Source organism: Tenacibaculum amylolyticum (assembly GCF_964511145.1).
Taxonomy (GTDB): domain Bacteria; phylum Bacteroidota; class Bacteroidia; order Flavobacteriales; family Flavobacteriaceae; genus Polaribacter; species Polaribacter amylolyticum.
On the sequence record NZ_CAZEFZ010000026.1, the window covers coordinates 179,986 to 295,328 of the forward strand.

Annotated in this window: 102 protein-coding genes (2 of these 102 only partly in view); 61 read left to right on the forward strand and 41 right to left on the reverse strand. The window is 30.8% G+C overall.

Going from position 1 to position 115,343, the window contains the following annotated elements; translation table 11 throughout:
- The 3 genes in view from ACKTTC_RS09135 to ACKTTC_RS09145 are tightly spaced (each overlapping or abutting the next) and all read right to left on the reverse strand, a layout consistent with a single transcriptional unit that may run on beyond the window.
- Positions 1-453: the 5' portion of a flavin reductase family protein gene (locus tag ACKTTC_RS09135; protein ID WP_408039505.1), read on the reverse strand. 180 nt of this gene lie to the left of the window's left edge; the window shows 453 of its 633 coding nt (coding positions 1-453); its start codon is at positions 451-453; its stop codon lies off the left edge, out of view.
- Entirely contained in the window at positions 454-1,764 is a 1,311-nt protein-coding gene (locus ACKTTC_RS09140; RefSeq protein WP_408039506.1) for an ABC1 kinase family protein, read from the reverse strand. It lies immediately after the preceding gene.
- Positions 1,761-2,414, reverse strand: coding sequence for a TetR family transcriptional regulator C-terminal domain-containing protein (locus ACKTTC_RS09145; RefSeq protein WP_408039507.1), 654 nt, complete (start codon positions 2,412-2,414; stop codon positions 1,761-1,763). Before ACKTTC_RS09145 ends, ACKTTC_RS09140 begins: the two co-directional genes overlap by 4 nt.
- Before the next feature lie 157 nt (positions 2,415-2,571).
- Between ACKTTC_RS09145 and ACKTTC_RS09150 the strand changes: the two genes are divergently transcribed.
- Genes ACKTTC_RS09150 through ACKTTC_RS09165 form a run of 4 tightly spaced genes read left to right on the forward strand, consistent with a single transcriptional unit; the run spans position 2,572 to position 7,662 of the window.
- Positions 2,572-3,252 carry a TetR/AcrR family transcriptional regulator gene (locus ACKTTC_RS09150; RefSeq protein ID WP_408039508.1) on the forward strand — a complete coding sequence of 227 codons (681 nt, stop codon included), beginning with the start codon at positions 2,572-2,574 and terminating at the stop codon, positions 3,250-3,252.
- Positions 3,242-4,894 carry a peptidase domain-containing ABC transporter gene (locus ACKTTC_RS09155; RefSeq protein ID WP_408039509.1) on the forward strand — a complete coding sequence of 551 codons (1,653 nt, stop codon included), beginning with the start codon at positions 3,242-3,244 and terminating at the stop codon, positions 4,892-4,894. The genes ACKTTC_RS09150 and ACKTTC_RS09155 overlap by 11 nt, the downstream gene beginning before the upstream one ends.
- Before the next feature lie 4 nt (positions 4,895-4,898).
- A complete protein-coding gene (locus ACKTTC_RS09160; RefSeq protein WP_408039510.1) occupies positions 4,899-6,257 on the forward strand; it encodes an HlyD family secretion protein in 1,359 nt (452 codons plus the stop codon).
- Between the two features lies 1 nt (position 6,258).
- Positions 6,259-7,662 (forward strand): TolC family protein, encoded by a 1,404-nt coding sequence (locus ACKTTC_RS09165; RefSeq protein WP_408039511.1) that lies wholly within the window; start codon positions 6,259-6,261, stop codon positions 7,660-7,662.
- 158 nt (positions 7,663-7,820) lie between these two features.
- On the opposite strand, the gene ACKTTC_RS09170 is transcribed toward ACKTTC_RS09165, so the two are convergent.
- The 3 genes from ACKTTC_RS09170 to ACKTTC_RS09180 form a co-directional block, all read right to left on the reverse strand.
- Positions 7,821-8,909: an energy transducer TonB gene (locus ACKTTC_RS09170; protein WP_408039512.1), complete on the reverse strand. Its 1,089-nt coding sequence runs from the start codon at positions 8,907-8,909 to the stop codon at positions 7,821-7,823.
- 309 nt (positions 8,910-9,218) lie between these two features.
- Complete coding sequence (locus tag ACKTTC_RS09175) at positions 9,219-9,827, reverse strand: trimeric intracellular cation channel family protein (RefSeq protein WP_408039513.1); 609 nt, start codon at positions 9,825-9,827, stop codon at positions 9,219-9,221.
- Positions 9,828-10,220, reverse strand: a complete 393-nt coding sequence (locus ACKTTC_RS09180; RefSeq protein WP_408039514.1) for an acyl-CoA thioesterase — start codon at positions 10,218-10,220, stop codon at positions 9,828-9,830.
- Positions 10,221-10,281: 61 nt separating this feature from the next.
- On the opposite strand from ACKTTC_RS09180, the gene ACKTTC_RS09185 reads away from it, so the two are divergent.
- Positions 10,282-11,619 (forward strand): MATE family efflux transporter, encoded by a 1,338-nt coding sequence (locus tag ACKTTC_RS09185; RefSeq protein WP_408039515.1) that lies wholly within the window; start codon positions 10,282-10,284, stop codon positions 11,617-11,619.
- On the opposite strand, the gene ACKTTC_RS09190 is transcribed toward ACKTTC_RS09185, so the two are convergent.
- Both ACKTTC_RS09190 and ychF read right to left on the reverse strand, forming a co-directional pair.
- Complete coding sequence (locus ACKTTC_RS09190) at positions 11,608-12,285, reverse strand: DUF2461 domain-containing protein (protein WP_408039516.1); 678 nt, start codon at positions 12,283-12,285, stop codon at positions 11,608-11,610. The two genes, ACKTTC_RS09185 and ACKTTC_RS09190, sit on opposite strands and share 12 nt — an antisense overlap.
- Positions 12,286-12,391: 106 nt before the next feature.
- Positions 12,392-13,483: a redox-regulated ATPase YchF gene (gene ychF, locus ACKTTC_RS09195; RefSeq protein WP_408039517.1), complete on the reverse strand. Its 1,092-nt coding sequence runs from the start codon at positions 13,481-13,483 to the stop codon at positions 12,392-12,394.
- 152 nt (positions 13,484-13,635) lie between these two features.
- Here ychF and ACKTTC_RS09200 point away from each other — a divergent pair, with 152 nt between their 5' ends.
- The 4 genes from ACKTTC_RS09200 to ACKTTC_RS09215 all read left to right on the forward strand — a co-directional run bounded on the left by ACKTTC_RS09200 (position 13,636) and on the right by ACKTTC_RS09215 (position 21,104).
- Complete coding sequence (locus ACKTTC_RS09200; protein WP_408039518.1) at positions 13,636-14,202, forward strand: RNA polymerase sigma factor; 567 nt, start codon at positions 13,636-13,638, stop codon at positions 14,200-14,202.
- A gap of 75 nt (positions 14,203-14,277) precedes the next feature.
- The gene (locus ACKTTC_RS09205; RefSeq protein WP_408039519.1) at positions 14,278-15,276 is read left to right on the forward strand and encodes a FecR family protein; all 999 of its coding nucleotides are present in this window, start codon (positions 14,278-14,280) and stop codon (positions 15,274-15,276) included.
- Between the two features lie 19 nt (positions 15,277-15,295).
- Entirely contained in the window at positions 15,296-18,223 is a 2,928-nt protein-coding gene (locus ACKTTC_RS09210) for a TonB-dependent receptor (RefSeq protein WP_408039520.1), read from the forward strand.
- 118 nt (positions 18,224-18,341) lie between these two features.
- Positions 18,342-21,104: a TonB-dependent receptor gene (locus ACKTTC_RS09215; protein WP_408039521.1), complete on the forward strand. Its 2,763-nt coding sequence runs from the start codon at positions 18,342-18,344 to the stop codon at positions 21,102-21,104.
- A 111-nt stretch (positions 21,105-21,215) separates the two neighbouring features.
- Here the strand turns inward: ACKTTC_RS09215 and ACKTTC_RS09220 are convergent, their stop codons facing one another.
- A complete protein-coding gene (locus ACKTTC_RS09220) occupies positions 21,216-21,566 on the reverse strand; it encodes a 4Fe-4S dicluster domain-containing protein (RefSeq protein ID WP_408039522.1) in 351 nt (116 codons plus the stop codon).
- 71 nt (positions 21,567-21,637) lie between these two features.
- On the opposite strand from ACKTTC_RS09220, the gene ACKTTC_RS09225 reads away from it, so the two are divergent.
- The 10 genes from ACKTTC_RS09225 to ACKTTC_RS09270 all read left to right on the forward strand — a co-directional run bounded on the left by ACKTTC_RS09225 (position 21,638) and on the right by ACKTTC_RS09270 (position 31,526).
- On the forward strand, positions 21,638-22,699 hold the full coding sequence (locus ACKTTC_RS09225; RefSeq protein WP_408039523.1) for an acyl-CoA reductase: 1,062 nt from the start codon (positions 21,638-21,640) through the stop codon (positions 22,697-22,699).
- A 6-nt stretch (positions 22,700-22,705) separates the two neighbouring features.
- The gene (gene serC / locus ACKTTC_RS09230; RefSeq protein ID WP_408039524.1) at positions 22,706-23,770 is read left to right on the forward strand and encodes a 3-phosphoserine/phosphohydroxythreonine transaminase; all 1,065 of its coding nucleotides are present in this window, start codon (positions 22,706-22,708) and stop codon (positions 23,768-23,770) included.
- 28 nt (positions 23,771-23,798) lie between these two features.
- Positions 23,799-24,746, forward strand: coding sequence for an NAD(P)-dependent oxidoreductase (locus ACKTTC_RS09235; RefSeq protein ID WP_408039525.1), 948 nt, complete (start codon positions 23,799-23,801; stop codon positions 24,744-24,746).
- A gap of 3 nt (positions 24,747-24,749) precedes the next feature.
- Positions 24,750-25,991, forward strand: coding sequence for a DUF1015 domain-containing protein (locus ACKTTC_RS09240; protein WP_408039526.1), 1,242 nt, complete (start codon positions 24,750-24,752; stop codon positions 25,989-25,991).
- Positions 25,991-26,650, forward strand: coding sequence for a YggS family pyridoxal phosphate-dependent enzyme (locus ACKTTC_RS09245; RefSeq protein WP_408039527.1), 660 nt, complete (start codon positions 25,991-25,993; stop codon positions 26,648-26,650). The genes ACKTTC_RS09240 and ACKTTC_RS09245 overlap by 1 nt, the downstream gene beginning before the upstream one ends.
- Before the next feature lie 86 nt (positions 26,651-26,736).
- Positions 26,737-27,834, forward strand: coding sequence for an exonuclease domain-containing protein (locus tag ACKTTC_RS09250; RefSeq protein WP_408039528.1), 1,098 nt, complete (start codon positions 26,737-26,739; stop codon positions 27,832-27,834).
- Positions 27,835-27,856: 22 nt separating this feature from the next.
- Positions 27,857-28,681: an ion transporter gene (locus ACKTTC_RS09255; RefSeq protein WP_408039529.1), complete on the forward strand. Its 825-nt coding sequence runs from the start codon at positions 27,857-27,859 to the stop codon at positions 28,679-28,681.
- 2 nt (positions 28,682-28,683) lie between these two features.
- Positions 28,684-29,586 carry a tRNA (adenosine(37)-N6)-dimethylallyltransferase MiaA gene (gene miaA, locus ACKTTC_RS09260; RefSeq protein ID WP_408039530.1) on the forward strand — a complete coding sequence of 301 codons (903 nt, stop codon included), beginning with the start codon at positions 28,684-28,686 and terminating at the stop codon, positions 29,584-29,586.
- A 58-nt stretch (positions 29,587-29,644) separates the two neighbouring features.
- Complete coding sequence (locus ACKTTC_RS09265) at positions 29,645-30,151, forward strand: OmpH family outer membrane protein (protein WP_408039531.1); 507 nt, start codon at positions 29,645-29,647, stop codon at positions 30,149-30,151.
- A gap of 193 nt (positions 30,152-30,344) precedes the next feature.
- Complete coding sequence (locus ACKTTC_RS09270) at positions 30,345-31,526, forward strand: vWA domain-containing protein (RefSeq protein ID WP_408039532.1); 1,182 nt, start codon at positions 30,345-30,347, stop codon at positions 31,524-31,526.
- A gap of 97 nt (positions 31,527-31,623) precedes the next feature.
- Here the strand turns inward: ACKTTC_RS09270 and ACKTTC_RS09275 are convergent, their stop codons facing one another.
- The 3 genes from ACKTTC_RS09275 to ACKTTC_RS09285 all read right to left on the reverse strand — a co-directional run bounded on the left by ACKTTC_RS09275 (position 31,624) and on the right by ACKTTC_RS09285 (position 34,903).
- Positions 31,624-31,983, reverse strand: coding sequence for a hypothetical protein (locus ACKTTC_RS09275; protein ID WP_408039533.1), 360 nt, complete (start codon positions 31,981-31,983; stop codon positions 31,624-31,626).
- A gap of 324 nt (positions 31,984-32,307) precedes the next feature.
- Positions 32,308-33,771: a sigma 54-interacting transcriptional regulator gene (locus tag ACKTTC_RS09280; protein WP_408039534.1), complete on the reverse strand. Its 1,464-nt coding sequence runs from the start codon at positions 33,769-33,771 to the stop codon at positions 32,308-32,310.
- Positions 33,772-33,775: 4 nt separating this feature from the next.
- On the reverse strand, positions 33,776-34,903 hold the full coding sequence (locus tag ACKTTC_RS09285) for a vWA domain-containing protein (protein WP_408039535.1): 1,128 nt from the start codon (positions 34,901-34,903) through the stop codon (positions 33,776-33,778).
- Between the two features lie 82 nt (positions 34,904-34,985).
- Between ACKTTC_RS09285 and ACKTTC_RS09290 the strand changes: the two genes are divergently transcribed.
- Entirely contained in the window at positions 34,986-35,801 is an 816-nt protein-coding gene (locus tag ACKTTC_RS09290) for a DUF1853 family protein (protein WP_408039536.1), read from the forward strand.
- Positions 35,802-36,204: 403 nt separating this feature from the next.
- Here ACKTTC_RS09290 and ACKTTC_RS09295 read toward each other — a convergent pair whose 3' ends face one another.
- Positions 36,205-37,125: an EamA family transporter gene (locus ACKTTC_RS09295; protein WP_408039537.1), complete on the reverse strand. Its 921-nt coding sequence runs from the start codon at positions 37,123-37,125 to the stop codon at positions 36,205-36,207.
- Between the two features lie 138 nt (positions 37,126-37,263).
- Here ACKTTC_RS09295 and ACKTTC_RS09300 point away from each other — a divergent pair, with 138 nt between their 5' ends.
- A complete protein-coding gene (locus tag ACKTTC_RS09300) occupies positions 37,264-37,959 on the forward strand; it encodes a pseudouridine synthase (RefSeq protein WP_408039538.1) in 696 nt (231 codons plus the stop codon).
- Positions 37,960-38,031: 72 nt separating this feature from the next.
- On the opposite strand, the gene hisIE is transcribed toward ACKTTC_RS09300, so the two are convergent.
- The 9 genes from hisIE to hisG form a co-directional block, all read right to left on the reverse strand.
- On the reverse strand, positions 38,032-38,619 hold the full coding sequence (gene hisIE, locus ACKTTC_RS09305; protein WP_408039539.1) for a bifunctional phosphoribosyl-AMP cyclohydrolase/phosphoribosyl-ATP diphosphatase HisIE: 588 nt from the start codon (positions 38,617-38,619) through the stop codon (positions 38,032-38,034).
- A gap of 59 nt (positions 38,620-38,678) precedes the next feature.
- Complete coding sequence (locus ACKTTC_RS09310) at positions 38,679-39,014, reverse strand: cyclic-phosphate processing receiver domain-containing protein (RefSeq protein WP_408039540.1); 336 nt, start codon at positions 39,012-39,014, stop codon at positions 38,679-38,681.
- A 129-nt stretch (positions 39,015-39,143) separates the two neighbouring features.
- A complete protein-coding gene (gene hisF, locus ACKTTC_RS09315) occupies positions 39,144-39,899 on the reverse strand; it encodes an imidazole glycerol phosphate synthase subunit HisF (RefSeq protein WP_408039541.1) in 756 nt (251 codons plus the stop codon).
- A 36-nt stretch (positions 39,900-39,935) separates the two neighbouring features.
- Entirely contained in the window at positions 39,936-40,655 is a 720-nt protein-coding gene (gene hisA / locus ACKTTC_RS09320; protein ID WP_408039542.1) for a 1-(5-phosphoribosyl)-5-[(5-phosphoribosylamino)methylideneamino]imidazole-4-carboxamide isomerase, read from the reverse strand.
- A gap of 83 nt (positions 40,656-40,738) precedes the next feature.
- Positions 40,739-41,320, reverse strand: a complete 582-nt coding sequence (hisH, locus tag ACKTTC_RS09325) for an imidazole glycerol phosphate synthase subunit HisH (RefSeq protein ID WP_408039543.1) — start codon at positions 41,318-41,320, stop codon at positions 40,739-40,741.
- A gap of 23 nt (positions 41,321-41,343) precedes the next feature.
- Positions 41,344-42,483 (reverse strand): bifunctional histidinol-phosphatase/imidazoleglycerol-phosphate dehydratase HisB, encoded by a 1,140-nt coding sequence (gene hisB, locus ACKTTC_RS09330; RefSeq protein ID WP_408039544.1) that lies wholly within the window; start codon positions 42,481-42,483, stop codon positions 41,344-41,346.
- A 239-nt stretch (positions 42,484-42,722) separates the two neighbouring features.
- A complete protein-coding gene (gene hisC / locus ACKTTC_RS09335; protein ID WP_408039545.1) occupies positions 42,723-43,763 on the reverse strand; it encodes a histidinol-phosphate transaminase in 1,041 nt (346 codons plus the stop codon).
- A gap of 236 nt (positions 43,764-43,999) precedes the next feature.
- On the reverse strand, positions 44,000-45,292 hold the full coding sequence (hisD, locus tag ACKTTC_RS09340) for a histidinol dehydrogenase (protein ID WP_408039546.1): 1,293 nt from the start codon (positions 45,290-45,292) through the stop codon (positions 44,000-44,002).
- Between the two features lie 17 nt (positions 45,293-45,309).
- Positions 45,310-46,167 carry an ATP phosphoribosyltransferase gene (hisG, locus tag ACKTTC_RS09345; RefSeq protein ID WP_408039547.1) on the reverse strand — a complete coding sequence of 286 codons (858 nt, stop codon included), beginning with the start codon at positions 46,165-46,167 and terminating at the stop codon, positions 45,310-45,312.
- A gap of 373 nt (positions 46,168-46,540) precedes the next feature.
- On the opposite strand from hisG, the gene ACKTTC_RS09350 reads away from it, so the two are divergent.
- The 5 genes from ACKTTC_RS09350 (at position 46,541) to ACKTTC_RS09370 (ending at position 51,325) form a co-directional block, all read left to right on the forward strand.
- Complete coding sequence (locus ACKTTC_RS09350; protein WP_408039548.1) at positions 46,541-48,172, forward strand: ABC-F family ATP-binding cassette domain-containing protein; 1,632 nt, start codon at positions 46,541-46,543, stop codon at positions 48,170-48,172.
- A gap of 90 nt (positions 48,173-48,262) precedes the next feature.
- The gene (locus tag ACKTTC_RS09355) at positions 48,263-48,928 is read left to right on the forward strand and encodes a hypothetical protein (RefSeq protein ID WP_408039549.1); all 666 of its coding nucleotides are present in this window, start codon (positions 48,263-48,265) and stop codon (positions 48,926-48,928) included.
- A gap of 512 nt (positions 48,929-49,440) precedes the next feature.
- The gene (locus tag ACKTTC_RS09360) at positions 49,441-49,908 is read left to right on the forward strand and encodes an OsmC family protein (RefSeq protein WP_408039550.1); all 468 of its coding nucleotides are present in this window, start codon (positions 49,441-49,443) and stop codon (positions 49,906-49,908) included.
- Positions 49,909-50,019: 111 nt separating this feature from the next.
- Positions 50,020-50,637, forward strand: a complete 618-nt coding sequence (locus tag ACKTTC_RS09365) for an outer membrane beta-barrel protein (RefSeq protein ID WP_408039551.1) — start codon at positions 50,020-50,022, stop codon at positions 50,635-50,637.
- A gap of 154 nt (positions 50,638-50,791) precedes the next feature.
- On the forward strand, positions 50,792-51,325 hold the full coding sequence (locus ACKTTC_RS09370; RefSeq protein WP_408039552.1) for an HD domain-containing protein: 534 nt from the start codon (positions 50,792-50,794) through the stop codon (positions 51,323-51,325).
- 64 nt (positions 51,326-51,389) lie between these two features.
- On the opposite strand, the gene ACKTTC_RS09375 is transcribed toward ACKTTC_RS09370, so the two are convergent.
- On the reverse strand, positions 51,390-51,803 hold the full coding sequence (locus ACKTTC_RS09375) for a hypothetical protein (protein ID WP_408039553.1): 414 nt from the start codon (positions 51,801-51,803) through the stop codon (positions 51,390-51,392).
- Between the two features lie 599 nt (positions 51,804-52,402).
- Between ACKTTC_RS09375 and ACKTTC_RS09380 the strand changes: the two genes are divergently transcribed.
- From ACKTTC_RS09380 to ACKTTC_RS09445, 14 genes are all read left to right on the forward strand, one after another.
- Positions 52,403-54,166, forward strand: a complete 1,764-nt coding sequence (locus ACKTTC_RS09380; RefSeq protein WP_408039554.1) for an AIPR family protein — start codon at positions 52,403-52,405, stop codon at positions 54,164-54,166.
- 178 nt (positions 54,167-54,344) lie between these two features.
- Entirely contained in the window at positions 54,345-55,766 is a 1,422-nt protein-coding gene (locus ACKTTC_RS09385) for a hypothetical protein (RefSeq protein WP_408039555.1), read from the forward strand.
- A 71-nt stretch (positions 55,767-55,837) separates the two neighbouring features.
- Entirely contained in the window at positions 55,838-56,500 is a 663-nt protein-coding gene (locus ACKTTC_RS09390) for an OmpA family protein (RefSeq protein ID WP_408039556.1), read from the forward strand.
- Positions 56,497-57,303 (forward strand): hypothetical protein, encoded by an 807-nt coding sequence (locus tag ACKTTC_RS09395; protein ID WP_408039557.1) that lies wholly within the window; start codon positions 56,497-56,499, stop codon positions 57,301-57,303. Before ACKTTC_RS09390 ends, ACKTTC_RS09395 begins: the two co-directional genes overlap by 4 nt.
- A gap of 250 nt (positions 57,304-57,553) precedes the next feature.
- Positions 57,554-58,072, forward strand: a complete 519-nt coding sequence (locus ACKTTC_RS09400) for a GNAT family N-acetyltransferase (RefSeq protein ID WP_408039558.1) — start codon at positions 57,554-57,556, stop codon at positions 58,070-58,072.
- Positions 58,073-58,123: 51 nt separating this feature from the next.
- Positions 58,124-58,675 (forward strand): DUF2867 domain-containing protein, encoded by a 552-nt coding sequence (locus ACKTTC_RS09405; protein ID WP_408039559.1) that lies wholly within the window; start codon positions 58,124-58,126, stop codon positions 58,673-58,675.
- 1,303 nt (positions 58,676-59,978) lie between these two features.
- Positions 59,979-60,758, forward strand: a complete 780-nt coding sequence (locus ACKTTC_RS09410) for a YqcI/YcgG family protein (protein WP_408039560.1) — start codon at positions 59,979-59,981, stop codon at positions 60,756-60,758.
- 315 nt (positions 60,759-61,073) lie between these two features.
- Positions 61,074-63,713: a PEP/pyruvate-binding domain-containing protein gene (locus ACKTTC_RS09415; protein ID WP_408039561.1), complete on the forward strand. Its 2,640-nt coding sequence runs from the start codon at positions 61,074-61,076 to the stop codon at positions 63,711-63,713.
- Positions 63,714-63,750: 37 nt separating this feature from the next.
- Positions 63,751-64,899 carry a trans-sulfuration enzyme family protein gene (locus ACKTTC_RS09420; protein ID WP_408039562.1) on the forward strand — a complete coding sequence of 383 codons (1,149 nt, stop codon included), beginning with the start codon at positions 63,751-63,753 and terminating at the stop codon, positions 64,897-64,899.
- Between the two features lie 247 nt (positions 64,900-65,146).
- Positions 65,147-66,760, forward strand: coding sequence for an AAA family ATPase (locus tag ACKTTC_RS09425; RefSeq protein ID WP_408039563.1), 1,614 nt, complete (start codon positions 65,147-65,149; stop codon positions 66,758-66,760).
- Positions 66,761-66,914: 154 nt separating this feature from the next.
- A complete protein-coding gene (locus tag ACKTTC_RS09430; RefSeq protein WP_408039564.1) occupies positions 66,915-68,009 on the forward strand; it encodes a TIR domain-containing protein in 1,095 nt (364 codons plus the stop codon).
- Positions 68,010-68,214: 205 nt separating this feature from the next.
- Positions 68,215-69,429 carry a hypothetical protein gene (locus tag ACKTTC_RS09435; protein ID WP_408039565.1) on the forward strand — a complete coding sequence of 405 codons (1,215 nt, stop codon included), beginning with the start codon at positions 68,215-68,217 and terminating at the stop codon, positions 69,427-69,429.
- Between the two features lie 224 nt (positions 69,430-69,653).
- Complete coding sequence (locus ACKTTC_RS09440) at positions 69,654-70,004, forward strand: hypothetical protein (protein WP_408039566.1); 351 nt, start codon at positions 69,654-69,656, stop codon at positions 70,002-70,004.
- A 7-nt stretch (positions 70,005-70,011) separates the two neighbouring features.
- The gene (locus ACKTTC_RS09445) at positions 70,012-70,890 is read left to right on the forward strand and encodes an SdiA-regulated domain-containing protein (protein ID WP_408039567.1); all 879 of its coding nucleotides are present in this window, start codon (positions 70,012-70,014) and stop codon (positions 70,888-70,890) included.
- A gap of 8 nt (positions 70,891-70,898) precedes the next feature.
- On the opposite strand, the gene ACKTTC_RS09450 is transcribed toward ACKTTC_RS09445, so the two are convergent.
- Entirely contained in the window at positions 70,899-71,774 is an 876-nt protein-coding gene (locus ACKTTC_RS09450) for a M90 family metallopeptidase (protein ID WP_408039568.1), read from the reverse strand.
- 182 nt (positions 71,775-71,956) lie between these two features.
- Here ACKTTC_RS09450 and ACKTTC_RS09455 point away from each other — a divergent pair, with 182 nt between their 5' ends.
- From ACKTTC_RS09455 to rsgA, 3 genes are all read left to right on the forward strand, one after another.
- Positions 71,957-72,514: a TetR/AcrR family transcriptional regulator gene (locus tag ACKTTC_RS09455; protein ID WP_408039569.1), complete on the forward strand. Its 558-nt coding sequence runs from the start codon at positions 71,957-71,959 to the stop codon at positions 72,512-72,514.
- A gap of 104 nt (positions 72,515-72,618) precedes the next feature.
- Positions 72,619-73,026, forward strand: a complete 408-nt coding sequence (locus tag ACKTTC_RS09460) for an RNHCP domain-containing protein (RefSeq protein ID WP_408039570.1) — start codon at positions 72,619-72,621, stop codon at positions 73,024-73,026.
- Positions 73,016-74,050 carry a ribosome small subunit-dependent GTPase A gene (gene rsgA, locus ACKTTC_RS09465; RefSeq protein ID WP_408039571.1) on the forward strand — a complete coding sequence of 345 codons (1,035 nt, stop codon included), beginning with the start codon at positions 73,016-73,018 and terminating at the stop codon, positions 74,048-74,050. Before ACKTTC_RS09460 ends, rsgA begins: the two co-directional genes overlap by 11 nt.
- Positions 74,051-74,133: 83 nt before the next feature.
- On the opposite strand, the gene ACKTTC_RS09470 is transcribed toward rsgA, so the two are convergent.
- Positions 74,134-75,288 (reverse strand): class I SAM-dependent methyltransferase, encoded by a 1,155-nt coding sequence (locus ACKTTC_RS09470; protein WP_408039572.1) that lies wholly within the window; start codon positions 75,286-75,288, stop codon positions 74,134-74,136.
- A 191-nt stretch (positions 75,289-75,479) separates the two neighbouring features.
- Here ACKTTC_RS09470 and ACKTTC_RS09475 point away from each other — a divergent pair, with 191 nt between their 5' ends.
- The gene (locus ACKTTC_RS09475) at positions 75,480-76,490 is read left to right on the forward strand and encodes a DUF4476 domain-containing protein (protein WP_408039573.1); all 1,011 of its coding nucleotides are present in this window, start codon (positions 75,480-75,482) and stop codon (positions 76,488-76,490) included.
- A 93-nt stretch (positions 76,491-76,583) separates the two neighbouring features.
- Here ACKTTC_RS09475 and ACKTTC_RS09480 read toward each other — a convergent pair whose 3' ends face one another.
- Positions 76,584-78,410 (reverse strand): fasciclin domain-containing protein, encoded by a 1,827-nt coding sequence (locus tag ACKTTC_RS09480; RefSeq protein ID WP_408039574.1) that lies wholly within the window; start codon positions 78,408-78,410, stop codon positions 76,584-76,586.
- 539 nt (positions 78,411-78,949) lie between these two features.
- Positions 78,950-80,722, reverse strand: a complete 1,773-nt coding sequence (gene typA / locus ACKTTC_RS09485; protein ID WP_408039575.1) for a translational GTPase TypA — start codon at positions 80,720-80,722, stop codon at positions 78,950-78,952.
- A 424-nt stretch (positions 80,723-81,146) separates the two neighbouring features.
- Between typA and fahA the strand changes: the two genes are divergently transcribed.
- Positions 81,147-82,430: a fumarylacetoacetase gene (fahA, locus tag ACKTTC_RS09490; protein ID WP_408039576.1), complete on the forward strand. Its 1,284-nt coding sequence runs from the start codon at positions 81,147-81,149 to the stop codon at positions 82,428-82,430.
- Between the two features lie 77 nt (positions 82,431-82,507).
- Here the strand turns inward: fahA and ACKTTC_RS09495 are convergent, their stop codons facing one another.
- The 3 genes from ACKTTC_RS09495 to ytxJ form a co-directional block, all read right to left on the reverse strand.
- On the reverse strand, positions 82,508-82,654 hold the full coding sequence (locus ACKTTC_RS09495; RefSeq protein WP_408039577.1) for a hypothetical protein: 147 nt from the start codon (positions 82,652-82,654) through the stop codon (positions 82,508-82,510).
- A gap of 73 nt (positions 82,655-82,727) precedes the next feature.
- Complete coding sequence (locus ACKTTC_RS09500) at positions 82,728-84,281, reverse strand: DEAD/DEAH box helicase (protein ID WP_408039578.1); 1,554 nt, start codon at positions 84,279-84,281, stop codon at positions 82,728-82,730.
- A 55-nt stretch (positions 84,282-84,336) separates the two neighbouring features.
- Positions 84,337-84,687 carry a bacillithiol system redox-active protein YtxJ gene (ytxJ, locus tag ACKTTC_RS09505; RefSeq protein ID WP_408039579.1) on the reverse strand — a complete coding sequence of 117 codons (351 nt, stop codon included), beginning with the start codon at positions 84,685-84,687 and terminating at the stop codon, positions 84,337-84,339.
- A 218-nt stretch (positions 84,688-84,905) separates the two neighbouring features.
- Here ytxJ and clpB point away from each other — a divergent pair, with 218 nt between their 5' ends.
- Positions 84,906-87,509, forward strand: a complete 2,604-nt coding sequence (gene clpB / locus ACKTTC_RS09510) for an ATP-dependent chaperone ClpB (protein WP_408039580.1) — start codon at positions 84,906-84,908, stop codon at positions 87,507-87,509.
- Positions 87,510-87,570: 61 nt separating this feature from the next.
- Here the strand turns inward: clpB and ACKTTC_RS09515 are convergent, their stop codons facing one another.
- Positions 87,571-88,386, reverse strand: a complete 816-nt coding sequence (locus ACKTTC_RS09515; RefSeq protein WP_408039581.1) for an RDD family protein — start codon at positions 88,384-88,386, stop codon at positions 87,571-87,573.
- A gap of 21 nt (positions 88,387-88,407) precedes the next feature.
- Between ACKTTC_RS09515 and ACKTTC_RS09520 the strand changes: the two genes are divergently transcribed.
- The 15 genes from ACKTTC_RS09520 to ACKTTC_RS09590 all read left to right on the forward strand — a co-directional run bounded on the left by ACKTTC_RS09520 (position 88,408) and on the right by ACKTTC_RS09590 (position 103,204).
- Positions 88,408-89,376: a stage II sporulation protein M gene (locus tag ACKTTC_RS09520; protein ID WP_408039582.1), complete on the forward strand. Its 969-nt coding sequence runs from the start codon at positions 88,408-88,410 to the stop codon at positions 89,374-89,376.
- Complete coding sequence (locus tag ACKTTC_RS09525; protein WP_408039583.1) at positions 89,373-90,080, forward strand: hypothetical protein; 708 nt, start codon at positions 89,373-89,375, stop codon at positions 90,078-90,080. Before ACKTTC_RS09520 ends, ACKTTC_RS09525 begins: the two co-directional genes overlap by 4 nt.
- Before the next feature lie 3 nt (positions 90,081-90,083).
- Positions 90,084-91,292, forward strand: a complete 1,209-nt coding sequence (locus ACKTTC_RS09530) for a hypothetical protein (protein ID WP_408039584.1) — start codon at positions 90,084-90,086, stop codon at positions 91,290-91,292.
- A gap of 2 nt (positions 91,293-91,294) precedes the next feature.
- Complete coding sequence (locus ACKTTC_RS09535; RefSeq protein WP_408039585.1) at positions 91,295-92,293, forward strand: AAA family ATPase; 999 nt, start codon at positions 91,295-91,297, stop codon at positions 92,291-92,293.
- A gap of 18 nt (positions 92,294-92,311) precedes the next feature.
- Positions 92,312-93,646, forward strand: a complete 1,335-nt coding sequence (locus ACKTTC_RS09540) for a DUF58 domain-containing protein (protein ID WP_408039586.1) — start codon at positions 92,312-92,314, stop codon at positions 93,644-93,646.
- A gap of 42 nt (positions 93,647-93,688) precedes the next feature.
- Positions 93,689-94,072: a DUF805 domain-containing protein gene (locus ACKTTC_RS09545; protein ID WP_408039587.1), complete on the forward strand. Its 384-nt coding sequence runs from the start codon at positions 93,689-93,691 to the stop codon at positions 94,070-94,072.
- A 106-nt stretch (positions 94,073-94,178) separates the two neighbouring features.
- The gene (locus ACKTTC_RS09550) at positions 94,179-94,526 is read left to right on the forward strand and encodes a hypothetical protein (protein ID WP_408039588.1); all 348 of its coding nucleotides are present in this window, start codon (positions 94,179-94,181) and stop codon (positions 94,524-94,526) included.
- 129 nt (positions 94,527-94,655) lie between these two features.
- Positions 94,656-95,876, forward strand: coding sequence for a peroxiredoxin family protein (locus ACKTTC_RS09555; RefSeq protein ID WP_408039589.1), 1,221 nt, complete (start codon positions 94,656-94,658; stop codon positions 95,874-95,876).
- A 149-nt stretch (positions 95,877-96,025) separates the two neighbouring features.
- Positions 96,026-96,676, forward strand: a complete 651-nt coding sequence (locus tag ACKTTC_RS09560) for a DNA alkylation repair protein (protein ID WP_408039590.1) — start codon at positions 96,026-96,028, stop codon at positions 96,674-96,676.
- A gap of 7 nt (positions 96,677-96,683) precedes the next feature.
- The gene (locus ACKTTC_RS09565) at positions 96,684-97,766 is read left to right on the forward strand and encodes a glycoside hydrolase family 53 protein (RefSeq protein WP_408039591.1); all 1,083 of its coding nucleotides are present in this window, start codon (positions 96,684-96,686) and stop codon (positions 97,764-97,766) included.
- A gap of 487 nt (positions 97,767-98,253) precedes the next feature.
- Positions 98,254-98,697 (forward strand): GNAT family N-acetyltransferase, encoded by a 444-nt coding sequence (locus tag ACKTTC_RS09570; RefSeq protein WP_408039592.1) that lies wholly within the window; start codon positions 98,254-98,256, stop codon positions 98,695-98,697.
- A 169-nt stretch (positions 98,698-98,866) separates the two neighbouring features.
- Positions 98,867-99,580 (forward strand): hypothetical protein, encoded by a 714-nt coding sequence (locus ACKTTC_RS09575; protein ID WP_408039593.1) that lies wholly within the window; start codon positions 98,867-98,869, stop codon positions 99,578-99,580.
- Between the two features lie 47 nt (positions 99,581-99,627).
- Positions 99,628-100,125, forward strand: a complete 498-nt coding sequence (locus ACKTTC_RS09580; RefSeq protein WP_408039594.1) for a hypothetical protein — start codon at positions 99,628-99,630, stop codon at positions 100,123-100,125.
- Between the two features lie 101 nt (positions 100,126-100,226).
- Positions 100,227-100,979 (forward strand): hypothetical protein, encoded by a 753-nt coding sequence (locus ACKTTC_RS09585; RefSeq protein WP_408039595.1) that lies wholly within the window; start codon positions 100,227-100,229, stop codon positions 100,977-100,979.
- A gap of 1,574 nt (positions 100,980-102,553) precedes the next feature.
- The gene (locus tag ACKTTC_RS09590; RefSeq protein ID WP_408039596.1) at positions 102,554-103,204 is read left to right on the forward strand and encodes a DUF2306 domain-containing protein; all 651 of its coding nucleotides are present in this window, start codon (positions 102,554-102,556) and stop codon (positions 103,202-103,204) included.
- A 167-nt stretch (positions 103,205-103,371) separates the two neighbouring features.
- Here the strand turns inward: ACKTTC_RS09590 and ACKTTC_RS09595 are convergent, their stop codons facing one another.
- The 10 genes from ACKTTC_RS09595 to ACKTTC_RS09640 all read right to left on the reverse strand — a co-directional run.
- Entirely contained in the window at positions 103,372-104,202 is an 831-nt protein-coding gene (locus ACKTTC_RS09595) for a mechanosensitive ion channel family protein (protein ID WP_408039597.1), read from the reverse strand.
- A complete protein-coding gene (locus ACKTTC_RS09600) occupies positions 104,199-104,534 on the reverse strand; it encodes a DUF2834 domain-containing protein (RefSeq protein ID WP_408039598.1) in 336 nt (111 codons plus the stop codon). The genes ACKTTC_RS09595 and ACKTTC_RS09600 overlap by 4 nt, the downstream gene beginning before the upstream one ends.
- Positions 104,535-107,216 (reverse strand): DNA gyrase/topoisomerase IV subunit A, encoded by a 2,682-nt coding sequence (locus ACKTTC_RS09605; RefSeq protein WP_408039599.1) that lies wholly within the window; start codon positions 107,214-107,216, stop codon positions 104,535-104,537.
- Between the two features lie 61 nt (positions 107,217-107,277).
- Positions 107,278-108,672 (reverse strand): glycine-rich domain-containing protein, encoded by a 1,395-nt coding sequence (locus ACKTTC_RS09610; protein ID WP_408039600.1) that lies wholly within the window; start codon positions 108,670-108,672, stop codon positions 107,278-107,280.
- A gap of 27 nt (positions 108,673-108,699) precedes the next feature.
- Positions 108,700-109,371, reverse strand: coding sequence for a signal peptidase I (gene lepB, locus ACKTTC_RS09615; RefSeq protein WP_408039601.1), 672 nt, complete (start codon positions 109,369-109,371; stop codon positions 108,700-108,702).
- Positions 109,372-109,584: 213 nt separating this feature from the next.
- Entirely contained in the window at positions 109,585-111,444 is a 1,860-nt protein-coding gene (locus ACKTTC_RS09620) for a DNA topoisomerase IV subunit B (protein ID WP_408039602.1), read from the reverse strand.
- A 363-nt stretch (positions 111,445-111,807) separates the two neighbouring features.
- Positions 111,808-112,695 carry a gliding motility protein GldB-related protein gene (locus tag ACKTTC_RS09625; RefSeq protein WP_408039603.1) on the reverse strand — a complete coding sequence of 296 codons (888 nt, stop codon included), beginning with the start codon at positions 112,693-112,695 and terminating at the stop codon, positions 111,808-111,810.
- Positions 112,696-112,820: 125 nt separating this feature from the next.
- Positions 112,821-114,410 (reverse strand): BspA family leucine-rich repeat surface protein, encoded by a 1,590-nt coding sequence (locus ACKTTC_RS09630; RefSeq protein ID WP_408039604.1) that lies wholly within the window; start codon positions 114,408-114,410, stop codon positions 112,821-112,823.
- Positions 114,411-114,567: 157 nt separating this feature from the next.
- The gene (locus ACKTTC_RS09635) at positions 114,568-114,762 is read right to left on the reverse strand and encodes a hypothetical protein (protein ID WP_408039605.1); all 195 of its coding nucleotides are present in this window, start codon (positions 114,760-114,762) and stop codon (positions 114,568-114,570) included.
- A 33-nt stretch (positions 114,763-114,795) separates the two neighbouring features.
- Positions 114,796-115,343: the 3' portion of a hypothetical protein gene (locus ACKTTC_RS09640; RefSeq protein ID WP_408039606.1), read on the reverse strand. It continues 1 nt past the right edge of the window; only the last 548 of its 549 coding nucleotides appear in the window; only part of the start codon is in view: it crosses the right edge, with 2 bases visible at positions 115,342-115,343; it ends in the stop codon at positions 114,796-114,798.

The following is a 115,343-nucleotide window of genomic DNA, read 5'->3' on the forward strand; positions in this document are numbered from 1 at the left end:
TAATGTATCATTAGCTTTTATGTAATATTCCTCTAAATACTTTAAACCTATTTGTACTGGGGATTCCTTAACAAAAGGCGCTTTAAAATCATTTTTATATTCTGGGGTTAAGTTGGTCATCTCAAATTCTGAAATCTCCTTAGGATATTTTGCAGAGGTATGATGTGCATCTTCAGTAATCTCTTGGCAAATATGATTTACTGTATAAAACCCTGTGCTTTTTATGTTTTCATAAGTATTTCTAGGTACTGTTGTAGGTCGTAAAACAAATCCTAAAACAGGCGGTGCAGAACCTAAATGTACAATAGAACTAAACACAGCTACATTCTCCTGTCCTTCTGGTGAAACTGTTCCTAAAAGATTTGCTGATTTATAACCTGAAAGACTATTCATCAGGTTTATTTTGTGAATTCTATCAAATTTATCGATGTCTTTTCTATCAAAAAATTGCATTTAGTATTGATTAAAATTATTGATTTTAATATTTGTTGCTTTTAAATCGTGCATTAAATTGTACAGTCCAAAAAAGGTTCTATTGATGTAAATAAAATGTTTAGAACCTCTATTTCCATTCATATTTCTAAGTTCTGTATTCTTGGCATATTTCGTTCCTAACGCTGTTATTTTTCCAAAGAATGTTTCATCAGAAAAATCAAACTCTTCTGTATTAAAAGGTTCTGTAAACAAGCTCAACATTTCATGAAACATGTCTTTAAAAAACGATAATTCTTCAGGAGAATCGTCTTCTCTTAAAATTTCTAATTCGTATAGCTTTTGTTCAAAAAACTCAGAATTAGAGATGTTTTCCTTCTTAGCTAATTCAAAATATGGAACATAGAACTCTTCTGGAACTGCTTTCATGCAACCAAAATCTAACACTATAAGTTCTGTTTCTTTTGAAACTAAAAAGTTTCCTGGATGCGGATCGGCATGTACTTTGCGTAATTTATGCATTTGATACATGTAAAAATCCCACAAAGCTTGTCCTAACTTGTTTGATTTGTCTTTATCTTCATTTTCTGCAGTAAATTCAGATAAATGAATTCCTTGCATCCAATCCATTGTAATAATTCTGTCTGATGAGAATTCTTTGTAATAATTTGGAAATTTTAAGTGAGGAATATGCTTACAAGCATCTACAATTGCCTGGCTTTGTTCAATTTCTAAATTATAATTTGTTTCTTCAATTAGCTTATTTTCTACTTCTTTAAAATATTTGTCGCTATCCTTTCCTCGGATATTGAACATTTTAATTGCAATAGGTTTTACCAAAGACAAATCTGAAGAAATACTTTCTGCCACTCCAGGATATTGAATTTTCACAGCATACTTTTGCCCGTCTTTTTCTGCCAAATGTACTTGGCCAATACTTGCACCACTAACTGCATTTAAATCAAACTTATCGAATAATTCATCTGGGTTTTTACCAAAATAATTCTTGAATGTTTTTTTAACTAAAGGAGCGGACAAGGGAGGTACCGAAAACTGAGATAAAGAAAACTGCTCTACATAGGCTTGAGGTAAAATACCTTTTTCCATACTTAACATTTGTGCTACTTTTAGTGCACTACCTTTCAACTGTTTTAAACCATTGTAAATGTCTTCAGCATTTTCTTTATTCAATTGTTCTTTTGCCTCTTCTTCTCCACTCACTAGTTTATTTCCATAGTACTTTAAATAGTTTACACCAACTTTAGCGCCTGTTTGCACTAACTTCGATGCTCTCTGAATTTTAGAAGTAGGTATATTGTCTATTGTTTTCATCTCACCATCTTTTCTTTAAATAAAAATTTTCCTAAATCAATTACACTCTTTATAGGTGCAATATTTAATATATCAAAACTTGCGTTTACTGATTTTTCAATAAAAATGTCAGTTTTTTCAAATGATACAGAGGTATCTTCTAACCAAAATTTAAGTGTAAGTAATAACTGAATCCAACCACTTTCTGCAATTGCATTGTCTTGTATTTTTTCAAATCTTTCTTGCTTTATTTCTAGCTTTTCTATAGCTAGACTTTTAATAAAAACTTTAAAATGTTTGCGAAGTTTTTCTAAGCTTTTTACTGTTTTTAACTTATTTCTATTCGTATGCAATGCATATACTACGTAGCTTCTATTCGCTGTTAGATTTTCAAAAAACGTGAAATAAAAACTTAGCAATTGATTCCTCGCATCAAAGTTTTGAAATTCTTCACTTTTATGTAGTAAAACAATTGTATTTTCGAAAAAAGCCTCAAAAATAGATGATTGTATTACTTCAAAAGATGAAAAACTTTGATAAAACAATGCTTCATCAAAATTATTATCCTTACTAAACTTGTATATAGATTTAGGTTCTTCATTATGCTCTAACACATAATCCATATACATCGTTATGATATCCTGTTTACTAACATTCTTTTTTTTAGCCATTGGGGTAAAATTTTACTGTTGTTTTTAACTTTTTGGGGAGTTATACCAAAGATACTTATTTTTTGTTTAAGAAAAAACTAAAAAAAATAAACAATAATAGAATTTTAACTTTATATTAATAGTATTACTATTATATTTGCATAAAAAGCAATTAATAATGGATAGATTACTTTCAAGCATAAAAATTGAAGTTCCGGAAGGCATTTATATTAAAAACCCAGAATCGTCTGATCTTGGTAAAAAAATTGTGGAGCACAGCATTGTTTTAATTGATGAAATTGGTTTTGAGAATTTCAATTTTAAGAAACTAGGTACTTTAATAGGATCTAATGAAAGTTCAATCTATAGATATTTTGAAAGCAAACATAAATTACTCATCTATTTAAGTTCTTGGTACTGGAGATGGGTAGAGTATCAATTAGTAATTGAGACTTTTAGTATAAAAGACCATAAAGAAAAGTTAATTAAAGCTATTGAAATAGTGACTAGAAAAACCAAAGAGGATAAAAACTTTTCTCATATTAATGAAGTTTTATTGAATAAGATTATTATTAATGAAAATTCTAAATCATTTTTAACTAAAAGTGTAGACTCAGAAAATAAGCAAGGATATTTCTTACCATATAAGCGAGTGGTAAGAAGATTAGCGGGTGTTATTTCTGAATATAACAACGATTATGAATATCCACTAAGTCTAGCGAGTTCAATTACAGAGGGAGCTCTACATCAGCAATTTATAAAATTACATTTCCCAACCATTACAAATTGTAATGAAGACATTACACCAACACACTTTTACACACAACTTATCCTCAACACTTTAACGAATGACAAATAATGCTTTATCGCCTTGGAAACGCTTCCTTGGCTTAATAAAATTAGAACGAAAAGATATTTTTCAAATATCTTATTATGCCATTTTTGAAGGAGTTGTTTCTCTTTCACTTCCTTTAGGTATACAGGCAATTATAAATTTATTACAAGGAGCTCAAGTATCCGTTTCGTGGATTGTATTGGTTATACTAGTAACAATGGGAGTTGTTTTTTCTGGTATTTTAAAACTAATGCAATTACGAATTATTGAAACAATACAACAACGTATTTTCACTAGAGCTTCTTTTGAGTTGAGTTATCGTTTTCCTAAAATTAAAATGAAGGAGCTACGAAACTACTATTTACCAGAATTAGCCAATCGTTTTTTTGATACATTAACTATACAAAAAGGACTTTCGAAGGTTTTAATTGATGTGCCTTCTGCATTTCTACAAATCATCTTTGCCATTATATTACTTTCTTTCTACCACCCTTTCTTTATCATTTTTGGGTTGTTATTAATTGTATTGATTTACGCTGTATTCAAATTAACTTCACAAAAAGGTATAGAAACTAGTTTAGATGAATCTAAGAACAAATATAAAGTAGCACATTGGCTGCAAGAAATTGCTCGTTCTGTAGTAAGTTTCAAACTATCTGGTAAAACAAGTCTTGCTTTAGAAAAAAACGATACACTAGTTTGTCAATACTTGCGTTCGAGAGAAAGCCACTTTAAAATTTTAGTCATTCAGTTTATACAAATGATTAGTTTTAAAGTACTCGTTACAGCTGGTTTATTATTAATTGGTGGATTTCTTGTACTAAATCAGCAAATGAATATTGGACAATTCGTTGCTGCAGAAATCATTGTTTTATTAGTTATAAGCTCCGTAGAAAAGTTAATATTAGGTTTAGAATCGTTTTATGATGTACTTACTTCTATTGAAAAGTTAGGACAAGTTGTAGACAAACCAATAGAAAAACAGTCTGGTGAAGTAACAGAAGGAGATTTAACCATTGAATTAGAAGATGTTTCTTATAGTGTTGCAAATAGAAACGCACCTATTCTAGATGAAATTTCTTTCGATATCAATCCGAAAGATCGAATTTTAGTACAAGGAGAAAGTGGTTCTGGTAAATCTGCTTTATTACAATTAATTGCTGGTGTTATAGAACCTACCTGTGGTTATGTTCATGTAAATAATCTTTCTATACAAAGTTTACATATTAACAAATATCGTTCTAAACTAGGACTTTCCTTATCTGAAGAAACTCCTTTTGAAGGAACCATTAGAGAAAATATAACTTTTGGGGATACTAGTATTAAAGATAAAGACATTTATCATTCACTAGAAGTTGTAGGTTTAACAGACTTTCTAAAACAACAACCTAATGGTTTAAATACTATAATAAAGCCAGAAGGAAAACAAATAGCTTATACCATTGCTAAAAAAATCATTTTAGCCAGAGCTATTGTTATAAAACCAAAGCTATTAATTCTTGAAGATCCATTAGATCAATTCCAACAAGAAGAAACGCAAAAAATTATTGACTTCTTAGCAGATCCATCACAACCATGGAGTTTAATTGTGGTAAGTAGTAATATGAATTGGAAACAAAAGTGTAACAAACACATTATTTTAGAAAAAGGTCAAATTAAAAAATAAAAACATGTTAAATATCTCTAACAACTCTGTTTCAAAAGATCTTGATTTGACCAACTTCAAATCTGGAAAAGAAATATTTACAAAAGAATATCATAAAAGATTTAGAAAATTCTTATTAGTGTTTTCTTTCATCATTCTTATTATTTTATTCTTACCATGGACTCAAAATATCTCTGGTAAAGGTAGTGTTACCACTTTAAAACCAAATCAAAGACCACAAACGATACAATCGCAAATTCCTGGAAGAATTGAAGAATGGTTTGTACGTGAAGGTGATTTTGTTAAAAAAGGTGATACTATTCTTAGAATTTCTGAAGTTAAAAGTGATTATTTTGACAATCAATTAGCTAAACGTACCCAAGATCAGTTAAATATTAAAACTTTATCTGTAGACGCTTATAAAAACAAAGTTGTAGCATTAAAAGGACAAATTAAAGCTTTGCAGCAAGAGCGAATTTTAAAACTAGAACAAGCTAAAAACAAATTAACTCAAGCGCATTTAAAAGTAAAAAGTGACAGTATTGATTTAGAAGCAATTAAAACTAAAAATATGATTGCTAAAACTCAATACGAACGTGCTGTTAGTTTACAAAAAGAAGGTTTAAAAGCTGTTAAAGATGTTGAAGAAAAGCGAGCTAAATTTCAAGAAGCCAATGCGAAATTAATTTCACAACAAAACAAGTATTTAACATCTCAAAACAATACGATTAATGCTGAATTAAATATATCTACTTTAAAAGCTACCTATGCAGATAAAATTGCTAAAGCAGAAAGTAGCTTATACACAGCACAATCTGCCACTTTAGACACAGAAGCTCAGGTTTCTAAACTAGAAATTAATGTTGCAAACTATACTAAAAGAAATAGCTTACTATATATTACCGCTCCTCAAGATGGTTACATAAACAAAGCCATAAAATCCGGTATTGGAGAAACATTTAAAGAAGGTGAAGAATTAGTAGGAATTATGCCTGCAGATTATGAGTTAGCTGTAGAAATGTTTGTTCGTCCTATAGATTTACCATTAATCCATATAAATGAAGATGTACGAGTACAATTTGATGGTTGGCCCGCAATTGTATTTAGTGGCTGGCCAAATGCATCTTACGGTACTTATGGAGCTAAAGTAGTAGCTATAGAAAATTTTATTAGTAGCAATGGAATGTATAGAATTTTGTTAGCACCAAATAAAGAAACACAACCATGGCCAACTGCAATTAGAGTAGGTTCTGGAGCAAAAACTATTGCTTTATTAGACAATGTTCCTATTTGGTTTGAGTTATGGAGACAGATTAATAGTTTCCCTCCTAACTTTTATCAGCCTGATAAAACAGCATCAACAACAGATAAAAAGAAAAAGTAATATGAAGAAAATTCTTTGTAGCTTATTTATTATAGTAGTCAGTTTTTCTGGAACCTCACAATCCAAAACAGACAGTATTTTAACGCTTTCTGAATATATTGGATATGTAAAACAGTTTCATCCAATTGTAAAACAAGCACAATTAACAACTACTGCTAGTGAAATTAAATTATTAAAAGCTAGAGGTGCTTTCGATCCTAAAATAGAAGTAGATTACGATCGTAAGAAGTTTAAAAAATCTACCTATTATGATAAATTGAATACCGCTTTTAAAATTCCTACATGGTATGGTATTGAATTTAAAGCAAATTATGAGAAGAATTCTGGAATTTTCTTAAACCCAGAGTTTACAGTACCTGAAGATGGTTTATATGGAGCTGGAATTTCTATGTCTTTAGCACGTGGATTTCTTACCAATAAGCGAATGGCTGATTTGAAAAAAGCAAAAATTTATGTCAATCAAGCAAAAGCTGATCAGCAATTATTGGTAAATGATATTTTATACAACGCCATCGTTACCTATTTTGAATGGTTGAAAAACTATGAGAAACAAGAAACATTTAAAAATTTCTTGAAAAATGCAACTGATAGACTTAATAATGTAAAGAGAAGTTTTATTGCTGGAGATAAACCAGCTGTAGATACATTAGAAGCAAATATTAATTATAAGAATCGAATTTTAGATTTAGAAAAGTCTAAACTTACATACATAAAGTCTAAATTAAAACTAGCCAATTATTTATGGTTAGAAGATAATATTCCTTTAGAGTTAGAAGATCGCATTTTACCAGATGTAGATACTCCTCTATACATAGATCAGGTTTTAAATTTAAGTACTTTAGAAAGTAATAGTACTATTGTAAATAATCACTTAAAAATACAATCCTTAGAATACAAAAAAGAGAATTTGATTATAGACAAGCGATTGAAATTAAATAATTTACTTCCTAAAATAGATATTGAGTATAATTTTTTAACTTCTAAATATCAAGATATTACAAACTTTGATACTAATAATTACAAAGCAGGACTTAATTTCAGTGTTCCTCTGTTTTTAAGAAAAGAACGTTCTGATTTGAAATTAGCGAAGTTAAAACTACAAGACATTGATTTTATAATTTCTTCGAACAAAGCAAATCTTTCTAATAAAATTAATGCTATTCGCAATGAAATTAGTTCTTATAATACTCAAAATAAAACGTTAAACGATTTGGTAACTGATTATCAACGATTAGTAAAGGCTGAAGAACGAATGTTTGTTTTAGGAGAAGGTTCTTTATTCCGTATTAACTATAGAGAAGTAAAACTTATAGAAACACAATTAAAAGCGATAGATACTTATAATAAATATTTAAAGTCTAAAGCTTCATTATATAGATTGATTAATAATCAAAGTTATAATTAGTATGATTCAATATATTACATTGTTGAGTGACTATAAAACAATGTATCTCTATCATCTCTAAACAAACTAAGTTCTAAACACTATTATTGAACTTATACTAATTATATAAAAAAGCTATCCATATTCTGGATAGCTTTCTCAAAAATTCAGTCCGCGCATTAATTCAAAGTAAAGGCAACTGGAAAACTATATCTTGTATTTACAGATTTTCCATTTTTCTTTGCCGGAACGAATTTAGGTAACTTCTCTACTAACTCTTTAGCTGCTCTTTCAAGCACTTGTCCATTTTCAGGACCTTTTGCTGAAATGTTAATTACCTCTCCCTCTGCATTAATCATAAATCTAACAAAAATCTTTCCCTCGATGTTCTGATTTATAGCCTCAGTTGGATAAGCGAAGTTATCTTCTATATGCGCTACCAAATTTTTATTAAAACAGTTTATAGAGGTGTCCCCCGACGCATTACAAGATGTAAACTGTGGTATTGTTTCTACGCTTTCAAAGTCGTATACTTTAGATACATTTACTTTTTTAGCTGCTTTTCTAAGATTTGATGGTTTAACTCCTGGTATTCTAAATGTAATTGGAAATCCGTACTTTACAGTTATTGCAGCGCCTTCATGTTTACCTGGTTTAAATTTTGGTAATTTTTTCATGATACGTTCTGCTTCCCTACCTAATTCTTCACCTTTGTATGGAGCTACAATTTTCATTTTTCCAACATTTCCTTTGTTATCGATTACAAAGTGAACAAAAACTCTTCCTTGTACCCCATTATCATAAGATTTTTCAGGATACCTTAAGTTCTTTTTAATATGACTTGCTAATTCTTCCTTAAAACATTTTTCTTGCTTATAAATAGCTACACTCTCACAATTTTTAAAAAGAGGAACTTCATCTACATAATCGAAGGGTATAATTTTTAAGCCACCAGACTTTTCTAAATTTAAATTATTAATGATTTTAGCCTTTTTCTTAATATCGGCCAATTTATGAGTGTAATCATTTGTCATAACACCTGTAGCTGCATCTCTTTTTCTAACCACTCTTCTTCTTGAGGTAACTTCTACAGCTACTTTATTTGCCTTAGAACTTTCATTCTTAGGTTTCTCAATAGAGCATTTAGTAATACTATTTAAATCTAGTACAGTTTCGGTTTTAGGAGTATCACAAGTTTCTTTTGATTGCGATGTTGCTATTTGTATAAAGCAAAATAGCATTAGTATAGGGAAAACTTTTCTAAACATAATACAAGGGATTTATTACTTTCACAATCATAAAGTTACATACTTAATACAATTTTTATCATTATTAATACTTTTTTGCCGCTTTGTATCGTTGAAATGCTTCTTTTTATCGACGAATGGTGAAAAAACCATACTTTAAAATTAACAAATCAACACTGAATAAAATAAAAAACAAAGAATACAGCAACAAAAAGACGCTTAAATTAAATTTAAACCAATAAAAAACAATAAAGATTAAATATAATTCAATATTATATTTTAAAGTTTTATAATAATGAAGTATTTTCTATAAATCTTAAAAAGTATAAATCACCTATCTTTTATTCTTGGTAATTCAAGTTTATAAATGACAGATAATGTTCTAACAACAATAATAATTGCTGCAGATATTATGAAGTTTATTGTTTCGTTAACTTCAAAAAAACACAGGAGTAAATAAAAAATCCCTCCTAGGAAGCATGCAGAAGCATAAATTTCTTTTTTAAAGATTAATGGTACTTTACGTGTTAATACATCTCTAATTACACCGCCAAAAACTGCAGAAACCACTCCCATGATTAATGCTACAAAAATTGGTAAATGTAAACTCAGTCCTTTTTGTAAACCTAACAATGTAAAAACACTAATTCCTACTGTATCAAAGAGAAAAAAAGTTTTACGTAACGGTTCTATTTTACTTTTAAATAAAAATGTAAATACAACAGCTATTAATATTGTCCAAATATAATTTAGATCGCCAATCCAATTAATTGGGTGTGCATTAATCATAATATCTCGTAACATTCCTCCTCCAACAGCAGTAACAAAAGCGATGATAATAACTCCGAATAAATCAAAATTCTTCTTAGAAGCCACCAATGCTCCACTTATAGCAAATGCAAAAGTTCCTAAAATGTCGAGAATATAAATAACTGTCATTTAAATCATTAAATTTTTGATAGCATCATTTATTCGAGTTGGCTTAAATGTTTTTGCATCTAGTAAACACCAAGTAGTTTTTGATTTTGTTAATAAAGTAGTTCCTTTATAACTTTCTACATATCTTACCGAAGTAACTCCTGCTGTTTCTCCAACCCAAGTTTTTACAGTTACTTCATCATCTAATACCGCTTGGTTTTTATAATCTATTTCATGACGTATAAGTACCCATACAACATCGTCTAGTTTATGATCTTTTGTTAGTACTTCCCAATGTTGTTTTGCAATATCTTGTACCCATTGTACATATACTACATTATTTACATGTTGTAATTCATCTATTTCATGCGCTACAACCTTTCTCTTTACACTAAAAATTTTATCATTATTCATAATAGCAAACTTACGTAACTAATAGTATTATTTCGTTAATTTGCACACTAATTTAACTGCCATGGGACAAATTGCAAATGAGATTGCTAGCGAAAAGGTACATAAGCTTTTATTAAAACAATCTATACCAGCCGCTATTGGTATTCTTGTAATGTCTATAAACATGATTGTAGACACTATTTTTGTTGGGCAATGGATTGGTGTATTAGCTATAGCAGCAATTACTGTAGTATTACCAATTGGTTTTTTAATTTCATCTATAGGAATGGCTATTGGAATTGGAGGAAGCTCTGTAATCTCTTTAGCTTTAGGTGCTAATGAGGTGGAAAAAGCCAAAAGAGTTTTTGGTAATCAAATTAGCTTAACAACCATAGCAGCATTTATTTTAGTTTTACTTTGTTTCTTATTAGAAACACATGTATTACAATTATTTGGTGCAAATGGTGAAATTTTAGTTCCTGCGATTCCTTACTTTAGAATTGTTATTGCTGGAGTTCCTTTTTTAGCTTACGCCATGATGGGAAATCCTATTATTAGAGCTTTAGGAAAGCCTAAGTATGCAATGGTTGCTTTAATTTTACCTGCAATTTCTAATATTATTTTAGATATTCTTTTTATTAAAGTTTTTAATTGGGGAATGTTTGGAGCTGGTTTAGCCACATCGTTGTCTTACGCTGTTTGTGGTATTTTTATCTTAGGTTTTTTATTATCTCCAAAGAGTAGCTTACGAATAGGATTTCATTGTTTAAAGCTAAAGAAAAAAATTGTGGCAGAAATAACTTCTTTAGGAAGTATTACATTAGTGAGACAAGCCAGCGTAAGTATACTAACAATAGTTTTAAATTACTCACTCTTTAAATATGGTAATGAATCATCTATAGCGATTTTTGGAATTATAAATAGACTAATGATGTTTATTTTCTTTCCTGTCTTAGGAATTGTACAAGGTTTTCTCCCAATAGCTGGTTATAATTATGGTGCTGAACTGTATAAACGTGTAAAAGAAGTATTGTTTACAGGTATTAAATATGCTACAGTATTATGTATAATAACATTTATAGCTATTTATTTTTTAAACTATGAAATGACGGCTGTATTCACTACAGATACTACTCTTTTACAACAAACTCCTAATGCTATATTAATATGCTTTTTTGCGACTCCTTTTATTGGATTTCAACTTATAGGAGCCGCTTATTTTCAAGCTGTAGGAAAGGCAAAACCTGCTTTGGTATTAACTTTATTAAGACAATCTATCTTTTTAATACCGTTTGTAATTGTTTTACCTATGTTTTTTGGATTGGATGGAATTTGGTACTCCTTCCCTATTTCTGATATGCTAGCTGCTATTGTAACGTTTTTCTTTCTGAAAAAAGAAACTCAAAAACTAGTCGTCTAGCAAACTTTCTCCATTTAAGTTTGTTGTTAAAATAGAACTCATTAAATCAAAGAAAGGGCGTAATGCTTTAAAAGAGGCATCTACTTCTTCTGAAAAATTTGAAGAAAAAACTTCTTTATCTGTAAAGTTTCTAACGGCTATATATCCTTTTTTTCGGATTAAATCGATATCTGGGTGTGTTTTATCAAAACCTTTCGGAGCTGTTTTTAGCTCTTCTCCTTCTAATTTTCCTCCAAAATACTTTTTAAAATCTGGTGCACTAATAACATCTCTTAATTCAACGGCATCTATTTCCAATTCTTTACGAATACGCAGTAAATCTTCTTTGTTAGGCTGCCAAAAACCTCCTGCTAAAAAACTTTCTCCTGGTTTAAGATGCAAATAATATCCTCCTCTTAAATGGGCTCCTTTTCTAGAAAAAGATCCTGCAAAGTGAGTTTTATAAGGAGTTTTATCTTTTGAAAATCGAACATCTCTATAAATTCTAAAAAACTTATGTCCTTCGATTTCATCGTGTGTTTCCAAATTTCCTTGAACTACTCCAAAAAATGCTTTTGCTTCATTTTGTTCTTTGGTAAACGTGTCTTTATGTTCTGTAAACCAATCTCTATTATTATTTTCAGCTAAATTGTTTAAATACTGAAAAATTGATTTATCTAATTCCATGTATTGTATTTTGTTTAAAAGTACGAAAAAGCCCAAACTCTATCGAATTTGGGCTCTTTTATTTTATTAAGGTTAAAGATTTTCAATCTTAACTATTTTCTAAAGACTATACATTAAATCTAAAGTGCATTACATCACCATCGGCAACAACATAGTCTTTACCTTCAACGCGCATTTTACCTGCTTCTTTTACTTTAGTTTCACTACCATACGTTTCATAATCTGCATAACTAATAGTTTCTGCTCGAATGAATCCTTTCTCAAAATCAGTATGAATTACTCCAGCTGCTTGTGGTGCAGTAGCTCCTACAGGAATCGTCCAAGCACGTACTTCTTTAACTCCCGCAGTAAAATAGGTTTGTAAGTTTAATAATGTATATGCAGAACGAATTAAGCGAGAAACTCCTGGTTCTTCTAAACCTATATCTGTTAAAAACATTTGACGCTCTTCATAATCTTCTAACTCAGCAATATCTGCTTCTGTTGCTACAGCTAATACAATAATCTCAGCATCTTCATCTTTTACAGTTTCTCTCACTTTTTCTACATATGCATTTCCATCTTTTGCAGCTGCTTCGTCTACATTACATACATATAACACAGGTTTCGCTGTAATAAATTGCATTGATTTTACTAATTCTTCTTCTTTTTCAGTAAACTCAATTGTTCTTACAGACTTTCCTCCTTCTAAAACTTCTTGTATTTTTTCTAATAAAGCTAACTCAGCTTGTGCTTCTTTATTTCCAGTTTTAGCAGCTCTTTTCACCTTTTCTAACCTCTTTTCAACTGCTTCTAAATCTTTTAACTGTAATTCAATATCGATAGTTTCCTTATCTCTAATAGGATCTACAGAACCATCAACGTGTACAATATTATCGTTATCAAAACAACGTAATACATGTAAAATAGCGTCTGTTTCTCTAATATTAGCTAAAAACTGGTTTCCTAGTCCTTCACCTTTACTTGCTCCTCTTACTAAACCAGCAATATCTACAATTTCTACAGTAGCAGGAATTACTTTTTCAGGATTTACTAATTCTTCTAATTTTTCTAACCTTGTGTCTGGTACATTCACCACACCTAAATTAGGTTCTATAGTACAGAACGGAAAATTAGCACTCTGTGCTTTTGCATTTGATAAACAATTAAATAAAGTTGATTTCCCAACGTTAGGTAACCCTACAATTCCAGCTTTCATTTATAATATTTATTTCTATTTTTTGAGACTGCAAATATAGCATATTAGTTGGCTATTTCTTACATATAATATGAAGGTTTCTAAATCATTTTAATACAATTGCTTCAATGGTTTGTATTTTTTTCATATTTTAACGATGATTTATTTATTCGATGAGGAATCTTAGCGATGAAATATTGTGGAAGTCTTTAAAAGAGGGGGATCTAAATGCTTTTTCTATTCTTTTTAAAAAATTTTATCCTTTATTACATAATTACGGGGTAAAAATTTCTAGAAATGAAGAGCTTACTGAGGATACGCTTCAGGATTTCTTTGTATATATATATGAACACAAAGAGAATCTTAGTGATTTAAATACAATAGCTCCTTATCTTTTCGCTTCTTTTCGAAGGTTTATCATCAGGAAAATAAACAAAATAAAAAAATACACTGTTGTTAGAAGTCTAGATTATACAATCGTTGACATTAACTTTACCCCGGAAGAACTACTTACCCATCAAGAGTCTACTACTTTTAGAAATAAAAACTTAGCACAACTCATAAATAAACTCCCTAAACGGCAGAAAGAAGTCATATATCTCAAGTTTCACTGTAACCTAAAACCAACAGAAATAGCAGAGACTATAGATATTAATTATCAAAGTGTAATTAATACACTTCATAAAGCCATTAAGAATTTAAGAGAAGAAATTGCAATCATTCAATTATTAAATTCATAAATTTGAGCCCCTAAAAGAGTATATTTTACATTTTTGGTGCTTATATAAGTATACAGATTAGTAGTTAAATAAATAATGTCAAAAAAAGCATACAATACAATTCAAGACTTTTTAAATGATGAGTCGTTTAAAAATTGGGCTTTAGATAGTCGTCTATCTGATGTTTCTTTCTGGAATAGGTGGCTACAAAACAATCCTTCTAAAAAAAGTATTGCTTATGAAGCTAAAGACATTATTATAGGTATTAATTTTAAACAATCTACTGTTTCTAAAAATAAAGTTGATTTAGAGTGGACTAAACTTTCTACGAAACTAAAAGAAATTAAATCTAAAGAACAAAAAACTAAAATTCCTCAGAAGAAATCTTTGAAATATACAATTGCTATAAGTGCCATTTTACTTATTTCTTTTATTAGCTATACTTATTTTCAATCTTCTTTAATTACACATCAAACAGCCTATGGTGAAGTATTAGAATTAAAGCTCAAAGATGGAACACTGGTGACATTAAATTCAAATTCTAGTATTTCTTATAATCAGAATAATCCAAGAAAAGTTGAACTAAAAGGAGAAGCTTATTTTGATGTAAATAAAAAAGAAACTACGAATGCTAAATTCTGGGTTTATACATCTGATTTAACGGTAGAAGTATATGGAACACAGTTCAATGTAAAAACATCTAACGAAAAAACCAATGTTTATTTAGAGGAAGGAAAAATCTTTCTCTCTTTTGACGATGGTAATTATAAACAGATGGAACCTGGAAATTATATTGAATACTCTTCCGAAGATCAAAAAATAATCGTGGATAAAGAGAGGGTTTCTAATGAAGAACAAACTTCTTGGAAAAATGGAACACTAATATTCGATCATACAACATTAGCTGAGGCATTACAAAAGGTTTCTGATACTTATGGAGTATTTTTCGAGTATGAAACTCCAGAAATTAAAGAAATTTTGATAACAGGAACGGTTCCTACTACAAATTTAGAAATCTGTTTAAATGCAATTAAAAAGTCTATAAATGTGGATATTAAAAAAGAAAATAGTATACTAGTAGTTTCTAAAAACTAATAACTATTTTCTCTCAAAAATGTATCAGAATTCAACTTGGTCCCTCATCTTATTTGTTGTTTTCTTTATATCTCACCATTTTGCTCATTCACAAAATCAGAAATACATTCCATTAGCAAAGGTTTTGGACGACATCAGTGAAAAACACAATGTATTTTTCACATATAATCCTTTATCAATCAAAATTATTACTGTAGATGCAACTCCTTTTAAAGATTTATCATTAAACAAATCTTTATCATTATTACAAAAAACAACTCCATATACAATAGATTATTTAGGCAATAACTATTATGTACTTTATATTTCTAACTCTAAGGAACTAGGCCTAATAAATAACAATCTTCCAAAAGATTCGATATTAACTTCTACTAAAAACACTACAACTAAACAATATAAAAATATAGTAAGAGGTGTCGTTCTCGATCAATTTTATCAACCAATACAAAAAACTAATGTTATTGAAGAATATACTCAAAATGGTACTATTACAAGAAACGATGGTACTTTTGAATTAGAATTATTTGGGAATAATCCGTTAGTTTTCTCACATATTGGCTATGAAACACAAATCATCTCTCCCAATTCTTCATTCTTAAAAGTCGTTTTAAAATCTGGAGTTCAATTAGATGAAGTTTTAATCGTTGGCTCTAGAAATAAGAAAAGAAAAAACATAGATTCTCCTGTAGCTACCGATGTTATTGATGTTAAAAATATAAAAAATAAAAGTGAGTTTTTAGGTCTCAATCAATTCATTCAAAATGAAATCCCTTCTTTCAATGCAACGAAACAATCAGGATCGGACGGTGCAGATCATATTGTTCCAGCTACGTATAGAGGATTAGGTCCAGATCAAACATTAGTACTAATTAATGGAAAAAGGAGGCATCAAACTTCATTAATTAATTTATATGGAACCAGAGGAAGGGGAAACTCGGGAACAGATTTAAATGCAATTCCTACAGCAGCGATAAAAAAAATTGAAATTTTAAAAGATGGTGCTGCTGCACAATACGGTTCTGATGCTATTGCAGGAGTTATTAATATTGTACTCAACGATACTTCCGATGAAACAAACGTAAATTCGACTTTTGGTTTCTTTAATGCAGGGAATAATACCAATTCTAAAAGAAAAGGAATAGATGGATTAACTTATAAAATAGATGTTAACCATGGTGCCGCAATAAATAAAAATGGTTTTATTAATTTTTCTGGAGAATTTTTAAGCAAAGGATATACTTTTAGGAGAGGAACAGTCGTTAGAGAAAATTATGGAGATGCTGCCATTATGGGAAGTAGCTTATTTTTAAATACAGAAATTCCTATTTCTAAAAATATTAATGCCTACGGTAATGCTGGATATAATTATAAAAATACAAAAGCTTATGCCTTTACAAGACCTGCAAATAGCGAACGAAATGTATTAGCTATTTACCCTGACGGTTTTAATCCTTTAATTACCTCTAATATTTCTGATAAATCTCTTTCGTTAGGGATAAAAGGTAATATAAAGAAATGGCAAATTGATTTCAGTAATACTTACGGAAATAATTACTTTCATTATTTTATTAAAGAAACATTAAATGCCACTTTACTCGAAAATTCACCAAATGAATTTGATGCTGGTGGACATAGTTTAAGTCAGAATACCACAAACATCGATTTCTCTAAATATTTCCCATCTATATTAAAAGGGTTAAACATAGCTACTGGTTTGGAAAATAGAATTGAAAATTATAAAATTTTTGCTGGAGAGGAAGCATCGTATGCTTCTTATGATATTAATGGAAATATAGTAACTTCAAACACACCTTCTAATTTAATTCCAACATTCAATGGTAATATAAGACCTGGTGGCTCTCAAGGATTTCCTGGATATGCTCCTATAAATGAAGTAGACAGAACCCGAACAAGTTTTAGTGTATATCTAGATGCTGAAATTGATTTCACAAAAAAATGGTTACTTGCTACCGCATTACGCTATGAAAATTATAGTGATTTTGGTAGTACTTTAAACTCAAAAATTGCTTCAAGATATCGTATTTCTCCAAAAGCTAACCTTCGGTTTTCATTAAGCACCGGTTTTAGAGCTCCTTCACTAGCCCAAATTTATTACAACTTAATGTTTACTAACTATATAGGTAATACACCTGTAGAATCTTTACTAATAGCTAACAACAACCCTTTAACCAAACAATTTGGTATTGAAAAACTAAAGGAGGAAAAAGCAGTTAATTATAGCCTTGGAATCAATTATAAAGCAACTAAAAATTTTCAATTTTCTATTGATTCCTATTATATTTTCATTAAAGATCGTATTATTTTAAGTGGTAATTTTGATGCTACTAATTTAAATTCTAACGCTCAAAATGTTCAATTTTTTGCAAATGGTGTAAGTACTGCTACCTACGGAATAGATTTTCGTTCAAGTTGGTTTAAACAATTTTCTAATGCTAGTATATCCGCTAGCTTTTCAGGAAATTTTAATCGTATGGATATTACTTCTATAAATAATAAAGGATTAGATAGAGAAACATTCTTTGGTATTAGAGAACAATATTTTCTGAGAGCATCTGCTCCTGAGTACAAATTAATTTTAAATACAATTTTTACTAAAGGAAAGTTCTCATGGAGTAATACATTTACAAAATATAGTAGTGTTGAGTTAATTGATTGGCAAATACAACAGCCTTTAAGCAACTTTAATAATTCTTCAGAAGAAAGATTTCGAGCTTCTTTAGATAAATATGCTCCAAAACTTACATTAGACACCCACTTAACATACCGATTTAATAAAAAAATTCACTTTCACCTAGGAGTCAATAACATTTTTAACTCCTATCCTACTGAACAAGGCAATAATACTGATGGTGGCGGAATTTGGGATGCTGTGCAAATGGGAACCAATGGAGCCTTTTATTATACTAAAATTGCTACTAACTTTTAATTTTTTCAGAAAAGAAGAGTATCAAAAAACAATATTGACTTAGTAATTATATAAGACACCTGTTAATTTAAAATATAATTAATAGAAAAAATCTTAATTACTAACCAAATATTTATTTATGAAAAAACTCTTACTAACATTATTTGTTTTTGTGTTTAGTACCATTTCTTGGGCACAAATACAAATTTCAGGTACCGTTAAAGACACTAATAACGATGCTTTACCAGGTGCAAATGTTTTAGAAAAAGGTACTGAAAATGGTACTACTACAGATTTTGATGGAAAATTTTCACTTACAGTTCAAGAAGGAGCTGTCTTAGTAGTTAGTTTTGCTGGGTTCGAAACACAAGAAGTTCCAGTAAACGGAAACACTACCTTAAACATTATACTAAAGGAAGGATTGCAGCTCGAAGAAGTCGTAATTACTGGTAGTAGAACACCAGCTAGAAGTAACACTTCTAGTCCGTTACCTGTAGATATTGTAGGAGTACAAGAACTTCAAGCTACAGGGCAAACTACATTCGATAAAGCATTACAATATAAAATACCTTCATTTAATACTGTAAATACACCTGTAAACGATGCTACTTCTCTACTCGACCCTTATGAAATTAGAAATATGGGGCCAAGCAGAACTTTAATATTAATTAATGGAAAGCGTAAAAACTTAAGTTCTTTACTATATACACAAACATCTCCTGGTAGAGGAGAAACTGGAGCCGACATTTCTGGAATTCCTACCGATGCAATTAAATCAATTCAAATACTACGCGATGGAGCTTCTGCACAATATGGTTCTGATGCAATTGCTGGAGTAATGAACATTATTTTAAAAGACGATTATAAAAATGGTTCTGCAACCTTACGAAGTGGAATTACTGGTGAAGGAGATGGAGAAATGTTAGGTGTAAGTCTTAATAACGGAAGTAAAATTGGAGAAGGTAATGGATTTATAAATTATACTGTTGATTTTTCTAAAACGGCATTAGCCAATAGACCTGGTACTGTAGACGCTGAAGGAGAAGCTGCAGATTTTGGAGCTGCTTTAGCAGATGTACAAGAATTTTTATCAAGAAGACCAGATGCTGGAAATATTAATGGATCTCCTGAAACTACTGCTGCTAAATTTTTAGTAAATGGAGCGGTAGACTTAAAAGGAAATAGTGAGATTTATTTTAATGCTGCATACATTTATAAGAAAGTGAATAGTTTCGCCAACTATAGAACTCCATATTGGAGAACTATTACAGATTTTCCATATTTAGCAAACTTTTTCCCTGGAAATAACCCTAACAATCCGGGAGGTTATGATGGGTACTTACCAACTTTTGAAGGAGATTTAAATGATTACAATGGAACCATTGGTTTTACTTCTAAAATAAACGAATGGAATATTGATGTAAGCGCAACATTTGGAGGAAATGAACAAGCATATTCTGTTAATGATTCACATAATAGAAATGTAGTATTGTCACCAGCTACTTGGGTAGATACAAACAACAATGGTGTTGTAGATCCTGGTGAATTATCAGAAAGCTCACAATTATATAGAGAAAATAGTCCAATTAGTTTTGACCCAGGAGGAACGGCATTTAATCACATTGTAGGAAACATCGATATTTCTAGGGTGCTCTCTGACCAAATAGCTATCGCTGTTGGAGCCGAATTTAGAACAGAAAATTTCGAAATTATTGAAGGTGATTTAGCTTCTTACGACGGTGGTGGTGCCGATTCTTTCGCGGGTAACAGACCAGAAAATTCTGGAAACTTTAATCGCTACAACCTTGGTGGTTATTTTAGTGTAGATTGGGATGCTACAAAAGACTTTTTATTAAATGGTACTGTAAGAGCTGAAAATTATTCTGATTTTGGAAGTACTTTTGTATGGAAAGTTAGTTCTCGTTATAAGTTTGCTGAAGATAAATATACTTTAAGAGCTTCCGTTTCTACAGGTTTTAGAGCCCCAACATTACATCAAATATATACTCAAAGAGCGCAATATAGTTTTGTACCTGGACAAGGAATCCAAGTTGGAGGATTAATTAATAATGTATCTCCGCAAGCTCGCTTACTTGGGATTCCTAAACTTAAAGCTGAAGAATCTACCAATTTCACTGTTGGTATAGGTGCTAAACCTTTTAAAAACTTCTCTTTTACAATAGATTATTATAGCATTAATGTAGAGGATCGAATTGTATTAAGTACCGAATTAACACCACCAAACACACCTGCATTTGATGGTTTATCTGATGTAAGCTTTTTTGTAAATGCCATAGACACTAAAACTTCTGGTATAGATGTGGTAGTTAGTTATAATAAATTAGAAGTTGGACCTGGAAAACTTGGTTTCAACTTATCTGGAAACTACACGATTACAAATGAAAGAGACGGAGCAGTAAACAACCCAGCGTTTGCACAAAACTCTGGACAGTCAGTTGTAAATGCTACTCAAGAAGCTTTATTCTTTACTTCTCGACCTAGATCTAAATGGATTTTAGGAACTACCTATGATATTAATAAGTTTAGTTTTTCATTAAACAATACCTATTTTGGAAAAACTGTTTTCAAACAGCAAGGTTTAGACACTAATCTAAGAACAGAATTTACTCCTAAGATTGTCACAGACTTAGGTGTTAATTATAATGTAGATGATCATTGGACAATTGCTTTTAACGCTAACAACCTTTTCAATGTACTTCCTGAATGGAGTTTTAAAGCTGAAAATGCAGCAGGTCAAGCAATATTAAATGATCCAGCACAAGTCAAAGTCCAATCGAATTTAATCACGTTTAATCAAAGATATTCACAAATGACCTACGATGGTTATCATTTTAGTCAATTAGGTTCATTATTTAATTTGTCTTTGAATTATAAATTCTAACTCTGTATTCATTGTCCCCCCGCTACCACTTTGTTTATGAGTTGTGTAAAAAGAAATCCTGAGCTTTCACTCAGGATTTCTTGATTTTACTAATTATGTTGTAAAATATTCTTATTCGTTATGCATAAAACGTTGCTTTCCTAATAACTCCTCCTCTGTTTCTACATTATCTTCATCAGGTACACAACAATCTACAGGGCAAACTGCCGCACACTGAGGCTCTTCATGGAATCCTTTACATTCTGTACATTTATCTACAACAATGTAATAAATTTCATCAGAAACAGGTTCTTGCTCTTCTTCAGCATTTGCTGATTTTCCGTTTGGTAAAACAATATTTCCTTCTAGGTCAGTACCATCTGCATATTTCCATTCTTCTGCACCTTCATATATTGCAGTATTAGGGCACTCTGGTTCACAAGCACCGCAATTAATACATTCATCTGTTATGATTATCGCCATAGCTAATCTATTTCTGTTTTGTAACTTTGCAATTGCAAAAATAAAGCCAATTTAATTTAGAACCAATTTAAATGGATGAAATTGAAAAACGAATCAGTTCGTTTGTACAACTAGGACAATTTTTAAGTCAATTTTCTAGAACAGAAATAGCTGCTAAAGCAGCTATAGCACATAATGATATTTTCTTTGATGGATTTAAACATCAATTAAAGCTAGCAGAAGAGCACAACAACTGGTTTACTCGTGAAAACTTATTATTTGCTTGTGAAAGTTGGGCAAAAGCTCTAACTGAAGAAAATATTAACACTTGGATCTCAAAGGAAAAATTACTTTCAACTTCCAATCAGAAAGTAGCCATTGTAATGGCAGGGAATATTCCTTTAGTTGGATTTCACGATTTTTTAGCTGTTTTAATTTCTGGTCATTCAGTTATTGCTAAACTATCGAGTAATGATAAACACTTACTACCATTTTTAGCTAAGTACTTAGAATATACAAATCCTGATTTCAAAGGTAAAATTTCATTCATCAATGAAAAGTTAAAAGGTTTCGATGCTGTTATTGCAACTGGTAGTAATAATACAGCAAGGTACTTTGAGTACTATTTTAAAGACAAACCTAATATCATTCGAAAAAATAGAAATTCTGTAGCTATACTTACTGGTGAAGAATCTGAAAATGATATGGAGAGTTTAAGCGAAGATGTTTTTAGATACTTTGGATTAGGTTGTCGTTCTGTTTCTAAAATCTTTATTCCTAGAGATTACAATTTCGATTCTTTTTTCAAAGGAATGTTTCAACAACAGGAAATTATTCAGAATGCTAAGTATGCGAATAATTACGATTACAATAAAGCCGTGTATTTAATGAGTGAATTTGACATTCTTGAAAACGGTTTTCTAATGATTAAAGAAGACGAAAGCTATGCCTCACCGATCGCATCTGTATTTTATGAATATTATGACAATACAGATGATTTAAAAATAAAACTATACGAAGATCGCGACCAAATACAATGTATTGTTGCAAAAGACTTCTTAGAGAATGAAATACCGTTTGGTCAAACGCAACATCCTAACTTATGGGATTATGCAGATGGCGTAAACACACTTAACTTCCTATCAAATATTTAAACTAAAATGAAAAAACATAACTTTAGTGCAGGTCCTTGTATTTTGCCTGAAACAGTACTACAAAAAGCCTCAGAAGCTGTTGTTAATTTCAATAACGATGATTTATCTTTATTAGAAATCTCACATAGAAGTGCCCCTTTTGTAGAAGTTATAGAAAAAGTAAGAGCATTAGCCTTAGAGCATTTAAGCTTAACAGATAAAGGATACAAAGCGCTATTTTTACAAGGAGGAGCAAGTTCGCAGTTTTTAATGACAGCTTATAATTTTTTACATAAAAAAGCTGCTTATTTGAATACTGGTACTTGGAGTTCTAAAGCTATAAAAGAAGCTAAATTATTTGGAGAATTAGAAGAAGTTGCCTCTTCTGCTGATAAGAACTTTAGTTATATTCCAAAAAACTATACTGTTTCTAAAGATGTAGATTATTTCCATTGTACAAGTAACAATACTATTTATGGTACACAAATGAAAGAATTTCCAGAAGTTGAAGTTCCGTTAATTTGTGATATGAGTTCCGATATATTCTCTCGTCAATTAGACTTCTCTAAATTTGATTTGATTTATGCAGGGGCACAAAAAAATATGGGACCAGCTGGGGCTACATTAGTTGTTATAAAAGAAGAACTTCTCGATAAAATTTGTCGCGAAGTACCTTCAATGTTAAACTATAAATTACACGTAGAAAGAGACAGTATGTTCAATACACCTCCTGTATTTTCAGTATATGTTTCTATGTTAACACTAGAATGGTTAAAAGATTTAGGAGGTATTAACTTTATTGAAGGAGTAAATCAGAAAAAAGCAGCACTATTATATAAAGAAATAGATAGAAATCCTCTTTTCAATGGTGTTGTAGCAACAGAAGATAGGAGTATTATGAATGCTACTTTTACACTTACAAACGATCAATTAAAAGAACGCTTTGATAGCTTGTGGCAAGAAGCCCGTATTAATGGTTTAGACGGACATCGTTCTGTAGGCGGATATAGAGCAAGTATGTATAATGCATTACCTTTGTACAGTGTACAAGCATTAGTTGATGTAATGCAAGAATTAGAAAGAAAAGCTTAAAAACAAATACAAGACACAAATTAATTTGATGAAGATATTAGCAAACGAAGGAATCACTCAAGGGGGAGTTGATATTTTAGAAGACAAGGGTTACGAGGTAGTTATTACAAAAGTAGCACAAGAGCAATTAGAAAACTTTATTAACGATAATGGTATTGATGTTATTATAGTGAAAAATAACACTCAAATTCAACAAGAATTAATCGACGCTTGTCCTAGTTTAAAATTAATTGCAGCGGGTGGTTCTTCTGTAGACAATATTGATATTCAGTATGCTATAGATCAAGGATTACAAGTAGTAAATAGCAACGAAGGAAGTGCAAATGCCATTGGAGAATTAGTTTTTGCACACCTTTTAGGTATGGCTCGTAACTTACATCAATCAAATAGAGAAATGCCTCTTGAAGGTGATATGAATTTTAAAGGTCTTCATAAATTATATAGAGGACGTGAACTAAGAAATAAAACACTCGGAATAATAGGAATAACTCCATCAGGAATTGCAACTGCTAAAATTGCTATTGGTTTAGGAATGAGAGTAGTTATGAGTGATCCTGAAGTAGAAGAAACTTCTGTTGAATTAGATTTTTTTGATGGACAGTCGGTATATTTTAATTTCAATGCAATTCCTTTAGATGAATTACTTGACGAATCTGACTTCATTTCATTGCATTTACAAGACGCTAGTCAATTCAAACTAGGAGAAAATGAATTTAAAAAAGTAAAAGAAGGAGTAGGAATAATCAACTGTTACCAAAGCGGTTTAGTAGATGAAGTAGCTTTGGTTGAAGCAATTAATAAGGGAACTGTAAAGTTTGCTGGATTAGATGTTTTTGAAAATGAACCAAATCCAGAAATTCAATTATTAATGAACCCAAGCTTATCACTTTCTCCTCATATTCGTAATGCAACCGATGAAGCGCAAGAAAAAATAAATATTGAGTTAGCAAATCAAATTACAGCATTACTTTCATAATTTATGGCAACTATAAAACCATTTAAAGCAGTAAGACCTACGCGAGATAAAGTCGCGTTGGTTTCTTCTAAATCTTATGAAACGTATCCAGAAGATGAACTAAATTCAAAATTAGCCTATAACCCTTTTACGTTTTTGCATGTTGTAAATCCAGGATACAAATATCATAAACAAGATATTACAGGAGAGCAACGTTTTAAATTAGTACATAATAGATATTTAGAGTTTAAAGAAGATCAAATCTTTACACAAGAAGAGAAACCTGCTTTATATGTTTATCAAAAAATAACACCAACACACTCTTTTTCTGGAATTATTACGGCTACATCTACACAAGATTATCATGATAATACGATAAAAATTCATGAGCGTACCCTAAAAAAAAGAGAATTATTATTTGAGAACTACTTAAAAAACACAGGATTTAATGCTGAACCTGTACTTCTCACCTACCCAGATGATACTACTGTAAATAAAATTATACAAAAGTATCAGCAAAAAAGAGCTGAATACGAATTTACTTCCACCGATAAAAATGTACATTTATTATGGATTGTAGAGGATTCAGAAGATATCCAAGTACTTGTTAGTGCTTTTGAAAAAATATCGACTTTATATATCGCTGATGGACATCACCGAACGACATCGTCTTGTTTGCTAGCTAAAAATCTAGCTGATGAAAACCCAAATCATACAGGAAAAGAGGACTATAACTTTTTCATGAGTTATTTACTTTCTGAAAGTCAATTAAGTATTTATGAATTTAATCGTTTTATAAAAGATTTAAATGGATTAACTCCAGATGAGTTTTTAATAGAATTGGATACTTATTTCAGAATAGAAAAAAGAGGTCAAGAATTATACAAACCAAAAGAAAAACATCATTTCAGTATGTACTTAAAAGGAGAGTTTTATGCACTTTACTTGCGTAAATCTGCTTATGAGTTTAGTGATGAATTGAGTGAATTAGATGCAGAAATCCTATACAGAACTGTATTGAAGCCTATTTTAGGAATTGAAGATATAAGAAATGATTCTAAAATCATTTATTCTCAAGACAAATCGGACGGTTTAGAACTAAAAACAAAAGTAGATAGTGGTGATTTTAAAGTTTCTTTTGGAATGATGCCAACCACAATCGATGAGATAAAAACTATTGTAGATAAAGGATTGGTTATGCCACCAAAAACAACCTATATTGAACCTAAATTACGTAGTGCTTTAACTATTTATGAATTTCTATAATGATAAAAGAAAATTTACAACAAATTAAAAGTCAGCTTCCAGAAAAAGTAACATTAGTAGCAGTTTCTAAAACCAAACCTATAGCCGATATACAAGAAGCATACGATGCTGGTCAACGTGTATTTGGTGAAAATAAGATTCAGGAAATGGCTACTAAATACGAAGAACTTCCTAAAGATATTCAGTGGCACATGATTGGACATCTACAGCGAAATAAAGTAAAATATATGGCGCACTTTGTAGATTTAATTCATGGAGTTGATAGTTTTAAAACATTACTAGAAATAGAGAAACAAGCTAAAAAGCATAACCGAGTTATCAACTGTCTTTTACAAGCTCGTATTGCACAAGAAGAAACTAAGTTTGGCTTAGAATTTTCAGAAATTAAAGCAATTTTAGACTCAGAAGAATTCAAACAACTTACCAATATAAAAGTAGTTGGATTAATGGGAATGGCTACTTTTACCGATAACACTACCCAAATTAAAGAAGAGTTTACATCATTACAAAACTTATATGATGAATTGCAACCTAATAACTCCCACTTTACAACATTATCTATGGGAATGAGTGGAGATTATGAATTAGCAATGGAATGTGGTAGTACTATGATACGTATTGGAAGCTCTATTTTTGGGGCCAGAAACTACTTTGTATAAGTTTTATGTAATTACCTCGTTGGTTTTCTTATATTTGTCTCTAATTATACTTATCTTCTAAAGGTATAAAAGAGAGACGGGGTTACATGTACGCTATTTTAGATATTGAAACAACTGGGGGCAAATTTAACGAAGAAGGGATTACAGAAATAGCCATCTATAAGTTTGATGGACATTCTATTGTTGATCAATTCATTTCTTTAGTTAACCCAGAAAGAGAGATTCAGGAATTTGTTGTAAAACTTACTGGTATTAATAATAAAATGCTCAGAAATGCACCAAAATTTCATGAAGTTGCCAAACGAATTATAGAAATTACTAAGGATTGTATTCTAGTTGCACACAATGCTACTTTCGATTACAGAATTCTTAAAACAGCATATAGTAGATTAGGTTACACCTACTCTAGAGATACTTTATGTACTGTTACATTAAGTAAAAAACTGATTCCAGACCAACCTTCTTATAGTTTAGGTAAATTATGTCGTGGACTAGGAATTCCTGTTGCAGATAGACATAGAGCTAATGGTGATGCACAAGCAACGGTTAAGCTTTTTAAGTTATTACTTGAAAAAGATCTTGATAAAAATATTATTCAGAGAACAATTCAATACATAGACAATAGAAATCATAAACTAAAACTGAAAGCTATTGTAGATGAGCTTCCTGAAAAAGAAGGTGTGTATTATGTACATAACGAAAATGGTAATGTACTATTTATTGGAAGAGGAAAAAATATTCGTTTAGAAGTAAGTAAACTCTTCTTAAAAGATACGCGTAGAGCTATAAAAATTAAAGAAAAAGTAGACACCATTACCTACGAAGAAACTGGTAACGAATTATTTACCAGATTAAAATATTATGTAGAACTTGATGCTTTAAAACCTAAATACAACCTTATTCGTAAGAGAAAAATTACTGATAAAGACTTCAATCACGATCATTTAATATTAATTAACAAAGGTCGTATTCCTGAAGAGAATCTAATCATTTTAGTAGAAAGCAACGAAGTAATTGGATACGCTTTTACAAATCTTTCGTATCAAAGGAATGATTTAGAAGTTTTAAAAAACATCTTAACTCCTATCAAAAACAAGCCACTAGCAAAAACTATTGTAAAAAATTATTTAAGCAATAATACTGTAGAAAAAATCATACGATATGAACTAGAAAATAATTTGTAATATTGCGATATAACAGATTATTTTGGCTAAAAAACAATCACAAAAAAACTGGAAAAATAGGCTTCATGAAATTATTTATGAAGCAGATACACCAGCAGGAAAATTATTTGATGTTATTCTTTTAATTGCAATTCTACTGAGTATTGCAGTTGTAATGCTAGAAAGTGTTAATTCCATTGGTGAAAACTATAAAGAAGCACTTAATATAGCCGAATGGGTAATTACCATTTTGTTTTCATTAGAATACTTTCTAAGAATTATCTCAATTAGTAAACCTTCGAAGTATATTTTTAGTTTTTACGGAATTATAGATTTCCTATCTACAATTCCTAAATACTTATCCTTATTTTTTGTTGGTACACACAGCTTGGTTGCACTAAGAGCATTACGATTATTAAGAGTATTTAGAATTTTAAAACTTGCTCGTTTTATTGGAGAATCTCAAAATCTAATGAAAGCATTAAAAGCAAGTAGAGCTAAAATATTTGTTTTTCTATTTTTTGTACTAATCCTATGTGTCATATTAGGAACTGTAATGTATTTGGTAGAAGATTCTGAAAATGGTTTTACAAGTATCCCTAGGAGCGTTTATTGGGCAATTGTTACCTTAACTACTGTGGGGTATGGAGATATTGCTCCCGCTACTCCACTTGGACAATTTATAGCTAGTGTTATTATGATTTTGGGTTATGCTATTATTGCCATTCCTACCGGAATTGTTTCTTCTGAAATGGTAAAACACTCTGATGTAAATTTAAATACACAAGCGTGTCCTAATTGCGGCACAGAAGGACATAAAGATAATGCAGATTTTTGCTATCATTGCGGACATAATTTGCACGAATAAAAATGAACAATACACTTATTACCATAGTTGGCACTACTGCTATAGGAAAAACAGCTTTAAGTATTCAATTAGCACAACACTTTTCGTGTGATATTCTTTCTTGTGATTCTAGACAGTTCTACAAAGAAATGAGTATTGGTACCGCGGTACCAGATGAAGATGAGTTGAAAGCTGCACCTCATCATTTCATTCAAAACAGGAGCATTTTTGAAGATTATAATGTAGGAAGTTTTGAAAAAGATGCTTTAGTAGCATTACAACAATTGTTTACTCAAAATACAACTCAAATAATGGTTGGAGGAAGCGGTTTATATGTAGATGCAGTTATAAAAGGATTAGATTATTTTCCAGATGTAGCTCCAGAAATTAGAGAACAATTAACGCTAGAATTACAAGAAAAAGGAATTACTGCACTCCAAAACCAATTAAAAGAACTTGATATCCTATCGTATCAAAAGATTGCCATTGATAATCCACACAGATTAATAAGAGCCTTAGAAATTTGTATTGGAACAGGAAAACCATATTCCTCTTTTATCAATAAAGGGAAAGAAAAGCGAAACTTTAAATCTATTAAAATAGGACTTACCGCTGATAGAGCCATTATTTACGATCGTATTAATAGACGCGTTGATATTATGATAGAAAATGGTTTGTTAGAAGAAGCAAAAAAATTATATCCAAACAAACAGCTAAATGCACTGCAAACTGTTGGCTATAGAGAATTATTCGAATATTTCGATGGAAACTGGGAGTTAGATTTTGCTATTTCAGAAATAAAAAAGAATACACGCAGATTTGCAAAACGACAACTTACTTGGTTTAGAAGAGATACTGAAACACTTTGGTTCGATTTTCAAACAAATCCACAAGAAATTATAGAAACTATTAAAAACAAACTTTAACGAATTGTAAAGGAATTATCTAGCCTTACTTTTATACTTTTACCCAAAATCATTAACAATGAAATTAAAAATCACTTTTTCAATACTTATAGCAACAGTATTTACTCTTAATGCTCAACAAACAAAACTTGGAACTATAAATACAAACTACATTATTGGTAAAATGCCACAAATGAAAACAGTATTGAAAAGAGTGGATAAGTATGGTAAAGAATTAGATTCTATATTAAAAATAAAAGCTACAGAATATAATGAAAAGGCTACTGCATACAGAAAAGAAGTAGCTACATTGGATGAAGCTGCTAAAAAAGAAAAAGGGAAAGAATTATTAGTTTTAGAGCAAGAACTAGGGCAATTTCGTCAAAATGGTGCCAGTTTAATTAAAATTAGGCAAGAAGAATACATGAGACCTATTTATAAAAAAATTAGTGAAGTCATTGCTGAAGTAGCTAAAGAGAATGGATATACACAAATTCTAACTTCAGATGGGAATGAGTTTGGATATTTAGATCCTACATTCGATATCACAAAACTAGTATTAGCTAAACTAGGTATTAAAGAATAAAACACAACCTTATAACATAATAAAGTCCACAGTTTATATAACTTGTGGGCTTTTTTTATTCAAAAAAGCTATATACTATCTTATTAAATTTTCTTTACTCATTAAAACACCCTTTTTACTCAACTAAAAAACCTAAGCGCTCAATATCTGTTGATACACAAGTACATTAGATCTAGTTTTGAATAAAAAAAAGATGAACAGATATTTATTATTATTTCTTTTTGCTGCCATTAATGCCAGTTGCAAAAACAAACCTTCTGAAGAAAGAAACACAACTGTTATAACAGCTTATGCTAACGAACATGTAGCTTCTAAAGAAGATAGAAAAAAGAAAGAAAAACATGTTGAGATTGTATTTTGCTTAGATGCTACTGGGAGTATGAGTGGTTTAATTGGAACAGCTAAGGAGAAAATATGGGATATTGTTTCTGAATTAGCTCAAGACAATCAAATAGCAAGTTTACGACTAGGAATGGTTTTTTATAGAGATCGTGGCGATCAATTTATTACAAAGCAAATTGCGTTAACTGATGATTTAGATGAGGTATACTCTAAACTACTTGAAATAGAAGCACAAGGTGGTGGCGATACTCCAGAAAGTGTAAATCAAGCATTACACGAATCAATTAACGATATGAAATGGTCTAACAACAAAGAAACATATCGTACCATTTTTGTAGTTGGTGATTGCCCACCACATATGGATTATCAAGACGACGTAAAATACACATTAAGCTGTAAAAGAGCTGCTGAAAAAGGAATTACCATAAATACCATTAAGTTAGGAAATAGTTGTAGAGATGCTATTTACCATTTCAAAAAAATGGCAGAATGCACGAATGGAGAATTTTTACAATTAGATCAACAAGCATCTGATATTGTAATTGCAACTCCATACGACGATGAAATCAATAAAATTTCCAGAACTATTGATGAGTCAAGATTGTACTATGGAAATGAAGAAGAACAAGCTATGAATTATAGTAAGAAACATAAATCTTTAGAAGTGTATGATAAAAGTTCTGTAACATCTAATACAGCTAGAGCTCGTTATCAAATGAGTAAATCAGGAAAAAAATCATGGTTAGGAAACAAAGAAATTGTGAATGATTACATAGAAGGAACTATAACTGTAGAAGAAATAGAAAAAGATGAATTACCTAAAGAATTAAAAGGAAAAAGTACTACTGAAATAAAAATGTATTTAGAAAAATTAAAAGAAGAACGAAATGCAAACGAAGTAAAGCTTAGAGAATTATCTAAAAAACAACGTGCTTACATTCAACAAAAAAGAAAAGAAGGCGTAAATAAAGATAAAAGCTCGTTTAGCGAAGAAGTTGTAGATGTATTAAAGAAACAAGCGGAGAAAAAATAAGTTTGCAGATTAGTTTTACTTAGCCAGAAACCACCTTAAGTTCTCATAACCTTTTGGTGGTTTCTATTTTTTAGATTGTTATGTTGTAACTGTAATCTTAAACAACAGAAGCTGGTATGTTTATATATTCAGCAGTCCATGTAAAGTTTGTTAACCCAGTTTGCTGAGCATTCGCTCCTACACATGGTCCAGAAAACTTTCCTTCATGCATGCTTCCTTGATATAAAGTAGATGAATCTTTTGGTCCTTCATCACTATTTTCTGTTGGATTGGAAATTGACATAATAATTAAATCAGTTTCATTATTAAAACTATAATAACCTCTAAACTGCTCTAATGGTTTTCCTTTTTCTGTTTCTACTGTTAGACTATTATCTTCTTTAAGTACAACTACAAATGAATATCTTATGAATCCAATATTATTGGTCACTTTTAATCTTTTTTCTGTATTAGACATGATGTTAATGTTTTGGTTAATTTATTAAGTTAAAAATTTCTTCTCGACGAGAATCAAAAATTGGTGTAGCTACTTAATCGAATATTTTTTGATCTAATCAAGCTATCTAAAATTACAGAAAAACTACCTGGTTGTCAGGGGAAAAAACCTCATAAAAAATAAAAAAGGGAATAAACCCCATTTGTAAAATCACTATCAAAAATGACATAGAAAATTAGTATTTTAACTAGTTCCTTATAAAACAATTTTTCTTTTAAAATAAATTAGCGCTTACAGAGCCAAAAGCTATTGTAAACGCTAATTTTAACATAAGTTCTTTTAAATTTAAATTCCTCGAATATAATTCGCTAACGGATCATTAAATTGAAAACCTTTTGTAAAACGCTCTTTATTTAACACCTTAAATTCAGATAATGCCCATAAAATTAGCTCTTTTAAGAAATAAATATCTTTTTCTGGGAAATCTGGCTGGTATTTTGAGATTAAGCTGTCTAATGGCTTAATAACATCTAATTGCTCTTTAAAGTAAGTATCATCCATATCATCTAACAGTTCAATTGCATCTTTAGCGTAAAACCATTGTGAAATAGCATCGTATGGAGTTTCCTCATCTTCTCTTTTTAATTTCTTAATCTCTGGAAATAACTCAACAAAAATTGTTTTAACGGCATTGCTAATTAATAGCTGTGCAACAGCAGCAGCTCCCTCCTGCTCACCTTCATATACCAATTCTATTTTTCCTGTAATTGCTGGAATAGCTCCAAAGAAATCGAGTAATCGTATACTTGTTGTATCATCTTCTGTTAGCAAACTTCTTCTTTCTGCTGTACTCAATAAGTTTTCGAATACGGAAATGCTCATACGAGCACTTACTCCACTTTTCACATCTACATATTCACTTTCACGAGCCTCAAAACTTATTTGTTCTACCAAACGTTTTGCTAATTTTGGTACATATACAGTTTCTTTCTGTCCTTGTAATTCATTTGCTTCCTGTTCTGTTATTTTCTCAGCAATATCTACAGATTTTGGGTAATGTGTTAAGATTTGCGATCCTATCCTATCTTTTAATGGCGTTACAATACTACCTCTATTTGTATAATCTTCTGGATTTGCTGTAAAAACAAACTGAATATCTAACGGTAAACGCAATTTAAAGCCTCGTATTTGAATATCTCCTTCTTGAAGTATATTGAATAAAGCCACTTGAATTCGTGCTTGTAAATCCGGAATTTCGTTAATTACGAAGATACTACGGTTAGCTCTTGGAATCATTCCAAAATGAATTACACGATCGTCTGCATAATTCAACTTTAAATTCATTGCTTTAATAGGATCTATATCCCCTATTAAGTCGGCTACGGTTACATCTGGGGTTGCTAATTTCTCAAAAAAACGCTCGTCTCTGTGCAACCATGTAATTGGAGTATCATCTCCTTTTTCTGCTATTAATTCTTTAGCATAACGAGACAAAGGATTCAATGGATCATCATTAATTTCTGAACCTTCAACTACAGGAATATATTCATCTAACAAAGTAACCATTAAACGCGCTAATCTAGTTTTAGCTTGCCCTCTTAGTCCTAACAAATTAATATTGTGCTTTGATAAAATAGCTGTTTCTAATTCAGGAATTACAGAGTTTTCATAGCCCCAAACTCCTTCAAATACTGTTTCTTGATTTTTTAATTTTGTGATTAAATTTTTTCTTAACTCATCTTTTACAGAAATCGATTCATATCCTGCTTCTTTAAGAGCTCCTAATGTTTTAATATTGTTGTGGTTCATATGTTTATATACCTCTAATTCGTTTTTTTCTATTTTGTTCGTAATCTTCAAAAATCATTTCACCTAAGCCTTTCAACCCTGTATAAAAAGCTTTTCCTTGATTTGCTTTCGTAAAATGCTGTATAAATTGCATTAAATATGGATCTTGAGCAATCATGAAGGTAGTAATTGGAATATGTAATTTTCTAGCTTGTGAAGCCATATTATAACATTTTTCTACAATGTAACTATCTAAGCCGTTGCTATTTTTATAATACGTACCGTCGGCTAATCGTAAACAACTTGGTTTTCCGTCAGTAATCATAAAAATTTGCTTATTTGTATTTCTCTTTCTACGTAGAATATCCATTGCCAATTGTAAGCCCGCAACTGTATTTGTATGATAAGGACCTACTTTTAAATAAGGAAGTTCTTTTACGGAAATAGGCCAAGCATCATTTCCAAATACTAAAATATCTAGCGTATCTTTTGGATAACGTGTTTTAATTAATTCCGTTAAGGCCATTGCTACTTTTTTTGCAGGTGTAATACGATCTTCTCCGTACAAAATCATACTATGACTAATATCAATCATTAGTACTGTACTCATTTGTGCTTTAAAATTCGTCTCTTCTACAATCAGATCATTTTCTGTTAATGAGAAATTTCCAATTCCATTATTAACCTGTGCATTTTTAATACTTTCGGTCATAGAAATCGTATCTAAAGAATCTCCGAAATGATAGTTTCTAAACTCTCCAGTATGCTCATCTCCTTGTCCTATTGCTTTTGTTTTATGATTTCCTAAGCGACTCTTTCTTAGTTTCCCGAAAATTTGATTCAAAGCATTTTGACGTATCGCTTGCTCTGTTTTAGCAGTAATTTTTAGCTTACCTGGTCCATTTGGAGTATCAATCTCTTCTTTTAAATATCCTTTTTTCTTCAGGTCTTCTAAAAAGTCATCTAATGTATATTCGGGAGTTGTGAGTTTGTACTCTACATCCAATTGTTTCAACCATTCAAAAGCTTCATCGAAATCACCAGAAGTATACGTGATTAATTCTTTAAAAATATCGAATAATTTTTCAAAAGGGGATGTTTCTTCAGCTTCGTATATTTCAAATCGAAGCCCTTTTTTAAATTGATGAATCATAGTATAAAAATACGGCTATTTGTATTTTTACGCCAACCTGTACGAGATTATTCGTGTTATTTTAAGATTATTTTAATATTCAATGCACTATAAAGACAAAGAAATACAGCTACAATACCAAGGTTTCTCCATTACTAAACCACTATGGATAAATACTTTAAATAAAATAAACCAATTTACTGACTTACAGTTAATTAATACGTTTAAACCTAAAGTATTACTTCATGATAATTTGCGCCTTGGAAAATTAGTAGAGCAATTTATTTTTTATCAATTAGCTGCTAATCAAAATATTGAAATCATTTTAGAAAACATTCAAGTACAAAATGGAAATATCACTGTTGGAGAATTGGATGGAATCATACTTCAAAACAATATTCCTATTCATTTAGAGATTGTGTATAAATTTTATTTATATGATGCAACGGTTGGAACTGCGGAAATGGAACACTGGATTGGTCCGAATAGACGTGATAGTTTTAACGAGAAATTTCAAAAACTTAGAAAAAAGCAGCTTCCATTATTGTACCATGAAAAAACTAGGGAATTGTTAGCCCATCATGATTTAGATGTAAATACCATTCAACAAAAAGTATATTTTAAAGCGCAGCTCTTTCCACATTTAAATGATTCGAATAAAGAATTCCCTCTTATTAACAACGATTGTATTTCAGGTTTTTACATTTATTTAAAAGAATTGGCTCAATTTAAAGAATGTAAATTTTATATTCCTACCAAACATAATTGGTTGGTTATTCCTCATACAAATGTAAAATGGTTGAATTTTGATGCTTTTAAAGCCGATTTAAGCATTTTTTTAGAAAAAACAATCTCTCCTCTATGTTGGATGAAAAAACCAAATGGAACACTTTTAAAACTTTTTGTAGTTTGGTGGTAAGTTAGCATTTATATAAACTACTTATCTTCTTTCTCTTAATAAAAGAAATAAGCATATTACATAATGTGTAGAAAAGACGAAACCTTAATCCTACATACTGAAAGACTAAGGTTTCATCCTATATATTTTACTCTTTATTTTAGATTAAAGGTAAATCTTTAAAGAACTGTATCATTAAGTATGCTACAGTAACGAGTAATAAAAAGGTAATCATCGAGTACTTAAGGTAATTCAAAACTTTAACTTTGTTTTTCATTTGTAAATATTTAAGGGATTCATATTAAAAGTTGATGTTACTATTTATAATACAAGTAACTAGCTGAAAACCCTACCCTATTATTTAACTTTTTGTTTTAAATACTGTAATGAGGCCGCGAAAATACATAATTAAATTGAATATAAACTATGTTTTTTGCGAGGATGTAACCTTTGTTTTGGCTACTCTTTTTCTTGAGGTAATAAAATAAACTCCTGTTAGTAAAATTATAGAAGCGATAATTGACTGTGTCGTAAGTTTTTCATCTAAAAAATACCATCCAAGTAATAATGCGATTACTGGATTTACATATGCAGATGTTGCTACTTTTTCTGGTGAAATTACTTTTAAAAGGTAATTAAACGCTGTAAAAGCCACAATTCCTCCAAAAATAATTAAAGCTACAATAGACAATTGCACTTTTGGTGTTATAGTGAATAAAACCTCTGTATTTTCACCAAAAATCTGACTCCAAAAAAACAATAATACACTTGCAATAGCCATCTGATAACCTGTACTTACAAAGAAGTTTTTCGGTAAGTTGGCTTTAGATACAAACACGCTTCCGTAGCTCCAGCTTAATACACAAGAAAAAATCATGAAAATTCCTAAAATCATTCCTTCTGAAGTAGCTATTTTTTCTTGACTTACTAAAAGATACATTCCTACCAATCCTAAAACGACTCCAATAATCGATTGGCGTTGCATTTTTTTCCCATCTATTAATCGTAGTAAAAATAAGACAAATAAAGGTTGTGTAGATGCTAATAAGGCTGCAAAACCACTATCTACATATCGTAACGCCCAAACAAATACACCGTTACCATATACCAAAAACAAAAAACCTGCAATCGATACATTCAACAACTGTCTTTTGCTAATTTTTAGCGGTTGATTTAATAATTTTGCTATTAATAAGATTAAAACTCCTGCAATTCCAAAACGTACAGCTCCTAGTAATAATGGAGGCATTTCTGTGATTGCTATTTTGTTAAGTAAGTATGTAGATCCCCAAATTACATAAATAGAAAAAAATGAGGCAATGATTAGTAGCTTAGATGATTTCATTGGTCTAAAATACGCTAAAAAGACAGTTCTGAAAAACGAGAATTATAATTTTATGTTAACTTTCATTCTTTCTTTTTTTATTAGGAAATGGTTTATTCCTAATTTTGCAATTCTATAAAATTTTGAGCAGTATTTCTTATGAATATTCCCATACTTTACGAAGATGATTATTGTATTTGTGTTTGCAAACCAAACGACGTGGTAGTGCATCATGCTTATCATTCTAGAAATGTATTACACGAGCAATCTTTACTACAATTATTAGAAGCAGATTACGGAAAAAAGTTTTATCCAGTTCATCGTTTAGATAGAAGAACTTCTGGTATTATTTTACTTACTAAAGAGACGAAGTTTGTTGCTGAGTTTCAAAAGTTATTCACAGAGAATACAATCGAAAAATGTTATTATGGAGTAGTTAGAGGACATGCTCCGGAGGAAAAAATTATAGATTCTCCAGTAAAAGGAAAAGATAGCAAAGTATATAAAGATGCTGAAACCTTGTTACAGTGTGTACAAACTATTACAGTAGATATTCCTGTGGGACCTTATGATACTTCTCGTTATAGTTTGGTGAAACTGACACCAAAAACAGGACGCTTACATCAATTAAGGATTCATATGAATAAAATTAGTTATCCGCTTATTGGTGATGGGAAATATGGTGATAAAAAACATAATGCGATGTATGAAACAAATTTTGGTTGGGACAATTTGTTTTTACATGCTACTTCATTGACTTTTACACATCCATATACAAAAGAAGCATTGGTTTTAAAAGCTGATTTTCCTAAAAATTGGCTAGAGTTGTTTGTTAAGTTTGAATGGGAAGTGTAGATTTTACAACATAAAAAACGAAACTGTTCCTTGAGCTGCGTCGAAAGGCAGTTTCGTTTTTTTAGTACATAACTAATGCCTACTTTTTAATACCGCTTCAATATCTTTTAACATAAATCCTTTTGCTTTTAACAAAATTAAATAGTGATATAATAAATCAGCTGCTTCATTGGTAAATAATTCATCATTATTATCTTTTGCTTCAATAACCACCTCTACAGCTTCCTCTCCTACTTTTTGTGCTACTTTATTAATTCCTCTTTTAAAAAGCTTGTTTGTATACGAAGACTCCACATTATTATCTATTCTATCATGAATGATTTGTTCTAATTCATATACAAAACCTTTTGGTGTTTCTTCTGCAAAACAAGAAGTTGTTCCTTTATGACATGTAGGTCCTTTAGGATCTGCTTTAATGAGTATAGTATCTTTATCACAATCTATTTGTGCTTCTTTTACGAATAAAAAATTACCGCTTTGCTCCCCTTTTGTCCATAAACGGTTTTTACTTCGACTAAAAAAAGTTACTTTTTGTTCTTTAAGCGTTTTTTCATACGCTTCTTCATTCATATACCCTAGCATTAAGATTTGTAAGGTATTGCTATTTTGAATAATTACTGGAACTAGTCCATCTTCACTTTTAGAAAAATCTACGTCCATTTTTTTCTTTTTGTAAGGCCGATCGTAGTCGATACCTTTTTAAACTTTCTTTTATTATTTTACTTCTTACTTAAAAACGCTATATAATTCGTTAATAGTCCTCGTATTTGTTCTGCTGCTACTGGATTAGCTGAGTGTACTTTAAATTGTAAACCTTTTAAGTCTAAACCAGATTCGTACACTAACCATTTTGCAGCTGCATATCCGTCTGGTGCTACTTCTCCATTCGCATCAAGTCCTAAATCATTATCAAAACTGATAAATTCAGGTAAACCATTTCTTTTTATGTAATCCACAAATGCTTCATAAGTTCTTACAATATCAAATTCTTTTTCTGCTGATGCATCATATACCATATCTATGGTTCTTATATCATCTAAAAACAATTTTTTCATTACTTTTCATTTAATATTTGTTATTGAAAAATCTCTATTGATTTAGTGTTTTACAGTATCTGATAGCTCCTTCGTTTCCCTTCGACTAAAGCTCAGAAATAACTTAGGTATCTAGACTTATAAAACGCGCTATATTCGAACAGGAATTTCCTCTTTTTGTAATGCTTCTTTCAATTCTGAAATAGGGATTTCTCCAAAATGAAACACACTAGCGGCTAGAGCAGCATCTGACTTCCCATGTATAAACGCATCTACAAAATGCTGAATAGTTCCTGCACCACCAGAAGCAATAATTGGAATATTCAACTCTTCTGATAATCTTGCTAATGCTTCGTTTGCAAAACCTTCTTTTGTTCCGTCATTATCCATTGAAGTGAATAAAATTTCACCAGCTCCTCGCTCTTCTACTTCTTTAGCCCAATCAAATAAATTAAGTTCTGTAGGAATGGTTCCACCTGCTAAATGTACTTTCCATTCTCCATTTATTTGTTTAGCATCTATAGCCACTACCACACATTGACTCCCAAATTTTTGAGATAATTCATTTACTAAATCGGGTCTTTTTACTGCTGAGGAATTTATAGAGACTTTATCTGCTCCGCATTTCAATAAGGCATCTACATGAGCAACAGATGAAATTCCGCCACCAACTGTAAATGGAATATTTACTTGTGCGGCTACTTTTTCAACCATTTCCAGTGTTGTTCCTCTATTTTCTAAAGTAGCAGCAATATCTAAAAACACTAACTCATCAGCACCTAATGTTGCGTATTGTTTTGCTAAAACTACTGGATCTCCAGCATCTATTAAATTTACAAAATTGACTCCTTTAACGGTTCTTCCGTTTTTAATATCTAAACAAGGAATAATTCTTTTTGTTAACATATATTTCTTCTCTGGTCGAACGCAGTCGAAACCTTTTTATTTATTAATAAAGTTTTGTAATTCTTTTAGGCTAATTCTTCCTTCATAAATCGCTTTTCCTATAATTACTCCTTCACAGCCTAATTCTTCTACTTTATATACATCTTCAATATTTGCAATTCCTCCACTTGCAATTAGTGCTACTTCTGTTTTTTTCAAAATTTCTTTATACAAGTCGTTTGATGTTCCAGAAAGCATTCCGTCTTTTGCTACATCAGTACAAATCACATTTGTTGCTCCAATTTCTTCATAATCTGTAATAAAATCTACCACATCTACGACAGAAGTTTCCATCCAACCATGCGTTGCTATTTTACGATTTTTACAATCTGCTCCTAAAATGATTTTATCTGCGCCATAATTTTTCAGCCAACTAATAAATACATCTGGATTTTTAACTGCAATGCTTCCACCTGTAATTTGATTTGCTCCACTTTCAAAAGCGATTCTAGCATCTTCATCTGACTTCAAACCACCTCCAAAATCAATTTTCAAGTTTGTTTTGGTTGCAATTTCTTCTAAAACTCTATGATTCACAATATGTTTAGACTTTGCTCCGTCTAAGTCTACTAAGTGTAAATATTGAATTCCGTTATCTTCAAATTCTTTGGCTACTTCTAAAGGATGTTCATTATATACTTTTTTCGTATTGTAATCACCTTTGGTAAGTCTCACACATTTTCCTTCTATTATATCTATGGCTGGTATGATTCTCATTTGCTTTGTTTTTATTTTATGAATTCTACAATCACCCTTCGATATAACTCAGGGTTCATTTAGTAATAACTCTTTTTTTTAGTTTATAATTCTAAAAAATTCTTTAATATTTTTTCTCCTTCTACTCCACTTTTCTCTGGATGGAATTGTGTTCCATAGAAATTATCTTTTTGTAATGCTGTAGCATATGAAATTCCATAGGTAGTGGTTGCAATAGCTTCAGCACAATTTTCTGCGTAATAGCTATGTACCAAATACATATATTCGTTTTCTTTAACTCCTTCAAACAAATCAGATTCTAAATCTGTAATGGTATTCCACCCCATTTGCGGGACTTTTACAGTATTAGAAAAACGTTTGATTGCAACATCAAAAATTCCTAAACCTTTGGTATTTCCTTCTTCTGAAGAATTACACATGAGTTGCATACCTAAACATATTCCTAAAACAGGTTGTTTTAATGTAGGGATTACACTATCCAGTCCACTTTCACGTAACTTACGCATTGCCGAACTCGCTTCTCCTACACCTGGAAAGATCACTTTATCTGCATTTTTAATTTCATCAACATTATTCGTTAAAACAGCATCGACTCCTAAACGTTTAAAAGCAAACTGAATGCTTTTTATATTTCCTGCTCCGTAATCTATAATTACTAGTTTCATTTATCCTATATCTTATTCTTAATCTATAAAACCCCTTTTGTTGATGGTAAAAACATTTTGTTAGCATCGCGTTTTACGGCCATTTTCATTGCTTTTGCAAATGCTTTGAAAATCCCCTCTATTTTGTGGTGCTCATTTACGCCTTCCGCTTTAATGTTTAAATTACATTTTGCGCCGTCTGTAAACGATTTAAATAGGTGAAAAAACATTTCTGTAGGCATGTCTCCTATTTTTTCACGTTTAAACGCTGCATCCCACTCTAACCAATTTCTCCCACCAAAATCAACAGCAACTTGCGCTAAACAATCGTCCATTGGTAAACAAAAACCGTAACGTTCTATACCTAATTTATTTCCTAAAGCTTTATAAAAGACTTCTCCCAACGCAATCATTGTATCTTCAATCGTATGGTGCTCGTCTACATCTAAATCTCCATTTACTTTTATCGTTAAATCCATTGCTCCGTGTCTCCCAATTTGATCTAACATGTGATCGAAAAAGGAAAGTCCTGTACTTATTTCATTTTTCCCTGAACCATCTAAGTTTAACTTGATATAAATCTCTGTTTCATTGGTATTTCTCGTAATTTCTGCCACACGATCTTTAAGTTTTAAAAACTCATAAATCTCTTTCCAATCTGTACTTGTTAATGCTATACTATCTAAAATTTCTTGTTTAGAGGCTTCTATTTCATCTGCTCCTAATTCTGGATCTTCTGACAAATAAATTCCTTTCGCTCCTAAGTTTTTAGCTAACTCCATATCTGTAATTCTATCTCCTAGCACAAAAGAGTTTTCTAAATCATATGCTTCAGAAAAATATTGTGTTAATAATCCTGTTCTTGGTTTACGCGTTGGAGCATTGTCTGCAGCAAATGTTCTGTCTATAAAAACTTCTGAAAATTCCACACCTTCCTTAGCAAAAGCATCTATAATTTTATTTTGTGCAGGCCAAAACGTATCTTCAGGAAAAGCATCGGTTCCTAATCCATCTTGATTTGTAACCATGACAAGTTCATAGTCTAATTCTGTTGCTATTTTAGCCATGTATTGGAATACTTTAGGATAAAACTCTAGTTTTTCTAAACTATCTAATTGATAGTCTATTGGTGGTTCTATTACTAATGTTCCGTCTCTATCTATAAATAATACTTTTTTGCTCATGATTAACTTGTTAATCAATCCTGAATTTGATTCAGAATCTCTTCTTTATTATTTTAATTGTGTTCAATTCTTTTTTATATTTTCCTGAACTTGTTTCAGGTTCTCATATCAAACCATTGTTTAATAGTATTATGAGATTCCGAAATAAATTCGGAATGACGCTAAAAAGGATATTCATTATCTTTTTAATAAAACCTCCTTTACTTCATTTTTTTCATTGAAAAGTTCCTAAATTAAATTCAGGATTTCGAAATTAATTGAAGTGCTTCAATCAATTTCTCATTCTCTTCTGGAGTTCCTACCGTAATTCGAATACAGTTGTTTACTAATTTATTCCTGTTTCTTATAATTACCTTTTTTTCTATTAAATATTCGTAGGTTTCATCAGCGTTATCTACTTGTACTAAAAGGAAATTAGCATCGGTAGGGTAAATTTTATTCACCATTTTTAAGGTTGCCAATAATTCTTTTAAACGTTCTCTTTCTGTTAAGATTTGTGTTATATTTTGCTGTACTTCTTCTAAATTGGCTAATGAATTTAATACTGCTTCTTGATTTAAAACACTTACATTATATGGTGGTTTTACTCGATTGTATACATCTATAATCTTAGAATTAGAATAGGCCGCTCCTACTCTAACACCTGCCAATCCCCAAGCTTTACTAAATGTTTGACTTACTATTAAATTTTGATATTGATTGATCTTAGTTGTAAAAGATGCTTGCTTACTAAAATCGATATATGCTTCGTCTATAATCACAATGCCATCAAAATTCTCTAGAATATACTCAATGTCTTCTGTGTTAAAAGTATTTCCTGTTGGATTGTTTGGTGAGCATACAAAAATGATTTTTACACTAGGATCATCTAAATACGGTTGTAATTGATTTAAATTGATTTGAAAATCATTGATCAATGGTTGTTTTATGAGTTCTATATTGTTAATGTTTGCTGAAACATCATACATTCCATATGTAGGAGAAAATGTCAACGCTTTGTCTACACCTGGTTCGCAAAAAATTCTAAAAGCTAAGTCAATTACTTCATCACTACCATTTCCTATAAATATCTGATCTGTTCCTACTTTTTTTAGTTCCGCTAACTGCTCTTTAATCTGTACTTGGTGTGGATCTGGATAACGATTTAAAGTTCCATATGGGTTTTCGTTTGCATCTAAAAAAATATCTGCCGTTCCTTTAAACTCATCTCTTGCAGATGAATATGCTGTTAGGTTTTGTATATTTTCTCTTACGAGGTTTTCTAATTGTAATGTTTTCATTTTTCTATTGAGTGTTTCAATCAATTTAAAGTCAATCCTTAAGTACTTTTAACCCCTCTTCTTTGTCTTGATGCAAAGAAGCAAAAATCAAGACGTATGATAAAAACTTGAGAAAATACTACGACACCCTCAGCCACAGATGAAAAGAACTCGCTAAAGCTCAAACAGCTTTTCATCTCTATCCTAAATCTGCTGTCTTGATTTTCAAAATTTTTATCAATAGGTCGAATCATAATTTAGATCAAATTGTTAATCGTGTTTAATCGAATTGTTACTGCATTTTTATGTGCTTGCAAGCCTTCTGCGGCTGCCATTAACTCAATGGCATTTCCTATATTCTGAATTCCTTCTTTAGAAAGCTTTTGAAATGTAATTTTCTTTACAAAACTATCTAATGAAACGCCACTGTAATTTTTAGCATATCCATACGTTGGTAATGTATGATTGGTTCCAGAAGCATAATCTCCAGCACTTTCACAACTATAGTTTCCTAAAAATACGGAACCTGCATTGGTAATTTTATCTATAAATGCTTCTGCATTTTCAGACGCTATAATTAAGTGTTCTGGTGCATATACATTACTAAATTCAACACATTCTTCTACAGATGAAAAGAACATTGTTCTACTATTTTCTAAAGCTTTTGCCGCGATTTCTTTTCTTGGTAATGCGTTCAATTGCTTTTCTAATTCTAGATTTACTTTTTCTATAACAGTCACATCATTCGTAACTAAAATTACCTGACTGTCTGTTCCGTGTTCTGCTTGCGATAATAAATCGGCAGCTACAAAACTTGGATTTGCCGTTTCATCTGCAATCACTAAGACTTCACTAGGACCTGCAGGCATATCAATTGCTACTCCTTGTTGCTGTACTAACTCTTTTGCTTTGGTTACAAATTGATTTCCTGGGCCAAAGATTTTATATACTTGCGGAACGGTTTCTGTTCCGTATGTCATTGCTGCAATTGCTTGCGCTCCTCCTACTTTACATATTTTAGTAATTCCTACAAGATTTGCTGTATACAAAATAGCTGGATGTACATTTCCTTCACTATCTGGTGGTGTACATAATACAATTTCTTTACAACCGGCTACTTTTGCTGGTATTCCCAACATTAAAATAGTAGAAAATAAAGGCGCAGTTCCTCCAGGAATATACAAACCTACTTTTTCGATCCCTACACTTTTTCTCCAACATTGTACTCCTTTTGTTGTTTCTATAATAGTAGGTTCTTCTCTCTGAGAACTGTGAAATCGTTCTATATTGTCTTTTGCTAATTCAATAGCTTTCTTTAATTCTTCAGATATAACATTGTTCGCATTTTCTGTTTCACTTTGAGTAACTTCTAGAGTCTTTAATTTCACTTTATCAAACAATTCAGCATACTTATACAATGCAGCATCTTTGTTTTCCTTTACCTCATTTAAAATAGTTGTTACTGTATCATTCAACTGTGTTTTATCTAATTGAGCTCTTGTAGAAAGTGTTTCCCAAGTGTTTTTATCTGGATTCTTGTATAGTTTCATTATTGAAGTTTCCATAGTTACTGAATCATATTTTCAATTGGACATACTAAAATTCCTTCTGCTCCAGCAGCTCTTAACTCATCAATAATATCCCAGAAATCGTTTTTATTAATTACTGAGTGTACTGAACTCCATCCATCTTTCGCTAACGGTAAAATTGTCGGACTCTTAATACCTGGTAAAATTTTAATGATATCGTCTATCTTATTATTAGGTGCATTTAATAGCACATATTTATTCCTTCTTCCTGCTAAAACCGATTGTAATCTGAATTGTACTTTGTCTAAAATCGCTTGGTTTTCTTCAGAAATCTTAGGTGATTTCACCAATACAGCTTCCGATTTCAACAACACTTCAATCTCTTTTAAGTTGTTTTTAAACAATGTACTACCACTGGAAACAATATCGCAAATAGCATCTGCCAAACCAATATTTGGTGCAATTTCAACAGATCCGTTAATGATGTGTAAATTTGCTGTTACACCTTCTTTTGCTAAAAATTTCTCTACTGTTTTTGGATACGATGTTGCAATTCGCTTTCCATCTAACTCTTTTAAACTTGCTACTGTTGATGTTTTTGGGACTGCAATAGAAACTTTACACTTAGAAAAACCTAATTTTTCGACTACCTCAATACCTTCTCCTTTTTCAACAATTAAGTTTTCGCCAATAATTGCAATATCTACTACACCATCTCTTAAATACTGAGGAATATCTCCGTTTCTAAGAAAGAAAACTTCTAAAGGAAAGTTTCTAGAAGATGCTTTTAATTGATCTTTTCCATTGTCTATAGAAATTCCAATAGCTTTTAACAGTTTTAACGATTCTTCGTTAAGTCTTCCTGATTTTTGAACTGCTAATCTTAATTTACTCATTTTTAGTTTTTGTGTTGTTGTTTGAGTAAATCTTAGATTTTATAATGAAGTTTTATAAACTAAAAAATCCGTTTGATTTACTCAAACGGATTTTAAATTTATGTTTTAGATTACTTCATAACATTATCAATTCGCCTGAGTGCAAATATGAAAATGATGATGATGTAATTGAATGAATGTCATTGTAATAATTTTACACTGCAAATTTATAAGATAATTTCTTTACAAAGCAAATCTTTTTTAAAAAAGTTATTTATTAAACAATTTCTCTTTAAATGTTTAATTTTAAAAACGCTTTACCTTATTTCCTTTAAAAATTCCCTATTCAACATTTGTAAAATACCTATTTTCGCGACTTTAAAATTCAGGTACAATGATTACAGTAGATCAATTAGGAGTAGAATTTAGTGGTTCTACTTTATTTAGCGATGTTTCTTTTGTTATTAACGAGAATGACAAAATAGCTTTAATGGGAAAAAACGGAGCTGGAAAATCGACCATGATGAAAATTATTGCTGGTGTAACTTCTCCCACTAAAGGAGCTGTTCGTTCTCCTAAAGATACTGTTATTGCTTATTTACCACAGCATTTACTAATGGAAGATAATTGTACCGTAAGAGAAGAAGCTTCTAAAGCCTTTCAAGCTGTTTTTGATATGAAAGCTGAAATGGATGATTTAAACAAACAGCTAGAAACGCGTACCGATTATGAATCTGAAGGATACATGAAAATTATTGAGCGTGTATCTGATTTAGGTGAAAAATACTATGCTTTAGAGGAAGTAAATTACGAAGCTGAAGTAGAAAAGGCTCTAAAAGGTTTAGGTTTTAAGCAAGATGATTTTGATAGGTTGACTTCTGAATTTAGTGGTGGATGGCGTATGCGTATTGAATTAGCTAAAATCTTACTACAAAAACCTGATCTTATTTTATTAGATGAGCCAACTAACCACGTAGATATTGAATCCGTAATTTGGTTAGAAAACTTTTTACTCAATAAAGCAAAAGCTGTTGTTGTCATTTCCCATGACAAAGCTTTTATCGATAATATTACCAATCGTACCATAGAAGTAACTATGGGAACCATTCATGATTACAAAGCCAATTATTCTCATTATTTAGAATTACGTAAAGAACGTAGAGCACATCAATTAAAAGCCTACGAAGAACAGCAAAAATTTATTGCCGATACCAAAGCGTTTATTGAACGTTTTAAAGGAACCTATTCTAAAACCAATCAAGTAGCGTCTAGAGAACGTATGTTAGAAAAACTAGTTCCTGTAGAAATAGACGAAGTAGATACTTCTGCTTTAAAGCTACGCTTCCCTCCTTCTCCTAGATCTGGAGATTATCCTGTTCGTGTAAATGAATTGACTAAAAAGTACGGAGACTTAACTGTTTTTAAAGAGGCAAGTTTTTCTATAGCGAGAGGAGAAAAAGTTTCTTTTGTAGGTAGAAATGGTGAAGGAAAATCAACCATGATTAAAGCAATTATGGGTGAAATTGATTTTGAAGGTGAATGTGGTTTAGGACACAACGCAAAAGTTGGATATTTTGCGCAAAATCAAGCTTCTTTACTTGATCCTGAATTGACTATTTTCCAAACAGTAGATGAAGTTGCTGAAGGTGATATTCGTACGCAAATAAAGAATATTTTAGGTCGTTTTATGTTTAGTGGAGACGATTTAGAGAAGAAAGTAAAAGTACTTTCTGGAGGAGAAAGAACGCGTTTGGCAATGGTAAAACTCTTATTAGAGCCTGTTAATTTGTTGATTTTAGATGAGCCTACGAATCACTTAGATTTAAAATCGAAAGATGTTATTAAAGAAGCCTTATTGAATTACGACGGAACTTTAATTCTAGTTTCACACGATAGAGACTTTTTACAAGGTTTATCTGAAAAAGTATTTGAATTTAAAGATCAGCGTGTTATTGAACATTTTGAAACGATTGATGCCTTCTTAGAACGTAATAACATCAAAGCTTTAAAAGAGATTGATTTATAATTATTATTGGAAATAAAAGATGTTCTGTTATTCATAAATTACTTAGCAATGAAAAGTTTTTGGTTTAGTTTTTGATAATAAAAAGCGCATATGAAAACAAGAAAAAAGACTATTTCAACACACTTTTTAATTTATACGGTTAGTTTATTCGTTTTTGTTAGTTTCACTTCTTGTAACTGGGTTTCTTTCAGAAGTATGCGAAACGATTTTAGATGGAAAAATAAAAAGTTTGCAACTCCTATAAATGCAACATTAACCTATTCTCCTCATTTTATCAATCAAGTAAAATCGAAATCCGTTTTCTTTAAGGAAACAGGCGACTATTCACTCAAAAGAATATATAAAGTAAAAAAGATCTTGGTTGAAAAACTAGAAAAGAGAAACATACTTCTTAATTCAAGTTCAAATGATGTGAAAATAAGAATTGATACTGTTTTATTTAAAGGATACTCTGAATCTGTTGAAGTAAGTGGTTTAAACGAATCTCTTGGCCATTCTGATCGGGATTTTTTTATTTTTAAAATAGCAGGAAGTATCTTATTAAAAGATTCTCTTTATACCAAAATTTCTACTACAATTAACCATAACACAGAGCCTAGAGAATCTCATTTTTTTACTGGTTTTGTAGCTCACGATGGTATTAATGCAGATCCTAAAGTAATGGTTCAAAATGCTATTAATGAGTTTAGTTATAGAACTTATGAGAAGTTAGAAGAGATTTTGAAAGAAAAATCAGGAGTCAAAAATATAGACTAAAAGAAAAAGACTTAAACAAACAAGTGCCACCCTGAGTGATTCCTGAGGTTACTCGAAGGAAAAACGAAGGATCTATCATCTTCAAGTAAATCTTTTCTATACAGAATATTCTTTACTACTTCAAATTATATTCAAGTAACTGTTCAGAACAACAAAAGAGCAAAGAAAAAAGATTCAAATAAGCTAGCTGTCATCCTGAGTTATTCCTGAGGTAACTCGAAAGGAAAACGAAGGATCTATCATCTTCGAGTAAATCTTTTCTAAACAGAATATTCTTCACTACTTCCAATTATATTCAGGTAACTGTTCAGAATGACAAATATCGAAAGATTCCTTCAGTCGTTGGCTTCGATGCAACTCAGTCTACTTCTTCATAATGAATCAATTACAAACAAATTCTTGAATACATTTGATCATAACCAAATGACAGTTAAAGAATCACATTTTAAAGTTTTTAATTAATTTTAGCTAGTCAAATACAACAAACTATTTAAAATTGAATTGAAAACACGATGAAAAAACACAACTATGCTATAAAAGTTGAATGGACTGGAAATGAAGGAAAGGGAACACTGAATTACAAATCGTATAACAGAAATCACAACATCATTACAAAAGGCAAATACGATGCTATATTAGGTTCATCTGATCCTTCTTTTTTAGGAGATAAAACAAGATATAATCCAGAAGATTTATTTTTATCTTCTCTATCTTCTTGTCATATGCTTTGGTACTTGCATTTATGTTCTGTTCACAAAATTGTTGTTACTGAATATATTGACAATGCCACAGGTGTTATGGAAGAAACAGAGAATGGTAGCGGAAAGTTTACTGAAGTTACTTTACATCCTACTGTAAAAATTATGGATCAAGATATGATTGACAAGGCAATTGCTTTACACGAAGAAGCCAATAAAATGTGCTTTATTGCCAATTCTTGTAATTTTACAATACATCATAAACCAAACGTTATAATTTAACAAAACCCAAAGCTTATTTTTTGCTTTTATATAAACTATTCCTTTTATTTGAACCTTGAAAAAAGATAGGTACATTGTATCTATTCTTCAAACTAATTAAAAAAATTGACTATGAAAATTAAAATTATACTTTGTATTCTTTTAATGAACACGCTTCACTTAGTTTCGCAGAATAACTTTGGTATTTTTGGAGGTTTAAATGCTTCAACAGTTGTTTCTACTGGACAAACTTCTTATGGAGTAAGCCTTACAAGGGAGTATTCTTTTTCATTTCACTTAGGAGTTTTATACGAAGTTGCATTACAGAAAAACATTCATTTTTCACCAAGATTGGTATACTCTCAACTTGGCGATAGAGATAATTCTGATGAAGGAGCTACAATTGTTAATGGTGTTATAGATGGTATAGATGACTATACTATTAATTACAAACTAAATTACTTAAACATTCCTTTAAACTTTAAATTTTACAACGAAACGTACATCTTAGCTGGACCTCAAATCGGTTTTTTATTGTCTAATGAGAAAACTCAGTTTGATGTTGGTGATCCTAAGACAATTGATATTGGTTTTAACATAGGAATAGGAAGGAAAATTAATAACTTTTTCCTTGAATTAAATCTATATCACGCCATTACTCCTTTTCTTGAATATACAAACAATATAACTATTGGCGATTTTAAAGGCTATAATGCTTCGGTGCAATTTAGTGTAGGTTATAATTTATAACGCCTTTTTTCTATCTCTAAACAACATAAAAGAGTTTCTATATATTTAAACACTATTAGTATTTCTAAGTTTAAATATTTCTTAAGCTAAAACTATAATGTCTCAAATCTCTTTCTAACTTTACTCAAACCTCTAATACCTAAAAATTAACTAGTTGAAATTAGTAGAATTAACCAACGAAATAAAAAATTTACTTGAACAATGTAATGCTCCCCAAAGATTAGTAAAGCATTTAACTATTGTTAATTCTACAGCATTTTACATTATTGAAGAGTTTAAAAAAGAATGGCCTAATTTACTATTAAACGAAAAGGAAATACTATTTGGCGCATCAACTCATGACATTGGAAAAGCTGTAATTACTAATGAGCTATATAACAAAGGTAATAAACATGAATCTGAAGGACTTAAACTATTAAAAGAACTAGGATTTAAAGACCAAGAAGCTAGATTTACTGTGACACATGGAGACTGGAAAAATCCTGATCTAAAAATTGAAGACCTCCTTGTATGTTTATCTGACAAAGTTTGGAAAGGAAAACGAATAAATGAATTAGAAGAAAAAGTTACTTACAAAATTTCTGAATTAACTGAAACTGACTTTTGGGATGTTTCAATAAAATTAGAATTAATTCTAGAAAAAATCACCATTGGATCTGATGAGCGAATAGCTTGGCAAGGAATATAGAACTCACATACAAACAACTAACAATTTTCTATTTTTTTATTATTCTTTCTTAAGATGTAACAGTTTACTCCTTTACTCCTTCAATCATTTTTACTCTAATTTCTGGAGTACCTGTAAAATTAATATAGGTAGAATCTTTATAAACAAATCTGGTCAAAGAAATTAATCCTTCTCTTGTGTTTGTTCCATGGTTTCCTGCGGGAATTTGTTTAAATATCTTTCCACTTTCACAATCTACTTCTGTTTGAAGGAAAAAATCGTGTGCTGTATTGGGTTGAAAGGTAACATTCAACGTATTCTCATTAAATTTATCAATTTGTCCCTTATATTCAGTTGAAGGATCTCCGTTAACAATAAAAGTCCAACGCCCTGTAAACCTGTTTAAATCACATCCTTTTTGTTCATTTTCGTTTTTGGAACAACTTGTTAAAACAAAAAATGTGCATGCAATAATAATTAATCTAGTACTATATTTCATTCACTTTAAAAATTAATAAGACGAGTTATAAAACGGTTTCTTACAATGCTATTGAAAGCATGTACTATTAAAAAATTAAGATTTTAACACGAAGAAGCAAAGTTTACTGTAACTCTTGGAGACTAGAAAAATCCTGACCTAACAATTTGAAGATCTCCTTGTATGTTTATCTGACAAAGTTTGGAAAGGAAAACGAATAAATGAATTAGAAGAAAAGGTTACGTACAAAATTCCTAAATGAACTAAAACTGACTTTTGGGAGACTTCAATAAAATTAGAATTAATTCTAGAAAAAATTACCATTGGATCTCATGAGCGAATAGCTTGCAAGGAATATAAATCTCATTTACAAACAACTAACAATTTTCTGTTTTTTTATTATTTAGGGTGTTTTCCCCCTTTCTTATATTGGCTTTTGTTTTTGCTATAAACATTCTTTTTATTTGAGTTCCTAAAACGAAAAAACGAATCGTTCAGTCCCCCTGTTCCATCTATTTTTCTGTTTTATTATAATGATTTAAAAATGTGTTTATACATCTAAATTAGTTGTATAAACACAATAAAAGTAAATATATAAATAAGTTGGCAGCAATTGAAATATGACTAAATATCAAACTCTAATAAATATTCTCGATACAATAATTAAGGATGCTCCTGCATCTATGAATAAAAAGTATCCAAGAACTAGTGATGTTGAAAAACAAAATCAAGCTAGAGCACGAGCATTTATCCATCTGTATTTAAAAGTCAATTTTGGCATACTTGATTTTAAAGAAAGAGAGCATTTCATAACTGACGGTTCATATGATGGAGGAATTGATGGATATTATATTCATTCAGAGACAAAAACGGTCTATTTTATTCAGTCAAAATTCAGAACTAACGACAGAAACTTCGAGAGTAAACAAATCGATTTGACAGAAATTCTGGTAATGGATGTTAACCGAATTTTGGATGGTGAAAATTCGGACGAAGATGGTAATGAATATAACGGTAAGATTAAGCAGCTCCAAAGAGAAATTTCGTCTATCGATGATATTGCTCGATATTCATATCAAGTTATCATTCTTGCAAACTTGAAAGATGTAAAAGCAAGTGATTTAAGGAAACTTACAGGAGGATTTGCCGCTTCTGTATTCGATTTTAATAAATGCTATGAAGATTTAGTATTCCCCGTTATTACAGGAACTTTCTACAAAGCTTCTGATTTGAGTATTAACATTGATTTAAGCAATAAAAATGCTGGAAGTAAAATAAGTTATACTGTACTTACTGATAAAGGAGAATGTGAGATAACTGTTTTATTCGTGCCAACAATCGAATTAGGTCGAATAATGTATAAATACAAAAATTCAATCTTAAAATATAATCCGAGAAGCTATTTAGGTCATGAAGGTAAAAAGGTGAATACAGCCATAAAAGAAACTATTCTTGAGAATTCTACTAACGAGTTTGCCTTATATAATAATGGGGTAACTATGCTATCAGATGAGACCTATATCAATGAAAGAATTGGTCAAAAAAACAAAGCACAACTAATTGTCAAAAACCCTCAAATAATAAATGGGGGACAAACATCTTATACCTTAAGCAGGATATATGAAGAAAACCTAGAAGATGATGTCGAAAAAGTATTCCAGAGCAAAGAGGTTTTGGTAAAAATCATAACCCTTCTTGAAAATAGCAATCATGAAAACAAGGTTGATTTGATTAAAAATATATCTAATGCAACAAATCAACAAACTCCTGTCATTAATGCTGACAAAATATCCAATGATGACTTGCAAGTGAAAATTCAAAAGTGGTTGTTTGACCATTACGGGTTACTATATGAAAGAAAAAGAGGAGAATTTGCTGATGGAGTTTTTAATGGATACATCCCTGCTAAAAGTGTTTTAGAAAGGAACTTGTTTTTTAGAATGTTCTATTGTTCTAATGGCAAAGTGACCAAGGCTAGAGAAAAGAAGTTATTTATTCGACAAAATATAAGCTTCGAAGAACTTACAGATAAGGATTCATTAGACAACAGCTACTACGGATTCCTTTGTTTTAAAAAAATGAGCAAATTGAAACACCCTAATCAAAGAGTAGACTTAAACACCTACGCAAAGGTTAGGGCAATGACGTTATTGTTCAAACCAGATGAAATTGATAACTATGAAGAAAACATTGAAAGAGATTATAAAATATTAAACGATGAATGGAAAAGCTTTCTAAAAGCATTTCAAGAATCGTACTCCAATACTAAAACTAGAAAAGACAAAAAAACTGGAGAATTAAAAACATATCAGAGCTACAATTATTCCAAATGGTTTGACAGCCCTCAATTTGAAATTGACCTGATAAAACACTATAAAAAATAAAACTGCTGCCAACAATGTGTATAGTGCATAGCACCCTTCGGGATGCTACGACACCATACACGGGACGCTGGGCTTCATGCGAAAAAAGCCGAACGCGCAAGCAAAGAGTGCTACGCACACATTGCTTTTTTGCCAACGCTCGACAGAAATGAAAAAAATAAAAGACTAAAAAAGACATATGGAAATATACATGATGGCCATATACGGACTCTTGGCGAGTTGGACACTATTCTCGATTTATTACACTATTCGAGTTTGGACTAAAGGAGTCAATCGAATTATTCCCTACATCTATGACACAATACCAAATGTCTTCACCACAATTGGTGTTCTAGGAACATTTGTCGGAATCTACTTCGGTCTTAGACACTTTGATGTAGAGAACATAACTGAAAGTATTCCAACTCTTCTTGAAGGATTAAAAACTGCCTTTACAACTTCCATTTGGGGAATCTCGCTTTCATTAGTTTTTGGTAAAATTTCACAAGTTGTATTAAGATCAGCAGAACAGAAACTTCCACCAAAACCAACTGATGAATTAGCGGCTTTACAAGAAATAAACAACACTCTTTTAGAGTCAAGAAAAGAAACTAATACAAATCTTCAAACACTCAACAAATCGCTAATTGGTGAAACTGATGACAGTATCTCAACTCAACTCGTGAAGTTGAGAAATCGGTTTTCAGATTTACAGGCTACAAATGAGAAACAAAATGATGCCTTAAGCAAGGTTCAGCAAGCTTTAGGCGGTGACGAAGAAACTAGTTTACTTACTCAGATTCAAAAACTTCGAGCTGAACAAACTGAAATCGCCAAAGACACTAAAAAGAACGTTGATTGGATTGTAGAATCTATGAACAAAAACAATGAACTCATTTCAAAGAAATTTGATGAGTTCTCTGAATTATTGGCCAAAAACAACACAGAAGCTTTAGTTGAAGTAATGAAAAGAGCGACAGAAGAATTTAATACTCAGATGTCTGCACTTATTGAAAAACTTGTTCAAGAAAACTTCCAAGAACTAAACAATAGTGTTCAACGTATGAACGATTGGCAACAGGAAAATAAAGAAATGATAACTCAATTGACCAACCAATTTACAAAGGTGTCAGAAGATTTCCAGATTACTTCAGAGTCAATTAAAGAAATAACCGAAAATACAAGCAAGCTTACCAATGATAATAGTCATTTGACCAAATTGATTGAAGAACTTCAAAAGGTTATGATTGACGATACTAAGTACCAAGAAATTGTTGGTCAACTAATTTCTGTAATTAACACACTCAAAGAAAACACTTATGCTTTTGATGAAACTACGAACAAGCTGAATCATTGGGTACGCAACCAAATGAATTTCACAGATAGTGTAGCTAAACTTCTCATTAGACTTGAAGAAATTGACAGAATAAAAGACATTAATGAAGTGTTTTGGAAAAATACTAAGAAACAACTCAATGAAGGAGTCTCAGTTATTGAAAAAGCAAGTAAGCGCCTATCAAGTGACGTAGAGAATATCAATGAAGAATTTTACGAAAGACTAAACGACACTCTTCAAAACTTAGATACTTTAATTCAGAGAATCATTGCTAACTACAACTAATTATGGCATTAGGTAAATCAAATAGCAATGAAAGCAATTGGATATCCTTTAGTGATATCATGACAGGTCTTATGGTCATATTCATGTTCATTGCCATTTCTTACATAGTCGAAGTTCAAAAGAAGCAACAAGAACGAGATATTATATTTGAAGAATTTAAAGCAACAAAAGAGCAATTGTTTGCCGAGCTTGAAAAGGAATTTAAAGACGACTTCAAGGATTGGGAAGTTGAACTAGATAAAGACCTTTCAATAAAGTTTACAAATCCAGACGTACTTTTTCAATCAGGTAAATCTGAAATAAGACCAAACTTTGCAAGTATCTTAAACGAGTTTCTTCCTCGATATTTTGAAATCCTTTTACAGAATAAATACACCGATAAAATTGCCGAAATAAGAATTGAAGGTCACACTGATGCTGTTCCTGCACCTCAATATGATTCTGACCCTTACATTGGAAACGTCAAGTTGTCTCAATTACGTTCTGCGGAAGTTCTAAAGTATTTCAGGGGTATGCCCTATTATGAACAGCTTTCTGATTCTACGGAACAGCAATTACAGTTTTGGTTAACTGCTAATGGACTATCATATGGAAGAACTCTTGATTCCAGTAAAGAATTGACCGCTATAAGTGGAAATCCTATTGACAATGATTTTTCTAGGCGAGTAGAATTTAGAATCATTACTACTAGTGAGAACCTAGTTGAACGAGTACTTAAAGAAATTGGAAAGTGATGCTATACTCATTTGAAAAACTTGATAGAGAACTTGACCAACTTGGATTTCCAAAAATTCAAGGTGGAAGTGGGTTTCAGATAATCAAAGGTATTGACTTTGAAGAAGCCTATAAATCAGGTTCAATTTCTTTTGAAGATGATGGGATTTATCTAGAGTATGAAGAAAAAAAATATCGTGGCTACATGTTTATTCAAGAAGCCTATATAACATACAATGGCGGTCCTGTAAAATTCCCTAAATTTCATTTACTCAAGTGTAGAACCATTCAAGAGTTTATAAGTAGCGGACGGTTTAAGCAACGGTACGAATGGTCAAATTCAGATGTAAACAATTTGGTTGACAAACAAACAAAGACAAAATACAATGATGTAAAACTTGACGTTTGCTCTTATTGCAAATCCGACTACTTTGATGATATCGAAGACACTCAGGACTTTTTCGATTCACTTGATAAAACTGAATTAAAAGAAGATAATATTGAAGTTGATATTTTTGGTTATGTCCGCGGCAAAGAAAGAATTAGCAAAGACTATCGAAATAGACAGAATTACACTTGCGAAAAATGTTCTGTAAGACCAAAAAGTAATCTTCATAAACGTTGGTGGCATACTCACCATGTAGATGGAGACAAGACTAATAATAGTTTAAATAATTTAAAGTGTTATTGTATAGTGTGCCATTCAAACGTTGATGCAAGACATAGAGATAACTTTTCAAAAGGCTCGATGCCAAGACAAATAGAACATTTCAAAAAGGAATACCAGGACGAGTTAAAACGACTAAACAACCCATATGTATAATACAACGCCTAATTCAAGCACATTACATTCCTCGTTCCTGCGGTTGCGAAGAGCTTTCATGTCAACGCACGGACGAAGGAAAATAAAGCACAAAAGCACAACATTGGTCATACGAAATTCGGAAAAAAACACTGATATAAAATCAATTACACCAAACAAACTTTACAGCAGACGGACAGTGAAGTGCCTTGAAATCCCGCATTACCCATAGCCAAAACCATCACAACCAACTCCAAAACCAAAAAATTAAATGAAAATATTCGAAACAGATAGATTAATCATACGGAATTTAACAAAAGTAGATTCTGAGGATTATTTTGATATGATGGGAAATCCAAATGTTATGAGTTTGATACCTAGAAAAGTTATGTCTAGAGAAGAAAGTGATAAACATTTAAATAATTTTGTAGATAAAGACCAAACATTAACTGATACCAAAGTCTGGGGAATTGAAACGAAAAGTAATCATGAATTTATAGGGCTTTGCGCTTTCTTAAAAAACAATGAAAATGAAGATGAAATAGGTTATAGATTAAGAGAAAAGTATTGGAGAAAAGGTTTCGGAACGGAAATAGCAAAAGGACTAATTAAATTCGGATTTGAAGAATTTGAAATGGATAAAATAACAGCGGATGTTGACACTAAAAATCTAAACTCAGTTAAGATTCTGGAAAAATTTATGGTTCGAACAAAAGAGTTCTTTAACGAATCTGATAATTGCACTGATAGAAGATATGAAATATTAAGAAATAATTGGTTAACAACCTAAATTGTATTAAAACGGAGCTTCACCAAAACGTCAAGCAATAATTAAAAACAGATGGTTCATAATAAAGTTATAGAAGTAGGATTTGATCAAGATTATTTAATCTCCAAAAGTATTGCAGCAGCTTCTTTTTCAGATAACTTTAGACTTGTTTCTAGTAGATTACATTATGTACCTGAACCAAAAGATGCAATGATCGCCTTTTTTCTTTCATTTCCTAAGTCCTTTAAATTTTTACTCAACACAAGAGAATTTATTGCTAAATTATTAGGATTGAAAACGGCTCCTAAATCAAAAAAGGAAGCAAAAATTGAAAAGTTGTATCAGTTCAAAGGAAACATAGGAGAAAGTATCGCCATTTTTGAAGTCTTGGACAAGAATGCTCATGAGTTGTTAACAGGACAAAAGGATTCGCATTTAGATTTTAAACTTTCGTTTATTGTTTATAAAAATAACGATGTCACTAATTTAGAAATGGCAACAACTGTGTTAATCAATAACAAGCTTGGTAAATTGTATTTTGGAATCGTTAAGCCATTTCACAAATTTTATACGAAAAGAATTTTAAAAAGAATGGAGTTAAATTTGATTAATAAAAATTGGTAAGGATAATTAAATGAAAATTTTACAAGTTTTACTAATGCTAGGTTCAGCATTTGTATTTTCACAAGAAAAAAATACATTTTGAAAATTATGTTAAATGCTTTTATAATAACAAATCTCCTGAACCATTAATAATTTACGACAATTATAACGGAGAAAAAATACAGACTCTTACAAATGACGAAAAGTATTGTTGGTATAAACTAATCATTAAAAAGACTCGAAATGGCTGGGCAAAGATCCATAGGATATTAGGAATTCCTGATTGTTCGAATCGTAATAAAATTAGGAGGAATAATGGCTATGAAAACAGTTGGGTTGAACTTGACGGTTTTCTCATCTTTTCGTTTTTCCCTCCAATTGGTGAAAAGAGTGTACCTATTTATGATAAACCAAACATAAAATCAAGAGAAATTGTCAACGTTAATAAGTTTGTATACTATCAAGTAATTGAGACAAAAAAACTTTGGGCAAAAGTTAAATTTGAGTTTAATGGTAAAGTTTATTCAGGTTGGTTAAGAAAAGAAGATCAATGTGCGAATCCCTGGACAGCATGTTAAACACTATTAGAAATTGGAAAAACTTTACTAAATCATAAATTGGCCTGAATAATTGTATCATAGTAACAACAACAAACCCCATTTAAAAATAACTAACAGTATTCTATTTTTACTGAATCAAATACTTACATCATTACGGATTCTTTAAGTTGAAGTAATCTTAAGTTTTATATAATTTTATCTCTTAAAAACTTGTAAAATATGATCTCATTGTGAGCGAAATTCAATGAAGCGAAACAATCTCAAGCTAGATAAACAGATTCCTTCAGTAGCTACCACTCCTTCGGAATGACGCTTTTGTGGCATTATCCTTCTTTTCTAACTCTTACATAACACTTTAGGGTATTTTTCCCCATTCTACTTTTTCCTTTTGCTTTTGCAACATTTATTTTCTTTATTTGAGTACGAAAACGAAAAAACTAATCGTTCAGCTTCCCTGTTCCACTTATTTTTCTGTTTTATATTAATAACAAAAGTATATGTATACTTCTATTTTGTGGAAAGGAGATATTTATTCCAATTACTCATTAGTTCTAACATTAATGCCTTACGGTTTTACTGTAGTTTTCAAAAAATAAACAATCTTTCCATAACAGTTATTTTTATGTTAGAAGATAGGTAATTCACTTCCTTTCAAAGAACAATACTTCAACAGGGATGATCTAAAATCTTCAAGAACATATATTCAGACTAATTCAACTTTTTAAGGAAAGAAATATCTAACATCACAACCTAACTTAAGTATTATGTCTAAATTAACACTTAACCCTGATGTCCTTTTTTTAAAGGATACTTGGATGACTAGCTCTCAACTAGAGGAACTTTCCAAATCTTATTATTATTCTTGGCAAATGCAAGCTTACACTAATTTTATAGCCATTATAGAAAAAGTGAATTTTCCTTGTTTATTTGCTAAAAGTTCTCTCAAAAATAACCGGCAACATTTTATTTTCCTTAATAACTTAGAGGAAAAAGAATTAGCAAGACTCAATCGTATTATTCCTTTGTATGTAAAAAAAATACGTATGTCTCGTTTACAAAAAGAATTTATTCAACCTTTATTAGTTATAGTAAAACCTACTTATAATGGTACTCTTGAAGAACATCGAAGTCAAGGTTGGGAAATTTTACAATACCTACATGAACATGACTCTGAAGCTTGGCCAGAAGATATCCCAAAGGATCCCACTAATAAATATTGGTCATTTTGCCATTCTGGAGAACAGCTATTTGTTAATATTAGTTCCCCTTATCACCAAGAATGTCATTCAAGAAATTTAGGGCAAAGCTTAATATTAGCAATCAACCCTAGAAAAAACTTTGATAAAGTTGCTCCAAAAAACACTGTTGGATTTCGAGTTCGAAAGAGAATTCAAGAACGTTCAAGAGTTTATGATGGTCGTGATGAAGCCACTCCTGTAGCTTTTTATGGTGACGACAATCATTTAGAATGGTCAATGTATGCACTTCCTGAAAAAAAGGCACCTTTAACAAAAACATGCCCTTTTAAACACAAGAATACATAATATAAAAAACTACTGTAACTAGTTAAACTAAGTAATTTTCTTATTTCGATATTTCGTTATACAAGCACAATCTATTAACCCATTGTGCATTTGGAGTAAAACTCTGTCTATTCGAGTGATTTTTCATACCTGATTACAACTTCGCTCAATCACCACAAAAAAGGACTCTAACTGACAATTTAGGTTTGTTTAAACTTCTAAATACACAATGGGTTCTATGAATACTTATTTACCAGTTTAACTCTAAAGAGTAGACACATTCATTAACATATTTATCTATATATAAGTTAAATAAACTACATATTTTCTATAATCATGATACAAAATTTAGCATATAAAACGAATACTGAAGCTGCTAATACAAACATAAAAGCAAATAAACTTAATTCCTTATCTAATATAATTACTGAACCGTATGCATCAAGTATCAAATCTTTAGATGAAATTTCTAATTTCGATGTAAATTTAATAGGAGGCAAAGCAGCAAACTTAGCAAAACTAAAACAAGCAGGAATTCGTGTTCCGCCTGGTTATGTTTTTGATACAACTATTTTTAACACTTATACATCTAATAAACAGCTACCTATAACCATTCAAAAAATCATTACCTCTATCCGTGAAATATTAGGAAGAGCTGTTGCTCTCAGAAGTTCTGCTAATGGTGAAGACGGAGAGCAAATTAGCATGGCAGGAGTGTTCGAAACATTTTATGTTCCTATAACAGACAATACACAACAAGTTATAGAAAAAACAGAAAAGTTATATCAACAATCAATTAGTAAAGAAGTGAAAGAATATACCCAACTTCACAATATTCAGCCCAACCAAATGAAAATGGCTTTAATCGTGCAAAAATTGGTTCAATCTGAATATAGTGGAGTTATATATACAAACCCTAAAAAAAATGAAATACTCATTGGGTATTGTAAAGGATTTGGTGATCAATTAGTAGATCAAAAAACATCCGGTTCTTCACTTCTTATTAACAGCTCTACTAGAAAAATTTTACAGTCTCGTGGCTTCGATCAAGCTCCTTTAGATCAAAAAATTATCCAACAACTAATTAATGTATCTCTTAAAATTTCTCAACTATACAATCATACTCCTCAAGATATTGAATTTGCTATTGAAAAAGGAGAATTATATATATTACAATCTAGACCTTTAACGAAAGAGCTAGGTGCTATTAAATTAGAAGAAACTCCAAACGATACCTTAAATAAAGCTCGTGAAGATTTTAAAGCTTTTTCCGCTAAAGAAAAAGAATTGTTTAACACCTCATCTGCAATATTTAGTAGTAGTAATTTTTCTGAATTATTACCGCATCCTGCCTCTATGGACTATACCATTTTCGCTACTATTTTAACCGGACGAAAAGGAAGCCCGGGTGCTTTTCAACTTGCTCGACAAGATATTGGATATATTATTAGTGATAAAACGATAGGGTTTATGCAACGTATTGGCGGACACACCTATTATTCGCTTACCAAAGATGCGTTAACTTTTTACGGAGCTTTCCCCGAAACTGAACAAGAATATATTGAGAATACAGTAGCATATTATCTTAAGAAAGTTAATGAAAATCCTGATTTAGGTTTTTATCCTGAAATGATTCTTTATGAACAGTTTCCAACATTAGCTTGGTTTGAAAAGCATTATGGTAAAAAAAGAGCGCCTAACTTATTAAATAGCGCTAAAAAATTCAACGACAGAATGGATCGAGAAGCTATAAGTTTTTCTCTAAAGTTGGATGAAAAAATTGTGGCATTCAAAAACTACATAAAAAAAATGAAGAGTTTGGATACGGCACAAATGACTGCGAAAGAAAAAATTGGATATATCAATGAAATTGTTCAGTTTATGCGAACTTCAACCTGTGTTGATTTTATAAAATCTGCTCGATTTGGATTTTATTATACAAGAAAATTACAAGTATTATTTAAAGAAGCTGGTTTAGATGATGTAGATTCTGCTGTTGCAAAACTTGGACAAGGTTTAGATAATAGTGCCGTAACAGAAGCAAACTTAGCTATTGAGCAAGCAAATGATATTGAGCAAGCAATGATTATTGCTCGTGAAAAAGTAGGCTTTTATAGTGAAGGAGAAGCTCTTGAAATTCGTCATCCTAGATTAATTGATACTCCTGAGGCACTTAGAGCATATGTAGAAGGAATTCGCGATAGCGGAATTGGAAAAAACTGGAGAGAACAAAGAGAAAAAAGACTCAAATTTGAGCTTGAACTTGAAAAAATATTAGGAAAAGAAAAGATGACTACCATAATGCCTGCTATACGAGGCTGTCAAAAAAACATGGCCATGAGAGAAACTCTAAAGTGTTTGTTTACAGAAAAGTACTCTCTTGTAAGAAAAAGCTTGGTTAATCTAGCACATGAAGTAGAAATTCCTGAAGAAGATATTTTTCATTTAGAAATCGAAGAACTCAATTTGCTAATAAAAGATCCTGATAATATGAAACATATTATTACATCTCGCAAACAACATTTCAAAAATGAACCTTTGCTAGAACTACCTAAAGTTATTCGTGAGGAAGATATTGAAAAGTTACATTTAAAAACAGCGTTTATGGGATCTTTTACTAGTCAGAAAGGTCATTTCTTGGCAGATGGACCTACACTTAATAAAGCTATAATTGTAAATGTAGATGAAATTGGTATAGGAAAAACCTTAGACAAAATAAAGGAATTTAAAGACACTCCTTTAGTTTTAGTCGCTAAACAAATGAACCTTACACATGATCCTTTAATTTCCAAAGTATCTGGTTTAATTCTCGGTAATGCATCTATTGTTTCTCATGGAGCGCAACGCGCTCGAGAACTAGGTAAAGGAGCCCTTGGCGGTTTTATTGTAGAGCAACTAACTACTGGAATGCAAATTTATTTTTCTCCCAAAGATAGGCTTGTTAAAAAACAAACCTTAAGTAACGTAGAAATATGATCATAAATTTTCAGTAAGAAATAATTTAAACTATTGTATGAATATTGATACTCAACTCACACATTTAGGGAGAGCTAGTGCAAAAAGTATGCAGAGCGTAAACCCTCCTATTACAAAAACCTCTACAGTTGTATTCCCAGATTTACACTCGTTTGAATCTTCTAAAACTAAAACTGTTTTTGAAAACATACGCTATGGTCGTTATGGAACGCAAATTACTTTCGAGTTGCAACAAGCAATGGCTAAGATTGAATGCACAGAAACATGCATAGCTACCGCATCTGGAATGAGTGCTATAGTGGCTGTATTAAGTTCATACGCTGAATTAGGCAAACATATTTTAGTTAGTGAGGGTGTTTATAAATCAACAAAAGCTTTTTGTGAAACCAAACTTGCAAAATCAGGTATTGAAATTACTTTTTTTAATAAAAACGATCATATTGAAAATTTAATAACACCTGAAACCAGCTTAGTGTATATTGAAGTACCCTCATCAACTAATATGCAATTATTAGATATAAAATCGGTTTGTAAAGCTGCTCATGGGAAAGGAATTGTTGTAGCTTGCGACGCTACTTGGGGCACTCCCATATTTTTTAAACCTCATTTATTAGGTATCGATATATCAATACATTCGGCTACTAAATATATTAATGGCCATTCTGATATTATACTTGGACTAATTACAGGAACCGATGAAAAAATGATGCCTGTTAGAGATTGGTGCTATCGATATGGATCTTATGCTGCTTCTGATTCTTGTTGGTTAGCTCTTAGAGGACTACGAACACTATCCATAAGAATGAAACAACATCAAGAAAACGCAATGATTGTTGCCAATTGGCTCAGATCACAACCAGAAGTTACTAACGTAATATACCCTCCTTTTTTTACTGGAATAGACTTGGAACTATGGAAAACACAATTTTCAGGAGCAGCCGGGCCTTTTAAAGTAGAGTTACAACCTTGTCAAGATCATAATTTTGAACAATTTATAAACTCTTTAGATTTATTTAGTATTGGTGCCAGTTATGGTGGTTTCTCTAGTGTTGTTACTCCTACAAACCAAACAAAACAGGAAAGCTCTATTAATAAAAAAAGAATTGTACGGTTTCATATAGGACTCGAAAATCCGTATGATCTTTGTGATGATATTCGTAAAGCTTTACAATACTTATCTATTTAATGTTATTTAGGGTGTTTTTCCCCTTTCTTATACTAGCTTTTGTTTTTGCTATAAGTATTCTTTTTATTTGGGTTCCTAAAACGAAAAAACGAATCGTTCAGTCCCCCTGTTCCATCTATTTTTCTGTTTTATAATAATGATAAAAAAGTGTGTTTATACATTCAATTATGAAGTATAAATACAACAAAAATAGATATATAAATAAGTTGGGCGCAATTTGACAAACAACCGTAATCCAATCAAATAAATGACTGAAAATAAATATAAGTTCAATCTTCCTACTTCAAATAATGGAACAATTAGCATTCCATTGACTGAAGGAAACACAGTTTTTGTTTTAGGAGCAAATGGAGTTGGAAAATCAACTTTAATGCATAATTTATTTAGTCAGAATCAAAACCACGCTAGACGTATACTTGCTCATAGACAAACTTGGTTTACAGATAATGCAATGAATATGACTGCTTCTCAAAAGAAGTCAACTGAAAATAACATAAAATCAAGCGATACTCGTGTTTATTCAAGATGGAAAGATGATTATTCACAGGCAAGAACTTCATTATCAATTTTTGATTTAATCAATTCACATAACATTAGAGCAAGAAATATTGCCGATGCTGTAGATGTTGATAATATGGAACTCGCTAAAGAACATTCGAGAAACCAAGCACCTATTGAAGCAATAAATGAATTATTAGCAATATCAAATATTCCAATAACAATCACTCTCGGAAAAGACGAGCAACTTTTTGCTTCAAAAAATGGTAGTGAACCATATAGCATCGCAGAATTATCTGATGGCGAAAGAAATGCACTTTTAATTGGAGCAGATGTTCTGACTACAGAACCAAATTCATTAATTATTCTTGATGAGCCAGAAAGGCATTTACATAGGTCGATTATTTCGCCATTATTAACATCTTTGTTTAGGAAAAGAGAAGATTGTGTCTTTGTAATTTCTACTCACGACATTCATTTACCAATTGATTATCAAGAATCGAGTACACTTTTAATTCGTAGTTGTCAATGGCAAGGAAAGAATATAAAAGATTGGGATGCTGATTTTATAACCGCTGATTTGTCTATTCCAATCTCTATTAAAACAGATATTCTCGGTTCCAAAAGAGATTTGCTATTTGTAGAAGGACAATCAACAAGTTTAGATAGACAAATCTATCAGCTTATTTATCCAAATGTTTCTGTCATTCCACAAGGAAATTGTAGAGAAGTAGAAAAAGCAGTTAATGGAATAATAAAAACAGAAAATATTCACTGGATTAATGCATATGGCTTAATAGATACAGACGATAGAACACCTGAACAAATTCAGGCTTTGTTAGAAAAAGGAGTTGCAGCTATTCCATTTTACTCGGTAGAAGCATTATACTATCATTTATATATTATTGAAAAAGTTTCCCAAAGAATCTCAGAATTAACTGGTCAAGATGCGGAAACATTAAATCATAATGCAACAGAAAATATTATTCCTGATATTTCACAACACAAAGAGAGGCTTTGTTCTAAACTTTGTGAAAAGAAACTTCGTAATGAAATAATGTTGTCAATGCCTAAACATAGAGACATTCAACAAAGAGGGCAGTTTAATGTAACATTTGATTTAAACCAAGTTCTACAAGATGAAGAAAATCATTTCGACAGCCTAGTTGCAAATAACAACCAATTGGAATTACTAACTCGCTATCCGATTAGGGAGACACAAGTTTTGAATAGAATAACAACTGGCTTAGGACTTAATAAAGAACAGTATGAAAATATAGTTAGAAAACTAATTCTTGACTCTACTGAAATAAGAGATTTTTATAGAACTTTATTACAACCTTTGACAGAACTTATTGAATAAAAACTGCGCCCAACATTGTATAAAAATAATAGCGGTTTAATCGCTAAAACGAAAGTTAAGTTTACAAATCACACTAAAGTGGTAAACCGAAAAGTAAGTGCATAAAAACCGCTACTATTCTTATACGTTACCGTTAGGTGCATAGAACGAAACAATGGCTAGAATACCAATAGAAATAATTAGAATAGGAAAAGAGTATCATTCTGAAATCGACTCTGCCGTAAAAATTGCTAATGATAATCAAGATGAATTTATCTACAGTTATCTAAAACCTGAACAAGAACGGAAATTCTCAACCCTAAATTTTTCAAAGGGTAAAGTACAAGAGTTAATTCCTATACTCCGACAGTTGAGAAAAGAATTAAAAGGCTTTCATCCATACACAATATTTGTTGTTGATGGAGAACTTGAGGATGAGGAATATTCTAATCTTTTTGGAAGTGGAAAATCTGAAGAAGGGCTATTCATATTTACTTGGAATAATGTACCTAATTTAATAATTCCGAAAGATAAAATGACTTCTTATTTTTTATTCTTTTTTGCTCGATATGCATTGAACTCTATTTTACCTCAACATTATAATCACTATGATACACGAGGCTGTGTCTTCGATTTCAAAGAATCTAAGCTAGATTTAGCAAAAAGTATGAAGTCAGGAGCAATGTGTGACGAGTGCCGAATGGAAATGCTGAATAAGGGTTATTCAATGAACGAGGAACAGTTCAACTCTCTTAACAGGCTATTTGAACAATCAGGACTCCTTTTGAATAAAGAAGGTAACTCAAAGAATGAAGTTGAAGTAAAAAAGAAAATATTCATTGGTTCTTCATCAGAAGGACTTGAAATCGCTAGAAAAATCCAAACGGAACTTTATTACGAATTCGACATAGAAATATGGAACCAAGGTACTTTTGACCAATTAGGGAAATCCTTTTTAGAATGCCTTGAATCTGCGGCTAATAAATTTGATTTTGGCATATTTATATTCTCTCCTGACGATACAATTTATTCAAGAGGTGAACAAAAATTAATTTCTAGGGACAATGTAATATTCGAGCTTGGATTATTCACAGGAAAACTATCGAGATTCAAGTCTTTTATTGTGTATCCAACAGATGTTAACATACATATATTGAGTGATTTTGACGGAATTACAAAAGCAGGTTATAAATCCAAGTCAGAAAACTTAAAAGCAGCTTTAGGGCCTGTTTGTGAAAGAATAAGAGAATCAATAAAATACGCCACCTAACACGGTGTATAAAACATAGCTAATAAATGCTAAATGCAAGGTTAGTCTTTACTTGCAAAGACTGCCAAATTTTTAATTTGACTTTAAAAAAAAGAAAAGTTAAAACAAAATATAAAAATTCGGCTCTGTGTTAATCCGAAAAGTTGGTGTCTTTTTGCACACTGTGTTCCATACACAAATACGTTAATAGAAAATAAAATAAACTATGAAATCATTTGGACAAATATCTTGGTTAGACTTTCCTAGAATCTATTACCAAACAATTAAAGAAGAAATTTTATCAAAAGGAAAAGACTATATACTTAAGGTGGATGAAAATGAATTCACAAACTATCTAATTGAAAAATATAAGATTGAACCATTAAAAATTTTAAGGAAATCTAAAAAAGTTTCAGAACCAAGGAAATCTAAAGAAAGAAGAAATGACATGTTTGGTAGAGAATACATGAGTGACGCCTACCAATTTACAGTTACTTATCATTTTGAAGGTCATGCCGGATTATTTAAGGTTCAACCAAATCCTTATACTTATTCTTCATATGATATTAATGTTAATCTAAGAAATCAAACAGTTTCCTATTCTTTTAAGATTTACAAACAAGATGCCACTGAATTTAATCAAACAGAATCAAGGTGTTATTCTGATGCTTTTGCCAATTTAAGTAACATAAATAAAAATGTTGCTGAATTTAATACATCATATGAACAAACAGTTCGCTCTATGTTTGGACAAGAAAAGGCCAGTTTAAAAAAAGAAAATGATTTTTTTGCAGCAATCAACGTAAAAGTTGACCCATCTACTGAGTCCGTTTTTTCTGCTCCTACCATTAAGAAAAAAATTATTACACAGCCCAAGATAGAGAAAAACAAAGAATTCAATTCTGTACCGACAATGAGTCAAGAAATGTACGATGACGTTTTAAAAGTTATTTATGATTCAGGAAAAAGTATGGAAAAGAAACCTGCTTTATATAAAGGTAAAGATGAAGAAGGTTTACGAGACCAATTTTTGTTTGTAACTGAAACAAGATATACCGGTACAACAGCAACTGGAGAAACCTTTAATAGAGGTGGTAAAGCAGATATTATATTGAAATATGCCAATGATGGGACAAATTTATTTATTGCCGAATGTAAGGTTTGGCATGGCGCATCAGAATACTTAAAAGCAATATCTCAATTGTTTGATAGATATCTAACATGGAGAGATTCAAAAGTAGCAGTAATGCTTTTCGTTGAAAATAAAGATTTTACTAGTGTTTTAAAAACCATCAAAGAGGTAACTCCTAATCACGATTATTTTGTAAAATATAAAGGAGATAGAGGTGAGTCATCATTTAGTTACGAATTCCATCTTAAGCAAGATAAAGACAAAATTGCTCAAGTTGAAATAATGGCTTTCCACTTTGATAAAAAATAAAACTACTGGTAACACTGTATATAGCAAATAGGGCGTTCAGTAGCTTACGAAAGCTCAGTGCTATTTACAAACACCTCCAAATTTTTAATTTGGCTTTTAAAATGAATAAGATAAAAACAAAATACAACGCTTTGGCTCAGTACAAACTTGAAAGCTTATCGCTTTCTATAGCCCTACTTGCCATATACTAAACGTTATGCAACATTTCCAGAAAAAAGAGAATTATGAAACAAAAATTTATAATACTACTATTTTTACTAATTAGCAGTTTTTCATTTGGACAAAATCTCGAAGATCTAGATAGTTATACAGTCAATGAGTTTTATAAAAAAGTTGAGTTGGACAGAGGGACTCTTGATGAAGATGGAAGGGAAATAGATTACATCTATGTAAAAACTGAATTAGATAGTGGCGACTATAAAATCGACTTAACAGATGGCGACGGAGATTTATACGAAGTTAAAGGTACCAATATATTTATAAAATTTAATGGTTATTTTGGATATGCTGGCTACTCTACAGAATGCATTCTAAAAGTAGAATACTACTCATCAACAGTTTACAAATTAGAATAAAATTAGAATGAAAAAACTTATAACTTATATAATTATATTTTATAGTATGTATTCATATTCTCAAGATATACAATTCATATCACTTGAAGATACCTTTAAGCATCCACTAGAAATTTCATCAGCTACAATCTATAAAAAGAATTTAATAATTGCTTCTGAAAAATGTGGCAAATTATTTACCATTAATCCATATTCTGGAAAGACTATTAAAGTCGAAGATATACCAAAAATCAAGAATCGAGAAATTGAAGGGTTAAGTATTTTTGAAGATTATTACTTTTTTACTGATGAAAAAGGAAACAGGAGTAAAATTATAATAGTCAATAAAAAAACAGGAAATAGACTAAAGATAAAATACACAACTAAATTCAAATTTCCTAAAACTCTTAATAACAATAATGGTTTAGAAGGTATTGAAATAGACGTGAAGACGAAGATTATTTTTGTCGTTACTGAAGGAAAACACATGAACTTCAGTCAACTTTTTAGAATAAAAATAAAACATATAGAAAATGATATAGCTCATTTAGAATTATTAGATATTTCTAAAATAAAAAAACATCCTGATTATAGATACACTGGTTTAACTTTCAATAACCTCGGTGATCTTTTATTACTAAAATCTAAATATGAAGAATATTTCGTTGATCAAATAAAAAAAAGTCAATTATATCAAACTAGTAAATCTACTATTACTCCTGAACAATTATCAATAAAAATTTCTGATTCTGTAAATAGTAAATCAGAAGAATTTGGAACGAATTTAGAAGGTATAGCATACTTAGATAAATATTTAGTTTTCGTAAGTGATAATAAAAATTCTGAGTATTGTAATATTAATGGGAAAAAAGTGAAGAAAACAATACTCATGAAGAAAAAACTTTAGTTAAAAGATTATTCCTCCATACAACACTTCTTATACTTCAATCCACTATTACAAGGACAAGGATCGTTTCTGGAAATATCTATGCGTTTTAAATAGAGATTTTTATCGTCCATGTCTTGTTTAAACATCTTTTCTAATAGTGCATACAATTCTGGGTGCTTTTTAGCTAATAGTTTCGGGCGCTCAAAGAAATACTCGCTTGCCACAGAGAAAAACTCAGCATTATTCGTTCCTCCATAAGGATTTATATCAGACTCTTGCTCATAAATTTCGTTCATTTTTTCACGCATTAAATCCAACCAAGGAATTGTATACTGTTTGTCTAATAGCACCTTAGGAATACCATCTATTTCTCCATCTAACTTGTCTATTAGATGCACAAACTCATGAATAGCTGTGTTCTTTTTATCAGAATCGTTTGCAAACCCCAAATGCAATGCAGGTTTCGATAAAATCATCTTCCCTTCCATATAACCTGTACCTACCATTCCAAGAATTCGTCTATCGTCTCCACTAGTTTCAAAATCTTCGTTAAACATTTTGGGATATAAAATGATTTCAGAAATATTCGGATAGCGCCAATTCGGAAAGTTAAAAATAGGGATCACCGCACTAGCACCAATCAATAGTTTGTCAGTAATGTCTACAGTGGTATCTACACCAATAATATCGCAGTTTAAAATAAACTCATGCACTTTATATTCGAATAGCTCTTTTTCTTCTTCAGTTAACGCATTGTAAAAAGCTACTTTTTCAGAAAGAATACTTTTCCATTTTTGTGGAAAATTCGTTGTAGGCACCTTCCATATAGCTGTTGATTTTTTTGAACTGGCATAAATAGCAATGGCAATCAACACTAGTAATAGTAAAAAACTTAATATCATATTTCAAATAGCAATTGTAAACTCATTTAATAAAAATCAATGCTTTGTATAAGTAGCTATCCACTACTCCAACAACAAATCAACGCCAAAAATAAAATTTTTAAAATAGTTATTGTCAGTTAAATTTTATTTCTACATTTGCAAACCGATTAATCAGTCTGTTTTTGTAACTAAATGATTTTATGGATAAAAGAGATCAAATACTGGTGGTAGCCACTGCATTGTTTTCTGAACGTGGATTTGAAAAAACATCAATTGCCGCTATACGAGAGAAAGCTAATGTGTCTAACGGACTCATTTTTCATCATTTTAAGAATAAGAATGAGCTGTTGAGAGAAATATTTAAGAAAACAACCAATATAATTGTTGATATAAACAATAGTAATCAAGAAGAAATATCTCCAAAGGAAAGATTAATTGCATTAATTAACGATGCTTTTAAACAAATGAAGGAGGATAAATTATTCTTTCAACTGTATTTAAATGTAATGTTACAACCTAGCACTAGAGCTATTTTACAGGACTTGATAAAAGAAAAGTATACTTTTTTACTAGAGAGTGCTCAAAAACTTCTTAGTGCATATACAGGTAAAGAATGTATAATAGATAGTTATTTATTTGTTTCCGATTTAGATGGAATAGCCATTAACTACATCTACTCTTTTGAAAATTATCCACTGGATTTGGTAAAGGAGAAATTTATTAAAAGATATACTGTTGATTTAGAATACAGCGATTAACAAGTTTAACAATACAAAGCCGAAAGTGATGAAGCAATAACTATAATGTTGAGGATCGGCTTTTGTACCAGCAAAGGATTACTGGTACCACAATACATACAAAAATGTCACGAAATAAAATCGTAAGAGATAACCCACAAGAATCATTTATTTGTGCCTCATGTAGAAAAGGAGTTACTCCATTAGAATTAGGAGGAAAACACAGAAATCATTGTCCGCATTGTTTAAGTAGTTTACATGTAGACATTACACCTGGAGACAGGCGTTCTAGCTGTAGAGGAATTATGGAGCCAATTAGTATTTACGTACAAAAGAATAAAGAATGGTCTATTATTCATAAATGTACCAAATGTAACGCCATTAGAATGAACAGAATTGCAGCAGATGATAATGAATTATTATTACTTACCATGTCTGCAACACCACTTATGTCGTTACCATTTCCATCGAGCACCATTATTACTACTATGCATAAGCTAAGTCTTGAGAAAGGAGGAGAAAATGTGTACTAATACAACAATTGGTAGCGTTATTGAAAAACAGTATAATAACTACAAAGTACAATTAGAAAATGGCATTTATAATGCCAAATTAAAAGGTACTTTATTGCATACAGTTACTAATGAAAGTACATTTCCTTGCGTAGGCGATGTTGTTGAAGTTTCAGCTCATGATGAAATTCTTGTTATTGAGCATATTCTTAAAAGACGTACACAAATAAGCCGAAAATTACCAGGAAAAGCTACAAAAGAGCAAGTAATTGCCTCTAATATAGATTATGTAGCTATTGTATTAGGTTTAGATGGTGGAAGAAATTATTCTGATAGATTATTAGAAAGATTAATGACTGTTGCTTGGAACAGCGGTGCAACTCCGCTAGTTATTTTAAATAAAGCAGATCTTAACGACGAAGCTGAATATGTAAAACTACAAGCAGAAACCATTGCTCCTGGCGTAACTATTATTGTTTCTAGTGTAACAAATGGTACAGGTATTGTCACTATCCTTTCCTATCTTACTGAAGGTAAAATAGGTATTTTTATTGGGCCTTCTGGTGTAGGAAAATCCACGCTTACGAATGCTTTATTAAAAAAAGAAGTTCAAAAAACCAGAGCGATTAAATTAAAGGATAAAAGAGGACGACATACAACTTCTTCTTCTTATATGTTTGAATTACAAAGTGGTGGTTATATTATTGACTCTCCAGGCATAAGAGAAGTTCAGGCTTGGGCAGAGGAAGAAGATCTAGATAATGTATTTACCGAAATAGCAACTATTGCAGAAAACTGTAAGTATCGTAATTGTCAGCATCAAGGAGAACCTGGTTGCGCTGTTCAAATAGAATTAGAAAAGGGTTATATAACACCCGAGCGATATGATAGCTTTTTACATTTGAAAAAAGAACTAGCATATTTAGACAGACGAAAATCTGAAAAGAACGAATATACTGAGAAGCAACACGGTAAAAAGTTTAGTAAGATGGTAAAACAAGAAATGAATAAGAAAAAAGCGCTATCTAATAGTTTAAACTCATAGCCATAAAAAAGAGGATACTGTATTTGGTATCCTCTTTTAATTTTTGAATATAATTTGAATAAAATTATAGTATAAATTGTTATTTACAATAATGTTTCTAAATAATGTTCTTCAATTTGATACGCATTCTTTAAATCTGTTATCTTTTGATCTATTGCTTCGGCATCCTTCTTTTTATTCGATTTACTTCCCACCAACATTACATTTTTACGAGTATGCTCGTTACTTATAAACTCGAATACCTTTGTATTGTAGTTGTTTTTTTCTAAGATTAAAGCTCGAATAGTATCTGTTATCATTTCAAACTGGCGTTCTTTAAAAATACCATATTTTAACAACGGACTCTCCTGCGCTACTCCTTTTACTTGTTGACGAATTTGTTTATGGCAACAAGGCGCACAAATAATTAATTCAGAATTTGCAGCTAGGCCTTTGTAAATAGCATCGTCTGTAGCAGTATCGCAAGCATGCAAAGCAATTAAAATATCAATCTTACTATTATCATACTCTTGAATTCGCTGTGCAATAAATTGTAAGTTTGAAAAATTACTCTTTGCAGCGATATCGTTGCATAATTGTACCAATTCTTCTCGCAACTCTATTCCTGTAACCGTAACATTGTATTGTTTGATATTTACCAAATAATCGTACAATGCAAAAGTTAAATAACCTTTACCAGATCCCATATCTACAATATGTAATTGCTTATCCGTAGGAACCGAAACTAACAAACTCTCAATAATCTCTAAATACTTATTAATTTGGCGGTATTTGTCGGCCATTTTAGGAATTACCTTATGGTTTTGATCTGTAATTTGTAATAACTGAAGATATTTACTCTCTAACAACACACGTTTTTCTTTTGGCTTGTCGTGTACCTCTGGCAATTTATTCTTAAAACTTGCTGCTTGTGTTCTATAACTAACTTTTTTCTTTTTAGAAACCAACACCTGTACATCTTTTTCTAAAGTAAAAAGCGTAGCTGCTCTAAATTTTTCTAATAACAACTCTTCTAATACTTCTTTAGCTTCTTCTACATCGTAATTCTTTGTTTGATCGTTCGTGCTATATCTATACGTAAACTGTAATTTTTGTTCTTCTTTAATCGTTACCAAACGCACATAAACATTTGGTAAATTAAAGCTTTTACTTACAGGTTTACTCAAAGTAAGTTTTACAAAATTGTCGTCTTTAATCGCTTGTTCTAAAGCAGTAAAAAGTTGTTCAAATTCATTCATTTTGCAAAGATATTAAATAAAAGTATCGATCTTTACAAAACTAATATTTCAGCATTTTATATTGCTACATTCATAATCTAGTTCTTATGTTTGTATAGCATTATTCAGCTAAAAAACTGAGCTAATTTTCGCAATAAACCATTCTTGGCATACTGTTTGAAAAAGCATATGAAACAAATTAAAATAACCTTATGAAATTAAAAACTACCCTACTACTCTTTTTATGTTCATTTGTATTGACTTATGGTCAAAAATCGAAATACAACGAGTTTAAAAATGAAATGCAAGGAAAATCTCTTTCTGAAGACGTTTCTATGAACAGAACTATTTCCTTTCTATCTAATAACGATATTTATACAGCGGAATTGATTGATGTTTGTCGTTTTTTTAGACGAGAAAAAGTAAAATACAGAATTTGTTTAGAAGCCTATCCTCATATTATAGATAAAAGAAATTTCTTTAAAGTATACGATATTTTCAACTCTTTTTCTTTTGCTATTAAATTATACAATAGTACTGAAGGAAGAAATCGTGATACTCCAACGCAACAAGTTGTTACCTATCCAGATATCAGAAATTATAATGGTTTAGTTTTAAATACGTGTGCGAGTCCTATGCCTCCATTTCGTTTTCAGGAACTAACACGTCGATTAAATAACAATGGGTATGTAAACTTATTTAACTTAAAGCAGTTAGTTGCTGAAGGTTGTTTTAGTACAAAACAAATTATGAAACTTACAGAAAGACTACGTTCTGTAAGAGATCGTTTTGATTTTTTAACCTTTGCTTTTCCTACTACTTATGATATTGAAAATTACCATTATGCAGAGCAGTTATTAGACGATATTATATACAAAGAAAGGTTACAAGCTTTTATTCAATCTAATCTTGCTTTGGTTACAGGAGATAACTGTGCTCCTTTACCACCAAACGAGTTTAAATATGTTATGCAAACGATTAAGGATGCTAGTTTTTCAAGTGAGAAGATAAAAATCGCCAAAAAACAAATTGAAAGAAATTGTTTAAGTTTAAATCAATTAGAAAAAATTGTAAAGCTATTTTCTTTTGATAGAGATAAGCTGGCTATTTTAAAGTATAGTTATCAATACTCAAACAATAAAAGAGAGTTCTATAAATTGAGAGATGTATTAGGTTTTACCAAGTATAAGAAAGAATTTGATCAATTTTTATTAGATCAGTAGTAATTCAAAAACACAATGAAAAAACCACCTAAATTTTAGGTGGTTTTTTAATATGAAGGGGCTTTTAGAAAAGAGGGAACAATTTCAATTTCATTAAGGTAATAATACAGTATCTATAGCATGAATAACTCCATTTGTTCCTTGCACATCGTTAGTTGCTGGGCCAATTAATATATTCACCGTTTGCATACTAGAAGTTTGAATTTGTGCTCCAGAAGTTAAATCAATGGTAACAGTACCGCCAAGTGTGGTTACATCTCCATTCATTAATTGATCTGCTTGTACATTAGCTCCACTAATCACATGGTATTTTAAAACTGCATCTAACGTTGCAATTGGAATATCTGCTAAACTATTCCAGGCTGCATTTGAATCTAATAATGCTTGAAATGCTGCATTTGTAGGTGCAAAAATGGTAAATGGTCCGTCTCCACTTAAGATAGAAACAAAATCTGTTGTATGTCTAGCATCTGTTAAAGCTGTTACTAGTGTAGAAAAACCTGCATTATTTAATGCTAAGGTTACCACATTTGGCGGTAGCATTACTTTATCAATAATGTGTACAACTCCATTACTAGCATCTACATTTGTTGTTACTGGTGTTGCATCTCCGTTAAACTCGACTCCTCCTGTAACTTCAATTTGCAATGATAAAGGCTCACTATTTGGACCTGTAGCTAATGTATTCACATAAGTATCAGACAAATCATTCGATAATACTTTTCCGTTAATTACATGAAATAATAATACTGATGTTAAGGTATCTACTGGAATATCTTCTAAAGAGTTCCATGCTGGATTCGAATCTAACAATGCTTGAAAAGCAGCATTTGTAGGTGCAAAAACAGTAAATGGACCATCAGTTTGCAGTGCTCCAACTAAATTAGCTCTTTGCAATGCTGCAACTAAAATGCTTAAATCAGAAGTAGCAATTGCCACATCTGTAATATCTTTTGGTAATGCATCAGCTAAAAAAACTTCATCTACAATATGCACAACACCATTAAATGCAGCTACATCTGGAGTTGTTACAGATACCGATTGCCCCGAACCTGTTTCTATTTTAACTCCGTTTGATAAATCTACAGTAATATTTCCTCCACTTAATGTAGTTAATACTTGGTTATCTGTTAAATCTATTGAAAAGGCACTTGCTGGAACTACATGATATTGCAATACACTTTTTAATACATCTACAGGAATATCATCTAATGTTGTCCATGCAGCTTTAGCATTTAACAATGCTTGAAATGCTGCATTTGTAGGTGCAAAAACAGTAAATGGACCATCTCCTTGTAAAGCAGTTACTAAATCTGCTCTTTGTAAAGCTGCTACCAAGCTACTTAAATCTGGTGTAGCAATGGCTAAACTAGGTATATCGTCTACTGCAGTTTTTGGTAATAATACTTCATCTATAATATGAATAACTCCGTTGGTTACATCTAAATCTGGTCCAACTACAGAAACTGTTTGACCTGCAGTCGTTTTTAATTGTACACCATCTCTTAAATCTACTGTAAGCATCCCTCCACTCAAAGTAGTTAACTCTTGTCCTTCAGTTAAATCTGAAGACAATGCTTTAGCCGATACTACATGATACATTAAAATATTTTTAAGTACGTTTACTGGAATATCTGATAAAGAATTCCAATTTGGATTTGAATCTAGTACAGCCTGAAAAGCAGTATTTGTTGGTGCAAATACTGTAAATGGTCCTTCCCCCTCAAGAGCAGTAATTAAATCTGCTCTTTGTAAAGCGCTAACTAAAGAAGTTAAATTGTTAGTACCTGCAACTCTATCCGTTAAACTAGAGTTTGTAATTGGAACATCAGTTGTGTCATTATCATCACAAGAAATGAAAGTTACAGAGATCAAGAATAAACTTAAAGCAAAAATGGTTTTAAATTTTCTAAGTAACATTTTTAGGTAGTTTTAGATTAGTGCCTACTTATTATTTAAAGTCATTGTTCAGCTAATTTTGACTTTTGTTTATTTTTTTCTAGAATTTAATAAACAAAATGAATTCATCCCTAAAAAAATATTTACCCTTTGAGTAAATATTCACTCAAATATAAAACATTTTTGTTTAACATTTTTAAATAAAAAATAAACAAAAATTTAAAAACCCTATAAAATAAGGGATTGCTAATTTTTTTTAACAGAACTTTAAGACAAAAGCAATATTTAAAAAACTGATTATAAAGCTATTGATTACTAAAAAGCATCGTACTTAGAATACAAAACCTAGAATTGTTTAACCCTTTAAGGCCTATTAATAAACCAATGTCTTAAAACATTCGCTTCAATTTTGCTATAGTTACTAATGGCAGATTTCTTTAAATGTAGAAAAAGAATTTTTAGTTATTGGAATCTATAATCAATTTATAGATCATTGCTAATAACAAAAAAACACCACTGCATAGTGGTGTTTTTTTATATCTATTATTAAAACTAAGTCCTTACTTTACAAAGTTTATCTTACGTAAACGTAAACTTTCCGGAGTTACTTCTAAGTATTCATCATCTTTAATGTATTCCATACATTCTTCTAAAGACATATCAATTTTTGGAGCGATTTTTACTCCGTCATCAGAACCAGAAGCACGAACGTTGGTTAACTTCTTACCTTTAATTAAGTTTACAGCTAAATCGTCTTGCTTTGCATTCTCTCCAACTACTTGTCCTTTATAGATTTCTTGGTTTGGATCGATAAAGAATTTACCTCTATCTTGTAAGCGATCAATAGCATATGCAGTAGCTTTTCCTGCTTCAGAAGAGATAATAGCTCCATTAACTAAGTCAGAAAATACTCCTTTATAAGCATCATAACCTCTTAAACGGTGGTTAATAATTGCTTCACCTTGCGTAGCTGTTAATAATTTATTACGTAAACCTATTAAACCACGAGAAGGAATGTCAAACTCTAAATGTTGTAAATCCCCTTTTGGTTCCATTACTAATAAATCTCCTTTACGCATTGTAACTAAGTTAATTGCTTTAGAAGCTAATTCTTCTGGTACATCAATTACCAATGTTTCGTAAGGCTCACACTTAACACCATCAACCTCTTTTAAAATTACTTGCGGGCGTCCTACTTGTAATTCATATCCTTCTCTACGCATTGTTTCAATTAATACCGATAAGTGTAAAATTCCACGACCAAATACGTTGAATTTGTCCTCAGTATCAGTATCCTCAACACGTAATGCTAAGTTTTTCTCTGTTTCTTTATATAAACGATCACGTAAGTGACGAGAAGTTACATACTTTCCTTCTTTACCATAGAAAGGTGAATTGTTAATCGTAAATAACATACTCATCGTAGGTTTATCTACCTCAATTCTATCTAAAGCTTCTGGGTTCTCTAAATCTGCAATCGTATCTCCAATTTCAAAATCATCAATTCCAGTTACAGCACAAATATCTCCACTACGAACTTTGTTCGTTTCTGCTTTCCCCATTCCTTCGAATACATGTAATTCTTTGATACGAACTTTCTTTGTAGTTCCATCTGCCTTACATAACATGTAATCTTTATTTTTTTCTAAATCTCCTCTATATACACGTCCAATAGCAATTCTTCCTTTAAATGAAGAATAATCTAACGATGTAATTTGCATTTGTGGCGATCCTTCTCTATATGGAGCTTCTGGAATAGTTTCTAATACTGCATCTAACAATGGAATAATGTTATCAGTTGGCTCTTGCCAATCTTCACTCATCCATCCATTTTTTGCAGAACCGTAAATAGTTTTGAACTCTAATTGTTCTTCAGTAGCATCTAAAGCAAACATTAAATCGAATACCTTTTCATGTACTAAATCTGGTGTACAGTTTTCTTTATCTACTTTATTTACAACTACTATAGGAGTTAAACCTAATTCTAAGGCCTTACCTAATACAAAACGAGTTTGTGGCATTGGTCCTTCAAATGCATCTACTAATAATAATACACCATCTGCCATTTTTAATACACGCTCTACTTCTCCTCCAAAATCGGCGTGCCCTGGAGTATCAATTACATTAACTTTTACTCCTTTATAATTTACTGATACATTTTTAGATAAAATAGTAATCCCTCTTTCTCTTTCAAGATCGTTGTTATCTAATAATAAATCAGTTCTTTCTTTACGTTCGTCTAAAATTTTAGCTTGATCAATAATCTTATCTACTAAAGTAGTTTTCCCATGATCTACGTGTGCTATAATAGCAATGTTTCTTATTGACTGCATTTTGCTAGTTTAAATTTGCCGCAAAAGTAGTATTTCACTTTGAATTGCACTAATAATGAAGCACATATTTATAGGAATATATTAGCATCTAAAAATTAGAAACAAGATCATGATGTTTAAAGATATGAGAACAGAGATAGTCTGGTTACCAATCGATTACAATTTAACTTTTTAATAATTCAAATATAAGGCTAGTAAAAACATGGTTTTATTATTTAATAGAATCTAAACTAATCAAGTTTGTAATGAACTGAAAACAAAAGTTTTTATTCTTTTTTCTAAAAGTGAAACAACCTTTTCTCCAAAACCCAAGGTTATTACGAGGTAAATTATTTCCGATAAATTATCTATTTTTTAGCGTATAAAGTTTGTTGTGAATAGAAAAAATATGTACGTTTGGTAAAATAATTAACTAATAAGACAAATGGAAATAACAGCCAATAACCCAAATAGAAAATCGTGGTTAAAAGTTGACGAAAATTCAGATTTTCCTATCCAAAATATACCTTTCGGAGTTTTTTTAACACGTGATGATATTATTACCATTGGAACTAGAATTGGTGATTTTGCCATCGATTTAGGAGCTTTACACCAATTAGGGTACTTTGAAGGAATTCCATTAACCGATGATATTTTCTTACAAGATACTTTAAACGATTTTATTGCCGATGGAAGAAAGACATGGCGTTTAGTACGTAATAGAATTGCAGATATTTTTGATGTAAAGAATGGGAAATTACGTGACAACGTAGACCATAAAGACAAAGTAATTTTTAGAATTGATGAAATTGAGATGTTATTACCTGTAAGAGTTGGTGATTATACTGATTTTTATGCAAGTAAAGAGCACGCTATCAATGTTGGAAGTCTTTTTAGAGATCCTAAAAATGCATTAATGCCTAACTGGTTACATGTTCCTATTGGATATCATGGAAGAAGTTCTTCTATTGTACCTTCTGGAACTCCAATCTGTAGACCAGTAGGGCAATCAAGACCAACAGAAGAAGGTGGATCGCCAAATTTTGGTCCTTCAAAATTATTAGATTTTGAATTAGAAATGGCTTTTATTACCACTGTTTCTAACGACTTAGGAGATCGTATTTCTATTAATGAAGCTGAAGATTATATCTTTGGATTGGTATTATTTAATGACTGGTCTGCAAGAGATATTCAAGCTTGGGAATACCAACCTTTAGGACCTTTCTTAGGTAAAAACTTTGCGTCTACTATTTCTCCATGGATTGTTACTTTAGATGCTTTAGAACCTTTTAGAGTAGATAACCCAAAACAAGAACCTACACCATTACCATACTTACAACATGATGGTAAACACAGTTTCGATATTAATTTACAAATGGCTATTCAGCCAGAAGATAAAAAGGAAACTGTAGTTTGTAATTCTAATTTTAAGTATATGTACTGGACTATGGCACAACAATTAGCACACCATACTGTGAATGGTTGTCCTGTAGAAGCTGGAGATATGATGGGAAGTGGTACAATTTCTGGTCCAACTCAAGATAGTTTTGGTTCAATGCTAGAATTAACTTGGAGAGGACAAAATCCTATTAAAATGAATGACGGTAGTGAGCGTAAGTTTATCAACGATCACGATACTGTAATCATGAGAGGATATGCCAAAAATGATACTGTAAGAATTGGTTTCGGTGAATGTACTGGTAAAATTATGCCTGCAAAGCCTTTATAGAAAACTCATTCGTATTAAAATAATAAAAAACGTCTTTTAAATATTTAAAAGACGTTTTTTAGTTTAAAATTGTATCATTAAAAATCTAAGCATATACAAGGAAATGGTTCCGGATCTGGAATTTCTGAACATGGATACGTACAGATTTTTCCTCCATTGATAGTTTTTTGTGCTTCTTTTTTAATTTCTTGAACATTTTCAAATTTTAAAATATTCTCTAACATTTTAATATGGATTTATGGTTAATTTAATCCCAATTTAGATAAAATATTCAAGGTTTAAAAATATAATGGATAATTATTCCTCTGGTGGTGGATGACCAAAAACTTGCTCATATACTTCATCAAAGTTATTTCGTAAATATGAGTTTAATTTTTTCCTATAATCATCTTGCAACCAATCGATAAAATTGTGAGTAGATTTACAAATACATTTAGAATATCTATGGATTCTATCATCAATATCTCCACCTAATTTTTTTGCTAATAACAACGCATCAAAAACATCTTCACTATTTTCAATACACATCTTAGCATGATGTTCTATCGATTTTTCTAATACTTTTTTAGAACTCTGCCCAGATTGAATTGTATTTACATATACTTTCTTTACATCAAAATATAAATCTTCCTCTTTTGTATTTGAAAATTCTTTCTTTACTTCTTCAGGAAGTTCATACCTAAACGTACTTTCAATATCCTCATCTGTTAACAGATTATCCAAATAGAAGTTAGGTGCTCTAAACATCTTTTGCCAATCTAAATCTGCTCCCCAAGGTCCGAATCTATGAAAGTTGTTTCCTAAATCGATTACATTAAACGTAGATTTCCCTGGAATAATTCGAGAACCACGTCCAATCATCTGATAATATAATGTAAGTGATTTTGTTGCTCTGTTTAAAATGATTGATTGTACCGAAGGCTCATCAAATCCGGTTGTTAAAATACTTACCGAAGTAATAATGGCATTTGGTGTTTCATTAAACCACTTTAAAATTTTATCACGCTCTTTCTTTGTATTTGTATTATCTAAGTGTGCAATAGGAAGTCCTGCTCTTTTAAAAGTATCATATACATACAAAGAAGTATTAATACCATTATTAAAGATTAATGTTTTTGTTCCTTTTGCTCTTTCTTCATACGCCTGTAATAGCTTTGAAAGCATATTGGTATTTGTATACAAATCTTCAGAAGACTTTACTGTATAATCTCCATTTGCTCCCACTTCTAAAGAAGTTAACCCTACGTTGTATGAATAGATATTTGCTTTTGCTAAATATTCATTTTGTATTAATGTAGCGATACTTTCTCCTGCTATTAATTCATCATAATTATCTTTCATTGGCATTTTAATATTAGAACTTAGTGGCGTTGCCGTAACTCCTAAAATGAAAGACTTATTAAAGAATTTAAATAACTTAGTAAAAGAATTGTAATGTGCCTCATCAATAATCACTAATCCAACATCAGAAATATCTAGAATATCATCATTCAATCGGTTATTTAAAGTTTCTACCATTGCCACAAAACAATCGTAATCACCCTGATCATCTAAGCTTGCTTTACTATCAATAATCTTATTTTCAACACCAAACTCACCTAGCATTCTAGCTGTTTGCTTACAAAGCTCAATTCGGTGTGTCATTATCACTACCTTTTTTTGGTAATGCTTTAAGTATTGACGTGTTATTTCAGAGAAAATAACCGTTTTACCACCTCCTGTTGGAAGCTGATATAATAAATGATAATTCTCAGGGGCGTTTTCGAAGCTTTTAAATATATTGAATAATGCCTCTTTCTGATAATCATATAAGCTTTTACCTACCTTATTCTTAATCTCAGTATTACTCAAAAGTTGATTTTTTTAGAAAGCTCAAAAATACAACCTATTTGTAAAAACTAAACCTTTATTTTACAATTTTTTCAAGATCAATTTGTGTAATATCGTAATGTGATGCATTTAAGATGGTTACTCCATCTTTAATTAATAATAACTGTGGAGATTGGTGCATTACCTGAAATGCATACCCTACTTCATTCGATACTTCTCTATAGTTTAGTAAATCGATATAATACATATCTATTTTATCTGCTAAAGATTCAGGAAAAGCTGCATTAAAATTATTTATTACTGTTTTACTAATAATACAACGTGTAGAATGCTTAAAGATTCCCACTAATTTTGATTTCGATGCTTTTTTTACTTCTTCTATTTGCGCTACCGATGTTAAAGGGATCCAGTTTATATTAGATTGCATACGTTTTTTGTTTTGTTTTTCTGATTTTTTAAAAAGGTTTCCAAAAATTCCCATTCTATAATTTTTTTCTTCGCCTTTTATCGTCGTTTGTTTTACGTTTTTCTTTCACTTAAGACAAAATGTCTTCTGTTTTTATCTAGAAAACGACATTTTGTCTTTATTTTATACCTCTTTTTAAATGGTATTACTTTTGACTAAGTACAAATAAAAAAATAAAAATGAACTTTAACAACTATACTATAAAATCGCAAGAAACTATACAACTTGCACAGCAAATCGCACAAGAATACGGTCATAATCAAATTGAGAATGAGCATATTTTTAAAGCGATATTTCAAGTAGACGAGAACGTACTTCCTTTTATATTAAAGAAGTTGAATGTAAATATAGATTTAGTAAAACAAGTATTAGATCAACAATTAAATAGCTTTTCTAAAGTTACTGGTGCCGATATTATGTTATCGCGTACAGCTGGAAAAACCTTAAATGAAGCTTCTATCATTGCAAAAAAGATGAACGATGAATATGTTTCTATTGAACATCTCATTTTAGCCATTTTTAAATCTAAAAGTCAAATAGCACAACTATTAAAAGACCAAGGAATTAATGAAAAGAACTTAACAGCAGCCATTGAAGAACTTAGAAAAGGAAATAGAGTTACTTCTCAAAGTGCAGAAGAATCGTATAACTCTTTAAATAAGTATGCAAAAAATTTAAACCAATTAGCGCAAGACGGAAAATTAGACCCTGTAATTGGTAGAGATGAAGAAATTAGACGTTTATTACAAATTTTATCGAGACGTACTAAGAACAACCCAATTTTAGTAGGAGAACCAGGAACAGGTAAAACCGCTATTGCAGAAGGTTTAGCACATCGAATTATTCGTGGTGATGTTCCAGAAAATCTAAAGGATAAGCAAATTTATTCTTTAGATATGGGAGCTTTAATTGCTGGAGCAAAATTTAAAGGAGAATTTGAAGAGCGTTTAAAATCTGTAGTAAAAGAGGTTACTTCTTCTGAAGGTGATATTGTATTATTTATAGACGAAATTCACACATTAGTTGGTGCTGGTGGTGGCCAAGGAGCTATGGATGCTGCTAATATTTTAAAACCTGCTTTAGCTCGTGGAGAGTTACGTGCCATTGGTGCAACTACTCTAGATGAATATCAAAAATACTTTGAGAAAGACAAAGCTTTAGAGCGTCGTTTCCAAAAGGTATTAGTAGATGAACCAGATACAGAAAGTGCAATTTCAATTTTACGTGGTATTAAAGAGAAGTACGAAACACATCATAAAGTACGTATAAAAGACGAAGCAATTATTGGTGCTGTAGAGCTTTCACAACGTTATATTACGAGTCGTTTTTTACCAGATAAAGCAATTGATTTAATGGATGAAGCTGCTGCTAAATTACGTATGGAAATCAATTCTAAACCAGAAGAATTAGATGTATTAGATCGTAAAATAATGCAACTTGAGATTGAAATTGAAGCGATTAAGCGTGAAAATGACGATTCTAAGTTAAAATCATTAAATGCAGATCTTGCTAATTTGAAAGATGAGCGTAACGAAATCAATGCAAAATGGCAATCTGAAAAGACGGTTGTAGATAGCATTCAATCGTTAAAAACATCTATTGAAGATTATAAATTAGAAGCTGATAAAGCGGAACGTAATGGTGACTATGGAACAGTAGCAGAGTTACGATATGGTAAAATTAAAGAAGCTCAGGAAGAACTAGAAATACAACAAAAAGTACTTGCTGAACAACAAGAAAACTCTTTAATTAAAGAAGAAGTAACTTATGATGATATTGCTGAAGTTGTTGCAAAATGGACAGGTATTCCAGTAACAAAGATGCTTCAATCTGAGCGTGAGAAGCTTTTAAATTTAGAAGATGAATTACATAAAAGAGTAATTGGTCAAAACGAAGCAATTGAAGCAATTTCAGATGCTGTTCGTAGATCGAGAGCAGGATTACAAAATCCTAACAAACCAATTGGTTCGTTCTTATTCCTAGGAACAACAGGAGTTGGTAAAACAGAATTAGCAAAAGCTTTGGCGGATTATTTATTCGATGACGAAAGTGCTATTACGCGTATAGATATGAGTGAATATCAAGAAAAACACGCCGTAAGTAGATTAGTTGGAGCGCCTCCAGGATATGTAGGATACGATGAAGGAGGTCAACTTACAGAAGCTGTGCGTAGAAAGCCATATTCTGTAGTGCTTTTAGATGAGATTGAAAAAGCGCATCCAGATACGTTTAACATCTTATTACAAGTATTAGACGAAGGTAGATTAACAGACAATAAAGGTCGTGTTGCTGATTTTAAGAACACTATTGTAATTATGACCTCTAATATGGGAAGTCATATTATTCAAGAGAAATTTGAAAATTTAAAAGGCGATGTAGATACGACTATGGAATTGGCTAAAGGCGAAGTTTTAGGTCTATTAAAACAAACAGTACGACCAGAATTCTTGAATAGAATTGATGATATTATCATGTTTACACCGTTGTCTGAAAGTGATATCAAAAGTATTGTTGAGTTACAATTAAATTCTGTTAAGAAAATTGTAGCAGAACAAAATATTACACTTGATGCTACAGAACAAGCAATTGCTTACCTAGCTAAAAAAGGGTATCAACCAGAATTTGGAGCTAGACCAGTTAAAAGAGTCATTCAAAAAGAGGTATTGAATCTACTTTCTAAAGAAATTCTTGCTGGTAAAGTACAGAGTGATAGTTTAATTCTATTAGATGAATTTGATAATCATTTGGTATTTAGAAATCCAGCAAACGAAGAGGAAGAATAAATAAATTTAAACATAAACTAAAAAGAGGCTAAAACCAATGTGATTTAGCCTCTTTTGTATGTTAATCTTGTGTGTAATAATTAAAATCTTTTAAAACTGTTGCTATAAAATCAATATCTGATTGTTTTTCAGATTTCGAAATTCCAGTTACTTCCTCAATTTTCTTTCTCAACTTAATTAATGTGCTATAATCCTTTTGATTTCTGGCTCTTGTATAAGTATCTTTAATAATTCGAGCATCGTTATCTGATAGCTTAATCACTTTCGCGTAGGTCGGTTTATAATCTTCTTTGATATTCTCTAAAATTGTTTTCGAAAAGCTTGCTTCATCTTTTAAAGAAACTACTACAGTTTGTGCAGCAATATCCCCTACTCTTTGATTTTTCTTCGTCAGAACAATCATAAAAAAACCAATTAATTTCCCAATAAGGAAAATCATATAAATCAAAGCAAAACTTTCATTCGTAAGTCCCATAGAAGCAACATAGACATAAATTAAAATGAATAAATTAAAATCTACAATTCTTAGAAACCAACGAATAATATAATCTGTGATAGAAGGCTTAAAACCTTCAATATTAATGACTCTAATTTTCAATATCTTTTTCCCTAAAGTTTGCCCATTCATTAAAATATCAGAATACAAAGAATAAAAAGTAACAGGTAGGAAAAGTAAGACATCTATTGCTTTTATAGACCAATAATCATTTCCTGTTGCATCTTCTATTAAAGAGAAGTTGAATAGTCTTATAATTAGCATTATATATGCTAATTTAATTACATTATCAATCACAAAAGCTAACAATCTTTGACCTACGTTTGCCATCTCAAAATTTATGTTAACATTTTGTGTTGTATTTACTTGTAACGTTTTCATACAATTTTTACATTTGTCTCTATGAGAGAGATCGCTTTTATAAAGCAAAATAAAGAAAAATGGCTTGAATTTGAGGAAGTAATTTCAAATAAAATAGAAAAAACTCCAGACGAAATAGCAGATTTGCATATTAAAATCATGAATGATTTATCGTATGCTCAATCATTTTACCCCAAAAGTAATGTTGTTCCTTATTTAAATAAACTAGCTAAAAAAAGTTATGCTAAAATTTATCATACTAAAAAACAGGATAAGAACACATTTTTAGCTTTTTTCCTTGAAACAGTTCCCTTATTAGCTTATAAGCACAGAAAATATATTTACATCTCTTTTATCTTTTTCTTTATATGTTTTTTTATTGGTTTGCTATCTACGTTTAACGATGAGAATTTTGCACGTCAGATATTAGGCAATAATTATGTTGACGAAACCTTAGAAAATATAGAAAGTGGTGATGCTTTAGCTATTTATAAAAACGGAAGTAATTGGGGAAGTTTTATTGGAATTTTCAATAACAATCTTAGAGTTGGTTTAAATATGTTTTTATCGGGACTTTTCTTAGGTATTGGTTCTGGTTATTATATTATTCACAATGGCATTATGGTAGCTGTTTTTCAAGCTTTCTTTTATCAGAATAACAGTTTTTTAGATAGTTTAAAAGGTATTTGGATTCATGGTACTTACGAAATTTTTGCCATGATTATAGAAGCTGCTTGTGGATATATTATTGGTGCAAGCATTCTATTTCCTGGAGCCTTAAAAAGGTTAGAATCCTTTAAAAAAGGATTGCGAGAAGCCTTTTTTATTTTCTTAAGCACCATTCCTTTTACATTTGTAGCAGCTTTTTTAGAAGGTTATGTTACTCGTTTTTACAATCAAGTACCAGCAATAGTTTGTATTTTCATTATTTTAATTAGCCTACTTTCTATATCTTATTATTACTTAATATTTCCTTATAAAGTAGCCGCAAAACACGCTTTAGAACAATGAAAAAGATACTACTAATTTACTTTTTGTTTTGCTGTACTTTCCTTGTTTTCTCTCAAGAAGAAGAAGTTATTGAAGAAAATAGTTATGAATATGTAGAGTATGGTATCGACTACATTCAAAAAAGAGAGATTAAAGAGAATTTATCAGAAAAATATAGCGGTAAAGACTTTCAATATCAAGAATACGAAGCTCCTGAACCTGTTAAAAAACCAAGCCAATCTAATATTAATTTAACAAAAGGAATACTCAACTTTTTTGCTACTGTTTTTCCTTACTTACTTGCCATACTTGTAATTTTTATTATTGTAAAAAGTGTTCTTGCTGGAGATACTTCTTTATGGAATTTTAAAAAGAAAAAAATTGTACAACGAAGTGTAAATCTTACTCAAGAAGAAACTACTATTGATAGCGATGATTATGAGCAGTTATTAAAAATTGCCAAGCAACAAGGAAATTTCAGAAAAGCTACACGATTTTACTATTTGTTGTTATTGAAAAAAATGACTGAAAAAGAATTAATTAAGTATGATAATGATAAAACCAATTCTGAATATATATTCGATCTGAAAAAAGTAGAACTCCGTAAGCCGTTCTCCTATTTGCTATATCTATACGACTATGTTTGGTATGGTGAATTTGCAGTAGATGCTACAAGCTTTCAAGCTATTGAAGACAAATATCAATCCTTTTTAAAACAATTGTAATTGATGAAATTGAAAAAAAACACATTCATTCTTTTCATGCTCCTTTCTATTGTTTTAGTAGGTTGTAGCAAAACAGATTGGAGAGAAAATTTTAGAGAACGTTCTACAGATCCATTTGGCACCTATATTCTTACTGAAGAAGCTAAACTAATGTTTCATAATGATGATTTTATCATTTTAAAACAACATGTTTACGATTATTTTATAGACATCTATTATGATTACGAGCCTAACTTTGCGAATTATGTGTGTGTAAAACCTTCGGCATATAGATTAAATGAAGAAACAACAAATAAAATATTAGAATTTGTAGGCGCTGGAAATGATGCTTTCTTTTCTCTTAATCATTTTAATGATTACCTTAGTGAAGCCCTTAAATTTGAAACAGAAAATTTAGATAACGAAGTGTACACTATTGAAGCTTTAAGAGCTCTTAATGGTACTTTATATCTCAAAAACAAAAAATTCAAAGACACCGCTTTTACCTTTGATAGAAACATTAGAAAAAACTATTTTTCTAAAATAGATTCGTCACACACTACTGTTCTTGGTACGCAAGAAATAAATGGGAATCAACAACCTAATTTCATCAAAATTAAATATCAAAAGGGAAATATTTTTCTACATACGCAACCTATTGCTTTTACCAATTTCTTTTTATTAAATGGTAAAGAAGATTATGCAGCGAATGTCTTTTCTTATTTACCTAACAGGACTATCATTTGGGACCCACAAATAAGATCTAGTAAATTTCAAAACGAAAAAGACACTACTTCTGCTTTGAACTTTTTTATGAAACATCCTTCTTTAAGGTGGTCACTATATATTGCTTTTATTGGCTTATTACTATTTTTATTTACAAATTATAGAAGAAAACAACGTGCAATACCGGAAGTAAAAAAGCTAAAAAACTCTACACAAGACTTTACGCATACTATAGCTAACCTTTATTTAAAGGAAGAAAATCATAAGAATATAGTAAGTAAAAAGATAACTTATTTCTTAGAGCAAATGCGCTCTAAGTACCATTTAGAAACACATAATTTAAACAGTGACTTTATAGAGAAACTAGCCGCAAAATCTGGTAACTCTCTACATACCACAAAATATTTAATAAATACAATTGTAGCTTTAAACAAAAGGTCTGAATGTACACAAGACGAACTTGTACGATTAAATACACTCATTGAGAACTTTTTACAAAATAAATAATTATGGAAGAAACATTAGATACAAACGATAATTTAGAATTTGAAAACAGAATAGATTTATCTGAATTACAAGAGAGTGTATATAAAATTAAAACACAACTTAACAAAGTAATTGTAGGTCAAAAAGAAATGATTGACTTATTAATCGTTGCTATTCTTTCTGATGGACATGCTTTAATTGAAGGAGTTCCTGGTGTTGCCAAAACAATGACTACAAAATTACTATCTAGAGCAATGGACATTGATTTCAGTAGAATTCAATTTACGCCAGATTTAATGCCATCGGATATTTTAGGAACTTCTGTTTTTAACGTAAAAACTACCGAATTTGAGTTTAAAAAAGGACCTGTTTTTTCGAATATGGTTTTAATTGATGAAATAAACCGTGCTCCTGCTAAAACACAAGCTGCTTTGTTTGAAGTAATGGAAGAACAGCAAATTACAATAGATGGTTCACGTTATGAAATGAACGCTCCTTTTATTGTATTGGCTACTCAAAACCCAATAGAACAAGAAGGAACGTATCGTTTACCAGAAGCTCAATTAGATCGTTTTTTATTTAAAATTAACGTAAACTATCCTTCTGCTGCACAAGAACTTGAAATTATCACCAGGGAGCAAGCTTTAGAAAAAGACCTAAAACTAGATAAGATTGAAACTGTTATTACTGGTTCTGAAATTTTAAAATACAGAAACTTAATTACACAAATTAAAGTAGAAAAGAACTTATTAGAATATATTGCTAATATCGTAGTAAATACGCGCACAAATTCTTTTCTATTCTTAGGAGCTTCACCTAGGGCAAGTATTGCTATTTTAAAAGCATCTAAAACATTTGCTGCTATTAATGGACGTGATTTTGTAACTCCAGAAGATATTAAAAATGCGACCATTCCTGTATTAGAACATCGTGTAATTGTAACTCCAGAAAGAGAAATGGAAGGAATTACTAGTCGACAAATTATAGAACAAATTATAGAAGCAGTAGAAATTCCTAGATAATATAATTCGCTAAACTAAATGAAGAAGATTGTTAACTTTTTGTTTTTAAACAACCGTTTTTTCTATGGTCTAACCATAGTAGCTGCATTGTTTGTAGTCGGTTTTTTTATTCCTTCATTTTTTTCCATAGCTAAAGTTTTATTATTTACTCTTGTTGCGATTACTGTTATTGATTTGTTTTTTCTTTTTATAGTAAAAGACGCTTTTCACGTAGAAAGAATACTTCCTGAGAAATTATCTAACGGTGATGAAAATACGATTGTTTTACAGGTACAAAATAATTATAACATTACAACGAATGTTACTTTATTAGAAGAACTTCCTTATCAACTACAAGAACGAAATTTTAATATTACTTCTCAATTTTCACCAAAAGAAAAACGAGAAATCACCTATAAAGTAACTCCATTTGTTCGAGGCGATTATGATTTTGGAAATACTAACGCTTATGTTTCCACTCCCCTACAGTTAGCTAAAAGAAAATACATTTTAAGTAAACAAAAAACTATAAAATGTTATCCCTCTTTTTTAAAGTTAAAAGAGCTTAATATTAAAGCAATTTCTAATAATTTAACGAGTTATGGAAGTAAGAAAATAAGACGCATTGGTAACTCTTTAGAATTTGAGCAAATTAAAGAATACATTATTGGAGACGATATTAGAACTTTAAACTGGAAGGCTACTGCTAAGAGAAACCAGTTAATGGTAAATCAATATGTTGAAGAAAAATCCCAGCCCGTGTATGCTATTATAGATAAAGGACGACAAATGCAAATGCACTTTGAAAACCTCACATTATTAGATTATGCCATTAATGCTACATTAGCTGTAAGTAGTGCTATTCTTAAAAAACAAGATAAAGCTGGAATGTTTTCTTTTTCTAAAAAGATTGATAATATTATTGTTGCAGAACAACGAAACTCTCAAATGAGTTTAATTTCTGAAGCTTTATACAACATTAAAACCGACTTTTTAGAATCTGACTACAGTTTATTGTATGCTGCTGTAAAACGTAAAATACCAAGTAGAAGTTTGTTAATTCTATATACAAACTTTGAAACATTAGACGCATTAAAGCGTGAACTCCCCTATTTAAGAGCGATTGCTAAAAACCATTTACTCTTAGTCGTTTTCTTTCAAAATACAGAATTAAACAAAATTGTAAATGAAAAAGCTACAACCGTACACGATGTATACGATAAAGTTATTGCTGAAAAATTCATGTACGAAAAGAAACAAATCGCAAATGAATTAAGGAAGTACGGAATTCAATCTGTACTCACTAAACCTCAAAATCTTACGGGAGATACTATTAACAAATATTTAGAGCTGAAATTGCGCGGAATGTTTTAGAAAAAAGTAAATCAATTATTAACTATATAAATTTTAATCATTATGAATTGGTATGTAAAAGTCCTAAAAGAATATGCAACTTTTGAAGGTAGAGCACGAAGAGAAGAATATTGGATGTTCATCTTATTCCAAATTATTTTCCTTATAGCTGCATCTATTTTAGATGTGATTATAGGTACTCCAGGAGTTTTCTATTTTATTTATTTCGTGGCAACAATAATTCCTTCATTAGCTGTAGCAGTAAGAAGATTACACGATGTTGGTAGAAGTGGTTGGTACTATTTTATAGGTGCTATTCCGTTAGTTGGACCAATACTTTTATTAGTTTGGTTTTGTACTGATAGCGATTATGGTCCGAATAAATGGGGAGAAAATCCAAAAGGGCTTGGAAACAAATCAGAAATAGAGTCTATTGGAACTGAGTAAAAAAAGTAATACATATTATAAAAACGGCATTCTAAATTGCATGTGCCGTTTTATTTTTTTACTTTGTAACTCACTAACTAATAACTTTATAAAACTTCAAAAAACTATGAGTAACTTAAAACTTAAGCTTAGAAAAATTGATCCAGTAAAAGCTGGAATTGTTTATGGATCATTACTAGCTTTACTTGGTCTGGTTGTAGCTGGATTTGCCTTTTTATTTGGAAGTCTAATTGGTGCAGCTTCTGGAGAGTTAGGTATTTTCGGAGCTATAGCTGGAGGTGGTATTTTTGCCATTATTTTAATACCTGTAATGTATTTTATTATCGGATTTATTGCTGGTATTATTGGTACAATGCTATTAAACTTCATACTTAAAAAAACAGATGGTTTAATTATTGACTTTGATAAGATTGGAGAAACTGAAGATCTTACAAGGATTGGAAGTGATCAATAATTAACACACACATATTTTAAAAAATCGTTTAGTTATTTCTAAGCGATTTTTTGTTTTTGTAAGTTATTAGTGCTATTTCGTACTTATATTGCATGGTGTTTACACTGTTTAATTTATTTTAAATCAATCATGAAAACTCTTTACTACCTTTTTATTGCTTTATTATTCCTTTCTTGTAAAACCAAACCTATACCTCAAAAACTCACCAAAGGAAATTATAGAGGTATTTTACACATAGAAGACGAGCAAGTAATTCCTTTTACTTTTGAAGTTTTAAATGAAGGGTATCTAAAAATTTTCAATGCAGAAGAAGTTATTGATGTACATGAAATAACTTATGAAAATGATTCTATTAAAATACAGCTACCTTATTTCGAAGGCTATATTTCAGCTAAACTAAAACCCAATAAAGAGCTTAAAGGATATTTTATAAAACCTAGTTTAGATAGAGTTGTTCCTTTTTCTGCGAGTCCAAATCAACCTCGATTTACCACTACTACAAAGCCCACACAATCTGTAACAGGAAATTGGGAAACTGTATTTAGTCCTGATACTGAAAACGATCGTTATATAGCGAAAGGAATCTTTTCTCAAGAAAACAATAAAGTCACAGGAACTTTTAGAACTACCACAGGAGATTATCGTTATTTAGAAGGTGTTATAAATGGAAACCGTTTAGAGCTTTCAACTTTTGATGGTGCACATGCTTTTCTCTTTACAGCAACTGTTGCAGACTCTACAATGCAAGGAACATTTTACTCTGGAAATCACTGGAAAGAACCTTTTACAGCTAAATTGAATAATAATTACGAATTACCTAATGCTGAAGAATTAACGCATCTTAAAGAAGGATACGACACTTTTGAATTTTCATTTCCTAATGAAAAAGGACAACTTGTTTCTTTAAAAGATAAAGCATTCAAAGATAAAGTTACCGTAGTTCAAATTATGGGAACTTGGTGTCCTAATTGTTTAGATGAAAGTAAGTTTTACTCTGAGTTTTATAAACAGTATAAATCAAAAGATCTTGCTTTTGTTGGACTAGCTTTTGAAGTTGCTAAAACACAGAATGAAGCTTTCGAACTTATTAATAGATTAAAAAAACAAATAGGAATCACCTATCCTATTTTGTTAGCGCAATACGGATCTGCAGATAAAATTTCTGCTCAAGAAAAACTACCAATGTTAAATCATGTATTATCCTACCCTACTACGGTCATTCTTGATAAGAAAGGAAATGTTAGAAAGATTCACACAGGTTTTAACGGACCCGCTACTGGACAGAAATACATTGATTTTAAAAATGAATTTGAAGAGTTTATCAATGAATTGTTAGCAGAAAAGGAATAATTAAAAAGTCTTTTTACGAACTCATTTACTATATAATGCTCTTTCACATTTGGTTTAAAATTCCCAAATGTCTAATAAGTTAGATTATTTCATATTATTTAGTAATTTTAAATCTGAAACTATAATAATGTTCATTTAAATTAATAGAAATGGTACTTTCTCCTTCAGCAAATAAACACTACGCTCAAATCAATTCAAATACTAAGCTTGGTGATTTGCGGAAAATGGCAAAAGAAATCAAGAAAGATCATGAAATAGCAATGGAATTATGGTCTACAGGTGAATTTCTACCTAGACAATTGGCCATTTTAATTATGGATAAAAAATTGCTTTCTCAAGCAATTATAAATGAGCTAGATAACGATATTCAAAATCATAAATATGATGAACGTACCCATTTAATAGATTGGTTAATGGCAAATCAGTTGTCAAAAGATAAAACGCTTGTCAACCTAATGCTATCATGGAAAGACAGTTCTTCTACATTACAAAGAAGAGTATTTTGGTATTACCAAGCAAGATTAAGATGGACAGGGAATACAGACCATACCAATACAGAAGAATTGTTATCTACTATAGAAAAGAATATGATACATGAGCAACCCGAAGTACAATGGGCTATGAATTTTACCGCAGGACAAATAGGCAAATTTCAAGAAGAATACCGAGCAAAATGTATTGCCATTGGAGAAAAAGCAGGACTTTACAAAGATGAAGTTGCTGTGAAAGGCTGTACACCAAACTATTTACCTAAATTCATTTCTATTGAGGTGGCTAAATTGAATAAAAACAATAAATAAAAATACTTTGTATAGAATTCTTACTTTTTTTCTTTGTCTTTTTATAATTACTTCTTGTAATAAAGAACAAAGTATAAACACTGATATTCCAGAAGATGAGAATTCAGACTTTATTGCGGCTGTAGATATTTCTAGTTATCCTGAAATAGCAAACTTAAATCCTACATTTAAAGATTTGAATGGTACTCCTAAAAACTTTCTTGACATTTTAAAGGAAAATGGTGTAAATACAGTTAGGTTACGACTTTGGGTTCATCCAAATAATAATCATTCTGGATTTGATGAAGTAAAAACCTTTTCAGAAACACTTACAAATCATGGATTTAAAACTTGGTTAAGCCTTCACTATTCAAATACATGGGCAGATCCTAGCCAACAAGAAACACCAACACAATGGCAAGGTATTCCTTTTAATGCACTAAAAGATAGCGTTTATGCCTACACCAAAAAGGTAGTTACAACGTTACAGCCAGATTATATTCAAATTGGAAACGAAATAAATACTGGTTTTTTACATCCTTACGGACATATAACCAACAATCATTCTCAATTCATTTCCTTATTACAATCTGGGGTTTCTGCTGTTAAAGAACATTCTCCTAAAACTAAAACGATTATGCATTTTGCTGGTATCGAAAATGCTGATTGGTTTTTCAATCAAGTAAGTTCAATTGATTACGATATTATTGGTTTCTCTTATTATCCTATTTGGCATGGTAAATCTTTAAGCAATTTAAAAAATACCATGCAACAACTCAGTAGTAGATACAATAAGGAGATAGTCATTGCTGAAACTGCGTATCCTTTTACACTAGAATGGAACGATTGGACAAACAATATTGTTGGTTTGGAAGATCAATTAATATTACATCTATTTCCAGCATCTCCTGCGGGACAATCTTTATTTATTAAAGAAATTAAAAAGCTAAATAAAGAGGTTAATAATGGAATTGGCTTTTGTTATTGGGGCGCTGAATTAATTTCTTGGAAAGGTCCACAAGCTACAGATGCTTCACCATGGGAAAATCAAGCGTTATTTGACTTTGAGAACAAGGCATTACCTGTATTAAGAGAATTTAATGCTGATTAACTCATACTGAACAACATGAAATCGATAAAGTATATCTTTATTGGAATTATTTCCTTTATTATTGGTATTACAATTGCTGTTCTATCCTACTCTTTTTTTAGAACACAAATTCAAAATATTTTCCTTTGGTCTACTTCAAATCAAATTAGGTTTATAGGTAAAAACTTTTACTTCTTTGCTAGTAATTTTTATTATATAAGTTTTGGTATTACATTTTTATATTTTTCAATAAATACTATTCATCAAGAGATAAAAATTATATTGAAAAATATAATTTTAAGAACTCTCATATTTATAGTTTTTATAATTTTAATTTCTTCTTTATACGCAAACCTAAAAGTTATTGAATGTACTGCTTGCGAGAATGGAATAAGAAGTATTCATTGGAATGAAATTAATTATGATTTTATTTTAGGAATCAGTATTTTATCCTCTAACATTATATCTATAATAGACTTCATTAAGAGTAGAAAAAAGACAAACCAACATGAAAGAAATCACAATACGTCAAGCGAATGCACATGAAATTGAATGGATTAATTCAAAGTATGAGGATGTAGGTTTTGTGGCTTCAAATTTTGATAACGAATTTATCATTATTGCTAGTATTGAAAATCAACCTGCAGGACTTGGACGTTTGGTTATCATTGATGAACAAAATATAGAGCTTGGCGGAATTTATGTCTTTCCTAATCATAGAGGTTTAGGAATTGCTGATAAAATCGTGAGCTATTTATGCGAACACAATCCTTTTAAAAACACAACTATTTGGTGTTTACCTTTTGAAAATTTACAAAACTTCTATTATAAGTTTGGTTTTAAAAACTCAAATCAACGTATGGCTCCTTTAAAAGTAGCAGAAAAGCATCAATGGTGTAATGCTAATGAAGCTTATCAAAAAGAAGTATTACTCTTGTCAAAAAACTCATAATAAAACATTTAACATCTACTACAAACCAAATTAATAGATTGCTACTTCCCTAGTATTCTAAAATTTTCTTTCAGAATTCTTAAACGCAACAATGTTGCATTTAAAAATATCTCTTATATTTACAGAAACAAGAGAACTCACAATTGAATTCTTATTAAACCAAATAAGTATGTTACAGAGAAAATTTGATCAGGCCGTAAAAGAATATTATCCAAATGCAATGGATGCCAAAGACACATCTATTCATTACTTGGGAAAAATGCAAAACGAACACAAAATTAATGTGTCCAAAGTATTAATGGCAACATCTGTATGTTCAGATGACATTAATGTTCCTTCTACTACTTTTTTCAATGTATTATTTGGTCCTTTTATTATGGGAGGTTTAGGTGGCGTTCCTTTTGCTGGGCAAACTGGAATGACAGCTTTTGCACATCATATTCCTGATGAAGGTAGTGCCTTTATTTTTTATGGACCGCACATTGGTTTAACTCTAGATGGTGACTTAGGTAAAATGTATAGACCTCGCCAAGAAGAAACTGGAAATTCTTGTGGTGCTCTTATGCTTGCTTTGAGTAGAATTCAAGATGAAAATTATACACCTGTTTTAAATGAAGATGATTATCAGCAAATGAAGCTTGAAGAGAGTTTGTTACCATATCGCAACGAAATCTTAAAAAGCGATAATCAGCAAAAAGCTATTACAGATGCTACTTATAAAATTATTGATAAAAAGATTCATGAATACATTAAGACTTGTAAAAATGAATTTAGTGTAGATAAAGTAGTTTTATTAGGTGGTGTAATTATTAATACAGATTATGGATTAGACGATTACTTTGACGCTAGAAATTTTGAAGTAGTTGATCTTAAAAGCTTATAATCTAAGAAATAACCTATAGAATAATCCCCTTTTCTCAACAGAAATTTATGCAGAAGCATTTATACTTTGTATGTCCAACAGATCATATAGAAACTGTTATTAATAGTACTTTTCAAGAAGAAAATTACTATTGGACAACTCTTGGTAATTCTGTATCATTTACTAGAGATACGATACGAGAAATGTATGCATTAATTGTTACGAAGAATATTACAGAAATTACATTCGTTTTATCAGATGACAATAAAATTGTTAAAGATGCATTGCAAAAACAACAATTTTCAGAAATAAGAGGATTAGATAATTTCTACGATAAAATTTCGCATCAAAGGCAATTTGCAACATTACTCTGGCAAACAGATGATCCCAGATTTCCTGTAATATCTAGATATCTGCTCGCCAAAATACAGGATTTGCAATTAAGTATGGACTCAGAATTTAGTAGTCATGTTAAAATAGGAGCAAAAATTTATAACCGTAACGAGCAAATTTTTAAAAAAATATATGCTCCCCTATTTCATTTGGAGTCATTTAATTTAAACTAAATCAATTTTTAATACAAAAAAACATTTAGTTAAAAGCATAAAATACAATTTTTAAGAAAATTTTAACTAAATTTATAACATCAACAATTAATAATTAAAAAATGAAAAAACTCATATTTTTATTCGCTATAATCGGACTATTAGCTTCATGTAAAAAAGAAAGTCAAAGTCAGAAATACAAAGAAATTTATAACAAATGGAGTAGTGAAATGGATTCTATTAATAATGGGCACGATGAAGCCTTGTCTATTATGGATGGATTTGGTCAAAAGATAGACAATCATAAAAAGAGCATTCGAGAGTTTGGAGCTTATATTGATAGTACTAAATTAGTAATCGCTAGTCTTAAAGGAAAGAGCAAGCAAAAAGAAGTAACTGAGTTAGAAGGAAAAATTCTAGAAGTATGCAATAAGAATATGAAGAAACATGAACACTTTGGTGTATTCTTAAACAATTTATCTGCACTTCAAGGAGTTTTTGAAAACAAGCCTTTTGTGATTACTGCATTACCTGAAGAAGCTGCTATTAAGAAATTTTCTTCTTTAGATGAAGCAGTTACATTTTGGACTGGTGAAATGGCTGCCATAAATGAAGGTCATGATAAAGCTCTTGGAATTATTAAAGAATTAAAAGGACATATTCATCACCATCAAAAAGAAATTGCTGGATTTACTCAAAAGATAGAAGAGTTAAAAGGAAAAGCAGATATTGCTGCTAAAGATAAAAAAGATGAAGAGTTAAAAGCTATTGAAGCCGATTTAGAAAATAATTATGCTTTAAATAGTAAGAAACACGCACACTTTTTAGGTTTTCTTGAAAACTTAAAAGCTGTTCAACAGCAATTTGAAAACTAATCAAACTTTAATTATAATTACTCACACACCCATACTCCGTTGGTTTTATACTAGTGGAGTATTTTTTTGTAATACTTTATAATGTGAACAAAATAGGAGTTTGGGAAAGAATAAAAAACTATTTATAACAATGCATAGCCGCAATTACGACGGATTCGACTATGTCCAAACACACTCAGAATTGCTAACGTCAGTGCTAAACCTAAAAACTAACGCATATTAACCCATAACTGACGGTTATACGAAATCGTTGCATGCCATTAAAACAAAAATGAAATAATAGTTGAAAAAGAGAGCGAGGAAGAGTTGATTGAATGTCTAGATTTTAAAAAAGCTAAAGACATTGATTCTAATCAATATGATTTGATTGAAAAAGCTCTTTTGGAAAGTGGCATAATCAACACGAAGACATAGTAAATACCATTTATTTAGGAGGTCTCAAGGATGATCGATTTGTAGAACCAATTCTCTATATCGCTTTGAACAAAGAAACTTTCAGACCATACGAGGATGAATTAGAATCGACTTTAAGAAAATGCGTACAAACAGTAAAAACGATTGACTCGGAGAAATCAACTGCTGCGCTAAAAAGATTGAAAGAGCTGAACAACGAAAATGTGGAATACGCACTGGATATGTATAAATAGAAAAAACGGTATACAACAATGGTTAAAATGCTTGTCCAGCCAACATAACCGTTGCACGGCATTTTAGCCGGGACGTTAGTAACAATTAATAAAATACGAGAAAAGAGAACAAATTATCTATTGGAATATGATCCTATGAGGTTGAAATAGTTTTGATTCTATTAAAAATTCGTTAGCTTTATAAACTTATATTTAAATATAAAAACACCAACCAATACACATACCTTGTCCAACATGTGAAAAAGATTGATAATTTGAGAAAATATATAAAATATCTGATTTCCTTCCTTATAATTTTCGGTCTAACCGTTAACGATGGGGATATGTTTTCGCAAACTAATTCTTCAAAATACTATCAAGTTTTACAAATAAGTACCAGAAAAGAATTTAGACATAAATATTCGAAATTATATGTTTACGGCAGTCAAATTCTTACAGAAAGAATATTTGTTCCGCTGATTTCTTATCTCAAACATAGAGATATTTATGGTGTTAAAGTTATAAGCGTTTTAAAACTACAAATTGAACGATATCAAAAAATAAGTTCAATATTAGCACGACAGACTTTCTTGAATAAAAAATTCGTATCAAGTAATAAATACCCAAGTTTATACATAGCATAGAGCAGATTAATTTTCTATCTAAATTTGCACTTTGATACATAAAATGATAAAACAAATGTTTAATAATTTATCATTACTAAAATGTATAAACAAAAAATAAATCCCATTTGGAGAATTCCAAATATTCTAAAAAGATAGCTTATTTTAATCATTACTCCTGTTATGCTTGAAGTGTCCAATGTATTTTACAACGGCAATAAATGGAAATCAAAATCATATCGAACAAGAACAAAAAAATTAAATAATAACAGCTACATACATTGTATATCAACGTATAAGAATTAGCGATAAATAAAATAAACAAATGGAAATTGAAAACATTACACAAATACTAATTTTAACCCACGTTGGATTTGGCGGTATCGCCTTAATTTCAGGAGCAATTTCAATGATTGCAAAAAAGGGGAATTGGTATCACAAGAAATCAGGTAAAGTATTTTATTATGCATTGCTTACATCCGCATTAATTTCTCTTGTGGTATCTTTAATACCCAACCACCAAAGTCCATTTTTCTTCTGCCTTGGACTATTCAGTTTATATTTTATTATTGGAGGTTATAGAAGTCTAACTTTTAAGATAAAAAATGCATCACTTTGGTTAGATAAAATTATTGCTTGTTTAATAATACTCGTAGGACTTACGATGATGATTTACCCGATTCTATTAAATGGCAAAATTAACATTGTTTTATTCTATTTTGGAGCGGTGAGTATAGTATTTGGTGTCATTGATCTTTTGCTTTTTCAAAATTCAAATAAAACCAAGAGGAACTGGCTTAATATACATTTAACCAAAATGATAGGCGCCTATTTAGTTGCAGCTACAGCTTTTGTAGTTAATCAATCGTTTCTTGGTATTTGGAGTTGGTTTTTGCCAACAATTATCGGAAATATTTATTTATTCTATTGGTTAATTAAATTAAATAGAAAAAAAACTGCAGATAACAACGTATAAAATTAATTGCTAGTTTTTAGCTCACTTAGGTGATTAGGTAGGAATACGAAACAATACACTTTTTAATGAAAGATTACTTCAGTCGTTGGCTTCGACGGAGCTCAGCCTCCTTCTTCATAAAGCCATAATTTTTCTATAGTTTACAACACGTTCAGAAGACAATTCTGCTACATCTTTATTACTTTATGTATAGGAATAGGTAATGCTACACCTTCGGTAAGGAAACGTTTGTGTACAGCTTCTTTTAGCGCACATTTTCCTTTAAATTCTTGGAAAGGTTCGTTCATCCAAACATAGGCTCTCATATGAATATATCCTTCATGAATGTCTATTACACGAACGTCTATAGAAGTACTATCGGCATCCATAACCATTGGTAGTTTGATAGCTTCTTCCTGAATAATTTTTCTTGCTAAATCTATATCTGCTTTTAATCCAACTTTAAAATTATTGAAGCTCAATACATGTGAATCTTGTATGGTATGATTTAGTACAGAATCTGTACTAATTACAGAGTTAGGAATAATTAAGCGTTTGTTTTCAAAGTTATTAATTACTGTATGACGTAATGTAATATCTTCAACAATTCCTACTCTTGCATCGTCTAATTTTATATAATCCCCTACTCTAAAAGGTTTGAAAATAACAATAAAAGCTCCTGCAATTAAATTGGAAAGTGCCGCTTGTGCAGCAAAACCTATAATAGCTGCAATAATACCGGCTCCTGAGAAAATAATGGTAGCTTTACTTCGTAATGTAGGAATGGTAACTACAATATAGATCATTGCAAAAAAGCCTACAAAGAAGTTTACAGAGTTTCTTAAAAACTGAATGCTAGTTCTACCAAAACGATCGGATGTTCTCGATTTAATAATTAGGAGAATGATATATCTAATTGCTCTAGAAATCATCCACGAAATGAGTAAAACAAGTACAACATAAGCTATGATTCCAGGAAGACTTTCTAAATCAATCAGATATTTTATGAATTCATTCACGCACTTAATTTTTGTTTTTCTAATGCATTTTCTCTTAAGTATAAATACAACGGAAACGTAAATGCTACAGCTATGATAAAGGTTAAGGGAATTAATACCCACCAATATTTTATTTTTAGCTTAATAGCATCTGGTATATAGAACACAAAAAAGACGATAACCACTACTAGTAAATCTGCACTTAAAGATTTTCCTGCAAAATTAGATTTCGCTTCAGCAAAGAAATTTACAAACGAGGGCTCCTCTGCTACTTGAAAATACTGAATGTTGTAATACCAAGTATAACAGAGTCCAAATATTGCTAAGAATAAAAATAAATGCTTTCTTTTCATTTAAAATAGTTCTGTTTGATTCTCGTCTTCTGCCCCTTCTTTTTTCTTTTTAATTGCTGCTGCTAATGCTTTTTTAGCTTTGTCTTCTTTAAAATCGTTATCAAATGTATCTTCATTTACCAATTCCTCATCATTCACCTCTATATTTTCTACTTTCTCTTGCTCTGGTTCTTCATAAGGCAACGATTCTAACATATTTACTGTTCTAATCTTAGCTAAGGTTAACTGGTTCCCTGCTGCTTTTATTCCTTTAACAGCGATAAATTCTTCAAAATTCACCTCCATTCTTGGCAAACTTCTCTTAGAGAAAACCACTTCAACTACAGGTCTATAATCCGTTGCTACAATTTGTAATTGCGATTTTTCATGATCTGAAATAAATACCTCTTCCTTATCTGGAGTTTCCAATAAGAATCGTTTTACAAAATAACGTTCCTTATGTCCATCGAAATAAATAACAGAAATTGGTTTGTTAGGTTTCCATTTTTCTAAAACGATCATATCGTTATCGAAATGCATGGTTAAATCTGGCGTTACCGCTTTTATTTTTGCTGATTGTGTAACAATTAAGATTTTATCTTCTGCTCTGAACTCTCCTAACAACTCCCCTCTTTCATCTACATTTAATCTTCTAACAGTATCGTCGAACCATATTTTACGTGGTTTTAATGTGGATACTCCAGCTTCTTTAAATTCAACTTTCTTAACTGGGTGTTTAGATACTACATTTCCTCTTACACCTCTTCCTTTAATGGCTAAATCTGCAAAGTCTAAATCCCATTTTAATTTTTTAATGCTTCCTACAGCACGTAACAAAATAGTTACTACTTCTGCTTCTCCATTAGGATTTGCAGAGAAATACAAGATTTTAGATCCTTTATTTCCATTGGTCAAATCGTATTCTTTATCTCTAGTTACTGAAGTTACATTAAAACGCTTCATATAACTAGGTCCGCGTGTTCCGTCTTTATAAATTAGGTTGTAAACAGTACGTTTGTCTTTTTTCTTGAAGATTGCTAAATGAATAATTCCTTTGCCCACAAAAGTTTTAGTTCCAACTTTGGTAACTAACATTTTTCCGTCTTCCTTAAAAACAATAACATCATCTATATCTGCACACTCTGCAACAAACTCATCTTTCTTTAAAGAAGTTCCTATAAATCCTTCTTCTCTGTTTACATAAAGTTTTGCATTACGCATTACTACTTTTGTCGCAACAATGTCGTCAAAGATTCTAATTTCAGTTTTACGCTCTTTTCCTTTACCGTATTTTGTTTTTAAATCTTTGAAGTAATCAATAGCAAACTCAATTAGATTATCTAAATGATGTTTTACTTCAGCTATTTTCTCTTCTAAACTCTCTATAAATTGCTTTGCTTTGTCTATATCGAACTTAGAAATCTTTTTAATTCTAATTTCGGTAAGTCGAATAATATCTTCTGTGGTAACATCGCGTTTTAGATGTTTAGTATGAGGTGCTAATCCTTTATCGATAGCTTCTATTACTCCTTCCCATGTTTCCTGCTCTTCAATATCTCGGTAGATTCTATTTTCAATAAAAATTCGTTCTAATGAAGAGAAATGCCATTGTTCTTCTAGTTCATTTAACTGAATTTCTAATTCTCTTTTCAGTAATTCTACCGTAAAGTCTGTCGATTTCTTTAATACTTCAGAAACACCAATAAAAATAGGTTTGTTATCTTCAATAATACAACACAACGGTGATATTGAACTTTCACAATTGGTAAATGCATATAAAGCATCTATGGTTTTATCTGGCGATATGTTTGGAGGAAGATGCACCAAGATTTCTACATTTGCTGCTGTATTATCTTCAATCTTCTTAATTTTTATCTTCCCTTTATCATTTGCCTTTAAAATACTATCTATTAAAGACGATGTTGTGGTACTGAATGGAATTTCAGTAATAACTAATGTTTTCTTATCTAATTGTGAAATTTTAGCTCTTACACGTACTTTACCTCCTCTTTTACCATCGCTATAATTTGTAAAATCGGCAATTCCACCCGTTAAGAAGTCTGGCACTATTGAAAAACTTCTACCACGTAAGTATTTAATAGAAGCATCTATTAATTCATTAAAGTTATGTGGCAAAATTTTGGTAGACAATCCTACTGCAATTCCTTCTGCTCCTTGTGCTAATAGTAATGGAAACTTTACAGGAAGGTTTACAGGCTCATTTTTACGACCATCGTATGATAATTGCCATTCGGTAGTTTTTGCATTGAAAACAACATCTAAAGCGAATTTAGACAGACGTGCTTCAATATAACGGGAAGCTGCAGCTCTATCTCCAGTTAAGATATTTCCCCAGTTTCCTTGCATGTCTATTAACAACTCCTTCTGCCCCATTTGTACCATGGCATCTGCAATAGAAGCGTCTCCGTGTGGATGATACTGCATGGTATGTCCTACAATGTTTGCTACTTTATTGTAACGTCCATCATCTAGGTCTTTCATAGAGTGCATTATTCTACGTTGTACAGGTTTAAACCCATCTTCTATAGAAGGAACTGCACGCTCCAGAATTACATACGATGCATAATCTAAAAACCAGTCTTTATACATTCCCGTTACCTTGGTAATGGTTTCTGTATTTTCAGCTTGATTTTCGTTTGTTAACTCTTCTTCGTGTTCGTAATTGTTGTTTTCTTCGCTCATATAATAACGTTTCTACGTTTTTTGAGTTTATTGTTGTTTCTAAATTTGTGCCCTAATATAATTAATCTCCTCCACATCCTCCACAAGAACTGCAAGAACTACAGCTACTGCAACTACTACATGAGCTACAACTGCTACATGAACTACAGGATGAATCTGACCAACTAGACTTTTTAGGTCTTTGATAACCACTTACAATGATTAATGTAGATAAAGCTCCTACTAATTGGATGTATTCATTATGTATTAAATGATCTAAATATGAATCTGATGCTAGTTTTGTTTTTGCAGCAGATAAAAATTGTTTTCTAAATATTCTTTGATAAACATCTGACAAGTAAAAATAACTAACGACAAGAGAGATAATTATTAATACCAATAGTATGGTTACTGGTTTTTCTCTTTGAACTCCTAATAATAATCTAGAGAACAAAAATGAATAGTATATAAAGAGTATTACTGAAATTAATATTTTATACTCAACTACTTGTTTTGAGTTATATACCTTATCTAAAATATGATTCGCTAATGATGACAATCTTGTCATTAGTGGTTTCTTCGTAATTTCATTAATAGTACTCCTTAGATCATTTTCAGGTGTATTTTCAATGTAATTTAAAACAGCATTTTCAATAACGTTGTCCGATTTTTTACTTTCTTTTATGGTTAATGTTTTCGTACTTTCTTTTGAAACATCAATGTGTTCTTTCTCAAATAAATCGTTAATTTTATATAAGACTTGTTTATCGAGTTTTCCTTCAGCAACTTGAAAAGATTCAGAAGGATGTAATTTCATCATATAAGGGTTCTTCTGTATCAAACTTTCAAATGCAGTCTTAAAACTAACGTTAATTAATAATTCAAAAACTCCTATCATCGCTAAAAGCCCTGCAATAACTATGAATATAAAATTAGGGTTGTTTATTGTTAGTAATAAAGGTTTCCAAGCGAAAAACATAGGAACAGCCAATACCACTCCTAGTAAAATTAATTGACTATTATCTAGGTTTATTGCTCTTGAAGCTTGCTCAATTTGAATTGTGTCTTCAAAAGTTCTTACTGTCCAAATTGTTTTATTTTGCTCTCCAAAATATCTTTGATAGGATTCTTTTGTAAAATTAACGGCATTTCGTAATGTTTCTCGTTCTCCTGCTTTTCCTGTTGAAGGAATATGTTTTACATTTTTTCCTAATGCATCACAGAATTTTTGATAGGAGTCTGAAAATGTTAAGTGCAAGTGCCAAACCACATCTATTATGTGTGATGGTGATACCATTTGTTTGGAAATTGCTGCTAAAAACATAAATTTTTTATATTCTAAAATAGCGTCTTCTGTAAACGCTATAGACCAATTATTTTCATATGAGAGTTTTATTGAAAATCCATATTCTTCATCTGGTTTTTCTAACTCAAACGCTTTTATCTTTTTCCAAAGCAATAATTCTTCTTTATTCATTTAATTGTTTATTATATCTTTTTCAAATCAATTTGTAATCAATACTCCTGTAATATCTGAGGCATTTATAAAACCAACATATCTAGAATCATGAGAATTATCTCTATTATCTCCTAAAACAAAGACTTTTCCTTTAGGAACTGTAATTGGTCCAAAATGATCTTTATTCCAGCTCTTATGAAATACTTCGTATATATAAGGTTCTACCTGCGTTGGTTCTATTATTACTCTTTTCTCTTCTAATCCGTGTTTTCTTGCTTTAACTTTAGTCATAGGAATATAAATAAACCCATCTTTTAATCTAGCATATTCTATAGCTGCATCTGAAAAAGTTATAGCGTCAAATTCTTGTTTAGTCAACTTATAATAATGCCATAGATTCAAAAGCATGTCTATATTTTTATTATTTACATATGCGTTGCCATCTTTTATTTGTACCACATCTCCTTCTTGTCCAATTAATCTATGTACTCTTATTTGTTTTCCAAATTGTTCATCTTCGAATTTATAACAAACAAAATCTGCGATTTCAGGGACAATTACATTGGAGGCAAAAAAACGACTGTTAAACGGAAGGGTTGGTTCATTTGCAAATGAACTACTTTGGTATAATCTAAAAATATGAAACCAAGAGAGTAATTGGTACACAGCAAGCAATACCCCTAGTACAATTAAAATCTTATGAATTCTTTTTTTCACCAATCTTAACTACTTCCTTTTTACTATTTTTTTAAGCTTTTCTTTACTAATTGCATCGCTATTAACATCATTATCATAGCTAAAATTCCAAAGTAAGGTGAAATATTATTGTTAAATGATAGATTTGAATAATCTATTTGGGTAATCCACACAATTAAAATGATAGTAAAAATTATGGATAAGACGTTTAAAATTTTGGTAACGTTTTTCATATTACTCCTCTGTTGTAACTAAATCCTGTTCTACTTTTAAGTTCTCGATAATAAATTTTTGTCGATCTGGTGTATTTTTCCCCATGTAGAATTGTAACATTTGATCTATAGACATTTCTTTATCTAACATTACAGGATCTAAACGCATGTCTTCTCCAATAAAATGCACAAATTCATTAGGAGAAATTTCCCCAAGTCCCTTAAATCGTGTGATTTCTGGTTTTCCTCTTAGCTTTTTAATGGCGATTTGTTTTTCTTCTTCAGAATAACAATAATGCGTTTCTTTTTTATTTCGTACTCTAAATAGCGGTGTTTCTAAAATATATAAATGTCCTTCTTTAATTACTTCTGGGAAAAACTGTAAGAAAAACGTAATTAATAACAAACGAATGTGCATTCCATCAACATCGGCATCGGTAGCGATTACAATATTGTTATAACGTAAACCTTCTAATCCATCTTCTATATTTAAAGCTGCTTGTAATAGGTTAAACTCTTCGTTTTCGTATACAATCTTCTTTGTTAATCCGTACGAGTTTAACGGTTTTCCTTTTAAACTAAATACCGCTTGTGTATTTACATTTCTAGATTTGGTAATAGAACCCGATGCAGAGTCTCCCTCGGTAATAAATAAAGTTGTATTTAAATAATCTTCTTTTTTAGTATCTCCAAAGTGAATACGACAATCACGCAACTTCTTATTATGCAGGTTTGCTTTCTTAGCACGATCTCTGGCTAATTTTCGGATACCCGATAATTCTTTTCGTTCTTTCTCTGCCTGTAGAATCTTCTTTTGAAGTGTTTCGGCTATTACAGGATTTTTATGTAAGAAATTATCTAATTTGTTTTTTATAAAATCGTTAATATACGTACGAACCGTAGGCAATCCTCCTCCCATTTCTGTAGACCCTAATTTTGTTTTGGTCTGACTTTCAAAAACAGGTTCCATTACTTTAATAGAAATTGCGGCTATAATCGATTTACGTACATCTGAAGCATCAAAATTCTTTCCGTAAAACTCACGTATCGTTTTTACTACAGATTCTCTAAATGCTGCTTGGTGCGTTCCTCCTTGTGTTGTGTTTTGTCCGTTTACAAATGAGTGATATTCTTCTGAATATTGCGTTTTACTATGCGTCATAGCAATTTCAATATCATCGCCTCTTAAATGGATAATTGGATACAACATATCATCTTGATTATTGTTGTCTTCCAGTAAATCTTTTAATCCATTTTCAGAGTAAAACTTCTCTCCATTAAAAACTATTGTTAAACCTGGGTTTAGGTATACATAGTTTTTTAATAAACGAATGATATATTCTGGACGATACTTGTAATTTTTAAATATTGTATCGTCTGCAATAAAGGTTACTTTGGTACCTCTTCTTCTAGAAGTTTCCTCTAAGGTTTCCTGATTGGTAAGATTTCCTTTTTCAAACTCTGCTGAAGCAGATTTACCATCACGGGTAGATTCAACTCTAAAATAGGTTGATAATGCATTTACAGCTTTGGTACCAACTCCGTTTAATCCAACCGATTTTTTAAAGGCTCTACTATCGTATTTACCTCCTGTGTTCATTTTAGAAACTACGTCTACTACTTTTCCTAATGGAATACCACGACCGTAGTCTCTAACAATTACTTTATTTCCTTGTATAGAAACTTCAATAGTTTTACCGGTCCCCATTACAAATTCATCAATGGAGTTATCGAGCACCTCTTTAACTAGAATATATATTCCGTCATCAGGAGAAGTTCCATCTCCTAATTTACCGATATACATTCCAGGTCGCATACGGATATGCTCCTTCCAGTCGAGTGATCGTATATTATCTTCGGTATATTGTGTTTCTTGCGCCATAAAATCTCAGTAAAAATGAAGTATGCGCTAAAATAAGATTTACACTTAGAAAAACAAAAAACTCTGCTGATATTAGTTATTAACAGCGTTTTTTATTTTGAGTTAATTAACTCACTATATCCCCCTTAACTAGTTTTAATAAATTTTCCGTTATAAGTACCTAGCGAATTTTTTACAACGTTGATATATATATACCTTATGTAACCATCAATTGTTTTATATATAGTATCATCTAAATCGTAAATTTTAACAATTGTGTTTTTGAGAATTTACCACGCTGTAATCATCTTCTTCATCGATACATTTATATGAAAAAAATATGTATTCATTTTTAAACTCTGTACTCTAACTTTCTATTTTATTTTACTTTATATATTCTCGCAAATACTCACTTTCTTTTAAGAATTTATCATAGTCTTCAATATTTAAAATATGATTCACAGCCAGTTTTTTATTTACTGCTTTTTCAAAATAGGATTTCACAATTTCATAACCAATCCAATATCCTAAATCATTAGGTCTATTGTCTTTTCCGCTTGTTCCGTATAACCAATCTTCCATATCTTTTTCATGCATTCTTTCTACAAATTCTTTGCATAACTCCTCTTTATGCTTGTTTCCGTATTTATTTGCTTGTTGGTTTCCTTTTATTCCAGAAACTAATTCAGCTACAAAGTCTGCTGCTCCTTCTAGTATTGCTTGCTGTAATAAATTTGTTTCTCCCTCTGGTGATTTTTGCTGAAAATGAATAGACTCATGTATAATTAACCCTGGAAGCTCCTCTAGATTTGTTATTTTTTCTGTTCCTATCAACAATCCGTTTTGAGATATTGTACCTCCACTATTAAAACGTCCTACAACGAAATAAACTGGTGGATAAACTGCATATGGATACCAATATTCTAAAGCATAAAAATATGGTTTCATCTTTTTCTCTAACTTTTTAATCTTTTCTTCTATTCCTCTTATTTTTTCATAATCTTTTCTTCTATTCGTCACCATTTTTAATAAAGCATCTGCACTAATTATTCTGTTAGGAATAAATCCTTGAAGTCCAATTGTTCCATTTTTTATATACCTTTTAAAAGGGTTTTCGCTGGAACTTTCTATTTCATCAAATGCTTTCCAAAAGTTTTGAATATCTGAAGTTTCAAATATGATTTCTTGAGGATCTTTAGGAAAAATTTTCTCTTGCCCTATCATTTTTGTAAAGCTCAAAACTATTAGTATTGATATAATTATTCTATTCATAGTATTTTCATTTTTTTGATTCAGAGATCTCTTTTTTGTGAGGCTTCAGAAAAAATGAAAAACACTGCTTATCTTATTAAAAGCAGTGTTTTCTATTTAAGATTAAGTTTATTCTTTGCTGATTTTTAACATTCCAAATCTGAAGAATCGCCAGCAATACTCCAGCCTTTATCATTTATTAACTTATTTCTATAGCTTGAAAAACTTTGACAAAACTTTAATCCACGTGCAGATGTTAGTGATAAATTATTTGGCGTGTTTGGGTTTTCTGCCCATCCTTTTAAGGTTTCACCATAATTGACTGAAGACATTCCACTATCTGCTAACATAAACGTTACATTATTAGACGATGTTCCTTTTATTGACACTAAAGACCAGTCTCCTAAATTTTGATTAAAGTTTGTAGCATAATTAAACATGGCATCCATAGAAGTTACCTTACTTGTATCCCATGCTGAAATATCTTGGTTAAAAGAAGATGCCCATCTAAACATACTTGCCATTGTAGTTACCTTACTTGTATTCCATCCTGAAATATCTTGATTAAAAGAAGTCGCATTTAGAAACATTTGAGACATATTGGTTACATTGCTTACATCCCAATTGGAAATATCATTATTAAAATTAGTAGCGTTTACAAATGCTCTTTCCATAGATTGTACATTAGTTAAGTTTGGAGCATCTGTTGCATTTATTTCTAAGTTTTCTGCACCATAAAACATTCCATAAAAACTAGCCCATTCTATAGCTCCCCACTGCTCTACTGACATTAATTGACCATTGTTTGTATTGCTACGTACTCCTCTTGCAAATTGAGGTCTTGTTTTATATAAATATAAATGTGGAAAATCTCCAATTATTTTTACAGTATAAACTCCAGGGTTTGCGTAGGTATGAAAGCTATCTCCTGTTACATTTCTTTCTATTATTCCATCTCCCCAATCTATATGATAATCGTAATTTAATGCATTATGTATAGGAATATCAATTCTTAAATCAGCAGTTGTTACTTCCCAAGTTGTAATAAAAGTATCTGCTTCTACTCCTATAGTATCGTTTACATCTGTTACATTTATAGTAATTGTATTACTTGCTGTTAAACTACCGTCTGAAACCTCTACAGTAATAGTATGGCTTGTAGTCGTTTCATAATCTAAGCTTTTACCGCTAGCTAAACTTAGTTTACCATCATTTGAAATTTCAAATAAATCATTATCATTAGTTGTAATAGAAAAACTTAAAGTGTTTCCTTCCGCATCTGTAGCAATTACTGTTCCTATTTCGGTAGTATCATTAATATCTTCAGCTACTGAAAAGGTTTGTACATTAATTACTGGCGCTGTGTTTTCATCTATATCTGTTACATTTATTGTGATTGTAGCAGCAGCTTTATCTGTACCATCTGAAACTTCTATAGATAACTCATGCTTTTGCGTAGTTTCATAATCTAAGCTGCTATTTTGCTTTAAACTTAGTGCTCCACTAGGCGTAATTTCAAATAAATTACTTACATCGGTTTGAATGCTAAATGTTAATGAATTTTCGTCAGCATCTGTTGCTATAACAGTACCTATTATAGCAGTATTTGTTATATTCTCTGCTACCGAAAAACTTTGCGCATCGATTACTGGAGGTGTATTTACTACTTCATCTTTGGAACAAGAAGTAAAAACTACCAATAAAATTAAGGTGATTAAAAAAAGACTTTTTTTCATTTTAATATTTTTAAAAACTTACGTTGACAAACGTAAAGTAGTCTTCTCCTTTCTACCTTTTTTTATTTCCGAATACTTGCTTTTTGTTTCCGTATAAAAAACGCTGTTATAAAAACAGCGTCTAGTAAAAATATTGAATTGAAACTATTTAATTCATTCACCACTTGTGTTTTCTTCCCAAAAAAGTAGATAATCCCCAAAATAAACCGAAGAGAAAAAAATAAAGAAGAAACATCCATACAGTTATATTTCTTTCATCTAAATAATCAAATATTGTCATGATTACAGCAAATACAGTTCCTGCTACAATACTTCCAAAGATAATTGATGCTGGTTGTATGTCTTCTTTCATAAATTAAGTTGTTTTGATTTTTTGCTTTTATATCTAAAATTGGTAGCCTATACGTAGATGTATATTTGGATCTATACTTCTAAAAACACCATTAGGAATAACATGACGATATCCAATACCAATACCAGCTTCATAATTAAAATTCTTCCCTAAATTTCTTCGAATTCCCCATGTTGGAATAATAGAAATTTGTTCATTAACTCTTACACTTTTGTTATTTGATATGACAAACCAATCTGGGTGATAACTTGTTTGCAGTGTAAAGAAGTTTGCACTATTTCTACTTATATCTTTTGATTTAGAAGCTCTTTTATTTAAATTATAATACCATCTTGGTTCTAAAGTTAATACAGGTACCATTGCAAAGCTACTTTTTGGAGTATAATTACCACTCCAACCTCCTGCATCCATTCCTAATTCGATTCTTAATGCAACTTCATTTGATAATTTCATTTCTCTATGTGCCCATGCTCCTAAAAATCCTACTTGGATTCCGTTTATTGATTTTTCTACACTTGCATCTTGAGCATATCCTATGCATGTTAATGCACAAAGAGTTAGACTCAGTAAAATTCTTATCA

Excerpts from the sequence above, each read along its gene's own strand:
- ACKTTC_RS09140 (WP_408039506.1), bottom strand. The coding sequence starts at position 1,764 with ATGAAAACAATAGACAATATACCTACTTCTAAAATTCAGAGAGCATCG.
- ACKTTC_RS09145 (WP_408039507.1), bottom strand. The coding sequence starts at position 2,414 with ATGGCTAAAAAAAAGAATGTTAGTAAACAGGATATCATAACGATGTAT.
- ACKTTC_RS09150 (WP_408039508.1), top strand. The coding sequence starts at position 2,572 with ATGGATAGATTACTTTCAAGCATAAAAATTGAAGTTCCGGAAGGCATT.
- ACKTTC_RS09155 (WP_408039509.1), top strand. The coding sequence starts at position 3,242 with ATGACAAATAATGCTTTATCGCCTTGGAAACGCTTCCTTGGCTTAATA.
- ACKTTC_RS09160 (WP_408039510.1), top strand. The coding sequence starts at position 4,899 with ATGTTAAATATCTCTAACAACTCTGTTTCAAAAGATCTTGATTTGACC.
- ACKTTC_RS09165 (WP_408039511.1), top strand. The coding sequence starts at position 6,259 with ATGAAGAAAATTCTTTGTAGCTTATTTATTATAGTAGTCAGTTTTTCT.
- ACKTTC_RS09170 (WP_408039512.1), bottom strand. The coding sequence starts at position 8,909 with ATGTTTAGAAAAGTTTTCCCTATACTAATGCTATTTTGCTTTATACAA.
- ACKTTC_RS09175 (WP_408039513.1), bottom strand. The coding sequence starts at position 9,827 with ATGACAGTTATTTATATTCTCGACATTTTAGGAACTTTTGCATTTGCT.
- ACKTTC_RS09180 (WP_408039514.1), bottom strand. The coding sequence starts at position 10,220 with ATGAATAATGATAAAATTTTTAGTGTAAAGAGAAAGGTTGTAGCGCAT.
- ACKTTC_RS09185 (WP_408039515.1), top strand. The coding sequence starts at position 10,282 with ATGGGACAAATTGCAAATGAGATTGCTAGCGAAAAGGTACATAAGCTT.
- ACKTTC_RS09190 (WP_408039516.1), bottom strand. The coding sequence starts at position 12,285 with ATGGAATTAGATAAATCAATTTTTCAGTATTTAAACAATTTAGCTGAA.
- ychF (WP_408039517.1), bottom strand. The coding sequence starts at position 13,483 with ATGAAAGCTGGAATTGTAGGGTTACCTAACGTTGGGAAATCAACTTTA.
- ACKTTC_RS09200 (WP_408039518.1), top strand. The coding sequence starts at position 13,636 with ATGAGGAATCTTAGCGATGAAATATTGTGGAAGTCTTTAAAAGAGGGG.
- ACKTTC_RS09205 (WP_408039519.1), top strand. The coding sequence starts at position 14,278 with ATGTCAAAAAAAGCATACAATACAATTCAAGACTTTTTAAATGATGAG.
- ACKTTC_RS09210 (WP_408039520.1), top strand. The coding sequence starts at position 15,296 with ATGTATCAGAATTCAACTTGGTCCCTCATCTTATTTGTTGTTTTCTTT.
- ACKTTC_RS09215 (WP_408039521.1), top strand. The coding sequence starts at position 18,342 with ATGAAAAAACTCTTACTAACATTATTTGTTTTTGTGTTTAGTACCATT.
- ACKTTC_RS09220 (WP_408039522.1), bottom strand. The coding sequence starts at position 21,566 with ATGGCGATAATCATAACAGATGAATGTATTAATTGCGGTGCTTGTGAA.
- ACKTTC_RS09225 (WP_408039523.1), top strand. The coding sequence starts at position 21,638 with ATGGATGAAATTGAAAAACGAATCAGTTCGTTTGTACAACTAGGACAA.
- serC (WP_408039524.1), top strand. The coding sequence starts at position 22,706 with ATGAAAAAACATAACTTTAGTGCAGGTCCTTGTATTTTGCCTGAAACA.
- ACKTTC_RS09235 (WP_408039525.1), top strand. The coding sequence starts at position 23,799 with ATGAAGATATTAGCAAACGAAGGAATCACTCAAGGGGGAGTTGATATT.
- ACKTTC_RS09240 (WP_408039526.1), top strand. The coding sequence starts at position 24,750 with ATGGCAACTATAAAACCATTTAAAGCAGTAAGACCTACGCGAGATAAA.
- ACKTTC_RS09245 (WP_408039527.1), top strand. The coding sequence starts at position 25,991 with ATGATAAAAGAAAATTTACAACAAATTAAAAGTCAGCTTCCAGAAAAA.
- ACKTTC_RS09250 (WP_408039528.1), top strand. The coding sequence starts at position 26,737 with ATGTACGCTATTTTAGATATTGAAACAACTGGGGGCAAATTTAACGAA.
- miaA (WP_408039530.1), top strand. The coding sequence starts at position 28,684 with ATGAACAATACACTTATTACCATAGTTGGCACTACTGCTATAGGAAAA.
- ACKTTC_RS09265 (WP_408039531.1), top strand. The coding sequence starts at position 29,645 with ATGAAATTAAAAATCACTTTTTCAATACTTATAGCAACAGTATTTACT.
- ACKTTC_RS09270 (WP_408039532.1), top strand. The coding sequence starts at position 30,345 with ATGAACAGATATTTATTATTATTTCTTTTTGCTGCCATTAATGCCAGT.
- ACKTTC_RS09275 (WP_408039533.1), bottom strand. The coding sequence starts at position 31,983 with ATGTCTAATACAGAAAAAAGATTAAAAGTGACCAATAATATTGGATTC.
- ACKTTC_RS09280 (WP_408039534.1), bottom strand. The coding sequence starts at position 33,771 with ATGAACCACAACAATATTAAAACATTAGGAGCTCTTAAAGAAGCAGGA.
- ACKTTC_RS09285 (WP_408039535.1), bottom strand. The coding sequence starts at position 34,903 with ATGATTCATCAATTTAAAAAAGGGCTTCGATTTGAAATATACGAAGCT.
- ACKTTC_RS09290 (WP_408039536.1), top strand. The coding sequence starts at position 34,986 with ATGCACTATAAAGACAAAGAAATACAGCTACAATACCAAGGTTTCTCC.
- ACKTTC_RS09295 (WP_408039537.1), bottom strand. The coding sequence starts at position 37,125 with ATGAAATCATCTAAGCTACTAATCATTGCCTCATTTTTTTCTATTTAT.
- ACKTTC_RS09300 (WP_408039538.1), top strand. The coding sequence starts at position 37,264 with ATGAATATTCCCATACTTTACGAAGATGATTATTGTATTTGTGTTTGC.
- hisIE (WP_408039539.1), bottom strand. The coding sequence starts at position 38,619 with ATGGACGTAGATTTTTCTAAAAGTGAAGATGGACTAGTTCCAGTAATT.
- ACKTTC_RS09310 (WP_408039540.1), bottom strand. The coding sequence starts at position 39,014 with ATGAAAAAATTGTTTTTAGATGATATAAGAACCATAGATATGGTATAT.
- hisF (WP_408039541.1), bottom strand. The coding sequence starts at position 39,899 with ATGTTAACAAAAAGAATTATTCCTTGTTTAGATATTAAAAACGGAAGA.
- hisA (WP_408039542.1), bottom strand. The coding sequence starts at position 40,655 with ATGAGAATCATACCAGCCATAGATATAATAGAAGGAAAATGTGTGAGA.
- hisH (WP_408039543.1), bottom strand. The coding sequence starts at position 41,320 with ATGAAACTAGTAATTATAGATTACGGAGCAGGAAATATAAAAAGCATT.
- hisB (WP_408039544.1), bottom strand. The coding sequence starts at position 42,483 with ATGAGCAAAAAAGTATTATTTATAGATAGAGACGGAACATTAGTAATA.
- hisC (WP_408039545.1), bottom strand. The coding sequence starts at position 43,763 with ATGAAAACATTACAATTAGAAAACCTCGTAAGAGAAAATATACAAAAC.
- hisD (WP_408039546.1), bottom strand. The coding sequence starts at position 45,292 with ATGAAACTATACAAGAATCCAGATAAAAACACTTGGGAAACACTTTCT.
- hisG (WP_408039547.1), bottom strand. The coding sequence starts at position 46,167 with ATGAGTAAATTAAGATTAGCAGTTCAAAAATCAGGAAGACTTAACGAA.
- ACKTTC_RS09350 (WP_408039548.1), top strand. The coding sequence starts at position 46,541 with ATGATTACAGTAGATCAATTAGGAGTAGAATTTAGTGGTTCTACTTTA.
- ACKTTC_RS09355 (WP_408039549.1), top strand. The coding sequence starts at position 48,263 with ATGAAAACAAGAAAAAAGACTATTTCAACACACTTTTTAATTTATACG.
- ACKTTC_RS09360 (WP_408039550.1), top strand. The coding sequence starts at position 49,441 with ATGAAAAAACACAACTATGCTATAAAAGTTGAATGGACTGGAAATGAA.
- ACKTTC_RS09365 (WP_408039551.1), top strand. The coding sequence starts at position 50,020 with ATGAAAATTAAAATTATACTTTGTATTCTTTTAATGAACACGCTTCAC.
- ACKTTC_RS09375 (WP_408039553.1), bottom strand. The coding sequence starts at position 51,803 with ATGAAATATAGTACTAGATTAATTATTATTGCATGCACATTTTTTGTT.
- ACKTTC_RS09380 (WP_408039554.1), top strand. The coding sequence starts at position 52,403 with ATGACTAAATATCAAACTCTAATAAATATTCTCGATACAATAATTAAG.
- ACKTTC_RS09385 (WP_408039555.1), top strand. The coding sequence starts at position 54,345 with ATGGAAATATACATGATGGCCATATACGGACTCTTGGCGAGTTGGACA.
- ACKTTC_RS09390 (WP_408039556.1), top strand. The coding sequence starts at position 55,838 with ATGGTCATATTCATGTTCATTGCCATTTCTTACATAGTCGAAGTTCAA.
- ACKTTC_RS09400 (WP_408039558.1), top strand. The coding sequence starts at position 57,554 with ATGAAAATATTCGAAACAGATAGATTAATCATACGGAATTTAACAAAA.
- ACKTTC_RS09405 (WP_408039559.1), top strand. The coding sequence starts at position 58,124 with ATGGTTCATAATAAAGTTATAGAAGTAGGATTTGATCAAGATTATTTA.
- ACKTTC_RS09410 (WP_408039560.1), top strand. The coding sequence starts at position 59,979 with ATGTCTAAATTAACACTTAACCCTGATGTCCTTTTTTTAAAGGATACT.
- ACKTTC_RS09415 (WP_408039561.1), top strand. The coding sequence starts at position 61,074 with ATGATACAAAATTTAGCATATAAAACGAATACTGAAGCTGCTAATACA.
- ACKTTC_RS09420 (WP_408039562.1), top strand. The coding sequence starts at position 63,751 with ATGAATATTGATACTCAACTCACACATTTAGGGAGAGCTAGTGCAAAA.
- ACKTTC_RS09425 (WP_408039563.1), top strand. The coding sequence starts at position 65,147 with ATGACTGAAAATAAATATAAGTTCAATCTTCCTACTTCAAATAATGGA.
- ACKTTC_RS09430 (WP_408039564.1), top strand. The coding sequence starts at position 66,915 with ATGGCTAGAATACCAATAGAAATAATTAGAATAGGAAAAGAGTATCAT.
- ACKTTC_RS09435 (WP_408039565.1), top strand. The coding sequence starts at position 68,215 with ATGAAATCATTTGGACAAATATCTTGGTTAGACTTTCCTAGAATCTAT.
- ACKTTC_RS09440 (WP_408039566.1), top strand. The coding sequence starts at position 69,654 with ATGAAACAAAAATTTATAATACTACTATTTTTACTAATTAGCAGTTTT.
- ACKTTC_RS09445 (WP_408039567.1), top strand. The coding sequence starts at position 70,012 with ATGAAAAAACTTATAACTTATATAATTATATTTTATAGTATGTATTCA.
- ACKTTC_RS09450 (WP_408039568.1), bottom strand. The coding sequence starts at position 71,774 with ATGATATTAAGTTTTTTACTATTACTAGTGTTGATTGCCATTGCTATT.
- ACKTTC_RS09455 (WP_408039569.1), top strand. The coding sequence starts at position 71,957 with ATGGATAAAAGAGATCAAATACTGGTGGTAGCCACTGCATTGTTTTCT.
- ACKTTC_RS09460 (WP_408039570.1), top strand. The coding sequence starts at position 72,619 with ATGTCACGAAATAAAATCGTAAGAGATAACCCACAAGAATCATTTATT.
- rsgA (WP_408039571.1), top strand. The coding sequence starts at position 73,016 with ATGTGTACTAATACAACAATTGGTAGCGTTATTGAAAAACAGTATAAT.
- ACKTTC_RS09470 (WP_408039572.1), bottom strand. The coding sequence starts at position 75,288 with ATGAATGAATTTGAACAACTTTTTACTGCTTTAGAACAAGCGATTAAA.
- ACKTTC_RS09475 (WP_408039573.1), top strand. The coding sequence starts at position 75,480 with ATGAAATTAAAAACTACCCTACTACTCTTTTTATGTTCATTTGTATTG.
- ACKTTC_RS09480 (WP_408039574.1), bottom strand. The coding sequence starts at position 78,410 with ATGTTACTTAGAAAATTTAAAACCATTTTTGCTTTAAGTTTATTCTTG.
- typA (WP_408039575.1), bottom strand. The coding sequence starts at position 80,722 with ATGCAGTCAATAAGAAACATTGCTATTATAGCACACGTAGATCATGGG.
- fahA (WP_408039576.1), top strand. The coding sequence starts at position 81,147 with ATGGAAATAACAGCCAATAACCCAAATAGAAAATCGTGGTTAAAAGTT.
- ACKTTC_RS09495 (WP_408039577.1), bottom strand. The coding sequence starts at position 82,654 with ATGTTAGAGAATATTTTAAAATTTGAAAATGTTCAAGAAATTAAAAAA.
- ytxJ (WP_408039579.1), bottom strand. The coding sequence starts at position 84,687 with ATGCAATCTAATATAAACTGGATCCCTTTAACATCGGTAGCGCAAATA.
- clpB (WP_408039580.1), top strand. The coding sequence starts at position 84,906 with ATGAACTTTAACAACTATACTATAAAATCGCAAGAAACTATACAACTT.
- ACKTTC_RS09515 (WP_408039581.1), bottom strand. The coding sequence starts at position 88,386 with ATGAAAACGTTACAAGTAAATACAACACAAAATGTTAACATAAATTTT.
- ACKTTC_RS09520 (WP_408039582.1), top strand. The coding sequence starts at position 88,408 with ATGAGAGAGATCGCTTTTATAAAGCAAAATAAAGAAAAATGGCTTGAA.
- ACKTTC_RS09525 (WP_408039583.1), top strand. The coding sequence starts at position 89,373 with ATGAAAAAGATACTACTAATTTACTTTTTGTTTTGCTGTACTTTCCTT.
- ACKTTC_RS09530 (WP_408039584.1), top strand. The coding sequence starts at position 90,084 with ATGAAATTGAAAAAAAACACATTCATTCTTTTCATGCTCCTTTCTATT.
- ACKTTC_RS09535 (WP_408039585.1), top strand. The coding sequence starts at position 91,295 with ATGGAAGAAACATTAGATACAAACGATAATTTAGAATTTGAAAACAGA.
- ACKTTC_RS09540 (WP_408039586.1), top strand. The coding sequence starts at position 92,312 with ATGAAGAAGATTGTTAACTTTTTGTTTTTAAACAACCGTTTTTTCTAT.
- ACKTTC_RS09545 (WP_408039587.1), top strand. The coding sequence starts at position 93,689 with ATGAATTGGTATGTAAAAGTCCTAAAAGAATATGCAACTTTTGAAGGT.
- ACKTTC_RS09550 (WP_408039588.1), top strand. The coding sequence starts at position 94,179 with ATGAGTAACTTAAAACTTAAGCTTAGAAAAATTGATCCAGTAAAAGCT.
- ACKTTC_RS09555 (WP_408039589.1), top strand. The coding sequence starts at position 94,656 with ATGAAAACTCTTTACTACCTTTTTATTGCTTTATTATTCCTTTCTTGT.
- ACKTTC_RS09560 (WP_408039590.1), top strand. The coding sequence starts at position 96,026 with ATGGTACTTTCTCCTTCAGCAAATAAACACTACGCTCAAATCAATTCA.
- ACKTTC_RS09570 (WP_408039592.1), top strand. The coding sequence starts at position 98,254 with ATGAAAGAAATCACAATACGTCAAGCGAATGCACATGAAATTGAATGG.
- ACKTTC_RS09575 (WP_408039593.1), top strand. The coding sequence starts at position 98,867 with ATGTTACAGAGAAAATTTGATCAGGCCGTAAAAGAATATTATCCAAAT.
- ACKTTC_RS09580 (WP_408039594.1), top strand. The coding sequence starts at position 99,628 with ATGCAGAAGCATTTATACTTTGTATGTCCAACAGATCATATAGAAACT.
- ACKTTC_RS09585 (WP_408039595.1), top strand. The coding sequence starts at position 100,227 with ATGAAAAAACTCATATTTTTATTCGCTATAATCGGACTATTAGCTTCA.
- ACKTTC_RS09590 (WP_408039596.1), top strand. The coding sequence starts at position 102,554 with ATGGAAATTGAAAACATTACACAAATACTAATTTTAACCCACGTTGGA.
- ACKTTC_RS09600 (WP_408039598.1), bottom strand. The coding sequence starts at position 104,534 with ATGAAAAGAAAGCATTTATTTTTATTCTTAGCAATATTTGGACTCTGT.
- ACKTTC_RS09605 (WP_408039599.1), bottom strand. The coding sequence starts at position 107,216 with ATGAGCGAAGAAAACAACAATTACGAACACGAAGAAGAGTTAACAAAC.
- ACKTTC_RS09610 (WP_408039600.1), bottom strand. The coding sequence starts at position 108,672 with ATGAATAAAGAAGAATTATTGCTTTGGAAAAAGATAAAAGCGTTTGAG.
- ACKTTC_RS09620 (WP_408039602.1), bottom strand. The coding sequence starts at position 111,444 with ATGGCGCAAGAAACACAATATACCGAAGATAATATACGATCACTCGAC.
- ACKTTC_RS09625 (WP_408039603.1), bottom strand. The coding sequence starts at position 112,695 with ATGAATAGAATAATTATATCAATACTAATAGTTTTGAGCTTTACAAAA.
- ACKTTC_RS09630 (WP_408039604.1), bottom strand. The coding sequence starts at position 114,410 with ATGAAAAAAAGTCTTTTTTTAATCACCTTAATTTTATTGGTAGTTTTT.
- ACKTTC_RS09635 (WP_408039605.1), bottom strand. The coding sequence starts at position 114,762 with ATGAAAGAAGACATACAACCAGCATCAATTATCTTTGGAAGTATTGTA.